Genomic DNA, 114,637 nt, shown 5'->3' on the forward strand with positions numbered 1-114,637 from the left:
TCTGCCGCCGGCTCTTCGCCGGCTCCGTCCACATCTTCGGCGTGACCGTGCAGGTCACCGTGTTCTGGTGGCTGTTCTTCGTCGCGGTGGCCAGCTGGGTGCTGTTCAAGACCCGCTTCGGCAACTGGATCTTCGCCGTCGGAGGGAACAAGGACGCCGCCCGCGCCGTCGGCGTGCCCGTCGACCGGGTGAAGATCATCCTGTTCATGACCGTCGCCGCGTCATGCTGGTTCGTCGGCCAGCACAACCTCTACCAGTTCGACTCCATCCAGGCTGGCCAGGGCGTGGGCAATGAGTTCCTCTACATCATCGCCGCCGTCGTCGGCGGGTGCGCGATGACCGGTGGCAAGGGGACCGCCGTGGGTACCGCCATCGGCGCCCTGATCTTCGGCATGACCAACCAGGGCATCGTCTACGCCGGGTGGAACCCGGACTGGTTCAAGTTCTTCCTCGGCGGTGTGCTGCTGCTCGCCGTGCTCGCCAATAACTCCTTCTCGAAGTACTCGGAGGCCCGACAGTGACTAGTCCCGTAATCGAGCTCCGCGGCATCGGCAAGAGCTACGGCGCCTTCCGCGCCCTCGACGACATCAACCTGTCCGTCCGGGAAGGCAGCGTCACTTGCGTCCTCGGCGACAACGGTGCCGGCAAATCCACCCTGATCAAGACGCTCGCCGGCTTGCACAGCCCCTCCGACGGAGAAATCCTCGTCGACGGCGAACCCGTGAACTTCGCCAACCCGCGCGACGCACTGGCCCACGGCATCGCGACCGTCTACCAGGACCTCGCCGTCGTCGGGCAGATGCCCGTGTGGCGCAACTTCTTCCTCGGCCAGGAGATGACCGGACGCTTCGGCGTCCTGCGCGAGGCGCAGATGCGGGAGATCACCGCCGAGCGCCTGCAGCGCATGGGCGTCGACCTGAAGGACGTCTCGGTGCCGATCGCCTCGCTGTCCGGAGGGCAGCGCCAGGTGGTCGCGATCGCGCGCGCCCTGTACTTCGGCGCCCGCGTCCTGATTCTCGACGAACCCACCGCCGCCCTCGGCGTGAAACAATCTGGCATGGTGCTGAAGTTCATCGCCGCCGCTCGCGACGAGGGCGTCGGGGTCATCCTCATCACCCACAACCCGCACCACGCATACCTGGTGGGGGACCGTTTCGTCCTGCTGAATCTGGGTGGCAGCGTGCTCGACGCCGCCCGCGACGAGGTCACTCTCGAGCAGCTCACCCTGGAGATGGCCGGTGGTGGGGAACTTGATTCGCTGGCGCATGAGCTCGAACGGTAGGACTATGGCGGTATGACGTTTCCCAGCCTGTTGCCCGGCCAGGTCCTCATCGACGACCAGATCGGCCACCGAGTCGCGCTCCGCCCCGGTCAGTCGCTCACCCTTGGACGCGCCGCGGAGTTCCCCCTGGGGCCCGACGACGAGTTCATGCACCGTCGTTTCCTGCAGATCTGGGACTCCGACGGCACGTGGATGATCACCAACTGCGGCAAACGTCTCACGGCCAATATTCAGCCGAGGGCGCATAACTCCTTCAGCCAGAGCCGGCTGGGGCCCGGTGCTAGCCTGCCGCTGCCGCTGGGGGAGTCCGCGGTGGTTTTCGCTACCTCGGTGACCACCTACGAACTCGACCTCACCGTCGCCGCCACCCTGAAGCCGCCGGCCGGGACGGCCGCCACTGGACCTGCGGCCGGAGCGCCGTTGACCGTCGGGGAGCTGATCTTCAACGAGGAACAGGTCAACCTGCTGCGCGCGCTCGCCGAGCCCCTGGTCCGCCGCCCCGGGACGGACCTGTCCGAGGTACCGACCGTGAAGGACCTGGAACAGACCCTGGGATGGTCACAGAAGAAGGTGAACACCAAGATCGACTACCTTTCCAAGGCCCTTGAGGGCAGTGGCGTGACCGGATTCTCCGCCCGTAACGGCAATGCCCCGACCAGGCGTCTTGCATTGGCCAGGTATGCTCAGGAAAACTACTGGTCTCTCAGGAGACAAGGCTGACCGCGCCCCGCGCAGTGAGGACAGCGGGGACTGCGAGGTTCGCGAGGATACGGAGGAGACGGAGTGGGGAACAACGACTGGGGCGCACCTGCCTCCGGCGGCAACCCCTGGACGCAGGAGGATCTCGGTACCGGGAACACCGGGAACACCGGGAACACCGGTAGGTCAGGCGGCGCAGGGGGTCTCGCCACCGGCATCATCGTGGCGGCCATCGTCGCCGTCGTCCTGGTCGTAGGGCTCATCGCCGCCGGCATGCTCATGTGGAACAACTCCAGCGACGATGCGTCCGGCGACGACGGCTCCTCGCCGCATTTCACCGCGGTCCCCGAGTCGGACGGTCCCAGCGGGGACTCCGAGGACACCGCGACCACTGAGACCACTGAGGCGACCGAGACCACCGAGAGCCAAGCGTCCCCCTCATCGCCGGACCCCAGCACGCGGAGCACACCCAGCTCCCCGAGCACGCCCAGCACGACCAACACACCGTCGAACCTGAGTTCACAGGGGTGGCGCGGTGTGACTGATGCGTCGTGTAAATCCTCCGACCAGTGGGTCTACGCCGGGACCAATGGCGACGACTACGCGGTGATCTGCCGCGTCGGGGAACGCGGTGGCCTCTACTACCGGGGGTACTACAACGATCAGGCCGCCGAATACGACATCGACATGGACCGCGTCAGTTCGGGTCGGTGGGTGACCAACACCCTGGATCGCAACGGCTCGCGCGTGGAACTCACCGCGTCGGGCGTCCGGGTCATCGATGGCTCAGGTAAGGAGCTGTCCTCCCGCGACTTCACGTGGAGTTCCGAGGACGACAGGTGAGCGGCTGGGGAGAGGCCGACAGTAACTCCAGCGGGGACGGTCTCGCCTGGCTCGCCGCCGAACTTGAGTCCCGGCGCAACCTCACCGACCTCACGCCGATCGGCCAGGGCGGTATGGGGCACGTTTACCGTGCCTACGACCGGGGGCTACACCGCTGGGTGGCGGTGAAGGCGATCCGTCCGGAGATCGTCGGGCGGGGTGGGCCCGATGGTGGGGACGGTTACCAGCGCTTCCTCGCGGAGATGAGGACGCTGGCCACGATCCGCCACACCTCCGTGGTCAATATCCACTACGCCGATTCTGCTGACGCGCTGTCGGCCACCGGCACGGCCGCTTACTTCGTCATGGACTACGTCGACGGCGGTGACCTGGCCGAAGCATTGGCCGATCGTCGGACCACCGGGCGGCGCTTCAGCGTCGACGAGGCGTGCGACATCCTGCGTCCTATCGCCGAGGCCCTGGACCACATCCATCACCGAAACCCGCCGGTGGTGCACCGCGATCTCAAACCGGCGAATATCCTGCTTCCCCGCGACCCGCACTCCAGCGTGGGCACGACGGCGCTGCTCACCGACTTCGGCATCAGCATCGCCGGCGACGACACCCGGGTGACCTCCACCGGCATGGTGATCGGCACGGAGAAGTACATGGCCCCGGAGATCTTCACCACGGCCTCCACCTATGGCGCGCACATGGTGGACTACAACGCGGCGACCGACCGCTACGCACTCGCACTGATCGCCCTGGAGATGCTCACCCTCACTGCGTTCCGCGACACGATGTCCATGACCGCATGGCGGGGCGAACGGAAACTGCCCACGCTTACCGCCGAGGCGTTGGCACCGCAGGACGGCCCGGCCGCCGCGCACATCACCTCGGTGCTGCGCCGGGCGCTGGACAACGACCCCGGGCGTCGGTACCCGACCGCCGTGGCCTTCCTCGACGCGCTCGCCGCCCCCGCCGGTGCAGCTGGCGCCGGCAGGCAGGACGCGCAGACGCGCGAGACCCCGGTGAGCTGGGCACCCGCGCCGGCAGCGGCAGCGTCCGGAGCGTCCGGCCGACGCAGCGCGTCGCGCACACCCGTCGTCGTGCTTGGCGTCCTCGCCCTACTCGTCGTGCTCGGTGTCGGCGGGTTCCTCGGCTACCGCCACATCGCGACCCCAGCGTGGGACGCCAACGACGCCAGGATCGTCAACGCCTTCCCCAAACTCCTGCCTGACCGGCAAGGCGAAAGCGGGTGGCAGGGGATGACCTGCAACAGCAGTGATGCCCGCGGCGAGGAGGATGCCCGCGTGACCTGTCGCGGCGACGGACTGACCATGGCCGTCGTCGACTTCGGCAGCGAGGACGTCCGGGCCGCCTACATCCCCACGACAGGTGCCGAGCCATTCGAGTACGACGGCTGCCGGATCAGGACGGTCGAGGCCGCCGAGACCGGCGGCGCGATGTCAGTCTTCCCGCAGTCCGCAGACCGTACCCGGTACGCCATGCTGCTGACGGGGGAGACGGTGGACGACGCCGCCTCGGCACTCGACGTTATCCAGGGCATGCCCGTATGCTGATCGGCTGGTGATGTGAAGGGTTTTTCCGGTTTCCTGGTGTTCGATTGCCAGAGTGATGTATTAAAGTGCCCCTGAACGCCCCAGAGACGGACCAGTGACGGACCAGAAACGGCCGATAGAGACAAGGACTCCCATGGCGAACTACAACCTGTACACCGAACTGCGGCTGGACGCGGACATGCCGCCGCGCGAGATCGCAGATGTCCTCGACTCTCGTCTTGCTGACCTGCGTGCGCGGGGATTCGGTGCTGACACGCCCGAGGTCGACCAGATGCAGACCGCCCGGGCGATCCTCGGGGACCCGTACAAGCGTGACCTCTACGAGTCGGCGCTCAACGGGCCGCAGGACAATGTGGTGAACATCCGGTGGCTGCACGACCTCGCGGACACGCAGTCGCCGGGGGTGTCCGGCGGACGCGACCTCGTCGACCCTGGTGCCGGCCCTGGCGCTGGCCCTGGTATCGGGCACGATATTGACCAGGACGCCACGCGGGAAACCGCCATCGTGCCGGACCCGGAACCGGAGCTGACCCCGGACGCCACGGCGTCCACAGCTTCCACGGCCGCCACGGACCTGAGCGAGCCTCACACGGAGGCAGCGCAGGACGCTCCGGCAGAGCAGGATGCGCCGGACGTGCCGGAACCGTATGCCGCGCCGGAAGCGCAGGACGTGCAGGACGCGCAGGACGCGCAGGACGCTCCGGCGGCGCCGGCGCCGAGCGCGTGGCAGCGTCCCGCTGCGTCCCCGTCGTCACCCGCACCCGGTGGCTACCGCGGCCCACAGCACGCGGCACCGAATAACCAGTTCCAGCAGTCACCGGGTCAGGCACCCGGTCAGGCTCCCGGTCAAGCACCGCGCCAGACCTCTCAGCTCGACACGAGCACCTGGGGTGTCGGCTCACGGTCCCGCAGCGAGTCGAAGCTCTACCTCTCGCTGCTGGCAGTCATCGTCGTCGGCATGATCTACCCGCTCATCGTCCTGCTGACCGCTGGGGTCAGCGACGTGAGCCCTGAGCTTTCCGTGTTGAAGGCCACGCTGTTCACCCTCGCCCACGTCGCCACGTGGGTCAGCATCAATGAGATCATCTGGGGAATTCGTAAGATCGTGGCACCCGATAAGCACTCGGAGCAGTAGTTTGACGGACACCGGTAGGCAGGACGCGACGGCAACCCGCTCGAGGGGGCGGGTGGTTCTCGGTCAGCTCCACGCACTGGCGACCCACCATCTGGTCGTTGCTGCGGCGACGGTTGTGCTCGCCTTGCTGGCTGTCGTGGGGCTTGCGCTGCCCTGGGGTAGGACGATTGTCTCCGCAGCCGCCACCGGAGCAGCCGGCTCGCCCGCGGCCGAGGACTCCGACATGGTGTTCACAGTCTCCGGTTTCGGCATGATCACCGGTGCTTTCCGGGCGATCGGTCTGCAGGAAATCCGGGTGGACGCGACGCTTCTGTCACTGGCCTGTGGGCTGCTACTGCTCGTGCTGGCCGCAGCTGTGCTCATCGGATTCACCGCGCTGCGGCGTGTGGCTTCTATCGTGGTCGCTGCCTGCGGTGCTGGTTTCGTCGGGTATGCGGTCTACGGGTTGGTGACGGCACTCGGGGTGGAGGATGAGTTCCTCCCGGCCGATGACGGTGCAGGAGGGCAGAGCACTGAACTCTTGCGATCCTTGCTCGGGTCCGTTCACACGACGACCGGGCCGGGGGAGTACGTGGTGCTCGTTGCTGGCCTTCTTCTGCTGGTGCTGGGCGCGTACTTCGCCCTGCGTTCGGCCTATCCGTGGTCGAATCCTCCTGACGACGACGCACTGAAGGGAGCGCCGTCGGTGCAGCGCACGCCGGAGCAGCAGCCGGCACAGGACACCGCGACTGGCATAGGCACCGCCGAGCGGCCTTAACTCCAGCCGGAGTTGCTGGTGGGTTAGGGCGGGTCACCACTGGTTGTCGTATCTTTACTCCCAGTGCTCCCCGGTTTCTTCTTTCCCGTCCTCTTGCGCAGTTGATCACGGTAGAGGCGGCGCCTCGCGGCACCGGGGTGGCGGCGCACCGTGGGGTGGTCATTGTGTACAGGACTGCGTGTCGGATCCTCGCCGACGGGCGGTGTCCAGATGACCCGGCGCCCGGTGCCATCTTCCGCCGGGATGGTCCACCATCGGTCCGGATTCGTGCGGGAATCATCCACCCGGGCGTGCATAGCGGGTGAGACCAACGTGAGGTTCTCGAGGTCGGTCTCGCCACCTGCGCTCCACCCGTCGATGTGGTGGACGTGGCAGTGCGCAGGGGCACTGTCGGTGCCCGGAGCCGAACTGATGCCCTCCTCGCCGACGAGGGCGAGGTACTGGTCCAGGCTCCCGAGTCTGCGGGACCGGCCGAAGCACAGCGTGCTGCCGTCCACGTCGAGAACCTGCAGGCAGGTCTCCAGGCGGTCGGTATCTTCCAGCAGTGTGGATGCTGGGACGTGCACGCCCACGTCCGTCAGCGCGGTCCCGGTACGTGCGATGAATTGTTCGACGGGCATCACAGCGACGATCGTCGTCGCACCACGACCGGGGTTCAGGGCACGTCCGGGGCCGTAGCCGGAGTGGACGGCAGCGGCGAGCGCGTCGTGACGGCGCTGCTCTGGGGTGCGGGTGTCCTCGGCGGCGGCATCTTCGTCCAGAAGGTCACCAGTTTTGGCGTGGTCGGCCATGAGACGCTGCATCGACGCGGCGAGGTGCGGGGTCAGGGTGCCGCGGATCGACGTCATGCCGTCGACGCCCTGCTTCCCGAGCGTCAGAGACCGCATCCTGCGGTGGTCTTTCTCGGTATAGGGCTCGTCGGCCCCGACGAGGTCCAGGAGGAAGTTGCGCAGGGAGTCGAGGATGTCCGGGCCCTGTTTCCTGGCAAGGTCGGCGACGGGTTCATCGGCGATGCGAGTGATCTCCGGCTGGATCGCGGCCGGCAGCGCCCGGATCTGCCGGTCGGCTTTCTCTATCCCGGTGGCGTCGAGCAGGCCTTCTTCGACCAGTTTGGTCAGGTGCGGCATGTGCTCAACGTGCGGCGCGGTGGGATCCGGCCCCCAAGGGTCGGGCCGTTCGGCGGTGCGAGACCAGCCGGTGAGACGGGTCTTTGCATCGCGGAGGGTGGTGTTGAGGATCTCGCACAGTGCCCGGGCGCGTCGCTGCGGTCCGGCGGGGAGATCAGCCTCGTGGGCGGAGATGAATGCGGAATCCGCTAGTGCGAGCTTCTTGCGGGCACGTTCCAGCTTCTGCACCGCTTGCAGCCTGGCGGACTCCTCGAGCCTGGACCAGACGTCCGGGCCGGAGGCGATGACGTCCTCCGCTGCGGCATCGAGCCGCTCCACCGCTTCGAGGAGGTCGGCGGTCGACCCGACCAGGCCTGCTGGTGGTTCTACCTCTGACATCCCCGCCACCCCCTTCGATCATGTGTTCCGTTGGCCCGCCCTACATGAATCTTTTATCTGCCAACTAACAGTAATGTTCGAAAGGGTGTTCGTCAAGAGGCTAGGGGAAGAAAGTTTCCGATACCTCAGAACATTCAGAACTTCGTGAAACGGGCGGTCAGGTTCTCCTCCAGCCGCGTCCACCCGTTGGCCTCTTCATCGAAGGGGGGCGTCGGGGTCGCCGCAGAAGGGGAGCCCAGCATGTAGGCGATGTAGTCCTGCAGGCGCGGGTAGGCGAGCAGGACCTTGTTCACCCCGTCGTCCTTCGCCCAATCGGCGGCGTCGGCCAACAGCTCGTAAGCCCGGCCCAACTGGTCGGTGTCGACCGCCTCGATGCCCTCGGTGATATCGGAGCGCAGCCCGGTGAATCCGTAGACGTTCGAGGGGTGGACCTCCACCTCCAGTTCCCCGGCGTTGGCCAGGGTCACCAGGTCGCCCCAGGTCTCCATGTCGGCGAGGTCGTGGTCCTTCGCATCGACGATCCACCGCACCAACGACCGTGAGGACGGGAAGGTATTGATCTCGCCGAGGTGTCCCAGGAACACCGGGGAGCGGTCGCCAACGTAGCAGCGCAGGGTGTAGACCGAGGTCCCGTCCACCGTGACCCGGATCGGGTCGATGCCTGCCCGGCCCCACGGGGTGGAGTCGTACGGGTCGACCGCGTCATCATTGGCAGTCTCATCGTCCGAGCCTGCCGCGGCACCCGCAGCACCTGCGGCACCGGCAGCCTCGTCGCCAGCCTTCTCGTCCGACCCAGCCTTCTCACTGGCCTCAGCCTTCTCGGCGGCCGCGTCGATGCGCGCCTGCGCGTCGGCGATAAGCGCCTCGGCATCCTCCCCAAGATCCGGCGTGACCAGCGCCTCGTCAATGTCATCGGTGAGTTCGACCCAGTTGTCACGCACGGTCAGCCCCACGCTCGACCACTCGGCCAGGCCGTTCTCCCCGGCATAGTGGTCCTGGCCGCGGCTGACGTTCGACAGCACGGAGTAGGAGTGGAACCACCGGTTGATGCGATTGATGCCGCACACGACGCCGAGCGAGCGCAGCACCTGGAAGGCGTTGGCCACCGTCCGGGTGTTCTCGAAGGACGGTCGTCCGGCCAGGTTGTTCGGCAGTTCGACGAAGCTGATCCGTCCGCCCTTGCGCGGGGTCACGCGCGCTTCCGCGCCGTCCATGAAGGACGCCCAGGCGGGGTGGTCGGCCAGGTCGTGGGAGGACGTCGAGGTGATGCAGGCCAGCAGTTCGGCCGGCGAGGTGAACGCGAAGACCCCGGACTCGTCGCCGAGAAATGCCTGCCACTGTTCGCCGCGCGACACCCAGCCTGGGGCCCACAGCGTGTAGTACGTGCCGGCGGTGGTCTCGAGCTCGAGGGTGACGATTCCGTTGTCTGCCATGACGACAGATTTTAGCGGGAAGCGTGGCCCGGGTCGATGACCGGACCACCGTGTGCACCGGTCGAAGTGAAGAGGTCGGCTTTCAACACCGGCGGCACGGTCGGCGGCGGTTCACCCAGGAACTGCTCGACGTTGTATTCGGCGCTGGCCGGCGTGGTGACGATCCGGGCGAGGCCTCGGCGCTGCGCCCGGCGGCCCAGCCTTCCGAGCCTGCTCTGGTGGCTCTGGCCGGTGTGGTCGTAGGTCATCGAATTCTCACCCTCCTCAGGCGGTCGGCCGGTAGAAGCCGAGGAATCCCATGCCGATGTTCTCGGTGCGCACGGGGTTGACCTGGACAGGGTCGCCGGCCTCGATCATCTGCCCGTCGCCGGTGACCATGGCGACGTGCCCGTCCCACACCACCAGGTCGCCGGGGGCGAGATCGTCGGCGCCCACGGGAGTGCCGATGGCTTGCTGGTCGGCGGTGCGGGGAATGTCCACGCCGGCCTGCCCGTAGGCCCACTGGGTCAGTCCGCTGCAGTCCACGCCGGTGGCTGGGGACGTGCCGCCCCACACGTAGGGCGTGCCGATCGCCGACTTCGCCGCCTCCACGGCCGCCGCGGCCTGCGGGGTGGGCGCGCCCGCCATGTCGGACGCTTCGGGCACGTCGGACGCTCCGGACGCATCAGCGCCGCCGGCGACGTCCGGCGGTGGGGAGGCCGCTGTAGCAGCGGGCGCAGCAGACGCTGCAGGTGCTCCTGCCGCCAGGGCGTCCGGCGACGGCGGTACCACCGGTAGGGCGGCGTCGGTGACGTCGACGCGGGCGGTGAGTTCGGCGAGTTCCGCGCCGAGGAGCTGCAGGCGTTCCTGGGCGCGGGCGAGGTGCAGGCAGGCGATCTGCAGTGCCGCGGCGGGGGCGGCGGGGGAGAGCGGCGCACTGATGACCGTCACCATGATCTGCCGGATGCATTGCTCGACGATGAGCGTGATGTCCGCCGTGGCGCGTCCAACGGCCGCGGCTGCCTCCTGAGCAACGGCCTCGACCTCCCCGACGAGGCGGAAGATCTCGGTGGTGTCCGTGCCGGCCCCGACGAGCCGGTCAACGGCGGCGGTGCCTGCCGCGCCACGTAGGGCGGCGTCCACCAGGGCAGGGAGCTGCTGGGCCAACTGGCCTGCGAGGCCGGACGTCCCGGCGTCCACCAGCAGGGCGGCGAGCGGGTGACTGCCCGTCGACGCCGCCGCCGGCACCAGCCGACGCACCGGTTCGACCAGGCTGAGCACGTCCGTCATGCGCTAGCCCCTTGCCACGTGGAGGCGAAGCCGGCCGCAGAACCCGCCTCGCCGTCCGCCAGGTTCCCGGCGGTGGTGTCGAGTGAGGAGGCGCTGGCCCGGTAGAAACCGGAGAACCCCGCCAGAGCGTCCGCCTGCCGCCCGCGGGCGCGTTGCAGCGCGGCGACCAGCCCCGCTGCCTGCGGGACGAGGGCGGGGAGTACTGGCGGGACGCCCGGAGTACTGCCGGGGGTGCCGGAGGTGAGCAGGTCGGCGACGCGACCTGCGTGGGACGCGGCGGAGGCCAGTGCCTCCACGTCCGCCACCAGGCCGGTCGCTGCGGGGGTCGGGGACTCGTGTGCGGGTGCCATGGTGAGAGAGACTCGCCGGCGGGCTCGGAGGTTCCCCGGACGGTGGGCTATTTTGGAGGGCATGGAGGAATCACAGGGAAGCAGGCAGGACACGGCATCGAGCGGCATGGAGGTTGTGCAGGTCGACCACCCGCTGGCAGCCTCGCGGCTGACGATCATGCGGGACGCGCGAACGGACAATGTCGCCTTCCGCGGCGCACTCGCCGACCTCGGCGCGATGCTGGTCTACGAGGCGTCCCGCGACTTGCCGACCGAGGAGTTCGCCGTGGAAACCCCCGTGGCGACGGCGACGGGGCGGCGTCTGGCGAACCCGCCGATCATCGTGCCGATCATCCGCGCCGGGCTCGGCATGATCGACCCCGCCCTGTCGATGATTCCGGACGCACAGGTCGGCTTCCTGGGCATGGCGCGCGATGAGCAGACCCATGAACCCGTGCCCTACCTCGAGGCCCTGCCGGACGATCTGTCGGACCGCACCGTGTTCCTGGTGGACCCGATGCTGGCCACCGGTGGTTCCCTGCTGCACGGTCTGCGCCTGGTCGCGGAGCGTGGCGCGACGGACATCGTGGTGGTCTGCATGGTCGCCGCCGTGCCGGGTGTGGAGGCGGTGCGTGACTCCGGCTACCCGGTGAAGCGCCTGGTCACCGCCACCGTCGACCCCGAACTCGACGACAATGCCTACATCGTCCCCGGCCTGGGCGACGCCGGCGACCGGCTCTACGGCCCCCGCAACATCGACTTGGGTTAGCGCAGGGCTAGCTACCCGGCACAGCCTGGCGCACCGTGGCGGCGAGTTCAGCCAGCGCGGACTCCACCGCAGCGATTCCGTCGTCCGGCCCGCCGGCGACCTGGAGGTAGAACTTCGCCTTCGGCTCCGTGCCGGACGCCCGGGCGATGACTCGGTACCCCAGGCCGTCGTCGGACGTCCAGGTCAACCGCACGCCGGACGCCGCGTTGGCGCTGTCGGTGCCGTCGAGTGCCCCGACGTCCATCCCGCCCGCGTCGCCGCCGGCCGCCAGGCCCGCCGGCGGCGACTGCGCCCAGTCGGCGACCAGCGTCGCGGCGTCCTGCGTGGAGTCGCAACGCACCGAGATCTGCGCGGTGCGCACCGGGCCGAATTCGGCGTCGAGCCGGTCGAGCTCGTCCTGCAGTGAGGTGCCGCGGTCCTTGAGCTCCGCGGCCCAGGTGGCGGCGAGCAGCGCGGTGGCGAAACCGTCCTTGTCCGCGACGACCTGCGGGAACGGGCAGGTGCCGATCGCCTCTTCATAGGCGTAGGCGAGCTCGCCGTCAGTGCCGTCGGCGGCGCGGGAGAGGTTCTTGAAGCCGGTCATCGTCTCGCGGAACTCCCAGCCGCGGGCCGCGGCAATGCGCCCCAGCAGGCAGGACGACACCACCGTCGTCGCGACGACGGGTGTGTTCCCTGTGCTTCCAGCGCCCCCAGCGCCATTGTGTTCCAGCGCCCGCTGCGCGAGCAGCGGCCCGGTCTCGTCGCCGCGCAGCATCCGGTAACCCAGCGGCGCCGAAGCGTCCGGAATGCCGAGCATGCAGCGGTCGGCGTCCGGGTCGAGCGCGACCAGCAGGTCAGGACGCTGATCGGATGATGCGGCGGACGCCTGCGCCAGCAGCAGGTCGCACGCGCCCGGCTCCTCCGGGTTGGGGAAGTCGACGGTGGGGAACTCGGGGTCGGGCCAGCGCTGCGGCACCACCGTGTCCGGCCGGTTGAACCCGGCGCTGCGGAAGGACTCCTCCAGCGTGCTGCCGCCCACCCCGTGCAGGGCGGTGTAGAGAACCCGCAGGTCACGACGTGCCGCGAGCACCTTCCCCTCGCCGGACGCCAGGGGCGCGGCGACGGCGGAGACGTAGCCGTCGACCGCCCCGAGATCCAGGGACACCGTAGTGGAGCGGGGCACGTCCGGCGCGGCGGGTTGGGCGTCGATGTGCGCCTCGATCTCCCGGTCCGCCGGGCTGACCAGCTGCGACCCGCCGGCGAGGTAGAGCTTGTAGCCGTTGTCGCCGCGCGGGTTGTGGCTCGCGGTGATCTGCACGCCCGCGTCGAGCCCGCGGTGCTTCACCAGCCACGCGATCACCGGGGTGGGAGCCGGGTGGGCGATCAGCGTGACGTCGAACCCCGCCCCGGCGAAGGTTTCGGCCGCCGCACGCGCCATGGCGTGTGAGCCGTAGCGCGAGTCGTAGCCCACGGCGACGCTGATGGGGCCGTCCTGCCGTTCTTGCCGTTCTTGCCGTTCTTTCAACCAGGCGGCAACGCCGCCGGTCGCCCGCGTCACCGTGGACACATTCATACGGTCGGGCCCCGAGCCCACCGGGGCGCGCAGACCGGCCGTACCGAATCTCAACGTCGTGCTCATCGCGTGGTCTCCGTTCCTGTCGTGTCCACTGTGTCTGAGAGCCTTTCGAGCAGTGTGCGAAGCAGTCCGCCGACTTCCGTCGCCGACGCCGCGCCCGCGGCGAGCACCTCCTCGTGGTTCAGCGGTTCGCCGGTGATGCCGGCCGCCAGGTTCGTCACCAGCGACAACCCCAGAACCTCCACCCCCTCGGCGCGGGCGGCGATGGTCTCGTACACCGTCGACATCCCGACCAGCCCGGCACCGAGGGTGCGCAGCATGCGGATCTCCGCCGGCGTCTCGTACTGCGGCCCGGGCATCATCGCGTACACGTCCTCGCGCGTGCCCGGACGCAGATCCTGGACCAGGGCGCGCAGGGTAGGGGAGTAGGCGTCGACGAGGTTGACGAAGTCCGCGCCCACCAGCGGGGTGCGTCCGGTCATGTTGAGGTGGTCGCTGATCAGCACGGGCTCGCCGACCTCCATGCCCTCGGCGAGCCCGCCGGCGGCATTGGTGAGCACCAACCGCCGGACGCCACACGCCGCCGCGGTGCGCACCGCGTGCACCGTCCGCCACAGCGGGTGCCCCTCGTAGGCGTGGGTACGTCCCAGCATCACCAGGACGCGCAGCCCGCCGACCTCCAGGCTGCGTACCGTGCCGCCGTGGCCCTCGGCCGTGGGCGGCAGGAAACCGGGCAACTCGGCCATCGGGAACTCGGTTACCTCGCCGCCGTTCCCGCCGCACAGCACGTCGGCGGCGGGACGCCAGCCCGAGCCGAGCACGACGGCGACGTCGTGCGCGGCCCGTCCCGTCCTGCGCGCGATCTCGGTGGCCGCCTGCCGGGCGGTCGCGGCCGGGTCTGGTGTGACGGTCGTGACGTTCGTGTCCTTCGTGTCGGTCATGCGGCCCAGCATAGGGCGCGGCGGGCGTCAGGTGGGCCGGGGTAGGAGAGGAGGGGTTCAGTGACTAGAGTGGTGAGGATGGCCGGGAACGGCTGTCCCGCGCAGCATCCCGACACGATCTTCACCATGAAGGAGCACCGCCCCAGTGGCCTCAGAGAGCACCCTCGGTTCCGCCGACTCCGTCCCGGTGGCCGACGCCGTCGCCGCCTGGACCGTCGACAACCATGACACGGTGATCGGCTGGCGGCGCCACTTTCACTCCCACCCGGAACTGTCCCACCGCGAGACCGCGACGACGCAGTTCATCGTCGACCGGCTCACCGACGCCGGCCTGTCGCCGCGCCGGCTCCCGGGCACCGGGGTCACCGTCGACATCGGTGGGCAGGGCACGCAGGACGCAGAGGACACGCAGGACGCAGACCCCGCCGTCGCCTTCCGCGCCGACATCGACGCCTTGCCGCTCAACGAGGTCACCGGCCTCGACTTCGCCTCCACCACCCCTGGGGTGATGCACGCCTGCGGTCACGACATCCACACCACCGTGGTGCTCGGCCTGGCCTGCGCCCTGGCGGAGTACGACCGCGACCACGGCCTCACCCAGCGGGTACGCTGCATCTTCCAGCCCGCAGAAGAGGTGCTTGACGGCGGGGCGACCGATGTCATCCGCGCCGGTGCCCTCGAGGGCGTCAGCCACATCTTCGCTGTGCACGCCGAGCCGAAGCTGCGCGCCGGGCAGATCGGTGTGCGTACCGGTGCGATCACCTCCGCCACGGACGTCGTGGAGCTGGTGGTGCGTGGGGCAGGTGGGCACACCAGCCGTCCGCACCTCACCGCCGACGTGATCTACGCCGTCGGCCTGCTGATTACTCAGCTGCCCGGACTGCTGTCCAGGCGCGTGGATCCCCGCACCGGCACCGTGCTGACCTTCGGCGCGGTCAACGGCGGGTCCGCCTTCAATGCCATTCCCCAGGAGGCCACGCTGCTGGGCACGCTGCGCACCGGCAGCCCCACCGTCTGGCGGGAGCTGGACGCGCTGTTCCCCCAGCTCGTGGAGCAGATCCTGGCTCCGACCGGTGCGACCGCGGAGATTCGCTACACCAAGGGTGTGCCGCCGGTGACCAATGACGACGCCTGTACCGCCGTCATGGCGCAGGCCGTGAAGGACGTCGACCCGCACGCGCTACAGGAGGCTCCGCAGTCCTCCGGCGGCGAGGACTTCAGCTGGTACCTGGAGCACGTGCCCGGTGCGATGGCGCGCCTGGGCGCGTGGACGGGCAGGGGGGAGAAGCCCGACCTGCATCAGCCCAATATCGTGCTGGACGAGGCGTGCCTGCCGGTGGGCATCCGGATGTTCGCCGGGGTCATCGACCAGTTCATCACCCTCAGCGACCAGTAGTACCGGTTCCGTCGCTGGGGCCGTCACTGCCGCCGCCGCGGCGCGGCCCGAATCGTCCGACGGCTCCCTTCATCGCCCGCTGTGCCATGTCCACGGCGTCGCCGGTCATCTCCGAGGTGCGCAGTTTGCGCCGCGCCTTCTGCTCTTCGAGGGCGAGCTGCTGGGTGTGCTGCTGCTCCTCCAACGCCAGCCGGTGTTCGCGGCGCAGCCGACGCATCCTGGCTCGCTCCAACGCCTCGGGGCTGGGGGTGTGCCAGGACTCCGGACCGACCTTCAGCACGTACAGCAGGACCGCGACCGCGGGGATGAGCAGGAGCAGAAGCGCGGAGGCGTCGTTGCCCAGGGCGATGGCCCCGGCGAGTGATCCGAGGGTGGTCAGCGCCATGATGCCGGCCCGGGGGCGTGCGCCGCGGCGGTGCTGCTCGGCGAGTTCTCCGGCGGAGTAGACGGACACGGACGCACCGGGTTGGCCGGACTGGTTCGGCAGCGCGGGTAGGTCGTGGAAGAGGACGTCCAGTTCCTGCCTGGTCTGCGCGGCTGCGGCCTCGCGGCAGCGGTCGTCGTACTCGGTCAGTGTGATCCGGCCGTCGGCAAAGTGGACGGCCAGGACCGACAGCGCGGCCTCGCGGTCGGCATCGCCGATACGGACGGTGGGGTCTCGGGGATCACGTGACATGGTCCCTAGTGTAGGACAGGGGGGTTAAGCCCAGCCGAGGGTGCGCTCAACGGCCTTGTTCCACAGGGCGTAGGCCTCGTCGCGGTCGGACGCCGCGACGTCCGGGGTGTAGGTGCGTTCCTCCTGCCACAGGCGACGGATCTCGTCGAGGTCGGCGAAGAAGCCGGTGGCCAGGCCGGCGGCGTAGGCGGCGCCGAGCGCGGTGGTCTCGGTGATCTTCGGGACGGTGACGGGCACGCCGAGCTGGTCGGACTGGAATTGCATCAGCAGGGAGTTCTCCACCATGCCGCCGTCGGCGCGCAGGTGGGTCAGCGGGACGCCGGAGTCGGCGTTCATCGCGTCGACGACCTCGCGGGTCTGGAAGGCGGTGGCTTCCAGGGCGGCGCGGGCGATGTGTTCCTTGGTCACGTAGCGGGTCAGCCCGGCGATGATGCCGCGGGCGTCTGGTTCCCACCGGGGTGCCAGCAGCCCGGAGAACGCCGGGACGACCACGCAGCCGCCGTTGTCGTCGACGCCGCGGGCCAGGCCCTCGACCTCGGAGGAGGAGCTGATCAGCCCAAGATTGTCGCGCAGCCACTGGATCAGCGAGCCGGTGACCGCCACGGAGCCTTCCAGGGCGTACACGGCGGGCTGGTTGCCCAGTCGGTAGGCCACGGTGCTCAGCAGCCCGTGGGAGGACGTCTCCAGCGTGGTGCCGGTGTTCATCAGCAGGAAGTTTCCGGTGCCGTAGGTGCACTTGGCCTCACCGGGTTCGGTGCAGGCCTGGCCGAAGGTGGCGGCCTGCTGGTCGCCGAGGATGCCGGCGATGGCCACATTGTGCACCGGCCCGGAGCGCTGTACGCGTCCGACCTGTTCGGAGGAGCTGACGATCTCCGGCAGCATGGACATCGGCACACCCATTGCCTCACACAGTTCCGGGTCCCATTTCTGGGTGCGCAGGTCCATGAGCATGGTCCGGGAGGCGTTGGTGACGTCCGTGATGTGCCGGGCGCGGTGACGGCGGTTCGTGGAGTTGCGGCGCGAGCGGCGGGTGAGTTCCCAGATGATCCAGGTGTCCATGGTGCCGAAGGCAAGTTCGCCACGCTCGGCGCGTTCCCGCACACCCTCGACGTTGTCGAGGATCCAGCGGATCTTCGGGCCGGCGAAGTAGGTCGACACGGGCAGTCCGGTGCGCTCCCGGAAGAGATCGCCGTGCTCCTCGTCGAGGCGGGAGCAGAAGTCGCCGGTGCGGTTGTCCTGCCAGACGATGGCGTTGTAGACGGGCTTGCCGGTCTCCCGGTCCCACACCACGGTGGTTTCGCGCTGGTTGGTGATTCCCAGGGCGGAGAGGTCCTCGGTGCCGATATCGGAGCGGGCGACGGTGTCGCCGATCACGCGGCGGGCGTTGAGACGGATCTCCTCCGGGTCGTGCTCGACCCAGCCGGGACGAGGGAAGATCTGCCGGTGTTCGAGCTGGCTGACGGAGTGCACGGCACCAGCGGCATCGAAGACGATGGCGCGGGTGGACGTGGTTCCCTGGTCCAGCGACAGGACGTAGCCGCGTCCCGACTGCCGTCCCTGGCGGGGGCGGAACAGGCCGCTGAGCCGGTCGACCATCAGAGGATCTTCAGCAGCGGCTGCGACTTGGTGACACCGTCCCCGGCGGCCACGCCGAGCTCCTGCACGGTGCCTGCCTTGTGCGCCTTGACGGAGTTCTCCATCTTCATTGCCTCGATGACCAGCAGCGGGTCACCCTCGGCGACCTCGGTACCTTCCTCGACCAGGACGGTGACCACGGTGCCCTGCATGGGGGCGACGGCGGTGTCGCCGGAGACCTTGACCTCGCGGCGTCCGGTGTTCTTGCGGGTGCGGCGACGCGTCCCGCCGGTGCCGACCAAGTCGCCGGGGACGCTGACCTCGACGCGGCGTCCGTCGACTTCGACGGCGATGCGGCGGGACGGCACGGGCTCGTCGGCCCCTGCCTCAGCCTCGGCATCGGTGGCGGCGGGCAGCTGGTTGTCCCACTCCTCCTCGATCCAGCGGGTGTACACGTCGAGGGAGTCGCCGGTGAAGGCGTCGTCGTCGAGGACGGCACGGTGGAAGGGGATCACGGTGGGCAGGCCCTCGACCACGTACTCGTCCAGGGCGCGGCGTGCCCGGGTCAGCGCCTGGTCACGGTCCTCGCCGGTGACGATGAGCTTGGCGAGCATCGAGTCGAACTGGCCGCCGATGACCGCGCCCTGCTCCACGCCGGAGTCGACGCGCACGCCGGGGCCGGACGGCTCGCGGTAGGACGTCAGCGCACCGGGGGCGGGCATGAAGTTCGCGGCGGCGTCCTCACCGTTGATGCGGAATTCGATGGAGTGGCCCTGGATCTCCGGGTCGCTGGTGCGCGACAGCTCCAGGCCCTCGGCGATGCGGAACTGTTCACGCACCAGGTCCCAGCCGGTGACCTGCTCGGTGACGGGGTGCTCGACCTGCAGCCTAGTGTTGACCTCGAGGAAGGAGATCAGGCCGTCGGAACCGATGAGGAACTCCACGGTGCCCGCGCCCTGGTAGTCGGCGGCACGCAGGATGTCCTTGGCGGAACTGCGCAGCCGCGCATCCTGCTCGGCGGTGAGGAAGGGGGCCGGGGCCTCCTCGACGAGCTTCTGGAACCGGCGCTGCAGCGAGCAGTCACGGGTGGACGCCACGACGTAGTTGCCGTGCGCGTCCGCCAGCACCTGGCACTCCACGTGCCGGGCGCGGTCGAGGTAGCGCTCCACGAAGCACTCGCCGCGTCCGAACGCCTTCTCGGCCTCACGGGTGGCGGAGTCGAACAGTTCCGGGATCTCCTCGACGGTGTGGGCGACCTTCATGCCGCGTCCACCGCCGCCGAACGCCGCCTTGATGGCGACAGGCAGGCCGTGCTTTCCGGCGAACTCGATGATCTCCGCGGCGTCCTTCACCGGCTCCCGGGTGCCCGGGACCATCGGGGCGTCCATGCTCTGCGCGTAGTGGCGGGCGGTGACCTTGTCGCCGAGCTCGGCGATGGCCCGCGGCGACGGACCGATCCACGTCAGTCCGGCGTCCACCACGGCCTCGGCGAAGTCCGAGCGCTCAGAGAGGAATCCGTAACCGGGGTGGACGGCGTCCGCGCCGGAGCGTACCGCGGCGTCCACGATGCGGGTGATGTCCAGGTAGGAGTCCGCCGGGGTGGAGCCGCCGAGAGCGAAGGCCTCGTCGGCCATGCGCACGAACGGTGCGTCGGCGTCCGGCTCGGCGTACACCGCGACGGAGGAGATGCCCTCGTCGCGGGCGGCCCGGATCACCCGGACGGCGATCTCGCCACGGTTGGCGATCAGCACCTTCGTCACCTTCGACAACTTCCGGGTCTCTACCGGCACGTTCACTCCTCACAAAAACGGGTCACACACGACACTCACACAAGAGTCTACGATGTGACGACGTTACTACGTCACCCCGTGACAGACAGAAACGACCGCGGCGGAACGCTCAGGCACCGGTGGCGATGGGCATGCGCACCATGTTGCCCCACTCCACCCAGGAGCCGTCGTATGCACGGACATCCTCCCATCCCAGCAGGTGGTGCAGGACGAACCACAGGTGCGCGGCCTTCTCGCCGGCGTGGCAGTAGGGCACCGTGGCCCCTGCCGCATCGAGCGCGGAGAATACCTCGTCCAGCTCCTCGCGCGTGCGGAAGCGATGGTTCGGGTGCAGTGTGGCGCGCTGCGGAATATTCACCGCGCCCGGGATGTGGCCATTGCGGCACACCGTCGCCGGTGCGTCCTCCTCCCCGGAGGTCGCGACACCGATGAAGTCCTCCGGATCCCGCAGATCCACCAGCTGCACCTCGTCGCGGCGGGCCAGGACCTCGTCGACGAAAATGCGGTGGGAGAAATCGTCGCGCTCCACCACGGGGTAGCCGGTGGTGGGTTCCGGCGGGGCGTCGTAGGACGTCTCGCGCTCATCCTGCATCCACGCCTCGCGACCGCCGTCGAGCAGGCGGACGTCCGGGTGGCCGAAAAGCTCGAAGATCCAGAACGTGTAGCTCGCCCAGAGGTTGGAGTCGTTGCCGTAGAGCACCACCGTGTCGTCCCGGGTGATGCCCTTGGCGTCCATGAGCCGAGCGAAGGCCTCGCCATCAAGGAAATCCCTGGTGACCGGGTCACCGAGGTCCTCGTGCAGGTCGATGCGGATGGCGGTGGGCAGGTGCCCGATGTTGTAGAGGATGGGGTCGGAGTCCGACTCCACCACCTTCAACCCGGGGCCGCCCAGTTTCGCGCCCAGCCAGGAGCTCGTCACGAGCTTGCCGGGGTGGGCGTACTGCCGAAGATTTGGGCTGGGGTCCAGTTCGATTCCCACGAGTGAGGGCACCGCCTTTCATGTCGTCACACGCAGTCTAGCGCCCGTGGCCCGACGAAACGCGATCGCCGCACATTCTGGTCGCGGATGTGGCCCCCGGCACCTTGAGCCCTCAGGTCGCCCTGGGGCACTCTGAGCGACCTGAGGGCTCAAGGTGCGGGGCTGTGCTGGGCCTGCTGGGCCTGCTGGTGCTGTGCTGCGCGCCCGATCGCATTGGTGATCTGCCCGAGGAGTTTATCCCGCTTCCGATTGAGCAGTGCGGCGTCCACGCGCACCACCTCCCACCCGGTGTCCCGCAGATCCTGGTACTGCTCGAAGTCCGTGAGGTTCTGGGCTGGGGCGGTGTGGTGGCGTCCGTCGTAGTACAACCCGACCTTCACGTCGCGGCAGGCGAGGTCGAGCACCGTGGAATGCCCCGGCAGCTCGACACGCACCTGGGAGGACCAGGTCAATGGCTCCGGCAGCAGTGGGGCGGCGATGAGTCGGAGCGCGGTCTCCTGAGGCGACTGGGCACCCGGGTCGCTGAGCATTAGCAGCCGGTCCAGGGTGTGCCGGGCGACCTTGCCGTGACAGGCGGCGATGAGGTCAGGCGTGGTCAGCATGGTGCACTGCCACAGCGCATCGAGCAACTGCACCGCGCGGACCTCCTCCGCGGTGGCCCCAGGGATCGCGGGGGTCCACCACCCGTGCGAGCCATTCAGTACCGTGACCAGGCATTGTGCGGCGGCCGTGGCGGCGGTGACCACCCCGAGCAGCGGGAATCGAGAGTCGGGGTACACCGGTACCAGGTCGGGCGAGGCCTCCCGGAAGGTCGGACGCCCCGGCCGGGCCGCCGCCGTACGGGAACACACCGAGTTGCGGACCTTCAACGGGGAGGAGAGCAGAACGACCGGGGCGGCATCGGACCAGTGGGGCAGTCCGTGCAGCGCGAGGGCCTGCCAGTGGCCCACCACGGCGTCCGGATGCAGCAGGTGGTGGGCACGGGCCCGACTTACCCCGTCGATGAGGAAGGGGCCGGGATTGTCGCCGCGTCCGAAGGGAAGTACCTCGCGCAGGTGCGTCAGTCCGGGCAGCGCGGGTGGGGCCTCGGCAAGATCCTCTACGGTGAGGTCCGCCCGCAGCATGATGACGCCCCTGGTCAGGGTGGTGAAGTAGTGGATGAGGGCTGCGCGGGTGACCCCAGGCAGCCTGGCGTTGAGTACCTCGCTGCGCCGCACCGGGATAACGGCCGGGAGCACTCGACGTGTGTAGCGCGGGCCGTGGCCGGGGGCGATCCGGTTGTCGCGGTCGGCGAGGAGGAGCTGGCGGTGCCAGGGCAGGTGTGGTGACGTCACCTGTCCATCACAGCGCAGGTCTCCTAGGGGGTGGCACTGTCACGGCACGAAGCCCCGGGAGCCTGTGGACAACCACGACCCGGTGGACAACGGCGCACCTTGAGCCCTCAGGTCGCTGAGGAGGGGCCACAGCGACCTGAGGGCTCAAGGTGCGCGAAGAGGGCGCTAGCGGTTCCAGAACTCCGAGACGTCCAGCCCGAAGCCCGCGAGGGTACGCCGCAGCAGGGGCAGCGACAGCCCGATCACGCTGGACGGATCACCCTCGATGCGGTCAATGAACCAGCCGCCCAGGGCCTCCAAGGTGAATGCGCCGGCGCACTTCAGGGGCTCGCCGGTGGCGGCGTAGGCCTCAATGTCGCGGTCGGACGCCTCGGCGAAGTGGACCACGGTCTCGCTGGCACCGGTCACGGTCGAGTGCTCAGCTGCACCGACGAAGGTCACGGCATGCCCGGTGATCAGGGTGGCGCTCTTGCCACGCTGCTGGCGCCAGCGCTGCACGGTGCGCTCGGGGGTCAGGGGCTTGCCCTGCAGTTCCCCGTCGAGCAGCAGCATGGAGTCCGCGGCGACGACCACGCTGCCGGGGTCGAGTTGGTCGGCGTACTGGGTGAGCACCGCCTGCGACTTGGTCTGCGCGAGGTGGCAGACGACCTGCGCAGGGGTGGGGGAGGACACTCGGGTGTGCAGGTCGGCGACGGCGGCGTCCTCGTCCACGCCCGGGACCAGGATGGTCGGTTCGACGCCGGCAGAGCGCAGGATCGACAGGCGTGAGGGGGAGGAGGACGCGAGGACGAAGGCGCGATCAGGCATGCGATCAGGCACGGAATCCGGTGGGGTTGAAGTTCCGTGCCCCGCTGAGCCGTTCGCCGGGGGCTCCCCAGGTGCCGCGGGGGGTGGTGCGGGCGCGCAGGCGGTTGATCTCACGGGGGTCGGCGCCGGTGCCAGAGGAGGCGGACTCGGCGACGAGGACGGCCAGGGCGCGGGCGATGGCCTCGGACTCGACCTCATCGGGATGTCCCTTGAGAACGGTGAAGGGCACCGGGGTATCGGTGGCGGGGTTTGTCATGGTCGTCTCCTCCTACAGCGGCAGGTTGCCGTGCTTGCGGGCGGGGCTGTCGACGACCTTGCGCTCCAGCAGGCCAAGACCGTCGATGAGCCGGGCGCGGGTCTGCGACGGGGGGATCACCGCGTCGACGTAGCCACGCTCGGCGGCGGCGTACGGGTTGACCAGGTTATTCTCCACCTCGTCGGTGAGCTCCACGGTGAGGGCGTCGACGTCCTTGCGGCGCTTCTCGGCCTTGGCCAGGGTCTCGGCGTGCACGGCGGCGACGGTGTTCTGGGCGTCGGCGTTGGAGATCTGCGCGCTCGGCCAGGCGAAGACGAGGTCGGCGCCGATGTTCTTCGAGCCCAGGGCCACGTAGGACGTCCCGTAGGCCTTGCGCGTCACCACGGTGACGATGCCCACGCTGGCCTCCGCCACGGCGTACAGCAGCGGCGCGGAGTTGCGCAGCAGGCCACCGCGCTCCTCGTCCTTGCCGGGCATGAAACCGGGGGAGTCCACCAGGAAGACCAGCGGGAGGTTGAAGGCGTCGCAGGTGCGGACGAAGCGGGCGGCCTTGCGCGCCGCCGCGGCGTCCAACGCGCCAGCGAGCACCATCGGCTGGCTGGCGACGACGCCGACGCTGCGTCCGGCGACGCGGGCGAAGCCGGTCAGCACGTTGCCGGCGTAGTCCGGCTGCAGCTCCAGGAAGGACCCCTCGTCGACGATGCCGGCGAGGACGTCGGCCACGTCGTAGCCGGCCAGCGGGGAGTCCGGGATCACGGAGTCCAGGGCCTCGGTCGCAGAAGAGGCCGCAGCGTCTGAAGCGTCCCCAGCGTCCTCGCCAAAGGGCACCACCGAGCGGTTATTGGACGGCAGCTGCGACAGCGCGGCCTGCACGAAGTCCAGGGCGGCGCGGTCGTCGGCGGCGGTGTGGTGCGAGGTGCCCGTCACGGCGGCGTGCACGGCGGCGGAGCCCAGGTCGTCGGCGGTGACGTCCTCACCGACGACACGGCGGGTGATCTCCGGGTCGGTGAGGTACAGCGACGAGGAACCGTCCACCATTACGACCAGGTCGGCGAGTACCGGCTGGTGCGCCTCGGTACCGGCCGTCGGCCCGGCGATCACCGAGATCTGCGGCACCACACCGGACATGCTGGTGCGCAGCCGGTACAGGCGTGCGGCCATGCCCAGCGACACCACGCCCTCCTTCACCCGCGCGCCGGTGGAATCGTGCACGCCCACCAGCGGCACGCCCGAGCGCAGCGCCAGCTCCATAACCTTGACCAGTTTCTCGGCGTGCACCTCGCCCACGGTCCCGTCGAAGACGGTGCCGTCCTGCGAGAACACGCACACCTGGCGTCCGTCCACGGTGCCGTAGCCGGTGACCACGCCGTCGGACACAGGACGCGACCGGTCCATGCCGTAGGCGTTGGCGCGGTGGCGTGCCAGGGCGTCGATCTCGACGAAGGAGCCGTCGTCCAGGAGGTGATCGACCCGCTCGCGGGCGGTGAGCCGTCCGGCCCCGTGGATGTCCGCGACGGCCTCGTCGCCGACCGGGGCGGACGTCTCCTCGAGACGGATACGGAGATCCTCGAGTTTCCCTGCGGTGGTAGACGTGTCGACCTGGCGCGGGGCGGGGGTGGGTGAAGTCATGGCCTACAGTCTAGGAGCAAACCGGTCCAGAAGTCCTCACCGCCCGGCCTGTGTGGCCCACTCCGCTGTCCGGGCGCGGGCGCGTTATCCTTGTGGCCATGACAGGTGCCCCGTCCGAATCCGTTGCTCCCGGGAACTCCCGTGCCCCGCTGGACGCGTCCCGCCTTAGCCGTCTCGTGGCGGACGGTTCGGGGCCAGGCGCAGGCCCGCTGACCGTGGTCGGCACCACCGGCTCCACCAACGCGGACCTGGCGGACGCCTACCGCGCCAACCCGGACATCGCTGATCGTTCGGTGATTCTGGCGGAGGAGCAGGTCACCGCCCGGGGACGGCTGGGACGCCGCTGGTCGGCGCCGGCGGGCGCGCAGGTGATCATGAGCGTGCTGCTGCGTCCGTCCGCCCAGGACGTACCGGTGGATCGCTTCGGCGAGTTGCCGCTGCTGGTCGGGGTGGCTGTGGCGGAGGCGGCGCGCAGCGTGGGGGTGGATGCGCAACTGAAGTGGCCGAATGACGTGATCGTGCCGGAAGCCCCCGGCGAGCGCACCCCGCACGGCTACCGCAAGTTGGCCGGTATCCTCGTCGAGGCGGTGAGTACCAACCCGGCAGCCGTGGTGGTGGGCGTGGGGTTGAACGCCTCGATCACCCCGGAAGAGTTCGACGAGGCTGGAGTCGAGGCCGGTACGTCCCTGACCACGCAGGGGGCGTCGCTGGATTCTGTGGAGGACCGCGAACGCCTCGCCGCCGCGGAGTTGCGGAGCATTCTTGCTGCGGACGCGGCGTGGCGCTCCGGTGGGGCGGCGCTGGACGATCTGCGCCGCCGCTACCGGGAACTGTCGGCGACCTTGGGCACGCGCGTGCGTGCGGAACTGCCGGGTGGGCAGGAGCTCACCGGCACGGCCGTGGACCTGGACGCCCACGGTGGGCTCGTTATAAAGACATGCGAGACAGGCACAGGCGAGCGGCACACCGTCACCGCCGGCGACGTGGTGCACCTGCGCCCCGTCGGACGCGAGTAGGGGAGCGCGGGTCGTGCCGAAGATCCAGTTCGCCCCGGATGAAGAAGTTTTCGCCGAGCTCAGCCCGTCGCGGCGCAGCACGCTATTTCCTGTCCTGGAGCTCATCCTGGTCACCGGGTTGATTTGGCTTGCTGTAGGACTGATCGACTCCTATCTCGGCGGGCTGGCGACCTCGTGGGTCGGCTATGTGCCGGACAATATCGGCGACGTCCCGTCCCTGGTCAGCGAGGCGGACGCGTCCACGGCGACTGCGGCCTTGTGGGCGCGCCGGGCGCTGCTGGTGCTGTGGGTGTGGCTGGCGTGGCGGCGGTGCCTGCGTCATCTGTTGTTCCGCCAGCGCAGCCGGATGATGCTCACCGACCGCCGGCTGATCACCGCGACGGGGCATCTGCGCAGCCAGGTCGGCGAGGTGCCGTTGGCGCAGATCGTGGACGTGAACGTGCACAAGTCGGAGGTGCGGGTGTTTCTACGTGGCGGTGGGCGTCCGCTGGTGCTGCGCGACGTCCCCTACGCCCGCCGATTCGCCCGCCTCGTGCGCTCCCACATCCCGGTGAACCTGCCGCGGCCGCTATACTGAACCACCGTGACTGACGAGCAGAAGAACCTGGAACTTACACTCGCCCGCCCGGAGGCGCACGCCCCGGACATGCCGCTGGTCACCATCATTGGTGATGGCCAGTTGGCCCGGATGATGCAGCAGGCCGGCATTGAATTGGGGCTCACCGTGCGGCTGCTCGCCGGCTCGGGGGCGTCCTCGGCGTCGCAGGCGACGGCGGACGTGTGGCTGGGGGAGTACACGCGGGAGGACGTGGTCCGCGCCGTGTCGGACGGCGCGGATGCGGTGACCTTCGATCACGAGCACGTGCCGAACGCCTACCTCGAGGGCCTCATCGCCGAGGGCGTCAACGTGCAACCCCAGCCCTCTGCGCTGATCAATGCGCAGGACAAGCTCGTCATGCGCAAGCGCATGCGCGAGATCGGCGCCCCGGTGCCGCCGTTCCTGGCGGTGGAGACGGTGGAGGACGCCACCGGTTTCTGGGACGCCACCGACGGTGCCGTGTGCCTGAAGGCCCGCCGTGGCGGCTATGACGGCAAGGGTGTGTGGTTCCCCGGCTCGCGTGAGGAGACCGCCACGCTGGTCGCCGAACTGCTCGCGCAGGACGTCCCGCTGATGGCGGAGAAGAAGGTGCGTCTGGTGCGCGAGCTCTCGGCGATGGTGGCGCGCACCCCGTCCGGCGAGGTCGCGTCCTGGCCGGTGGTGGAGTCCGTGCAGGCCGACGGGATCTGCTACCTGGCGGTGTCGCCGGCGCCGGTGGCGTCGGACGGCCAGGCGCGTGTGGTGGCCCAGGCGCATGACCTGGCCCGCGAGGTTGCCGCGGAGCTCGGCGTCACCGGCGTGCTTGCGGTGGAGCTCTTCGAGACCGAGGACGAGGCCGGGCAGCCGGAGATCATCGTCAATGAACTGGCCATGCGACCGCACAACACCGGGCACTGGACGCAGGACGGCTGCGTCACGAGCCAGTTCGAGCAGCACCTGCGCGCCGTGCTGGACCGCCCGCTGGGCTCCACCGAACAGCTCACCGGTGCGACAGTGATGGCCAACGTCCTGGGGCACGACGAGGCGGACCCGCAGATGCCGATGCCGCAGCGCATGGACGAGGTATGGCGCCGCTTCCCGACGGCGAAGATCCACCTCTACGGCAAGGACTGGCGGCCGCGCCGCAAGATCGGGCATGTGAACATGTCCTTGCCCTTCGGGCAGGACGCCACGGCCGATGCGGTGGAGGCGCTGCGTCGCGACGCGCGCCTGGCGTCCGACTTCCTGGTGACGGCGCGCTGGACGGACGCCTGACGGAGTAGGATCGGTCGGCGTGACTATCGAGAGCAGTGAACACAACGCAGCACCGACCCCGCTGGTCGGCATCGTGATGGGGTCGGACTCCGACTGGCCGACCGTGGAGCCTGCTGCGCAGGTCCTGGCGGAGTTCGGAGTCCCGATGGAGATCGGTGTGGTGTCCGCGCACCGCACCCCCGAGCGGATGCTGGACTACGCCCGCGCGGCCCACACCACCGGGGTGAAGGTGATCATCGCCTGTGCCGGCGGTGCCGCCCACCTGCCCGGCATGGTCGCCGCGGCCACCCCGCTGCCGGTGATCGGTATCCCGCGGGCGCTGAAGAACCTCGACGGGCTTGATTCACTGCTGTCGATCGTGCAGATGCCGGCCGGTGTGCCCACCGCCACGGTGTCCATCGACGGGGCGAAGAACGCCGGCCTGCTGGCCGTGCGCATGTTGGGGGTGGCCGATCCCCGTCTGCTGGAGGGCATGGTCGCCTACCAGGAGCGGATGCGCGATGAGGTGCTGGAGAAGGACCACCGCCTCAAGCAGCAGTTGATGGGGGAGTAGGAACCGCCTGCATGTCGGGAATGCTGCTGGTCACTCTCCTCGTCGCGGTGGCGGTCGCCGCCACGGCGTGGACGGTGAAGTCGCGGTCGCGCTGGCACGGCAACGGGCTGATGGTGCTGCTCGTCGCCGAATTGATGTGGGCGTGGCTGATCGTCGCCGCCCAGGGCGGTGGTTTCCCGGTACCCGTGTGGATCGCGTGGGGTATCTCGCAGCTGCTCGTGACGGGTGTGGGGTGGGTCGTTGCCCGATGGATGGGGGACGCCCTGCCCGGCGTCGACGGTCGCGGCTGGTTCCACCTGAGCACCGTGGTCGCCGCGGCGATGATGCTCACCCTCGGACTCGGCAGTGCCGCCCTGGCCACAGCCGCGTGGCATACGTGGCGCGGCTGGGGTCCGGGCGTGAGCGATGCTCTCATCGTGCTCACCGTGCTGGGCGCCGCCGGGGTGGTGCTCTGGATTGCTGCAGTGGGCTCGATGGTGTTGTTCCTGTGGCAGGTTCGTAGGGGACGTCACCGGCCGGTGCCGGTGGATTCCGGTGGCGCAGGTGCGGACGCCGTAGTCGTCCTCGGCGCAGGGCTCTACCACGACAAGGTCAGTGCCTTGCTGGCCTGCCGGTGCGACCGGGGTGCCGCAGCTTGGCGCACGCTCACCGACGCGGATCCGGGCACACGCGTGGAACTGATCGTCTCTGGCGGGATGGGGGAGGACGAACCGTGCACCGAGGCGGAGGCGATGCACCGTTACCTCGCGTCCCGCGGCTTCCCGCGTGAGGTGATCCTGGAGGAGCGTGACGCCACGGACACCACCGAGAATCTCCACTTCAGCCTCGACCTGCTGGCCGGCCAGGGGGTGCGTCACCCGTCGATCGTGGTGTGCACCTCGGACTTCCACGTGATGCGCACCGAACGCATCGTGGCGATGCTGCAGGAGGAGCGCGGTGGCAATGGCCGTCCCTTCGACGCGGTGGTGCTGGGGGCACCAACCCCCAAACCGTCGTTGCCAGCGGCGTATCTGCGCGAGTATGTGGCGCTGATGATTCACCGGGTGCTGGGGCGGGCCTGAGTCGGTGTCAGTCGTAGCGGCGCCACCGGCGCCACACCGCCCACGTGGCGAGGAGGAGGGCCGCCAGCAGCAGGGCAGGCCACACGGCCGGGTCGTCCTGCACGACATTCCACACCGCCTGGATGAGGGCCAGGACGCAGAAGAACGCCAGGAACCCGAGGATCGCTTCCAGGACGGTGCGTCGGCGGCGGTACTCGGAACTATCGGGGGTCACTTCACACCACCGGCGGTCAGGCCGGAGACGATGCGGCGCTGGAACACCAGCACCATGACCACCAGCGGGATGGTCACCAGCGCGCCGGCGGCCATCGTGGCGGCGTAGGGGAACTGGAAGGCGCTCGCTCCGGTGAAGCGGGCGATGGCCACCGTCACCGGCTCGGTCGAGGTGGTGGACAGTTGCTTGGCCAGCATGAACTCATTCCACGTGGCGATGAACGCCAGGATCGCGGTGGTGAACAGTGCCGGGGCGGCGAGCGGCAGGATGACCTTGCGGAAGGCCAGGCCTCGCGAGGCCCCGTCCACCCGGGCAGCCTCTTCGAGCTTCCATGGCAACTCGCGGAAGAACGAGGTCAACGTGTACACGGTCAGCGGCAGGACGAAGGAGATATTCGGGATGATCAACGCCTGGTAGGTGCCGATCCAGCCGATATTGCTGAACAGCTGGAACAGCGGGGTAACCAGGGCGATGCCGGGGAACATCGAGGCGGCGAGGATGATGCCAGTGACGAACCCCTTGCCGCGGAAGTCCACGCGTGCCAGGGCGTAGGCGGTGAACACGCCGACGACCAGGGCGATGGCGGTGGTCGCCACACCGATGATCAGGCTGTTGCCGATGGCGCGCAGGAAGTTATTGCCCGCGTCGGTGGCCAGCGCATCCTTGAAATTGTCCAGGGTGAGGTGGCTGGGCACCGGGTTGGTGGAGAAGGTGTGGGCCTTGTCGCGGAAGGCGGTGACCACCATCCAGTAGAACGGGGCGAGCGCCCAGACCAGGATGACCAGCACAGGCAGATAGTTGCGGACGACCTTCATCATCGGGTGGCCTCCGGGGTTTCTTCAGGGCGTGCTTCAGGGGACTTCTGGGAGGTTTTTGGGGGCGGCCCGGACGGATCATCCGGGGCTCGTCGACGCCCGAACAACCCTCTGCGACCTGTGCGCGGCATATTCTGCGTGCCGGCGACATCGGCACCGAGGAACTTCACCATCACGAAAGCCACGGCGAAGATCAGCAGGAAGATCAAGGTGGACACCGCCGAGGCGGAGTTGAAATTGCCGGACTTGGTGTCGGTGATCACCAGCTGGCTGATCACAGCGGTGGGGGAGTTCGTCGACTCACTGATCATGATCACCGGCAGGTCGTACATGCGCAGTGCATCCAGCGTGCGGAACAGCACCGCCACCATCAGCGCCGGCTTGATCAGCGGCAGGGTGATGCGGGTGAACTGCTGCCAGCGCGACGCCCCGTCCACCCGCGCGGCCTCGTAGACCCCGCCGGGGACCATCTGTAGACCGGCGAGGATCAGCAGCGCCATGAACGGGGCGGTCTTCCAGACATCGGCGATGATCACGGCGAAGCGCGCGGCCCAGGGGTCGGTGGTCCAGGCGACGTTCAGGCCGAACAATGAGTTGACGATGCCGTCCGGTGCGAAGATGAACTGCCACAGCTTCGCCGTCACCGCCGTGGGAATCGCCCACGGGATCAGCACCGCAGCGCGCAGCAGGCTGCGTCCCCAGAAGGTCTTCGACATGGTGATCGCCATCCACAGTCCCAGGGCGGTCTCCAGGGCCACGGTGACCACCACGAAGAACAGGGTGATCCACAAGGCCGGCCAGAAGTCCGTGGCCAGGTTGCCTGGGGCACAGGTGGTGGCCTCGCCGGTCGGCGACATGCAGCGCTGGGTCAGCCAGTACAGGTAGTGGTCCAGCCCGGCGAATCCGCCGTCCACGAACATGCCGGTGTCCGGGTCGAGATGCCGGTCGGCCTGGAAGGACAGGTAGATCGCGCGCAGGATCGGATAGCCGATGACCACGGCGAGGAGCGCGATACTGGGGCCGACGAGCCACGCGGCGCGCAGGTCACGCTTCTTCTGGGGAGTTGCGGAAGTCACAGGGTGAACCTTATCGGTAAAACGCGACGCCCGGAATACCGTCGACGGGGTGCGACGGCAACCGGGCGCTGCGGGTCTGGCGGGGAGGAGAGCGGGACCGTGATTATCCGGTCACGTTGGCGATGGCGGACTCCATGTCGTTCGTCGCATCCTCGACGCTCTTGCCACCGGTGATGGCGGCGTAGGCGTTGTCCTGGACGGCCTTGGACAGCGAGTCATAGGACGGGGACACCGGGCGCGGCTCGGCGTTCTCCAGAGACTCCTTCAGGGCCGGGAGGTAGGGGAATTCCTCGATCAGCGACTCATCGTCGTAGATGGAGGACAGCACCGGCGGGAAGGACTCCTCGGCGAAGGAACGCTGGTTCTCCTCGCTGATGATGAACTGCATGAAGTCCAGGGCGGTGGCCTTGTTCTCCGAGTTCACGTTGATGCCGTTGTTGTAGCCGCCCAGGGTGGAGACACCCACCCCGTCCTTGCCGACGAGAGGCTGGACCTCGACCTTGCCGGCGACGGCGGAGCCCTCGGCCTCTGCCTCGCCGTACATGTACGGCCAGTTGATCGCCATGGCGTTCTGCCCCTGGGTGAAGCTCAGGTTCGTCTCTTCCTCGGTCGCGCCGGTGGAGGAGCGGGAGATCGTGCCGTCCTCGTAGGCGTCGACCAGGGCCTGCAGGCCCTCGCGGGACTCGTCCGAGGTCACGGTGACGTCACCGTTCTCGTCGAGGATGCCGCCACCCCAGCCGCTCATGAAGCCGGCGGTGGAGACCGTGAGTCCCTCATACTGCTTGAGCTGGGTGATCAGGCAGTCGTTGTTGTCCTCGGTGACCTCTTCACAGGAGGAGACCACGTCGTCCCAGTTCTCCGGAGCCTCGGGCACCATGTCGGTGTTGCGGTACAGCAGCTGGCCGTTGGTGTTCTGCGGCAGCGCGTAGAGCACATCGTTGTAGGTGGCGGAGTCCACGGTGGCTTCCAGCAGGCCATCGGTGGAGACCTCGAGGTCGTCCTGCAGCGGGGCGAGCCAGCCCTGCGCGGCGAACTGCGCGGTCCAGACCACGTCGAGCGCCATCACGTCGATGTCGGAGGAACCAGCCTGCAGGGACTGCACGAGGGTGTCGCGCTGGGCGTCCGCCTCACCGGCGAGCTCTTGGAGGGTGACCTGCTCGTCCGGGTTATCTTCGTTCCACTTGTCGATGATGGGGCGAAGCTTGTCGGTGTCGTTCTTGCCCATCGCGAAGGTGATGGCGCCGCGGCCGTCGGAACCGCCGTTGCCCCCGTTCCCGTCGCTGCCGCCGTCGTCATCGGAGGAGCAGGACACCAGCGCTGCGCTGAGTCCGACGGCCGAGACACCGGCCAGGATCTTCTTTGAGAGGTTGGCCATGGCCCGAACCTTTCTACGTAGGTACGGCTCCGCACGACCACCGCCGACGGAACTCAACTGATGAAACGTCACCCCCACCGTGGCGGGCGGTGCATGGCACGCCGCCGGGCGGGTTCTTCGGTTGAGTGTAGTATCTGCGCACCGGATCCGGGGTGAAACGGGGGTGTCAGCTCACCCGCTGACCAGACACCGCATCGAAGAAATGCACCCGAGCAGTGTCGGTGTGGGTGAAGGAGACGCTCCCCCCGATGCGTGGGAGATCCGGTGCTTGCGCCTGCGACTTCGCCGTGACCTGACCGGCGGCGGTCTCGGCGTAGACGTTGGAGTCCGCGCCGAGCTCCTCGACGAGCGACACCGTCCCGCCGAGGCGGGCCCCGCCGTCCTGCCCGGCGCCGACCACCAGGTGCTCCGGACGCACCCCCACCAGCAGTTCGCCGGCGACCCCGTCGGGCCGTCGGACGCCGAGTCCGGCGAGTTCGTCCTGCCCGGCGGGCAGGGTGAGCAGATTCATCGCCGGGGAGCCGATGAACCCGGCGACGAAGGCGTTGACCGGCTCGTTGTAGAGCTTCTGCGGCGTGTCGACCTGCTGCAGTTGCCCGTCCTTGAGCACTGCCACGCGGTCACCCATGGTCATCGCCTCGACCTGGTCGTGGGTCACGTAGACCGTGGTCACGCCCAGATCGTGCTGCAGCTTCACGATCTGGGCGCGGGTCTGCACGCGCAGTTTCGCATCCAGGTTCGACAGCGGCTCGTCCATGAGGAACACCTGCGGCTCGCGCACGATTGCCCGGCCCATCGCCACGCGCTGCCGCTGACCGCCGGAGAGGTCCTTCGGCTTGCGGTCGAGGTAGTCGCCCAGGTCCAGCAGGTCGGCGGCGTGCTGCACACGCTCGGCGATCTCGGCCTTGGAGCGCTTGGCGATGGTCAGTGCGAACGCCATGTTCTCGCGCACGGACATGTGGGGGTAGAGGGCGTAGTCCTGGAAGACCATCGCGATGTCCCGGTCGCCGGGCTCGACACCGGTCACGTCCCGACCGCCGATGGTCACCGCGCCGGCACTCGTGGGTTCCAGGCCCGCCAGGGAGCGCAGGATCGTCGACTTTCCGCAGCCGGACGGCCCGACGAGCACGAGGAACTCGCCGTCGCCAATGGCGAGGTTGAGGTCCGGGACGGTGGGGGACTCGGCATCCGGGTACCGGATGTCCACATGCGAGAATTCGACGTCGGCCATGGTGGGGAATCATACCGCAGGACGATCCATCGCAGGTGGGGACTGCCGTAGGATCTGAGAACGTGATGGAACAGTCGGAAGCCGCCGCGACAACCCGCCCCCGGGAGCCGAGAGCCCCTCAGGCCCAGGCCGGGCCATTCTGGCGCGACCGGGGTCTGTGGCTCCAACTCGTCATCCAGTCGGCCATGTTCTTCCTGTTCGGCGCCTTGGACGCGGGAAATGCCTTCTCCTTCGGTAGCCCGGTACCGGCCTGGATCCTTGTGGTCGGCTACACCCTGGTGTTCGTGGGGCTGCTGGTGCAGCGGTGGCGGGCCGAACCGGGACTGGTCATGGTCGCCGTCGGTTTGCTCGCCGCGGGGGCCAGCCTCTCCGGCATCTACCTCCTGGCCTACCTCGTGGTCTGTTACGAGGCCTGGTTCGTCTCGGCGTTCGTCCGGCGTCGCCGACGAATGTGGCTGGTGTTCCTCGTCGCGGGTTCGGTCATCGCCGTGGTGGTCGTCAGTGTGGTGTCCGGCCTCGGCATGGCATGGGGCGCGTCGGCGGCCACCGTCGACCCGGCGGTGGAGCAGTACAGTCCGCCGCTGGTCCAGCTCCTGGTGATGTGTGTGGTGCTGGCCCTGCTCGCGGTGATCTCGATCGGCCTGTTCTGGCAGTTGGGCATGACTACGCGACGCCAGTACCAGCGCATGGAGTCCCTCGCCGCGCGGGCGGAGCTCGCCGCCGTCACCGAGCGCACGCGTATCGCCCGGGAGATGCACGATATCGTCGCCCACTCGCTCACCGCCGTCATCGCGCAGGCGGACGGCGGACGCTATGCGGGACGCCAGGATCCGGCCAAGGCTATCGAAGCGCTCGACACGATCAGCAGTACCGGACGCGACGCGCTGGCGCAGATGCGCCAGCTGCTCAGCGTCCTGCGTAGTGACGGTGGCGCAGGTGCCGGCGCAGGTGCCGGAAGCGCCGGCGACACCACGCGGGACACCACCGCCCCGCCCGGGGTGGCAGGGGTTCCGGGGCTGGTGGAGGACGCTCGCCGCTCCGGTCTCACCGTGGACTACCAGGTCCTCGGCGTGCCCGCCGACGTGGACGTCGCCACGGGTCTCACGGTGTACCGCACCGTGCAGGAGTGCCTGACGAATATCCTCAAGCACGCCGGGCCGACCCGCGCCCGCGTGCTGGTCGACTGGAACGTGCCCGGCAAGATCCACCTCACCGTGGACAATGCGCCGGGGACCGGGCTGATCGACGGTAGTGGGTCTGGGGGGCAGGGGCTGGTCGGGTTGCGTGAACGTGCCCGCATCCACGGGGGCACGGCAGAATGGGGTGCGTCGGCGACATTCGTCGGCGGTTGGCGGGTCGACGTGGTGCTCGGCATCTGAGCAGGGCCCACGGGGCACAAGGTATGAGGTACGAGGAGCACGGGGAGAGCATGAGCGAACACACGATCACCGTCGGCCTGGCCGACGACCAGCAACTGGTGCGCGCGGGGTTCGGCATGGTGCTGGACTCGCAGCCGGACATCAGCGTCGTCTGGCAGGCGGTCGACGGGGCCGAGGCGGTGCGGATGGCCACGCAGCAGCCGGTGGACATGATCCTCATGGACGTGCAGATGCCGGAGCTCGACGGCATCGCCGCGACGAAGCAGATCGTGGACGCCGGTGTCGCGGGACCGTCCGGCGAGCCGACCAGGGTGGTGGTGCTGACCACCTTCGACAACGACGAGTATGTGATGGGCTCGATCACCGCCGGTGCCAGCGGCTTCCTGCTGAAGGACGCCGATCCTGAGGAGCTCATCGACGCCGTGCGCACCGTGGGGGAGGCGGAGGCGGTGATTTCGCCGAAGGCGACCGCGCGGCTGCTGCGCCAGGTCAGGGGAGGCGCGGCCCCTGAGTCGGCCCCCGAGACAGCCCCCGAAACCGCCCCGTTGGACGTCGCCGCGGCCGCCGCGGCCCTGAACCTGCCGGACCCGCTGACGCCACGTGAGCTGGAGATCCTCGTGCTCGTGGCCCGCGGCTACTCCAACCCCGAGATCGCCCGTCGTCTGTTCGTCTCCCTACCGACGGTGAAGACGCATGTGGGACGGATCCTGGCGAAGACGGACTCGCGCGACCGGGTCCACGCGGTGCTCTTCGCCTTCAGCAATGGGCTGGTCGACCCGGTGCGCGTGCTGGAGGACTGACCCGAAAGACTGGCACCCGCCCGGATCTCATACCGTGGCACGATGCGAACACCGGTCGCAGGGGGCAGACTGACAGCCATGATCACAGTAGAAGGTTTGTCCAAGAGGTACGGACGGCAGGACGCCGTGAAGGACCTCACGTTCACCGTCCCGGACGCCGCGGTCACCGGCTTCCTGGGGCCCAATGGGTCGGGGAAGTCGACGTCGATGCGCTGCATGCTGGGGCTGGACAGTCCCACCGCAGGCCAGGCGCTGTTCAACGGTGAGCCGTTCGCGAAGGTCGCCGACAAGCCGTCGGTGGCCGGCGCGCTGCTGGAGGCGTCCTGGTTCACCCCCGCGCGCAGCGGACGCTCGCACCTGCGCGTCCTGGCCCGCGGCGCGGGCATCCCCGACTCTCGGGTGGAGGCGTGCCTGGAACTGGTGGGCCTCTCTGCGGTGGGCGGCAAGAAGGTCGGCGGTTACTCACTGGGCATGAAGCAGCGGCTCGGTCTGGCCGGTGCCCTGCTGGGCGATCCGTCGCACCTGATCCTGGACGAGCCGGTCAATGGTCTCGACCCGGAGGGCGTGAGCTGGATGCGGCACACCATCCGCGCACTCGCCGGCGAAGGCCGTGCGGTGCTGGTGTCCTCACACCTGCTCTCCGAGATGCAGCTCACCGCCGACCGGCTGGTGGTCATCGGCCGCGGTGAACTGATCGGCGAGTACTCGATGGAGGAGTTCCTCGCCGGCGGCAGCCGCGTGTCGGTGGAGACCGTCGACGCACGGTCCGCCGGGATCCTGGCGGACGCGCTGCGCAGCGCTGGTTTCGAGGCCGACTCCGGGGCCAGCTCCGGGGCCGGGCCGGGAACGGGCGCGCAGGACGTCGTCCTGACCGTCGCCGTCCCCGACGGCACGCAGGACGCGACGGTGCGTCGCGCCGTCGCGGAGACCGCGCTCACCAATGGCATCCCCGTCACCGCACTGGGTGTGGAGCACGACAACCTGGAGGCGCGCTTCCTTGAAGCGACGTCCGGGGCGCAGGAATACCGGACCGGAAGGAACTAGACAGACATGCCAACCACAACCTCATTGTTCAACGCCCTGCGCTCGGAGACCACCAAGGTCCTGAGCATGCGTTCGTCGCTGGTGTACGCGATCCTGATGGTCGGTTCACTCTTCGGCCCGGTCACCCTGTTCATGATCTTCTCCGATGCCTCCGATCCGGTCGTGGACTGGTCGCTGCTGTCCGTCGGCGCGATGATCTTCCAGGTCGTGGCGATTATCTTCGCCGCCGCGACCACCGCCGGCGATATCCGCAACAACATGCACGCCCAGGCGTTCCTCACCCAGGACAATCGGTCGCTCTGGATCCTGGCGAAGGTGATTGTCACGATGGTGTTCACCGCCGTGACCTACCTGGTGGGTACCGCGCTGGCTTTGGTGGCGGGCGTCGCCTTCGGTGGGAGCATGGAACTCGGCACTGATGCCGGGCAGTTCGGCGCGAACCTGCTGGGCTGCGTGGTCTTCGCCGCCATATCGGTGGGCCTGGCCGCAGTGATCCGCAGCCAGGTCGGCGCGGTCGCCCTGCCGATCGTGTGGCTCGTGGTCATCGAGGGCATGCTCGCCATGGCCACGGGACGCTATGAGTGGCTGCGTCCGGTCGTCGCCCTGGCCCCGGGACTGCGCCAGGGGCAGCTGGCCTACGGTACCGACCCCTATGAACTGGGGGTCAGCACCTGGGGCTGCTACGTGATCCTCATCGGCTGGGTCGTGGTGATGACCGGGCTCGGCCTGTGGCGCAACGCCCGGACCGATGTCCGGTAGCGTGTGCCCCATGGAGATATCGATCGGGGACACCGGCCGCACACTGACCCTCCCGGAGCACTGGCAGGATCTGGACACCGTCCCGGAGGACGCGCCGGGCACGGTGGCCTTCGGATATCGCACCTCCTCGAGTTTCGCCGCGGTGACTCTCGCCCCGCTCGACGGGCAGATGATGCCGATTGACCGCGAGGACGTGATCTCAGGGATCCGTCCGGCGCTGGAGGAGGCCGACGCCGAACTCGTCGACGTTGACGCTGGGGAGACCCCGTCGGGTGACCTGCTGGTCTACACGATCGTGCGCACCCCGGAGCCTCAGGAGGGCGAGGGCGTCGGGGAGGGCGACCAGCTGAATCTCACCCTGCACTTCGCCCTGGAGACCGGCGAGTACATGGCCCCCTATATGGTCCAGGGGTTCCTCCTGGGCGACCAGGACGAGGCCCTCGACCAGGCGCGCGACCTGGTCGAGCGGGTCATTACCGCGCAGTAACGGTGCCGCGCTCGATCTCGGCGAGGTGACGCAGCCGCTCGGCGGCATCGTCGGTGGAGGCCACCACGGAGCCACCGATGAACAGGGGGAGCAGGGTGTCGACCAGGCCATCGGCGTCCGCCCACGCGCCGGTGACCGATCGGATACCGGCGTCGAAGCGTCCGGCAGCACGCTCACGCAGTTGCGCCCCGGTCACCTCCGCACCGTCCACAGCGTGCAGCAGCACGGTCTCCGCGCCGTCTGGACCGCCGGTCTCCGGCCCGGCGTAGCGGTCGCCCTGCACCCGCAGTTCCGGGGAGAGGTCGGTGACCCCGAAGTCCACGTCCCCGCCGGCCTCGGCGACGCCGCGTCCGAAGGGGTCGGTGGAGAGCTGGAGGATTTCGGCGTCTGTGTCGGGATGTGCATCCGGGTCCGTGGTCACCACCGCGGCCGCTGATGCCGCGGCGGGGGCGTCCGGTGAGCACACCGCGACCCCGGCCCGCCAGCAGCCGACGACGATGGCGGCGGGCATCCAGTCCGCCGGGGCGTCCACCACGACCACGTCACCGGGGCCCAGCCCCAGCTGACCTGCCATGAGGTTGCCGCCCTTGGCGGCCCAGTTGGCCAGGGTGGCGGCGGAGAGTTCCATGCGCCCGGCGTCCGTGTAGGTCGTCAGGCGGGGGGAGGCGGCGTCGGTCGCGAGGAAGGGGGACAGCAGATCCATGGCGACCACACTAGCGGTAGCGTCCGGTCACCCAACGACCTCACCCAACAACTTTGTCCGGGTCGCCGAGCGCCGGGCCCAGGATCACCAACACCACGAAGACCAGCACCGCCAGCCCCACGGCCGCGGTGAGTACACTCTGCCACCTCTTCGACCACACCGGACGCGAGGCGAACCAGCAGGCGATCCAGGCGCCGAGGGCGGCACCGACGGTATTGCAGATCAGGTCGGTCACGTCCGAGCGTCCCAGGGAGAACACATACTGCGAGACCTCGATGCCCAGGCTGAACAGGGCGGCGATACCCACCGTCCACCTCCACCGGCACGACAGGACCATCAGCATCATGCCCAGCGGCACGAACAGGGCGAGGTTGCCGAGGATGTCGAAGACCCAGCCGAAAGTGGTCGAGGAGTCCTCGATGATGCCGAAGGGCATGAGGCGCAGCTGGCGGACCCGCTGGTTCTCCGGCTTCCACAGCAGCCCGATGGTGTAGAAGGACTTCAGCGTGGTCAGCGCCAGGATGACCCCCGCGTACCCGATCAGGGTCACCGTGACCCACGTCCGCCAGGGCGTGCGCACGGCAGGTTCCACTTTGGCGGGGGAGGGTACGGCGGTGGTGTCCATGCGAAGAAACATTACCGGGCCGTAGCGTGTGGGTATGAGTCAGCAGGAAGCGTCCCCGAGAAACTACGAGGTCCCGAGCGGTCTGCAGGGCGAGGTCTTCACCGTCGAGGAGGTCCGCGCCGCGGAGCGTCCGCTCCTGGAAGCGCAGGACGAGCCGGACGCGCTGATGCGCTCGGCGGCGTCGGCCGTGGCGCAGGCCGCGCGGGTGATGCTCGCCCGCGACAACCTGCTCAGCGCGGACGACCGGGTCCTGGTTGCCGCCGGTGGCGGCGGCAACGGCGGCGACGCCCTGTACGCCGCCGCGGAGCTGGCGGCCGAGGGATGGGCGGTGGACGCCGTCCTGTTCGGACGCGATGGGCGGGTGCACCGACCCGCGTTGGACGCTTTCCTCGCCGCCGGTGGCACCGTGGTCGAGCTGGACAGCGTCTGGCACCGTCCCTCGCGCCACCGGTTACTCATCGACGGGGTACTCGGCATCGGTGGGGACGGCGGTCTGTCGCAGGGGCCGGCGGTGCTCTTCGCCTACGCCGCGGCCTGGTTCGTGCCCGTGCTTGCCGTGGACGTGCCGTCGGGAATCGCCGCGGACACCGGCGCGACCCCGGCGATGATCGACGTGGAGGACCCGCCTGATCCCCGCGCCGAGGAGTGGAACATGCCGGGAATGACGGTGCTGATGCGGACCAGGGTGCCCGCACACGTCATCGCCGACGTGACCGTCACCTTCGGCGGGCTGCGCCGGGCGCACGCGGTGAGCGCCTACTGCGGGCAGGTGCTGCTCGCCGATGCGGGCCTGGATCCGGAGCGGACGATCTCCGCGGGGTTGTCCGGGACTGTGCGGGACAGGGCCAGGTTGTCGGTGAGCATCGGGCGTGCGGTGACCCCGGAGTGCGAACGCCCCATGGACGAGGAGTACGACATTGCCGAAACCCTGCTGACCGGGATCGGACGCGTCCATGCCGACGGCGCGCACGAGCCCGGCCCCTACGACGACAAGTACTCCGGCGGGGTGGTCGGCGTGTGCGCCGGCTCCGCGGAGTACCCGGGGGCTGGCGTGCTCACCACGACGGCGGCGGTACGGACCACCAGCTCGATGGTGCGCTACGTGGGGTTAGGCGGGGGAGATGCAGCGCAGACAGCCGCGGCGGAGGTCGTCCGTGCCTGCCCGGAGGTCGTGTGGTCGCCGGACGTGGCGCGCACCGGCCGCGTGCAGGCCTGGGTGGCGGGACCAGGAAGGGGCACCGGGGAGGACGCCGCGGGCGAACTCGCCGAACTGATCGCCCGCCCGGAACCGTTGGTGCTCGACGCCGACGCGATCACCCTGCTCGCCGGGCACGATGACGTGCGCACGGCGCTGCAAGGGAGGGCCCTGCGCGACGAGGCTCCGGCGGCCACGCTGCTGACCCCGCACGACGGCGAGTTCCGCCGGCTGGCCGAGATGTTCTCCGGGATCCCCGACCCCGAGGACGACCGGATCGGGGCGGTCGTGGCCTTGTCGGACGCGCTGAACTGCGCGGTGCTGCTCAAGGGCCGGCGCACGCTGATCACCGATGGTAGGTCGGTGTCCTGCATCGACGCCGGATCATCCTGGGGCGCGACTCCGGGGTCGGGGGACGTGCTCTCCGGGATCCTCGGGGCCCTGGCCGCGGAGAGTGAGGCGAAGTTCGGCGACGAGGCGATTGCTGCGAAGGGACATCCCTCATTGCCGGACGACGGGGACGGGCGTCGTCCCCGGTGGAACGGTGCCTTCCCCGCCTACGGGGCAGTGGCGTTGCATGCCGTGGCTGCCGAGTTGTCGGCCCGGACCCCGGCGGGGCACGCCTCGACGTCGGCGAGCCGTATCGCCGAGGCGATCCCCCACGCCGTGGCGTCCTGCGCCCCGGCCGTGAGGACGCGGCACTACTAGCAGCAGCGGGGGACTAGTTGATGCACATGGGGCCGTCGCCGCCGGCGTCGATCGCGCCACGGTCGCTGGTGGCGTCCGACTGCTCCGGGGTGCCGGTGTTGCCGACGGTCTCAGAGTCGTCGGTGTCGCCGGTGTCGCCGGATTCGGCGCCCTCAGCGCTCTCGTTCTCGCCGAGCACGTCGCCACCGGTGGCGTCCTCGCCGGGCGTGCCCACGTTGTCGGAACTGCCCGAACCATCAGAGGAGCTGGACTCGCCCACGGCGGGCAGCGGCTCGTCGATACCGGTCTCGGAGGTGCCGGGGCCGTTGTAGGTGCCGGACAGGGTCACCCTGATCTCGCCGGGCTCCAGGCTGGCGTCCTCGACCACGTCCAGGCCGCCGAGCTGGTCGGCCAGGCCGCGGGCGGCGGGGTCGTTCTCGTCGGCGACGTTGACCTGGCTCTCGGAGATGCCGGTCTCGGTGGCGTTGCCGACCTCACCCATGCCGTAGCCCGCACCGGAGACCAGATCGCCGACACGGGCGGCGAGCCCGCTGACACCGCTGGCGTTGTAGACCGAGACGGTCGACTCGGAGGGCTCGTAGTCCTCGATGTCGCTGGCGGAGTCTTCGGAGTCGGAGTCGGAGTCGCCGTCGTTGTCGTCGCTGCCGGAGCTCTCGCCCAGCAGGTCGTCGAAGAACGTGTGAACCTGGTTCTTGTCGATGGTGACCACCGACTCGCCGTAGTCGCCGGTGCCGTCGATGCTGGTCACCGGGATGGTCTGGAAGGTCACGTTGCCGCCGGCCAGGTTCTGCATCTGGGTGGCCATGCTCATCACGTCCCACCCCTCATCCAGGACAACGGAGTCCTCGATGGCGGTACGCAGTTTGTTCAACGCGGACGGGTTGGTCAGCGTCGAGGTGCTGAGCACCTTGTTTGCCAGGCTTGCCATGTAGACCTGCTGGCGGGTGATGCGGTCCAGGTCGCCGCGGGGCAGCTCGTGGCGCTGACGCACGAAACTCAGGGCGTTCTGGCCACTGAGCGTCTGTTCGCCGGCGGGGAACTTCGCCCCGGACAGCGGTTCGTCGACCGCGTTGTTGAGGCACACGTCCACCCCGCCCACGGCGTCGGTGAGACTCACGAAGCCCATCAGTCCGACCTCGGCGTAGTGGTCGACCTCGATGCCGGTCACGTCGGCGACGGTACCGATGAGAGCCTCGCGGCCCGCGTGGGAGGACTCGTTCTCGATCTCCTGCTCGTCGGGGGTCTCCCCGGCCGCGGCAGCCTCCTCCTGGAGTTCCTCGGTCTTGTAGAACTTGGTCTGCCCGTAGATCGCGTTGATCTTCTGGTTGCCGAGCTCCTCGCCGCCGTCGACGTAGGTGTCGCGCGGCAGAGACACGGCGGTGGCGGAGGATCCGTCGTCCGGCACACGGATGAGGATGATGGTGTCGGTGCTGGTGGTGTCCTCCTCGCCGGCGCGCAGCATGTCGATCTGCTCCTGGGACAGCGGCTCCCCGCGTGCGTTGGTGCGCGAGTCGATGCCGACCAGCAGGATGTCCGTCGCGCCGTCGGACTGGCTGCCCAGCCCGAGGCCGCCGGCCTGGCTGATGTCGCTGCCGAGATTGCCGACGGTGACGTAGCCGTAGCTACCGCCGGCGAGCATGATCGCCGACAGCAGGGCGAGGACCACCTTGACCGGTGTCGAGCCGAGCTGACGGTGCCCGGACGCGGCCTTGTCGGTGGACGCTCCGGCGACCGTGCGCGAGGAGCGACCTGCGTTGGTGCCGTCGGTCCGCCTGCCGTTGGAGGGACGGCTGTGACGGGCACGCCGCGGTTGACCGTCCGGCCCGGTCTGGCTGTTCTGGCTGGTCTGACTCGTCTGACGGGGCCTCTCGGCGCGAGGGGCCGCCTCGTCGCGGCGGTGGTGCCGGCCGCCCTGACGGGGGGAGTCTCCACGGTCGTTGCGCGGAGACCTGTCAGCGTCGCTCATTCCAGACCTTTCGGCGGGGTTCGTCGATGTGTACCCAAGCAGGTGTACTCAAGGATGTGTACTCAAGATAGGGGGGACTCTACTAGTTACGGCGGTGGTTGCTGGGATCATGTCGCGAACACGTGCCCGCGGGAGGGGCCGTCCAGCGTAGAGTCGGTGCCCGATCGTAGTACCGGGTCACGCTGCTGGCACATCGGTGTCCGCGCCCGGCACGCAGGAGGTTCACGCACAGTGAGGGTATGGGTGACCGGCGCACAAGGGCAGGTCGGACGGTGTCTTGTGGAGCTCGGCGGCGAGGGGCTGTCGCGCGCGGACCTGGACCTGGCGACGGCGGGAACAGAGGATTTTCGCGCGGCGGCCAGGGCCCTGCTCGCCGGTGGCACGTCCCACGGGGATGCGCCGCACGTGATCATCAACACGGCGGCCTGGACGGACGTGGACGGCGCGGAGGACGATGCCAACCGCGCCACCGTGGAGGCGGTGAACGCCGTCGCCCCCGGCGAGCTCGCCCAGGCGGCGCGGGACGCCGGGGTCGGCTTCATCCACATCTCCACCGACTATGTCTTTTCCGGCACCGCGCCCGACAGCGGACGCGGCTGGCGTCCGGACGACCCGGTGTGGCCGGCCAATGAGTACGGCCGGACGAAACGGGAGGGCGAGCTGGCGGTGTTGGAGGCTGGCGGCACGGTGGTGCGCACCTCCTGGGTCTGGTCGGGACCCGAGGCCCCCGGACGCGACTTCGTCTCGGTGATGGCCACCCTCGCCGACAATGGCGTGGACCCGAAGGTCGTCGACGACCAGGTGGGACGTCCGACGTTCGCCGCGGACCTGGCCGCGGAACTGTGGGCACTGGCAGGGAAACTGGCGGAAACCGGCCCCGTGCCCGAGATCCTCAACCTCACCAACTCCGGCGAGCCGGTGTCGTGGTGCGGGCTGGCCCGCGAGGTTTTCAGCAGCACCGGGCACGACGCCACCCGGGTGAGCCCCTGCACCACCCAGGAGTGGCCCACGCCGGCGGCGCGTCCTCCGTGGTCCGTCCTGGACCTGGAGGCATGGTCGGCGCGGACCGGGCGCACGCCGCCGGAGTGGCGCGACGCGTTGCGACGGGGTCTCAGGGCGGTCATCGACTAGGGTGAACTCCCGTGAAACCGATTGCCGTCATCACCGTCACCTACTCGCCGGGGGAGTACCTCACCCGATTCCTGGACTCCGTGCCCGCCGCGTCCGCACAGGGCGCGGTGGTGGTCATGGCCGACAATGGATCGACCGACGGGGCCCCTGAGGCGGCGACGGAGCGCGACGGTGTGGAGCTGCTGCGTACCGGCGGCAACATCGGCTACGGCGCCGGGATGAACGCCGGGGTGGAGGCGTTGCGGGCGCGCCGGGAGGCCGGTGAGATCGACGGGGAATTCCTGGTGATCTCCAATCCGGACGTGGTGTTCGACGAGGGGGCGATCGACCGCATGGTCGAGGCCGCGCGCAGGCACCCGCGCGCCGGGGCGGTGGGCCCGCTGATCCGCGAGGTCGACGGCTCGGTGTACCCCTCGGCGCGTTCGGTGCCGACCCTGGGCGCGGGCATCGGCCACGCGCTGCTGGCCCCGGTGTGGAAGGGCAACCCGTTCACTCGCCGCTACCTGGCGGACGCGGTGATGGACCAGGAGCGGACCTCCGGCTGGCTGTCGGGATCGTGCCAGCTGCTGCGGTGGGAGGCCTTCGACGCCGTGGGTGGCTTTGACGAGCGCTACTTCATGTACATGGAGGACGTGGACCTGGGCGACAGGCTGGCGCGGGAGGGCTGGGAGAACGTGTTCACCCCGTCCGCGGAGATCACCCACGCCAAGGGGCACTCGGCGGGCAAGCATCCGGAGATCACCCTGCCGGCACATCACGACAGCGCCTACCGCTTCCAGGCGGATCGCCTGTCGGCGTGGTGGCAGGCCCCGGTGCGGGTGGCACTGTGGGCGGGGTTGAGGCTCAGGGGGGCTGTGGCGGTCGCGCTGGCGAAGCGGGCGCGCCGTTGACGGCGGAACTGCGTTCGATCAGATAACCTCCCAAGGGTGAACAGTGACGAACGAGACAATCCCTCACCCTCGACCCCTGACACGACCCCTAACAGCAACTCTGATCTAGCCGCCAACACCGACGCGGTCATCCTCGTCGGCGGCAAGGGAACGCGTCTGCGTCCCCTGACTAACTCCATTCCTAAGCCGATGCTGCCGGTGGCGGGTTACCCGTTCCTGCAGCACCTGCTGGGCCGGATCCGTGACGCGGGCATGACCCACGTCGTGCTCGGTACGTCCTTCAAGGCTGAGGTCTTCGAGGAGCACTTCGGTGACGGCTCCGAGATGGGCCTGGAGATCGAGTACGTTGTCGAGGACTCTCCCCTCGGCACCGGCGGCGGCATCCGTAACGTGCTGCCGAGCCTGCGGCATGACCGCGCGATGATCTTCAACGGCGACATCCTGGGCGGCACGGACCTCAACGCGGTCCTGCGCACCCATGTGGACAATGCGGCGGACGTGAGTCTGCACCTGCTCCGGGTCGCCGATCCGCGCGCCTTTGGCTGCGTGCCTACCGCGGAGGACGGCCGGGTCGAGGCGTTCCTCGAGAAGGCGGAGGATCCGCCCACCGACCAGATCAACGCCGGTTGTTATGTCTTCCAGCGCGACGTGGTGGAGTCCATTCCGGAGGGCCGCGTGGTCTCTGTGGAGCGTGACGTCTTCCCCGACCTGCTGGTGAAGGGGAAGCGCCTCTACGGGCACGTGGACCAGGCTTACTGGCGTGACCTCGGCACCCCGGATGATTTCGTGCGCGGGTCCTCGGACCTGGTGCGCGGCATTGCGCCGTCCCCGCTGCTGGCCGGACGCAACGGCGAGGCGCTCGTCGACGAGTCCGCCGCTGTCGCTGGCGGTGCTCTGCTGCTGGGCGGCACGGTGATCGGACGCGGCGCGGAGATCGGCGCGGGTGCCCGGGTGGACACCTCGGTGATCTTCGACGGCGTGGAGATCGAGGCGGGCGCGACGGTGGAGCGCTGTGTGGTTGCCGCTGGTGCCCGGATCGGGGCCCGAGCCCACCTGCGGGACACCGTGGTTGGCGAGGGCGCCGTCGTTGGTGCCCGTTGCGAGCTGCAAGGCGGTGCCCGGGTGTGGCCCGGGGTGGTACTGCCGGACGGTGGCCTGCGTTACTCCAGCGACGTCTGACCCCCGTACGGGGCAGACTCGGGCTGAAGCAAAATATTTCGATATCTTGTGTCTCAGGGGCCGGATTCCGGCCCCTGACGTCTATATGTAGTGGTTAACCTCACCTGATCCTCGCCATGTCGTGTCTGTCAGGACGCTGTGAATGCGTTTCGGGGTCCCCATGGCGTTACGCCTGTGACTCATGTGACGGATGGGATCTTCTGGCCTCGGCGAAAGGTTGACGCTATGGAATTACCCGTGTGTAATCTTTCCTGTAGGAAGAGGCCGGTGGAAGACCGGCACGGCGGATTTCAGTGAGGAGACAACGGTGGACAACCCGGCGGACGCCTTTCGTGGTCCCTTCTCAGAGGGGTCCGCAGCCGTGGACGGCGATGAGGTTCGTTCCAGCCGCGCGCGCGGTACTGGGGCGTCAGGGGAGCTCCCCGACCTGCTCCGCGGCGGAATCGACGACTTCACGCCCAGTGCGTTCTCGGATCTGACGGAGGATTTCGACCTCCTCTTCGATGCCGTCGAGCAGGACTGGCAGGAGCAGGCGCTCTGCGCGCAGACCGACCCCGAGGCGTTCTTCCCCGAGAAGGGCGGCTCCACTCGCGAGGCCAAGCGCATCTGCCGGGCCTGCGGGGTCCGTGACGAGTGCCTCGAGTACGCCCTCGAGCACGATGAGCGTTTCGGTATCTGGGGCGGGCTGTCCGAGCGCGAACGCCGCCGCCTCAAGAAGCGGCTCGGCTGAGCCTCCGCTCGCCGCTCATTCCCAACTGAACCCGGGGTCAATGACCTCGGGTTCGACGTTGAGGTACGTCGCTACCAGGCGGGCGATCACGAACCGCAGCCAATCCTCGGTCTCCAACCGGTCGGCCGAGCGCTGCTCGATCGGTCGACGGAAGATGATCAGGCGGGGCCGGGTGGGGGATCCCGTCTCGTCCACCCCGGCAGGAACGAGTCGACCCAGGGGTACCTGCCCGTCGGCGGCAACCTCGTCCGACCAGTGTGAGGTGGCGGATTCCAGGCGCATACGGGGGACCAGGTCGATCGCCACGTCCAGCCCGTTCAGCCGGTCGCCGAACTGCTCAAGCACCGGTGCATAGGCGTCCAACACGGCGGTGTCGAAGAGCTCCGCCCGGGTCGCGTAGCGCGGCAGCCGCGGCATCAGGACACCCCGCAGGCCGTGCCCGCGGGTGTCCCTGGCCAGGGCCCGGGGCGCGGAACGATCCGGGGCGGGGGACCGGGGTGTGGAGGGACGCGTCATGTCCACGATCCTAGACCGGCCCGCGGCACGTGCCCGGGTCCGACAGGCGGGGTCGGCTCGTCCGGCGCGACGGCGGTCTCCCGGACTAGGATGGTCTGCGTGACTGACTACCGACAGTGTTCCAGGCCCGGCTGCGGGTCCCGTGCGATCGCCACCCTGCGCTACAACTATGCCGCCCGCACGGCGACCGTCAACCCCCTGGAGCCCGGGGACGATCCGCACAGCTGGGATCTGTGCGACCGTCATCTCTCCAGACTGACCGTCCCCGAAGGGTGGGGGCTGCAGCGCACGGAGGATCTGTTCCCGGAGGAACCTGTGCAGGTGGCCTCGTACGCCGGCGGTGTCTCCGACATCGCCGACGACATCACCGACGAGGACTTCACCGACGAGGAGATGCAGGCCCTCGCCGCGGCACTCGAGTCCGGGAGCGACAACGGCTTCCCGGTCGAGAGCGCCATTGACAAGCTCACGTCGGCACAGCGGCACCCGGTGTCCCGGGTCGTGCGTCGCACCGACATCCCGCAACCGTCCGGCCATCACCCCTCACGGCGGAATCTGCCGGGACGAGCCCCCCAGCGTCATCTGCGCGCAGTGCGCTACGACGGCGAATGATCCAAAAAACACCAGGAGACTTGACATGACACAGCGAGACCGGGAGGCTATCGCCTCCGTCATCAAGGCATACGACGTGCGTGGCGTCGTGGGCGACGGTATTGACGCAGACCTCGTGCGCGACGCGGGGGCCGCCTTCGGCCTGCTCATGCGGGGGGAGGGTGCCGCGACGGTGGTTATCGGCCACGATATGCGCGACAGCTCCCCAGAGCTCTCCGAGGCCTTCGCCGAGGGCGTCCGGGGCCAGGGCCTCGACACCGTCTCCCTCGGACTGACCTCCACCGACGAGTTGTACTACGCCTCGGGCAGCATGGACTGCCCTGGGGCGATGTTCACCGCCTCCCACAACCCCGCGCGCTACAACGGCATCAAGCTGTGCCGTTCCGGCGCACGCCCCGTCGGTCAGAAGACGGGCCTCGGTGAGATCACCGATATGCTCGTCGCCGGCGTCCCGTCCTACGACGGCACCGCCGGTACCGGGACCACGAAGGACGTGCTGGCCGACTACGCCGCCTTCCTCCACGACCTCGTGCCGCTGGACATCCGCCCGCTCACCGTGGCGGTGGACGCCGGCAACGGCATGGGCGGGCTCACCGTCCCCGCCGTCCTCGGCGAGGACTCCGGGGTGCCGGTGACCGTCAAGGACCTCTACTTCGAGCTCGACGGCAACTTCCCGAACCACGAGGCCAACCCGCTGGCCCCGGAGAACATCGTGGACCTGCAGAAGTTCACCGTGGAGCAGGGCGCTGACCTCGGTGTCGCCTTCGACGGCGATGCCGACCGCTGCTTCATTGTCGACGAGCGGGGCGACGCGGTCTCCCCGTCCGCGATCTGCGGCATCATCGCCGAGCGCTACCTCGCCGATCACCCCGGTGCCACGATCATCCACAACCTCATCACCTCGAAGGCTGTTCCGGAGATCGTGCGCGAGCACGGCGGCACCCCGGTGCGCACCCGGGTGGGCCACTCCTTCATCAAGGCGCAGATGGCCGAGGAGAACGCCGTCTTCGGCGGCGAGCACTCCGCCCACTACTACTTCTCCGAGTTCTTCAACGCCGACTCCGGCATGCTGGCCGCCCTTCACGTGCTGGCCACCCTGGGTGGTCAGGACCGTCCGCTCTCCGAGCTGAAGAAGGCCTACGACCGCTACGAGGCATCCGGCGAGATCAACTCCGAGGTCGCCGACCAGGACGGACGCACCGCCGCCGTCGTCGAGGCCTTCGCCGACGAGACGTCCTCCACCGACGACCTCGACGGCGTCACCGTGGAACTGTCCGACGGCTCCTGGTTCAACATCCGTGCCTCGAATACCGAACCTCTGTTGCGCCTCAATGTCGAGGCCCCCTCCACCAGCCGTGTCCAGGAGATCGTGGACAAGGCACTGGCGGTGATCCGTGCCTGAGACGTCCCCGAAGCAGGTCCTCGACAGTACGGCCACGTCCGGCATTGCCCTGATGGAGGGCAGTCTACGAAACTACGCCTGGGGGTCGAGGACCGCGCTCGCCGAGCTCACGGGACGTCCGTCCCCGAGCCCGCACCCGGAGGCCGAGCTCTGGTACGGCGCCCACCCGGAGGCACCGAGTGCACTACCGGGCGCACGCCCAGGGGAGAGCGCCGACCTGTTGCAGCGCATTTCCGCTGACCCTGACTCGGAATTGGGGGACAGCGCGACGGGCGGACGCCTGCCGTTCCTGCTCAAGTTGCTCGCCGCCGACCAGGCGCTGAGCCTGCAGGCGCATCCCACGCTGGAACAGGCGCGGGAGGGCTACGCCCGTGAGAACGCCGAGGGATTGCCCCTCGGTTCGCCGAGCCGCAACTACAAGGACGACAACCACAAGCCCGAGTTGCTCGTCGGCCTGACCCGCTTCGAGGCGCTTGCCGGTTTCCGCCCGGTGGAGCGCACCCGCGCGCTGCTGGCCGCACTCTGTGTGCCGGAACTCGACCGCTACACCGACCTGCTCAGCGGCGTTGCCGGCGACGCGGAGGGCCTGCGCGCCCTGGTGACCACGTGGATCTCGCTGCCGCCGCAGCGCCGGCTGGAACTGATCGACGCGGTGCTCGACGCCTGTCGTCGACTCATCTCCGCCGTCGATGCGGGGACGGTCGAGGCATGGATGGCGGGCCCGGCACAGGCGGCCCTGGACCTGTCGGAGCAGCACCCGGGCGACGCAGGAATCCTGGTGTCGCTGCTGCTCAACCATGTGGTGCTCGAGCCAGGTCAGGCGTTGTTCTTGTCCGCCGGAAACCTGCACGCTTATCTGAAGGGCACCGGCGTGGAGGTCATGGCGAACTCCAACAACGTGCTGCGTGGCGGCCTGACCACCAAGCACGTGGACGTGCCGGAGCTGATGAAGGTCGTTGACTTCTCCGCGACCGCCGACCCGGTGCAGCGCCCCCGGGAGGACGGGACATTCATCGTGCCCGTACCGGAGTTCCGCCTGCAGTCGGTGGACGGTGCCGCGGTGGACGTGGAAGGGCCGTCGATCGTCCTGGCCACCGAAGGCACGGTGGAGGTCGACGGCGTCGATGGCGTCGACGGGGACAGCGTGGTGCTCGCGCCCGGGCAGGCGGCGTGGGTTCCGGCGTCGTCGACGGGTGTCACGGCGCGTCCGGTGACCTCCGGCGACTCCGCCCAGTTCTTCGTGGCCTCGGTGGGCTGACACCGCAGACCTACGCAGCGCGGCCCGGTCCGAGAAGGACCGGGCCGCGCTGCGTTTTGGCGTGTCTTGGCGTTTGCCTTAGGGGGTCGGGCCGGTCGTGTCGGTGACCGAGTCGGACTGGTCGGTGTCGCCACCGGTGGTGTCCTCAGTGGTGTCCCCGGGTTCCTCGTTGCTGTCGCCGTCGTTCTCCTCCGTCGTGGAGGGGGCGGAGCTCTCTGCGGAGTTCCCCGGCACCGAGGGTGTTGTGGTCCCGTTGGGATCCGATGGCTCGGAAGGCTCAGCGGGCTCAGACGGCTCAGAGGGCTCGGAAGGTTCGGTCGTCTCAGTGGGCTCGGACGGGTCCGTGGACTCCGAGGGCTCGCCGGTGCCGGACCCCTCGGTTTCACCCGGAAGGGTCGGCAAGTTGGGGAGCGACGGCAGGAGATCGGTGATCGACGGGCGCTGCGGCGAACTTCCCTCGTCCGTGGTCGTCTCCTCGCCGGCACCCTCGCCGGAGTCGCCGGAGCCCGCCGAATCATCGGTGTCTCCGGCGCCGTCGGCACCATCTGTGCCACCGGCGCTGTCGGAGCCGCCGTCCTCCGGGGTGGCACCCGGGGTCACGAAGTCATCACCGCTCCAGGCATTCGGCGGCGCGTAGCGGTCGGCGGTCAGCGGCGTGGCGAGATCGTTGCGGGAACCGCCGGTGCTGCTGTCGTCGCCGTCGCGGCCGTAGCTCGGCTGGTCGGTCTCTGACGGACCGTCGTCACCGGGACGTGCGCCGTCTCCGGACGGCGACGTCGTGGGCGTCGTCGACGACGACATGGAGTTGTCGGCGGCGGCCTCTTCGACGGCCGTTCGGTCGTCGTTGTGACCTGGGGAGACGTTCTGCCAGGTGACCACGCCGACGATGGCGGCGGCGGCGAAGCCGGCCACGACGAATGATCCGAGGATGCGGTTGGTGCGCGAGGCACGTGCGGCCTCATCGCGCAGTAGGGACTCGTGGTGTTCGGTGGTCCCGCCGTCGGTGGCCGAGGCAACCTCGTCCTGTCGTTCGGGTTCGAGCTCGTAGTCCACGGTGTCCCTCCTTTCCGTCCGGGGGTCGTTGACCGGGGTGGTGTGGCACGCGAATGTCCGCGAATGTCACGGTTAGATCACAATGTGTCGTAACCCTATCACCCGTATCCAACGCCATGAAAGACCCGAACGTTACCTAACTTCACAGGAACCTGTGTTTGTCGTGGGGTTTTGGTGTACATGCCGACGAGAATCCCCGGTCGTGTGCTGCGTTGGGCGAACAAAAAAATTGAGATTAAACCGTGACATTCGTGCCATTTCCCGGTGAAAACAGGGCTACGGACAGCGTTCGCGGGCCCGTGCGGCGTGGTGGGTGGTTCATCTGTCGCGACCGGACGCCGCCGACTACGCTCAGTGGGAGGACACGACCACGAGAGGGAAATGAGACATGAGCACCTGGGACGAGACCGTCTTCGCCGACGACACGAATACCGAGTTCCTCGCTGACTGCGACGATCTGGAGGGGGCTGCACTCGCAGAAGGGCTGAGGGACGCGTGCGCCCTCGCGCTGGACACCGACGCCGGCGGAGCCACAGGGCGGGGAGTGGACCCCGACTACATCAACGGACTGTGCGCGGCGACCGTGGCAGCGATCTGGTCGGGGGCGCCGTTTACTTCCGCCACGGTCGCCGACGAGCACCCCTTCATCCGTGAGGGCATCGGCCAGTGCCCGGACGACCTCCAGGAGGTCGCCCTGGAGGTGCTGGACCGCGAACTGGAGTCCGCCGGCGATGACGCACCGGACGGCCTGGAGACCGTCGTCGAGGCGCTTAGCTGACGCTGAACTAGCGGGCACCGAACCAGCAGCCCCCTCCGTGCGCCGGGTATGGCCTGCGGGGGATAGGGTTGACCGGAGATATCCTGGCAACTTCCACCATCACGTACATTCCTGACCTTTCGAGGAGCAATCACCCCATGGCAGACTTCGTCGCACCGACCGTCGACACCCACGACGGCACCGGCGCCAACGGCACCCCCCTCCAGTACAAGGTCCGTGACCTCTCCCTCGCGGAGGCGGGTCGTCACCAGATCCGTCTCGCCGAGTACGAGATGCCCGGCCTGATGGAGTTGCGCCGTGAGTACGCCGACGAGCAGCCCCTGGCCGGGGCGCGTATCGCCGGGTCGATCCACATGACGGTGCAGACCGCCGTGCTGATCGAGACCCTCACCGCCCTCGGCGCCGAGGTCCGGTGGGCGTCCTGCAACATCTTCTCCACGCAGGACGAGGCGGCCGCCGCCGTCGTCGTCGGCGCCGGCACCCCGCAGGACCCGCAGGGCGTCCCGGTGTTCGCGTGGAAGGGCGAGACCCTCGACGAGTACTGGTGGTGCCTGGAGCAGATCTTCGCCTGGGGCGATGTGCGCCCCAATATGATCCTGGACGACGGTGGCGACGCCACCATGGCCGTCATCACCGGCAGCGAGTTCGAGGGCAACGGCATCGTGCCGGAGCCCACCGACGAGGACTCCGACGAGTACCAGGCCTTCCTGGGTATGCTCGCCCGCGTCTTCGGGCAGGACGACTCCCGCTGGAGCGAGGCGGCAAAGTCCGTCAAGGGCGTCACCGAGGAGACCACCACCGGTGTGCACCGTCTCTACCACTTCGCCGAGCAGGGCACCCTGCCGTTCCCGGCGATGAACGTCAACGACGCGGTCACCAAGTCCAAGTTCGACAACCGCTACGGCACCCGCCACAGCCTGCTCGACGGCATCAACCGCGCCACCGACATGCTCGTCGGTGGCAAGGCCGTGCTCGTCTGCGGCTACGGTGACGTGGGCAAGGGCGTCGCCGAGGCATTCAAGGGCCAGGGTGCACGAGTCAAGGTCACCGAGGCCGACCCGATCAACGCCCTGCAGGCGCTGATGGACGGCTTCCCGGTGGTCACCGTGGACGATGCGATCGGCGAGGCCGATATCGTCATCACCTCCACCGGCAACCTGGGCATCATCACCTTCGATCAGATGCGCAAGATGAAGAACCACGCCCTGCTCGGCAACATCGGCCACTTCGACAACGAGATCGACATGGCCTCGCTGCTGCACCGTACGGACGTCAGCCGCACCACCATCAAGCCCCAGGTGGACGAGTTCACCTTCCCGCGTACCGACGCCGCCGACGCCGAGGTCGTCAGCATCGTGGTGCTCTCCGAGGGCCGCCTGCTCAACCTGGGCAACGCCACCGGGCACCCGAGCTTCGTGATGTCGAACTCCTTCGCCGACCAGACGATCGCCCAGATCGAGCTGTTCGTCGACGGCGACCGCTACGACAACGAGGTCTACCGTCTGCCGAAGATCCTCGACGAGAAGGTTGCCCGCATCCACGTCGAGGCCCTCGGCGGTCAGCTCACCAAGCTGAGCAAGGAGCAGGCCGAGTACATCGGTGTGGACGTCGAGGGCCCGTTCAAGCCCGAGCACTACCGCTACTAGAGGGGACCGCCACCGTGATCATCGCGTTTGAGGGGATCGACGGCGCAGGCAAGAACACCTGCGTCACCGCCCTGGAGGCTGAGCTCCTCTCCCGGGAGATCCCGGTGGCGAAGTTGGCTTTCCCCCGCTACGAGCAGTCCGTCCACGCGCAGTTGGCGTCCGCCGCCCTGCACGGCGACATGGGCGACCTCGTCGACTCCGTCCACGGGATGGCGACGTTGTTCGCCCTCGACCGCGCGGAAGTCGCCGAGGAACTCGCGGACTTCGACAATGATGGCTACGTGGTGCTGCTGGATCGCTATGTGGCATCCAATGCGGCCTACTCCGCCGCCCGCCTGGGGGTGGGGGAGGCCGACGTCGCGGACAGTGAGGTCGTGGCCTGGGTCGAGAATCTGGAGTTCGACGGCCTGGGGGTGCCGGTGCCGGACGTCCAGATCCTCGTCGACGTTCCCGATGACGTGGCCGCCGGCCGCGTCGCCGGACGTGCCGAGCAGGACGCCGAGCGCGCCGCCGACGCCTACGAGCGCGACGGCGACCTGCAGTCGCGGACGCTGGCGTCCTATCGCTCGCTGGCGGCTGCGCAGTGGCGCTCATCCTGGTGGACGCTGGACAACTCCGGCGACCCCGCGGACCTGCAGCAGGCCGTCAGCGACCTGGTGGACGGACTCGTCGACGGGGCGTCGGACGAGAGCTAGAGCGAGCTGCTAAACAGAGCTCAGGGCTCCTTGAGGGGGAGGAGCCGCGACGTGGCGCAGAGGTTTGTGACAAACTAATCCTCATGGCAGAGAAAGTTCTCGTCGTCGACGACGACCCCGCAATCTCGGAGATGCTGACCATCGTCCTGCAGGGCGAGGGTTTCGACACGGTCGTCGTCGGGGACGGGCCGCAGGCCGTGGAGGCCGCGGAGAATGAGCACCCCGACCTCATCCTGCTCGACCTCATGCTCCCCGGCATGAGCGGCATTGACGTGTGCCGTGCGGTGCGCGAGTTCTCCGCGGTGCCGATCGTGATGCTCACCGCGAAGACCGACACGGTGGACGTTGTCCTGGGCCTGGAGACCGGCGCGGACGACTACGTCCCCAAGCCGTTCAAGCCCAAGGAGCTGGTCGCCCGGGTGCGCGCGCGGTTGCGTCGCACCCCGGAGGAGGTCCCGGAGTCGGTGAAGGTCGCCGACCTCACCATCGACTTCGGCGGCCACCAGGTGACCCGTCGCGGTAAGCCGATCTCGTTGACCCCGATCGAGTTCGAGTTGCTGACCACCCTGGCGTCCCGCCCGCGCCAGGTCTTCGCTCGCGAGGAACTGCTGGAGCGGGTCTGGGGCTACCGTAAGTCCAACGACACCCGCCTGGTCAATGTGCACATCCAGCGGCTGCGTTCGAAGGTGGAGAAGGACCCGGACAACCCGACGATCATCCAGACCGTCCGCGGGGTCGGTTACAAGACCGGGGAGTAGGACACGGCACCCATGGCACGTAAGTCACGGGACAGCGCCCAGAACGCATCGGACGCATCGGACGCCGGACGCCTGGACCGCGGCGTCCTCCCTGTCGCGAAGGACGGGGACGGGCGTCGCGGCCGCGGCCGCTCCGACCGCCACGGCGGCAACGCTACCGCCGGCGCGGCCGATCCGCGCCGCGCACCGCGCGGTGAACTCGGCGACATCGGCGTGGTCGAGGCGCTGCGCATCTTCCTGCGCCGCCCGGTGAAGTTCGCCCGCAAGTTCTCCGAGAAGCTGGCTCAACGCTGGCGTACCTCGATCCAGCTGCGGGTGATTGGCAGTGTCTTCGCTTCGTCGTTGCTGGTGATCATGGCGTTGGGTTTCGTGCTGACCAGTTTCGTCGGCCAGCAGCTGCTGGACGCCAAGTACAACGCTGCCACCGACGAGATCGACCGGGCCCGCAGCATCGTCGAGGAGCAGATCAGCAATACGGACTCGGCGACGTCGCCACAGATGAGGATCAACAACGCGCGCGCCGCGTTGAGTGACCGCACCGCGGACTCGGAGCAGGGCTCCACCGGCACGGTCTACGAGCCGGTGATCATCGCCTCGGACCTGACCGGTGGGGACATCTCCAGCCCCGAGGTCAACCCGGTGCCGGAGAGCCTGCGTGATTTCGTGCGTCAGGGGCAGGTCTCGGTGCAGTACACCACCGTGGACGGTTCCGGCGGCTCCTTCAAAGCCCTGGTCATCGGCTCGCCGGTGAAGTCGGACATCCAGGGCCTGGAGTTGTACCTGGTGATGCCGCTGGACAATGAGGAGTCCACCATGGCGCTGATGCGCGGGCTGCTGCTCGCCGGTGCTGTGGTGCTCATGGTGCTGCTCGTGGTCATCGCCTGGGTGTTCTCCCAGCAGCTCACGGTGCCGGTGCGTACCGCCTCGCGCATCGCCGAGCGCTTCGCCGCCGGCCATATGCGCGAGCGCATGGCGGTGGACGGGCAGGACGAGGTGGCGCGTCTAGCGATCAGCTTCAACGAGATGGCGGAGAACCTGTCGTATCAGATCCGTCAGCTCGAGGAATTCGGTTCGCTGCAGCAGCAGTTCACCTCGGACGTGTCGCATGAGCTGCGCACCCCGTTGACCACGGTGCGCATGGCCGCCGACCTGATTCACGCGAACTCGGAGGACCTCGACCCGGTGACCCGGCGGGCCTCGGAACTGATGAACGCCGAGCTGGACCGTTTCGAGATGCTGCTCGGCGACCTGTTGGAGATCTCCCGGCACGACGCCGGTGTGGCGAACCTGTCGCGGGAGCTCATCGACGTGCGCGGCGTGGTGAAGTCCACGATGGGGCAGTTGCGCGCGCTGGCCGAGGAAGTTGGCAGTGAGATCCAGCTGGACCTGCCGGACGAGCCGGTGATGGAGGAGGTCGACTCCCGGCGGGTCGAGCGCATTCTGCGTAACCTGCTGGCCAATGCCATCGACCACAGTGAGGGGCGTCCGGTGCGTGTCACGATGCGCCTTGGCGCGGAATCATTGGCGGTGACGGTGGTGGACCACGGGATGGGCCTGAAGCCCGGTGAGGCGGACCTGGTGTTCAACCGGTTCTGGCGCTCCGACCCCTCGCGTGAGCGCAAGACCGGCGGGACCGGCCTGGGGCTGGCGATCGCGAAGGAGGACGCCCAGCTGCACGGTGGCCGCCTGGAGGCCACCGGCGAGCTGGGGGTCGGCGCGTGCTTCCGGTTGACGTTGCCGCGCCAGCCGGGTCAGGAGGTTCGTACCTCGCCGCTGCCGCTGGAGGTCACCGAGATGGTGGAGACGAATGCGGCCAGCGAGGTCATCGACATGGACGTCGCGTCCGATGCGTCCGACGTGTCCGTCGACGTTGCCGAGGCAGCACAGGACGAGTCCGCCCCGGTCGACCGTTTCGACTCGGTCGACGTGACGGCGGGGTCGGTGGAGTCCTCGGACGTGGACCTCAGCGCCTTCGAGGGACTGACCGAAGAGGAACTGCGCACGGCCCTGCAGGAGGCGGAGGACATGGACTCGGCGTTCGGCCCCGACGGTGAGGAGTCAGGTGAAGACGGTGAAGAGGGTGACGACGATGCGAAGAACTGACGCGGTGCGCCAGGTGGTGGCGCTGCTGGGCACGGCGGCGTTGGCCGGCGGCCTGGTGGCCTGCACCACGCTGCCGGGCGAGTCGACGCCGGAGGCGGTGTCGTCCTATGTCTCGGCACCGGACGCCAGCAACCTGCCCACCCCCTCGGAGGACCAGCCGCCGGACCTGCTGCTGCGCGATTTCTACCTGGCGTCGACCTACCAGGCCAACAACCGGCAGACGGCGAAGGAGTTCCTCACGCCGTCGGCGGCGGACGGCTGGGAGGACAGCACCTCCACGCTGATCCTCGACCGCCTGGACCTCAACGCCACCGGCGGGGTTTCCGGCGACGAGGTGACCTACGTGGTGCGTGGCACCGTGGTCGGGCGGCTGGGTTCCGGCGGTGTGTACCAGCCGGAGAACAGTCCGTACGAGGAGGAGGTGACCCTCGAACGCGGCGACACCGGTTGGCGGCTCTCCGACCTGCCGGACGGGGTGGTGCTGGATCGCAGTGACTTCGTCGGCGCCTACCAGGCTCACAATCTCTATTACCTCGATCCCACGAAGCGTTTCCTCGTCCCGGATCGGCGGTGGATCTACAACCGGCAGGAGAATATCGGCTTCTCGCTGGTGTCCTTGCTGGCCGGTGGGCCGCGCAATCAGCTGCAGAACGCCGTGGATACGGCCTTCCCCTCGGGCAATGGGATCCAGGCGGCCGTGGAAGAGGACGGGACGTTCACCGTGGACGTCACCGGTATCACGGACCTCTCCGTCGACGACCGGGAGGATCTTGCTGCTCAACTGGTCTGGACGTTGGCGAAGTCCGACGTGCGCGGCCCGTACCGTATTCTCGCCGACGGCATGTCGATCACCGATGACGGTCGGGAGGAGTGGACGCTGGCGGATGTCTCGGACTTCGACCCGGAAGCCACGGTCGACGAGCCCCTGCGCGCCTTGCGCGACGGTGCTCTGGTGGAGGTCGACGGCGACTCCGGCGAGACATTGCCGGGGTGGACGGCCTCCGGTGAGCTGGAGTCCGCGGCGACGTGCCGGACGGACGGACGCATTGCGGCGGTGTCCGGCCGCGGCGACGGTGAGCGTTCATTGCTCGTCGGCGACGTGGGTGGTGACCCCGTCACGGTGATGTCGGCGCGCTCGTTGTCGCGTCCATCGTGGAGCGGCGACTCGCAGAGTCTGTACGTGGTCGCCGACGGCCGCCGCGTCCACCGGCTGGTGCCCAGCGGGGCGGGAATCCAGATGGACGAGTCCACGGTGGACACCTCCTCGCTGGACTCCCTCGACATCAACGACCCCCGCATCAGCGTGTTCACCGTGTCGCGGGACGGAACACGTGCGGCAATGCTGATCAACGGCCGCCTGTTCGTCGCCGTGTTGCAGCGTGACGGTGACGGCGAGATCGCGCTCGGCACGCCGATGGAGGTCGGCCAGCGCGTCGGCGATACCGCCCTGTCGGTCGACTGGCGTGAGGACGGGACGTTGCTGGTCGGAACCCGTGCCAATGACGCCCCGGTGTGGGTGGTCACCGTCGACGGGTCCGAGGCATCGACGTTGTCCAGCCGCAATATCACCGCGCCCGTCGTGGCTGTCGGGTCGGCCGGACGCATCCAGTACATCCTGGACTCCCGGGCGATGCTGCAGCTCGACGTCGGGGACTCCGAGGCCAGGTTCTGGCGCGAAGTGCCGGCGCTGCAGGGTGCCCGCGCCGTCCCGGTCCTGACGAAGTAGGGGGCATATGGGGGAATTGTTGGGGGAGCTCACCGGCCTGGTGTGGCGGGAGGACTGCCTGGCCTGCGGCCGGGTGGGGACGCCCCGGGCGGCGGCTGGGGTGGCGTTGTGCCGGGCCTGTGGGCTGCAGCTACGCGGCGCGCCGTCGCGAGTGGCGGACACGGCCTCGCCGCCGGTGTTCGCCGCCGGGCCCTATGGCGGGGCATACCGAGGGGTCGTCCTGGCGGCCAAGGAACACTTGCGTCCCGACGCGGTGCAGGTGGCGGGGTCCGTGCTCGCCGGCACCGTCCGGCACCTGGTCGCACGGGGGCTGGTGGCGGATCCTCGTCTGGCACCGGTGGTGCTGCTTCCGGCACCGACGACGCGGCGGGCGGCCCGCGACCGCGGTGGGTGCGTCGTCCAACGGTCTGCCGTCGTCGCCGCCCACGACCTCGGCGGGGAGACACACGTGGTCGCCACGGCGACGTTGGCGTCCGGCACCCAGGACTCGGTCGGGCTGGGACGCGGTGAGCGGCAGGCGAACATCGCGTCCAACCTCCGTATCGACGAGGGGGCGTTGCGGCGGGTGAGACGGCTGCTCAGGACGCCGGGGTCGGTGGCGTGCATCGTCGACGACGTGACCACCACCGGTGCGACGGTGGCGCGTTTCGCCACCGCGCTGGCCGCGCGCGGGGTGGTTCCCGTGGTGGCGGTGGTGCTTGCGCAGGCCTGATGTGGGGGTGCTCCTGTCGCTGCCCCCGTCGCTGCCCCCACAGCCCACCGCGGCCCCCGGAACGTCGGTACTATCGGGAGGGAAGATGTCGCCAGGAAAAGGCTCGGTGGACAATCCGGTTCACCGGTGGCAGGCGGCTCGGAGACCGGGAGGATGAGTATGACCGTCCAGAACCAGCAGGACATCACGGCAGAGGGTGCTGCTCCGGAGGCACAGGTGGAGATCACCGGCCGTAACGTGGAGATCCCTGAGCACTTCGCCGAGCGGGTGAACGCCAAGCTCGCCAAGGTCGAACGGCTCGACTCGACTCTCACGTACTTCCATGTGGAGCTCCAGCACGAGCGCAACCCGCGTCGTTCGGATGAGTCCGACCGTATTCAGATCACCGCCTCGGGCAAGGGTCATATCGCCCGTGCGGAGGCGAAGGAGGATTCCTTCTACGCCGCGTTGGACGCCGCCATCGCCAAGATGGAACGGTCCCTGCGCAAGGTCAAGGCCCGCCGTAAGATCTCTCGGTCCGGGCACCGTGCACCGGTTTCCGTGGGCGAGGCGACCGCCGATCTGGTCCAGGAGGCCGAGCGCGAGGCCGCCACCAACCCGGGTCAGTTCGACGAGGATCCCTACGCCGAGCAGTTCCAGCCCGGTCGGGTTGTCCGTGAGAAGGCGCACCCGGCCACTCCGATCAGCGTGGATGATGCGCTCAGCGAGATGGAGCTCGTCGGACACGACTTCTATCTCTTCGTCAACGAGGAGACGGGTCGTCCGTCGGTGGTCTACCGTCGTCGTGCATATGACTACGGTCTGATCGCTCTTACCGACAACCCGCAGGAGTAGCGGGGTCGCAGCGCAGCGGGCGTCGTCGGGGTGATTGTTCACCCCGGCGGCGCCCGCTGTCGTATGTCGGGGTGCTGTGGCGTGCCGGATGGGGAGCGATGGGGAGCACTGTGCAAGACAGGGCAGCGGAGGTAGACTGAAAGACTGATCTCGCAGGGTGCGTCATCGCGCCCGGGCAAAAAGCCACGCGAGGACCTCAGGCAAGACCCCACAGGTGTAACACAAGGTAAGGGACGAGCAGCACGTGCTAGGACTTTCGAAGATTCTCCGCCTCGGTGAAGGCCGCGCCGTCAAGCGACTGTCCGCGGTCGCCGACCAGGTCATCGCCAAGGAGGATGAGTACGCCGCCCTCACGGACGAGGAACTGCAGGGTAAGACCGCAGAGTTCCGCGCCCGTCTCGAGAAGGGTGAGAGCCTCGACGACATTCTGCTGGACGCCTTCGCCACCGCGCGCGAGGCGTCCTGGCGAGTGCTGGGCCAGAAGCACTTCAAGGTCCAGGTCATGGGTGGTGCGGCCCTGCACTGGGGCTACGTCGCCGAGATGAAGACCGGTGAGGGCAAGACCCTGACCTGTGTGCTCCCCGCCTACCTCAACGGGTTGTCCGGCAAGGGCGTGCACGTGGTCACCGTGAACGACTACCTCGCCCGTCGTGACTCGGAGTGGATGGGTCGTGTCCACCGTTTCCTCGGCCTGGACACCGACGTGATCCTGTCCGGCAAGCGTCCGACGGACCGTCGCAAGGCCTATGCCGCGGACGTCACCTACGGCACGAACAACGAGTTCGGCTTCGACTACCTGCGCGACAATATGGCGCACTCGCTGGACGACCTGGTGCAGCGTGGCCACAACTACGCCATCGTGGACGAGGTCGACTCGATCCTCATCGATGAGGCACGTACCCCGCTGATCATCTCCGGTCCGGTGTCGGGTTCCTCGCAGTGGTTCACCGCCTTCGCCCGGATCGTGCCGAAGATGAAGCTGGACATCCACTACGAGGTCGACCCGAAGAAGAAGACCGTGGGTGTCAAGGAGGAGGGTGTGGAGTTCGTCGAGGACCAGCTCGGCATCGACAACCTCTACTCCCCGGAGCACTCGCAGCTGGTCAGCTACCTGAACAACGCCATCAAGGCCAAGGAGCTGTTCACCCGCGACAAGGACTACATCGTGCGTAAGGGTGAGGTCGTCATCGTCGACGAGTTCACCGGCCGCATCCTCGACGGCCGCCGGTACAACGAGGGCATGCACCAGGCCATCGAGGCGAAGGAGGGTGTGGAGATCAAGAACGAGAACCAGACCCTGGCCACGGTGACCCTGCAGAACTACTTCCGCCTGTACGACAAGCTGGCCGGCATGACCGGTACGGCCGAGACCGAGGCCGCGGAGCTCAAGTCGATCTACAAGCTGGACGTGGCGGCGATCCCCACGAACAAGCCCAACCAGCGTCACGACAACATCGACCTGGTGTACAAGACGCAGGAGGCGAAGTTCGAGGCCGTGGCCGACGACATCGCCGAGCGTGTCGAGAAGGGCCAGCCGGTGCTGGTCGGCACCACCTCGGTGGAGCGCTCGGAGTACCTGTCGAAGCTGCTGCAGGCCCGGCACATCCGCCACAACGTGCTCAACGCCAAGCAGCACGAGAAGGAGGCGGAGTTCGTCGCCCAGGCGGGTCGTCTCAAGGCCGTGACCGTGGCGACGAACATGGCCGGTCGTGGTACCGATATCGTGCTCGGCGGTAACCCGGACATCATCTGCGACCTCACCCTGCGTGAGCGCGGTCTGGACCCGGTCGAGGACCCGGAGGCCTACCAGGAGGCCTGGGACGAGGAGATCGTCAAGGCCCGTGCCAAGTCGAAGGAGGAGGCCGAGAAGGTCTCCGAGGTCGGCGGGCTGTACGTGCTGGCCACCGAGCGCCACGAGTCGCGTCGTATCGACAACCAGCTGCGTGGCCGTTCGGCCCGCCAGGGTGACCCGGGCGAGACCCGGTTCTACCTGTCGATGCGCGATGACCTGATGACCCGCTTCGTGGGCCAGACCATGGAGAACCTCATGACCCGGCTGAACGTGCCGGACGACATGCCGATCGACTCGAAGATGGTCACCAACGCCATCAAGGGCGCGCAGTCGCAGGTGGAGAACTCCAACTTCGAGATGCGCAAGAACGTCCTGAAGTACGACGAGGTCCTCAACGAGCAGCGCAAGGTCATCTACCGTGAGCGTCGCCAGATCCTGGAGGGCGAGGACATCGCCTCCAATGTGCGCACCATGATGGACGACACCCTCGCCGCCTACGTCGACGGTGCGACCGCCGAGGGCTACGTGGAGGACTGGGATCTCGACGAGCTGTGGACCGCGCTGGACTCCCTCTACGGGCCGTCGGTGACCTCTACCGAGCTGATCGACGGCACCGAGTACGGGTCCGCCGGCGAACTTACCGCCTCGCAGCTGCTGCGCGCACTGCAGGAGGATGCCCACAAGCTGTACGACCAGCTGGAGGAGTCCGTGACATCCGTCGGCGGCGACGAGCAGATGCGCGGCATGGAACGTGGCGTGGTGCTCAACGTGGTGGACCAGAAGTGGCGTGAGCACCTCTACGAGATGGACTACCTCAAGGAGGGCATCGGGCTGCGTGCCATGGCCCAGCGCGACCCGCTGGTCGAGTACCAGCGTGAGGGTGGCGACATGTTCGGCCGGATGAACGACGGCATCAAGGAGGAGACGATCCGTCAGCTCTTCCTGGTACGCAAGCAGCTCAAGTCCAAGGAGCCGGAGCAGGCCGAGGGACCGTTGAACGTGGACGACCCGGCCGACACCCGCACCTCCCAGGAACAGGAGCAGCAGAAGTCGGTGCCGAAGACCATCATCGGCGGCTAGTTCCTCAGGCTCAGACCATCGTGACGGTCTCGACGCGCCACCTGCCCTCGTAACGGGCCAAGTGGCCGACGACGGCGCGCACCCGCTCGCGGTGCAGGACGCTGGCCGTGAAGGTGAGGCGCTCGGGGTGCGTCGGGGGAAGGTGCACGCTCAGCACACGTGAGGGCACGGCGGGGGAGGACGCCGTTCCCGACGCCCCAGGCGCCGTAGAAGTCCCTGCGGCAGTGGGGAGCGCCTGGCGCATCCGTCCGCGCAGATCCTCGGTGACCCGCGGGGAGAACGGCCCCTTGCGTAAGGCAGAGACCGGGCGGCGTCCGTCGACGACTTCGAGCCAGACGCCCACGAGCATGGCGACGCGGGCGTTGACCGCGGACCCCGGACGCGGCGTCGCGGCGTCCTGAACCGGTGGTGCCACAGGCGCCGGTGCGTCCTGCGTGACCGGCGCGGCGTGCCGGCCCGGGCGGCGCAGGTACACCAATCCGGGCACGGGGACGTAGGCCGTCCTGCCGTGCATTGGTGATGTTGTTGTGTCGGTGTTCCCCGGTAGAGCCCCCATGCTCGACGATGATAGCGCCCGGCGTGGCACAATGTGAGGTATGCGAGCATTGATTGTGGACTACTGTGGCGTCCTCGACGGAGCGGAGGAGGACCGCCGCCGGTGGCGGAAGGTCCTGACCGCTGCGAAGGACGCGGGTTTCGGAACGGCGATCCTCTCCAACGACCCCGGTGGCCCCGGTGCCGACCCGATCCGCACGTGGCAGGAGGCCGGCTACGTCGACACCGTGGTGCTGTCCGGTGAGGTCGGCGTGGACAAGCCCGACCCGGAGATCTTCATGATCACCGCCGACCGCCTGGAAGTCGATGTCAGCGACTGCATCCTCGTCGACGACTCGATCCTCAACGTCAAGGGCGCGGTGGAGTCCGGTCTGATCGGCGTGTACTACCAGCAGTTCGACCGGGCGATCGTGGAGATCTCCGGGCTTCTCGGACTGGAAGGGACCTACTAGGATGCGCGTCTTCATCCCCGCCACCTTCGACATGCTCGGCGGCCTGGCCCGTGACGGGCAGATGCCCGTGCGCTCCGGTGTTGCCTTCGCCCTGACCCCGGCCCTGCGCGAGTACTACACCGCCGGCGACGACGAAGAGATGTCCTACGCGGCGTTCCTGGAGGCCGCCCGCGCCTCCTTGCGTCTGCTCGGCATCGGCGACGAGGAGCGTTTCCCGCACCGTCGCGTCGTGGTCTCGGCGGACCTGGAGGACGCCGCCGTGAGCCAGGAGCCCGACAAGGGTGAGTCCGTAGTGCGGCTGGACCCGTCGATGGTGTCGGTGGACCAGCTCGCCGCCATCCACGTCGACGACGAGGGCAATGAGCCCGCCACGGCCGCGGCGATCGAGATCGTCGACGCCGCCGACCTGGGTGACGAGGATGCCGAAATCACCCTCGGCGACTGCGAGGACAACCTGATGAGCTGGTACGACGCCCGCGAGCTCGGAGTCCTTGTCGACCTGATGTAGCGCCTGTTTCGCCCTGGCGCACGAGAAAAGGCCCGCCCTTTCCGGAGTTTTTCCGGAAAAGGGCGGGCCTTTTCTCGTCTGTCTCTAATTCAGGTCAGCCTAGCGGTGCAGGTCGAAGCGATCGGCCTCGGTGACCTTCGTCCAGGCGGCGACGAAGTCGTTGACGAACTTCTCCTTCGCATCGTCGCTGGCGTAGACCTCGGCCTGGGCGCGCAGCTCGGAGTTCGAGGCGAACACCAGGTCAGCGCGGGTGCCGGTCCACTTCTGCTCGCCGGTGGAACCGTCGGTGCAGGTGAAGGTGGTGCCATCGGCGTCGGCGGCGACCCAGTCGTTGCCCAGCTCCAGCAGGTTGACGAAGAAGTCAGTGCTGAGCACGCCGGGGCGGTCGGTGAGCACACCGTGGTCGGTGTCCCCGTAGGTCGCGCCGAGGACGCGCAGGCCACCAACGAGGGCGGTCATCTGCGGGGAGGTCAGGCCCAGCAGGTCGGCCTTGTCGACGAGCAGGTGCTCGGCGGGGATGGCCAGGTCGGCGCTCTGGTAGTTGCGGAAGCCGTCGGCCAGGGGCTCCAGGAAGCTGAAGTTGTGCTCGTCGGTCTGCTCCTGCGAGGCGTCGACGCGGCCCGCGTGGAAGGGCACGGTGATCTGCGCACCGGCGTCCGCGGCGGCCTTCTCGACGGCGGCGTTGCCGGCGAGCACGATCAGGTCGGCCAGGGACAGGTGGCGCGGGGCGTTGGCCTCGTTGAAGTCCTTCTGGATCTTCTCCAGGGCCTCCAGGACACCGGCGAGCTGCTGGGGCTCGTTGGCCTCCCAGCTGCGCTGCGGCTCCAGGCGGATACGAGCACCGTTGACGCCGCCACGGAAGTCCGTGCCACGGAAGGTGGACGCAGCGGCCCAGGTGGTCTTGACCAGCTGGGAGACGCTGAGACCGGAGTCCAGCACGCTCTTCTTGATCGCCTCGACGTCGGAGGAGGTGATGGCCTCACCCTCGGCCTCGGGCAGCGGGTCCTGCCAGAGCAGGTCCTCGGAGGGAACCTCGGGGCCGATGTAGCGGGACTTCGGGCCCATATCGCGGTGGGTCAGCTTGAACCAGGCGCGGGCGAAGGCGTCGTTGAGGGAGGCCTGATCGTCCTTGAACTTGCGGGAGATCTTCTCGTAGGCCGGGTCGACGCGCAGCGAGATGTCGGTGGTGAGCATGCGGGGCTCGCGGCGTCCCTCGGAGTGCGCCATGGGGACCATGTCGGCTCCGCCGCCGTCGACGGGGCGCCAGTGGTAGTGGCCGCCCTCGCCCTCGGTGAGCTCCCACTCGTAGGCGAACAGGATGTGGAAGAACTCGTTGTCCCAGCGGGTCGGGTGGTAGGTCCAGGTGACCTCCAGGCCGGAGGTGATCTGGTCGTCGCCCTTGCCGGAACCGTTGTGGTTCTCCCAGCCGAGACCCTGACGCTCCAACGGAGCCTCCTCGGGGTCGGCACCGACGTTTTCTTCGTTGTCGGGGGCGGCACCGTGGGTCTTGCCGAAGGTGTGGCCGCCGGCGATGAGCGCCACGGTCTCCTCGTCGTCCATACCCATGCGGCCGAAGGTCTCGCGGATGTCGTGTGCCGCGGCGGCCGGGTCCGGGTGGCCCTCGGGACCCTCCGGGTTCACGTAGATCAGGCCCATGGTGGTGGCACCGAAGGGCTTCTGCAGCTTACGGGTGGTTTCGTTGGTGCCACCGTAGCGGGCGTTGGTGCCCAGCCAGTCGGTCTCGGAACCCCAGTAGACGTCCTCCGGCTCCCACACGTCCTCGCGGCCACCGCTGTAGCCGAAGGTCTCGAAGCCCATCGACTCCAGCGCCACGTTGCCGGCGAGGATCATCAGGTCGGCCCAGGAGAGGTTCTGGCCGTACTTCTTCTTCACGGGCCACAGCACGCGACGGGCCTTGTCCAGGCCCACGTTGTCCGGCCAGCTGTTCAGGGGTGCGAAGCGCTGCTGGCCGGCACCGGCACCGCCGCGTCCGTCCTGGGAGCGGTAGGTACCGGCGGAGTGCCAGGCCATGCGGATAATCAGCGGACCGTAGTGCCCGAAGTCGGCGGGCCACCAGTCCTCAGAGGTCGTCAGGACGTGCTCGATGTCCTTCTTCACCTCGGGGAGGTCAAGCTGCTCGAATGCCTCGGCGTAGTCGAAGCCGGCGTTGGTGGGCCGGATCTCCTGCGGGTTATGGGCCAGCAGGCGCACGTTGAGGCGCTTGGGCCACCAGCTCTGGTTGGCGCTGCCCTCGGTGGGCAGGGGCAGGCGGGCGCCGTCGGCCTCATTGCGCTCGGCCTGGGCCTCCTGCGGGGCGTGCCCGCCCTGCGGGGTCTGTCCGCCGTGGGCGACGGGGCAACCGGAAATCGGGTCAGTCATCGGTCTTCTCCTGAGTGTGGATCGGGGAGTGGGTGTTCTCGTTGTAGTCGTTCGTGCGGTCGTTCGTTTGGGCGCAGTCCATGCAGATGGCCCGGAAGGTGACCTCCGCCGACAGCACGGTGTGCATCCCGTGGCCTTCGGCGGGGGTCAGGCAGGGCGCGTGACCGACGACGCATTCGACGTCCTCGAGCCGTCCGCACACGACGCACTGCATGTGGTGGTGGTTGTCCTCCAGGTTGGTCTCGTAGCGGGCACCACCCGAACCGGGCAGGTCGATGCGACGCAGGAGACCGCGTGCGCTCAGATCGTTGACGACGTTGTGGACTGACTGCATGGAGACCGAAGGGAGCTCCGTGCTGATGCCGGCGTGCACCTGGGCCGCCGTACTGTGCGGGTGCTCCCGCAGGTACTGCAGGGAGGCGATCCGGCCCGGGGTTGCCCGGAGGCCCAGTTGTCTCACCTGCTCTGCCCAAGGTGCTGTCGTGTCTGTGCGCATGCCACTACGCTACCGCTAAATTTGAGACTTCACAACTTTGAATTAACAAAAATAGAGGGCCATAGCCGACGGTGCTGGCCACGGCCCCGATTCCGCCTGCCGGGATAAAATTGGGGGTTGCGATCAGTGAAGGTCGCCGACACCACGAATGCGCAGGAGGCTGCGATGCTACGGAAGCACGGTAAGTACGCGGACACAGGGGCGATGCAGGCCAGGGAGGCGCTGAAGATCGTCGTCGTCGGCGGATCCCTGGCCGGCCTGATGACGGGGATCTCCCTGGCGCGCCAGGGCCACCACGTGACGCTGTTGGAACGCGCCGACCGAATCCGCCCCTCCGGCGCGTCCCTGCTGGTCCGGGAGGACGATCTCCGCGCGATCCTCGGGCCGGAGCAGGCGCGCGCCGCGGTGCGCATGGCGGGGCCGGTCGACGCACGCGCCCACGGTGAGGTCCCGGCCACCTGGCAGGGACTCTACGAGGGGCTCTGCCAAGTGGCGGAGGGGCTACCGACCATGAATCTGCACCACAACACCCGCGCCGTGGAGGTCGGACAGGAGGGTGACCGGGCGTGGGCCCGCGCCGATGACGGCGAGACCTACACCGGCGATCTGCTCGTCGGCGCCGACGGCTACCGGAGCCTGGTGCGCGGCTCCGTGGCACCCGACCGTCCGGACGCCGAGTTCGCCGGCTACGTGCTCTGGCTCGGCGTGGCCACGGAGAGCGACCTGGACTACACGGGCCCGTGGCCGGGCGGGCTCGACATCCGCGACAGCGGCGACAACCTGCTGCTGGGCTACCCGCTGGCGAGCCCCGAGGGGTCCACCGAGCCGGGGGAGCGGCGCCTGGGCTGGGGCTGGTACGACAACTCGCGCAACCACGTGCTCCGCGAGACCGGCGCCGTGCGCGGCAACGTCACCCACCACACCCTGCGTGGGCACGACGTCGACCAGCACGTGCTCGCCGACCTCGTCCGCGAGGCCGGTCTGCGCTGGCCGCACCCGTGGCGTGCCGCGATCGAGGACTGCCTCTCGCGCACCGACTTCCTCGGCACCCCGATCAACGAGTACGTTCCGGACCGCCTGCGCAACGGCCGGATGGTGATCCTCGGCGATGCCGCCCACGTGCCCACGCCGATGACCGGTCGTGGGTTCGCCACGTCCCTGGACGACGCCGCGGCGCTGGCCCGCCACATGGCCGACGCCACCGCCGCCACACTGCCGGACACCCTGGCGTCCTATGAGAGTGAACGCCTCGCCCCGGCCCAGGAGCTGGTGCTGTCCGGGCAGATGTTCAGCAGGTCCTTCGGCAGGCCATAGAGGAGACGGCGAGTCACATCTCCCACTCGTTGTTGCTGCGCAGCGCGGTCAGCAGGGAGCGTACGGCGGCCACACGACGGGCACTCGCGCCGGTCAGGGTGTCGAGCGCGCACTCGGGATCGGCGGGTGGGCCGGCGTGTGTGCAACCGCGCGGGCAGTCCTCGATGACCGCGCCGAGGTCCTCGAATACGCCGATGACCTGGTCGGGGTCCACGTGGGCCAGGCCGAAGCTGCGGATGCCGGGGGTGTCCACGATCCAGCCAGCGTCTCCAGCGTCCCCAGCCTCCCCGGGGATGCGTAGCGCCACGGACTGGGTCGAGGTGTGGCGTCCCTTGCCCACGCCCGAGACCACACCGGTCTCGCGGCGGGCGTCCGGCACGATCCGGTTGACCAGGGTGGACTTGCCCACCCCGGAATGCCCGATCAGGGCGGTGAGGTGCCCGGTGACCACGCCGAGCACCGGGTCAAGGGGGTCATCGACCCCGCCCACGATGACCTCCACGTCCAAGGCCTCGAACTCGGCGGCGAAGGCCGTGGGGTCGGCCAGGTCCGTCTTGGTCAGGCACAGCACCGGACGCAGCCCGCCGACGAAGGCGGCGATCAGCGCACGCTCCACGAATCCGGAGCGTGGCGGCGGGTCCGCCACCGCGGTGACGATGAGCAGCTGGTCGGCGTTGGCCACCACGATGCGTTCATAGGGGTCGGTGTCGTCGGCGGTGCGACGCAGCACCGTGGAGCGATCCTCCAGCCGGACGATGCGGGCCAGCGTCCCGTCGCGTCCGGACGTGTCGCCGACCACGGCGACCCGGTCGCCGACGACGACGGGGGTGCGTCCCAATTCGCGGGCGCGCATGCAGATCGCCGGCGGGGTCTCCGGCGACGCCCCGTCGACGACGACGCCCCAGCGTCCCCGGTCACGGGTGACGACCATGCCGGTCGGCGCGTCCTTGTGGTCGGGACGGTCCTTCGTCCTCGGCCGGGTGCCCTTGCCGGGGCGCACGCGGATGTCGGATTCGTCGTAGTGGCGCCTGCCGCTGGAACGTGCCATCGTCGCGCTCAGCCCTCGACCATCTGCGTCCAGCGCAGGTCGAAGTCCGGCAGTGTCTTGGCGGTGGTGGCGATGTCCTCGACGAGTATGTCGTCGGTGACCAGGCCGAGCACCGCGCCGGCGGTGGCCATGCGGTGGTCGGCGTAGGTGTGCCACACCCCGCCGGTCAGCGGCTGCGGGTCGATGATCAGGCCGTCGTCGGTCTGGGTGACCTTGCAGCCCAGGGAGGACAGTTCGCGTTGCAGTGCGGCGAGCCGGTCGGTCTCGTGCCCGCGCAGATGCGCGATGCCGGAGAGGTGACTGCGTCCCTCGGCCAGCGCGCACAGTGCGGCGACGGTGGGGGTGAGCTCGCCGACGTCGTGCAGGTCCCAGCTGATGCCCTGCAGCGGTTTATCCGCGTCCCCACGGACCTCCAGCACGCCGGAGTGCGTGTGATGCTCGACCTCTACGCCCATGTCCTGCAGGATCACCCGGAACTGGTCGCCGGGCTGGGAGGTCGTCGCCGGCCAGTCCGGGATGCGCACCGTGCCGCCGGTGACGGCCGCGGCGGCCAGGAACGGTGTGGCGTTGGACAGGTCGGGCTCCACCGCCCAGTGCCGTCCCGCCACGGGCCCGGGGTGCACCGTCCAGCGGTTGAACTCCGTGTCCACCCGCACCCCGGCCTCGCGCAGCATCTCCACGGTCATCTCCACGTGCGGCAGGCTGGGGATCGCCGTACCGGTGTGCACCACCGTGACCCCCTCGTCGAACCGCGCCCCGGACAGCAGCAGCCCGGAGACGAACTGGGAGGACGCCGAGGCGTCGATCTCCACCACGCCGCCGCGCAGCCCGCCGCGTCCGGAGACGCGGAAGGGCAGGGGACGTGCCGGGTCGCCGGACCCGGTCACGTCCGCGCCCAGCGCTACCAGGGACTCCAGCGTCGCCCCCATCGGACGCTTCTGCGCGGCGTCGTCGGCGGTGAACAGCACCTCGCCGTCGGCCAGGGCCGCCACCGGCGGCAGGAAACGCAGGACGGTGCCCGCCAGGCCGCACGCCAGTTCGGCGCCGTGCAGCTCGCCGGGCACGACGGTGAACGTGTCACCGTCGGCGGTGACCGAGGCGCCCATCGCGCGCAGGGCGTCGGCCATCAGGTCGGTGTCCCTGCTGCGCAGGGCCCCGCCGATCACGCTGGGGGCGTCCGCCAGCGCGGCGAGGACGAGGGCACGGTTGGTGATCGACTTCGACCCGGGGACGGACACGGTCGCGGACACGGGGGAGGAGGCCACGGGAGCAGGCCACAGTTCGGCGGTCATGGGCGCCATTATCCCACGCCGCGGGGCGCAGGTGGGTGAGCGGAGGTAGTTTCGGTGTCATGTGCGGACGCTACGTGATGTTCAGTACCACCGAGACCCTGCTTCAGAGCGCCTCCGGCCGGCTCGGCGAACAGGTCGGGGTGGTCGGCCCGGACGGTTTCCCGCCGCAGAGCTACAACGTGGCCCCCACCCACACCGTGGGGGTGGTGCGCCGCTACGCCGGTGCCGCCACCCTCGGCCCGGCGACCTGGGGCTACCGGGCACCGTGGAAGAAGGGGTTGGTGCTGTTCAACGCCCGCGGGGAGAGCGTCTTCGACAAGTCCAGTTTCCGCGGCTCCGAGCCGTGCCTGTTCGTGATGGACGGCTGGTACGAGTGGAAGGACCGGCAGCCCCACTACGTCAGCGCGGACGCGCCGCTGTTCGTTGCCGGGCTGTGTCGGCCGGGTGGGGATGGGACGCCGGACGGGACGCTAGAAGCCACGATGGTGACCACCGCCTCCGCCGAGCCGGTCGCCTGGCTACACGACCGGATGCCCCGTGTGCTTGGCGCCGATGAGACCGTCGCCTGGCTCGACGCCGGCGACGATGGCGACGACGAGCGGCGGGCCCTGGCCGCCGCCGTGGCGTCCGACGACGTCCGGAGCGTCCTGCGCACCCGCGCGGCCGACCGCGCCGTCGGCAACGTGGCGGCGAACGGGCCGGAACTCATTGCGCCGCACTAGAGTAAAGGGGAACAAGATAGACGCCGACGGCGTTATGTCCGACAGGGTGAACGGGAAGGAGCCCATGAACAACCCAGTCAAGCGCACCGGAGACAGCGACGAGCAACTGCTCGCTCGCTTCGAGGAGGATGCGCTGCCACTGCTGGACCAGCTCTACGGTGCGGCGTTGCGGATGACCCGTAACCCCGCGGATGCCCAGGACCTGGTCCAGGACGCCTACATGAAGGCGTTCCAGGCGTTCGGTTCCTACCGGCCCGGCACCAACCTGAAGGCGTGGATGTACCGCATCCTCACCAACACCTACATCAACCAGTACCGCAAGGCGCAGCGGCGCCCCAAGGAGACCTCCGACGAGGAGGTCACCGACTGGCAGCTGGCGGATTCGGCGTCCCACGACTCGACGGGCCTGCAGTCCGCCGAGATCGAGGCCCTACGCCGCATCCCCGACAAGAGGATTCAGGACGCCCTGATGTCCCTGTCGGACGACTACCGCATGGTCGTGTACTACGCGGACGTCGAACAACTGCCGTACAAGGAGATCGCCGACATCATGGACACCCCGATCGGCACGGTCATGAGCCGGCTGCACCGGGGGCGGCGGCAGCTGCGCGCGAAACTGAAGGACGTCGCCGTGGAGCACGGTATCGGTGCGGCGAAACGTCCGGCGGGCAAGAACTGAGGAGTGTGACGAAGAATGTCCGACAACCCTGGGAACATGAGCGGCAACCCGTGCGGCGCCGCCGGGAGAAGTGAGTGCGACGAGCTCATCGAGGTGCTCTACGAGTACATCGACGTGAAGAACGGTGACTGCGAGGGCGAGCACTACCGGCACGCCCGTGCACGCCTGGAGCAGCACGTGGACGACTGTCCCTCGTGTCTGGAGGCGCTCGGCATCGAGCAGCAGGTCCGGGAGCTACTTCGCTCGAGGTGCGGGCAGCCCGCCCCGAGTGAATTGCGCGGCAGGATCGTGACCTCGCTGCAGTCCTCGGTGACCACCTCGGTGCGTATCCACTACCGCGACTGAGCGGCGGGTGCTTGGGGGACGCCGGCGCTCGCGGGCTGGGAGGGCAAGCGAGGGGCCAAGATCGAGCGTGGGATGTTTGAATCCCCGGGTTCAAACATCCCACGCTCGATCTTGGCCCTTGTCCCCGACGACGAGGGGTACCAAGTTGGACTTGGGAGCGTTGAGTCGGCCTACTCAACGCTCCCAAGTCCAACTTGGTACCCCTTTGCTTGTCCGTCGCCCTCGGCTGGCACGCAAGAAGGCCCGGCCCCAGGATGTCTATCCCGGGGTCGGGCCTCGTCGGTAGGTGCGAACGTCAGGCGTTCGGACGCTTACCGTGGTTCGCCTTCTTCTTGCGACGGTCCTTGCGCTTACGGCCACGCTTGCTCATGTCGGCTCCTCGTTGACGGTGGGAAAGTACTGATAACCGTTTCAGGATACCGGGGGAGCACGTTGGGTGGGAAATCCACCCCGTGGTTACTGGCGCTGTGCGCAGGGACGGCGTGCTACGCGGTGGCGACGCGGGTGCGGGCGCGGCCGCGGTTGTTGCGACGCTTCAGTGCGCGGCGCTCGTCCTCGCTCATGCCGCCCCACACGCCGGCGTCCTGGCCGGACTCGATGGCCCAGGCGAGGCAGGCGTTGGTGACGGGGCACTTGTTGCAGACCAGCTTCGCCTTGGCGATCTGGGCGAGGGCGGGGCCGGAGTTGCCCACCGGGAAGAAAAGCTCGGGGTCTTCGGAACGGCAGATGGCTTCGTGGCGCCAGTCCATGGTGATCTTCTCCTTCAACAGTGTTGCTGCAGTTTGGCTGACCGTTCGTTCCGAGGGCAGGACGTGGGCAGTCGTGCCCGCGGCCGTCGGTGGGACGGGTCGAGTTCGTCGGTGGGATTCGGTGACATGCCCCGGGTCACGGTAGAGTGAGACCACGAAGAGGCTGTGTCGGTCAGAGAAGTAGGGCTGGGTTCGGTGCTTAACCTGTCCGTAACCTCGTGTCCCTCTCTCTGTTACATGTGCAATATTGGCACGTCATAACGCAGTCCGCTAGGGGGTTGGCGATATTTGTGGTTAAGCTCACATCGGACCGATTTGCCTATTTAGGTAAGGGTGGGTTAACGGACAGCTCGGTTCGGTCCTGAATTGTGCCGGTGTCTGTTCCGTCGCAGGTTCCCGGTAGAATCTGGCCCTATGAGCCCCAGGAATGCAGATGATCGTGGAGTCGGACATGCGGACGGTGCGGGGAGGGCACTGGTCCTGCCCTCGAGCGTCCGATGGGCCGGCTGGTTGGGGATCCTGGAAGGGTTGGCCGGTCTCGCCTTCGCCGTCTATCTCGTTACCGTCGCGGTCAGCGGGGAAGAGGATACGACCGCCCAGTTCGTCGGGGCGGGCGCGGAGTCGATCGGCTACGGCTGGGGGACGGCCCTGTGGTTCGGTTTCTTCGGCGGCGTGGTTCTGGCGGCCGGGTGGTGCCTGTCGACGGGACGCCGGTGGGGCCGTGGGCCGGTGGCGATGCTGCAGCTCTTCCTCGTGCTGATCTCGGTCTACATGTTCTCCTCGGGACGCCCCGAGCTCGGCCTGCCGACGGCGGCCCTGGGCATCGTGGGCCTTGTGCTGCTGTTCAACCCCTCCGCGGTGGAGTGGGCGGCCCGGCGCTACGGGCGCTGACAGGAGTCAGGAGTCAGGGGCAGGGGATCAGGACAGGGCGCGCAGCGCGACCATCTCGTCGCCGCGCTGCTCGACGACCACGTCGCCCTGTACGCGCAGGCTGACCGGGCCGTCGTAGGAACCGCGGTCCACCGGCACCGTGCGCTGCACCGAACCGTCCTCCCAGTCGACCACGGCCACGCCGTCGTCCACCGGAACCAGCAGGGAGCCGTCCATCGCCGCCCCGGTGCCCAAGGCGGGCACGGTGAAGCGGGGCTCCAGGTTCGTCGGCCCGAAGCCCACCAGGCGTTCCCCGTCGAACCAGGTCATGTGGTGCGGCAGGTCGCCGGTGGCGGCGACGAAAGGTTCGTCGCTCCGGCCGTCGGCGAGGTACGCCAGCGTGGGGGAGGGGTCGGCCGGGTGCTGCTCGAAGGAGCCGTCGGTGTGCAGCACCTGGAAGCGGCTGCCGGTGTAGTCGTCGGCGTCGGCTGCGCGCGTCCCGTCGCCGTGCACGTAGATCACCGCGGCCTCCTGGGCCACGCCGACGAGTTCGGCGTCCGGCGGGACGGTGAACTCGTGGGTGGTCTCCGGGGTGTTCGCCTCCTCCGGGTCGGCGACCTCCAGGCTCACCGTGCCCTTGCCGTCCTCCCGGTCGCAGTCGGTCAGCACCGCCAGCAGGTCCTTGCGGGTCTGCGCGGAGGTGAACCGGCAGCCGTCGAGGGGCTGCGCCTCGTTGTCGACGGGGGTCTCCACGTGCCCGACCTCCACGGTGCGCACCAGGTCGGAGCGCCACAGCTCCGCGCGCTCGTCATCGAGCACGCCGACATGGTCGAGGGAGCGGAAGAACACCGGGGACTGCCCACCCAGTGCGGAGCGGGTGTCCTGGTAGCGCCCGGTGGAGGCGGTCAGCGAGGTCACGTCGGAACAGCCCTTCGGCCCGCGGAACACCGCGACCACGCGCCCCCAGTTGCCGGTCACGCCGCACAGTTCGTGGTCGCGGCCGTAGGACCAGCCCTCGGCGCCGTCGTCGATCGAGATGCCGCGCACGGTATTGCTGCCTCGTGCCACGGCCGTGCCGTCTACCAGCACCGGCTCGCCGGTATCGGAGGGCAGTGAGTCGGTCCGCCAGATCTCTTCCAACCGTTCGGGCGTGCCCTGGGCGGCGGGAGCCGGCGCGATGGCCTCCCCGGCACCGGATTCGGTGTGCGTGGCGTCACGGGAGTCGGAGAAGAACCACGTCCCCAGCACCAGCAGCAGCACCGCCACGGTGATCAGTGCGGTGACCATGAGGTCGGTGCGGGTGCGCCGTTCAGCGGGCGCACCGGGCCGGGCTCGGCTCACGGCCGGGCTCTCCGGTCCCGGCCCCGCTCCCGGGTATTACGCGGCGACTGGCGCTTCGCCGGTGCGGTGGAGGACGCCGCGCCCTGCACCTTGCGCGGCGATCCGACGCGGTCGCGGATGTCCTCGGGCAGCGAGAACTCGGCGAGGAATTCCGGGGAGCCGGAGAACCACTGCGGCGGGTCGTTGCGTCCCAGGTCGAGGGTCTCGTCGATCGCCCGCCAGCGGGTGACCTCGTCCCAGCCGACCAGCGTGACGGCGACGCCGGAGCGTCCTGCGCGGCCGGTGCGTCCGATGCGGTGCACGTAGGTCTTGTCGTCGTCGGGCACCTGGTAGTTGATGACGTGGGTGACGTCGTCGACGTCGATGCCGCGGGCGGCGACGTCGGTGGCGACCATCACGCTCACGCGTCCTTCGCGAAAGGCGTTGAGCGAGTCCTCGCGGTCCTTCTGGCGCATGTCGCCGTGGACGGCGCCGACGTCGAAGCCGAGCTCGGCGAGGTCACCGGCGACGATCGCTGCCTGGCGTTTCGTGCGGGCGAAGACGATCGTGCGGCCACGCCCCGGGGCCTGCAGGATGCGCGCGAGCACGCTCATCCGGTCGAGCTTGTGGGACTGGAAGACCGTCTGCGTCGTGGTCACGTGGGTGGCGCGCGCGTCCTCGAGGTCCGCACGGATGAGCACGGGACGGTTCATGAACTCGCGGGTCAGCGCCACGATCGGGCCGGGCATCGTCGCGGAGAACAGCATCGTCTGCCGCGGCTCGGCGGTCTGCGACATGATGTCGCGTACGTCGTCGAGGAAGCCCTGGTCGAGCATCTCATCGGCCTCGTCGAGCACGAGGACCTCCACATGGGACAGGTCCAGGTGGCCCTGACGCGAGAGGTCGAGCAGGCGGCCGGGGGTGCCGACGACGACGTCGGTGCCGGCCTCCAGCGCGGCGATCTGGCGCTCGAAGGGCACGCCGCCGTAGATCGTGGTCACCGCGAACGGGCGGTCACTAGCGCCATCAGCGCCGTCGGTACCGACGCGCACGTTGCGGGAGGCGGCGGTGAGGTCGGAGGCGACCTGGATGCCGAGCTCGCGGGTGGGCACGACCACGAGGCCGCGCACGGTGCCGTCGAGTTCGCTCACGCCGGCATCGTCGAAGAGCCGATCGATCAGCGGGATGCCGAAGCCCAGGGTCTTTCCCATGCCGGTGCGGGCCTGGCCGATGAGGTCCTTGCCCACCAGGGCCAGCGGGAGGGTGCGTTCCTGGATGGCGAACGCCCCGGAGATCCCGTCCTCCTCGAGCGCATCGGCGATCTCGGCGGCCACTCCGAGTTCCCGGAACGTTGGTCGCACCACGGGCGTCATCCCCTCCATCGTCTTTGTCTGGTTCGTCGCTATGATGGACCACGTTACAGTCATGGCAATGCGTTAGAGAAAGAAAGGCCTGAAGGCACCCTATGGACATCAAGGTCGGATTCGTCGACAACCCCCGCGATCTCGTTATCACCAGCGCGGATGAGCAGGACAAGGTCGTCGCAGAGGTCGAGAAGTTCCTCGCGCAGGGGCAGGACGGCGCTGCAGCCACTATGACCCTCAAGGACAACAAGGGCTCGGTCTTCGTGATCGTGCGTGGTCAGGTCGCCTACGTGGAGGTCGGTTCCTCCGCCCAGCGTCCCGTCGGCTTCATCTGATTCGGGACGGTTGAGCAGAGCCCATGCCTCCCGCAGCATCCCCCCACCCCCGCTCCCGTCACGGGGGTGGGGGATCTGTGGTTGACCGGCACCGTGAGGCCGAGGAGTTCCGCCAGATGCAGCTCCGGCGTCGCCGGTGGCTCGGCGCCATCGGCGCGCTGGTTTTCCTGGTGACCGTGGCGGTCGTGTGCGAACTCGTCATCGCTGGGGTCGGCGGCGACAGCGACGGGGACGATCCTGCCGCGGCAGGGGTGTCGGCCTCCGCGGAGACCGGCGAGATGACAGATACGCAGGACGCTGCGGACGCTTCGGACGCCACAGACGCGCCGGACGGCCCGGTGCCGGGCGACGCCCCGGCGTCCGAGGAGGTCGGCGAGTTGCCGCCGGGCGGCGACGTGACGCGCAGCGGTGACGGTGACTACCACGGTGTTGGTTCGGCGGGCATGACCGCGGGCGACCCGGACCGCGACGACGCGGACACCTATAGCTTCGTCGTCGAGGTGGAAAACGGTCTGGATACGTCCTCCTTCGGCGGAGGCGACGCCTTCGCCTCCTCCGTCGACGCCACACTGTCGGATCCGCGCTCGTGGATTTCGAATGGCAGTTTCGCCTTCCGGCACATCAGCGTGACCGGACGCGAGGCCCCTGACCTGCGCATCCGACTGGCGACCCCGGAGACGACCCGCGCGATCTGTGGTGGCCAGATCGACTTGGAGACCAGCTGCTTTATCCAGGGCACTGACGACGGGGTCGAGGAGGCGGATGCACAGACTGGTTCTGCCGGTGCCGGTGCCGGGCGCGTGATTGTGAATGCGGCGCGCTGGGTGCGTGGTGCCACGACGTTCGAGGGTGACCTCGGCTCGTACCGTCAATACCTGGTGAACCATGAGGTCGGCCATGGCCTGGGCTTCGCCCGCCACCAGGTCTGCCCCGAGAACGGGGTGCTGGCCCCGGTGATGATGCAACAGACCATCAGCCTGAACAACGGGGAGCTGGAGGACCTGGATGCCGGCGCGGAGTACGGCGAGGCCGGGCGCGACTCCACCTGTCGGCCGAACCCGTGGCCCTTCCCGCACGGCCGCACCGAGGGCGACGCCGTCGACGTCCGGGACTGAGAAAGCGCACTTGAAAGTGGCCTCTGACCTGGCTGTTCGAATGGTGACAGGGCGGTCACAGGGAACTGTCCGGGTCGCGGGTTAGAGTGTGTAGCCATGACCGAGAACTACCCTCCGAATGCATCCGCCCCCGCCGCCGAACCCCCGGCGGCGATCAGGGCGGGTTTCCAGGTCTCCCAGGCGACGCCGGTGGAGCTCGGCGGTGCCTGGGGCGACGGGTGGCGCTGCGACCGCGCGGTGCTCGTTCCCTCCGAAGACCGGGCCCGGGCGACGTGGACGGCACAGGTCATGGACCGTGTGCGTCCCGCCGGGGTGTCCGTCGCCCGCCCGCTGCGCTCCACTGACGGACGCTACGCCGTCGGCGGGTGGACGGCGCGGGCGTTCCTGTCCGGGCACCGCGCGCCGCGGTTCGACGAGACGGCGGCGAGCGTCCTGCGGTTCAATGAGGCGCTACGCGAGGCAGTGGCGGGCGAGGGGCGTCCGGCCTTCCTGGACATGGCCTCGCGGGTATCGGGCGGCGGTGCCCCGGCGTCGGATCTGAGCGAGACGGACCTGTTCGCCGTGGCGGAGTCCGCCGCCTGGGCCGACGACCCCACCGACCTGCTGATGCCGGTGATGGATCTGTCCGTGGTCCCGCGCGACGACGTGGCCGCGGCCATGGAGAAGGCCACCGGGCTGATGCTGCTGCGCGAGGAGGTGTCCGCCCCCGATCAGCTGGTCCACGGCGACGCCCTGGGCTGCACCGTCTACGACGGCTACGCCGATCCGGCGATCGTGGACTTCGTGCCCGCGTGGCGGCCCACGGGCTGGTCGGTGGCCTTGCTGGTGGTCGACGCGATCGCCTGGGCCAACGCCGAGGATGGGCTGCTGGACCGGTGGTCGCACCTGCAGGACTTCGATCAGCTCTTGCTGCGCGCGGTGATGTTCCGCCTGTTCGCCCATGCGGCGGTGCCTGGGGCGCAGCCGCAGGCGTGGCCGGGGTTGTCGCGGGTCAGTGACGTGGTGTCTGCCCGGGTCGGCGGGGTGCGCCGTGCCGGGCAGGCGGGGGTCCCGGACGCAGACCCGGTGGCTGCCGGTAGCGCCGGTACTGCCGGCGAACAGGATCCGGGGGGACGCTAGGCGATGGGGGACGCTACCGGCACGCGTTCGCGCTCGGAAGCCAGGGAGGACGCCGAGCTGCGGCGTCGCATCGGTTCGGCGGGCACCGTCGACGTCCGGCTCGAGACCGGTACAGCGACCGGTACGGGTCCGGACGCCGGTGCGTCACGGGAGTGGGACGGCCTGGCCGCCGCGCTCGTCGCCGGCGATGACCGGCTGGACACGACCCTGCCGTATGCGGTGCTGGGTGGTCCCGGCACGGGCAAGAGTTCGCTGCTGGTGGACACCGTGGTGCATTTCCTCGACGCCGGTGGCAGCGCCGAGGACGTGATGGTGCTGACCCCGTCGAAGGAGGCGGCCGGTGCGCTGCGTGACCAGATCACTGAGGCACTGCGCACCCGCGATTCTTATGCCACGACCGGCACGATGGTGCGCTCGGTGCACTCCTGGGCTTTCGCCTATCTGCGCGCCGTCGCCCAGGAGAGTGGTGATGGCGACGGCACGACCGCACAGCCGCGCCTGATGACCGGTGCGGAGCACGACCTGCAGATCAGGACGTTGCTGCGCGGTCACGCCGAGGACGGTGCTGGCAGGTGGCCGGCGGATGTGCGCCCGGCGCTGCCGTTGGTCGGTTTCGCCCGGCAGTTACGCGACCTGTTGCTGCGCGCCGCCGAGCGTGGGGTGGACGCCCGCTCCTTGCGTGAGCTCGGCGAGGCCCACCACGAGCCGATGTGGACGGCGGCCGGTGACTTCCTGCACGAGTACGGGCAGATCCAGGCCCTGTCGGCGACGAATAACCTCAACGCCTCCGAGTTGCTGCACACCACGCTCGCGCAGCTCGACGCTCATCCTGATGTGCTTGATCGCCACCGTGACCGGGTGCGCCTGGTCCTTGTCGATGATGCGCATAATCTCGACCCGGCGTCCGGGCAGTTCATCTCCCGGTTCATGACCCCGGGCACCCGGTGCCTGGTTGCCGGCGACCCGGACCAGTGCGTCTTTCACTTCCGCGGGGCCGACGAGCGCTTCCTCACCGGGGTCGCCGCCGATGAGGACCACCGGGTGGTGCTGTCGCGATCGCACCGTCTTCCCGGCGACCTGGTGGCGGCGGTGAACCAGTTGGAGACACGGCTTCCGGCGCAACCGACGCGCGTGGCGCTGCGGCAGGGCAGGGAGCAGTCGGACGCACCGGATGCACCGTCCGCCCTGGCGGTGCGGCGCTCCCCGTCGCGGACGGCGGATACGCTCACCGTCACCGACGAGGTTCGCCGCGCCCACGTCCTCGACGACGTCGCCTGGGACGACATTGCCGTGATCGTGCGTTCGACGGCGGATATCCCGGCACTGCGTCGGGCGATGCTGTCGCATGGTGTGCCGGTGAAGGTCGACCCCACCAGCGTGGTGCTGGCCGACCAGCCGCTGGTGCGCGTGATCCTGCTGGCGTTGGACGCCCTAGTGCGCCCGCTGACCGGGGTGGAGATGCAGCAGCTCGTGGAGAGCCCCATCGGTGGGGCGGACCCGGTGATGCTGCGCCGCGTGGAGCGCGCGGTCGCCCCGCTGCTGGCCGGCACGGGCCTGCGCGCGATGGACGCGGTCACCGCAATGGTCTCCGGGCAGGCCAGCGCGGAGCAGCGTGAGCACTGGACGAGCCGTTTCGGCCCCCGTGAGCACCAGGTGATCGACCGGGTCGCCGCCGTCATCGCCGCCGGACGTGCCGCCCTGGAGGTGCGTGCCACGACCTCGCCGGTGGAGCAGGTGCTGTGGGCGGTGTGGCAGGCCGCCGATCTGTCGAACTCCCTGCAGGTCCAGGCGCTGCGTGGCGGCACCTTGGGTTCTCAGGCCGATCGTGACCTCGACGCGGTGATGAGCCTGTTCGACCTCGCCGGCGATGTGGTGGAGCGTAACCCGGCGGCCACGCTGGAGACCTTCCTTGAGGACGTGCGTTCCCAGGAGCTGCCGACCGGTGGGCGTGACCGGCGCGGGGTGCGTCCGGACGCCGTGGAGATCCTGCCGGCGCACGCCGCGGCGGGTCGCCAGTGGTCGGTGGTCGTGGTCGCCGGGGTGCAGGAGGACAGTTGGCCGGCCGGGCCCACCGTGGGTGGACTGTTCGGCCAGCAGGAACTCGTGGACCTCGTGGACCGCGGTATCGCACCCAACGTGCCGGTGTCGCGGGCGGCCGCGGCCCTGGCGGAGGAGCGCCGGCTGTTCCTGCTGGCGGTGTCGCGTGCCAGCCGACGCACCCTGGTCACCGCCGTGGACTCCGCGGGCGATGATACGGCCGTGGCGTCCCGCTTCCTCGACGACATTGCAGAGATCGCCGGGAGCGCAGGTACCGAGGTTTCTGCTGACGTCTCCGACGCACCGCAGGATGCCCCGCAGGACGCTCCGGTCGCCGCACTGCCGCGCGTCCTGGCGCTGGAACCGCTGGTCGCCGAACTTCGCGATGCCGTGTGCGACGCCCGTCGCGCCGGGCACGAACGCGATGCCGCCGCACACAACCTCGCCCGCCTCGCCGAGGCCGGCGTGCACGGGGCGGACCCGGATCAGTGGTGGGGCGTGGCCGAACCGTCCACCACCGGCCCGGCGGTGGTCACCCGGGGTGAGGCGGCGCCGACGGTGCGCATCAGCCCCACCACCCTGGACACCCTCGACGAGGGCTGCGACACCGTGGCCTTCCTGCGCGGGCTCACCGGGGGAGCGTCCACGGAGCCGATGAAGGTCGGCGTGCTCATCCACGCCGTCGCCGAGGGCTTCGCCAACGGCCTGGACCACGCTGACGCCCGCGACATCGTCACCGACGCCGTGCCCTATTTGGTGGACGGGCCGGAGTGGACCGCGGCACCCTTGCTGGAGAGCTGCCTCAACGCCGTGGATCGGTTGCACACCTGGATCCTGGAGCGCGACGGCCTGGGCCGCAGCGTGTCCGTGGAGCGAAAGCTCGAGCGTCCTATCGGGGAGACCGCTGCCGGGGTACCGGTCGTCCTGGCCGGACGCACCGACCGCATCGAGACCGACGCCGAGGGGCGCACCACCGTGGTCGATTTCAAGACCGGCCGGACGGCGAAGACGAAGAAGGAGGCCGCGGAGAGCCGGCAGCTCGCCGCTTACCAGCTGCTGGTCGACGGGGAGCCGGGGCTCACGCCGGACGGCGCGATGCTGGTCTACCCGCGGCGGGAGGCGGCGAAGGTCACCGTCCTGCAGCAGGCGGCGATGGGTGCGGCCGAACTCGAGGAGTTCCGCGCCCTGGCGCTCGACGCCGCAGCCCGGGTGACCGGGCCGTTGTTCGAGGCCACCTCGCAGGACTGCGAGACATCCGAGTACGCGTGTCTGTGTCCGGCGTGCCGGGCCGGGGAGCAGGTGACCTAAATGAAGGAAACAGTAATCGCGCCGAATGAGCTCTCGGAGATGCTGGGCCAGCAGTTCGGCCCGACCCCGCAGCAGGCCGCTGTCATCGGTGCCGAGCCTGGTCCCACCCTCGTCGTCGCCGGTGCGGGGGCAGGCAAGACCGAGACGATGGCTGCCCGCGTCGTCTGGCTTGTGGCCAATGGTTTTGTCGCCCCCGAGCAGGTCCTGGGGCTGACCTTCACCCGCAAGGCCGCCCGCGAACTCGGCCAGCGCATCCGCGCCAGGCTGCAGACCCTCGCCGACTCCGGGTTCCTCGACTCCCTGCCCGCCGACGACCCGCGGCACGAGGCGCTGCACAACATCATCCCCACGGTCTCGACCTACGATGCCTACGCGGGCTCGGTGGTGCGCGAGTACGGGCTGCTGTTGCCGATGGAACCGGCCGGGCGGATCATCTCCGACACCGAACGCTGGATGATCGCCCGCGACGTGGTCAGCGACTGGCCGAGCGGTTTCACGACCTCGCGTTCGTTGCCGTCGATCATCGACGACATGCTCGATTTGTCCGACGAGATGGACAACCACCTCGTCGATGTCGACCGGGTCGATGAGGAGTGCCGCGTCACCGCCGCGGAGATCGACGGGCTGCCCGACCGCGACGGCAAACAGCTCAAGGGCGTCGACGCCGCGATGGACGCCTTCAACGACGCCCTGACCTACCGGCGCGAACTGCTGCACCTGGTCACCGCCTACCGCGACACCTTGAGCGGGCGCAATCTCATGACCTTCGGCCAGCAGATGTCGAAAGCCGCCCAACTGGTGGACAACCATGCCCGGGTCGGTGAGTCACAGCGCCGCCGCTTCCGCGTGGTGATGCTCGACGAGTACCAGGACACCGGCCACGCCCAGCGCATCCTGCTGCGCAACCTCTTCGGCGACGGCACCGACCCCGACCTCACCGTCACCGCCGTCGGCGACCCCATGCAGTCGATCTACGGTTTCCGTGGCGCCACCGCCGCCAACCTCGCCCACTTCCGCACCGACTTCCCGGGCGCAGATGGCCCGGCACCGAAACTGGAGCTGACGACCTCCTGGCGTAACCCCGCCCGCGTGCTCGACCTGGCGAATACGGTGTCACGCTGGTCGATGAACACCGATACACCGATGGTTTCCCCGCTGACGGCCCGCCCCGGGGCGGGAAGCGGTGAGGTGCACCTCGGCTGGTTCGACACCCGCGAACAGGAACTCGAGTGGCTGGCAGACGACCTCGCCGGGCGCTATCACTCGCATGTCGAAGCACAAGCCGGGACACAAGCAGGACGCTCCCCGCAGCGTCCCCGTCCGTTCTCTGCGGCGGTGCTGCTGCGCAAGAACGCCGACGCCCGCCCCATCCACGACCTGTTGCGCGCCCGCGGCGTGCCGGTCGACATGACCGCCGGGCCAGGATTGCTGGACGTCCCCGAGGTCGCCGACGTCTTCGCCACCCTGCGCGTTCTCGTCGACCCCGCCGACGACATTGCTCTGCTCCGGCTGGTCACCGGGGTGCGCTGGAATATAGGTGCGGCCGACCTGCTCGCCCTCGCACGCCGCGTGGACCAGCTGTCGCGCCGCGACGCGAAGGCCGCGGCGTCCGACGGTGCCGACGAGACAGACGGTACCGAGGAGACCGAGGACTCCGGCCCCACCGGGCTCACCGCCCTGGTCGCCGACCATGAGGGCGACCCGGCGGCACTGGCCACGGTGCGCCGACGGCTCGCCGAGATCGATGTCGACGCTAACCGGGTATCCGTCGGTCTGGCCGAGGCCCTGGCGGATCTGCGCGGCATGGAGAACTATGGCATGTCCGCCGACGGTGTGCGCCGCCTCGGGGAACTCGGCCGGGAATTGCGCTTCCTGCGCCGGCACTCCATGTCCAAGCCACTGACCGACCTCGTCGCCGATATTGAGAACATGACCGGGGTGCGCACCGAGGTCCTCACCCGCTACCACCGCAATCCCGACCGTTCGATCGGCACCAGTCACCTGGACAAGTTCGCCGAGGTCGTGCGCTCCTTCTCCGAACTCAGCGCGTCCAGCCCCGGTGCCCTGGTGGACTACCTGCGCTCCGCCTCTGCCAGGGAGAAGGGCCTGGACCCCGGTGAGGTCGAGGTGCGCACCGACTGCGTGCAGCTGCTCACCGTGCACAAGGCCAAGGGCCTGGAATGGGAGATCGTGGCGGTGCCCCACGCCACGCGCAAGACCTACGCCGACGCGGTGAAACGCCCCGGCGTGTCGTCCTGGACGACCAATGCGCGCCTGCTGCCGTCCGGCCTGCGCGGCGACGCCGCGGAACCCGCCTCCGTCCGGCAGGGAGGTGCCGCCGATGCGTCCGGCGCGCCTGTCCTGGACCTCAGCGATGTCGAGGACCGCAAGGGTGTGGTCGAGGCGCAGGACCGGTTCAAGGTCGAACTCGGCGAACACGGCGCTCAGGAGGACGATCGGCTGTTCTACGTCGCCGTCACCCGCAGTGAGCAGGTGCTGCTCGTCAGCGGCGCGGCGTTCAACAATGCCGACAAGAAACCCGTGGACCCCTCCGTGGCGCTGACCCTGCTGCGCGACCGCGTTGGCGCCGATGGTGCGTCGGACCCCACGTCGATCGTCATGTGGTCACAGCTGGGAATGGAGTACTCCAAGACCGAGCTCGCGCGCCTGGAGAAAGGCCCGCACCACCGCGAGGACCAGGTGATGGTGCCGGAGAACCCGGCGGCGCGCAATGATCTGATCGCCGAGTACCAGCGCGTCCTGCCCGAAGCGCCGACGGCGGTGTGGCCGCGGCCCACCCTCACCGACCCCTCGCAGGACGGCGCGGCGGCGGTTCTCGACGGCATCCGACGCGTGCGTGCGGCGGAAGAGGCGACTGGGGCGGGGCCGTCCCCCGACAAGGGCACGCTCGCCGACCAGTGGGACCAGGAGACCGGCGTGCTGATTGACGAGTACCTCGCCGCCGCCGTCCCGGAGGTCGTCGTGCCGCTGGGCGCGCGGCTCACCGCCACCGAGGCGGTGTCCCTGTCCCGTGACCGCGCCGAGTTCGCCCGGCGGCGTCGGCGTCCGGTGCCGATGGAACCGCGGCCTTACACCAAACGCGGCACCGCCTTCCACAACTGGGTGGAACGCCACTACGGTTCCGCCAGCCTCATCGACGAGGATGAACTGCCCGGTGCCGCGGACGCCACGCTGACCGACCCTGCTCTGGAGCACCTCAAACAGCGTTTCCTCGACAGCCAGTGGGCCGATCGGATGCCGGAGAGCGTGGAGGGGGCGTACTCGGTCACGCTGGCCGGGCACGTCTTTGAGGGGCGCATCGACGCGGTCTTCAGGGATGGCCCGAACGACACAGACGGCTGGGTGGTCGTCGACTGGAAAACCGGGCGCAAACCCGGCGGCGCCGAACTCGCCTCCGCCGAGCTGCAGCTCGCGGTGTACCGTCTGGCCTGGGCAAAGGTGCAGACCGCGCGGTTGGGGCGCCACGTCGGCCCGGAGTCGGTGCGCGCGGCGTTCCACTACGTGCTGTCCAACGAGACCTATGAACCGGGTACACTGCCGACATCAGCTGAACTGGCTGCGCTGATCGGCCGGCAGTCCGGCCACGAGACGGAAGGGGACGGGCAGTGAGGGACCGACTCAGGGACCGCTTCCGTACCGACTCGGATATCGACGCGCTCCCGCCCCGTTCGTTGATCAAGATCGTCAACATCCCGGCCAGTGCGCCGGTGAGCCCGTGGTGGCTGATCAGCCGGCGCATGCTCTACGCCCTGGCGTTGATCTTCTTCTCCTCGGCGGTGGTTTACGTCGATCGCGACGGCTACACCGGTGTGGTCACGTTCCTGGACGCGGTCTACTATTCGGCCGTGTCGCTGTCCACCACCGGTTACGGTGACATCACCCCGGTCACCCAGTCCGCCCGGCTGGTCAACATCCTGGTCATCACGCCCATGCGGGTGATCTTCCTGATCCTGCTGGTCGGCACCACGCTCTCGGTGCTCACCGAGGAGTCCCGCAAGACCCTGCAGATCCGTCGATGGAGAAGGCACATGCGCAACCACACCGTCGTCATCGGCTACGGCACCAAGGGGCGCGCGGCGACGACCGCCCTGCTCGCCGACGGCGTCCCGTCCTCCCAGATCGTGGTCGTCGACTCCGATCCCGAAGCGCTCACCCACGCGTCCTCGCGTGGGTTGGTCACCGTGCGTGGGCAGGCGACCAGGTCGGACGTCCTGAAACTCGCCGGGGTCACCCGCGCCCGCGCGGTCGTCGTCGCCCCGAATCAGGACGATACGGCCGTCCTGATCACCCTGTCGGTGCGTGAGATCGCCGCCTCGGCGACGATCGTGGCGTCCGTCCGCGAGTCGGAGAACTCCCACCTGCTGCGTCAGTCCGGTGCGGACTCGGTGGTGGTCTCCTCGGAGACCGCGGGTCGGATGCTCGGGCTGGCCACGGTGAGCCCCTCGGTGACCGGCATGATGGAGGATCTGCTCAGCCCGGACGAGGGCTTCTCCGTCGCCGAACGTGCGGTGGGGGAGGACGAGGTCGGTGGCAACCCACGTAACCTCGAGGACATCGTGCTCGGGGTGGTGCGCTCCGGCGTGCTCTACCGCGTGGACTCCTCCGAGGCGGAGACCGTGGAACCCGGCGACCGCCTGCTCTACATCCGCCGGATCACCGGCGGGACGGACGACAACTGACGTGAACACCCATCCCCGACGGAGGCGAATCTAGACCCGTGTCAGGACGACTCGACCAGCTGAACCTGGACGCACTCGACCCCGAGCAGCTCCGGGCGGCCACCGCGCCGCGCGGCCCGGTGAGCATCATCGCCGGTGCCGGCACCGGTAAGACCAGGACGATCACCCACCGCATCGCCCATCTGGTGTCCGGCGGGTTCGTGAACCCCGATCACGTGCTGGCGGTGACCTTCACCAATCGGGCGGCCGCGGAACTGCGTGAACGCCTCACGATGATGGGGGTGGCGCGGGTGCAGGCCCGCACCTTCCACGCCGCGGCGATGCAGCAGCTGCGCTACTTCTGGCCGAAGGTCATGGGCGACACCCCCTGGGAACTGCTCGACTCCAAGTTCCCGCTGGTCGCCCGCGTGACCCGCGCGGTGGGGCTGGAACCTGACCGCACCCTGCTGGCCGACCTGCTCGGCGAGATCGAGTGGGCGAAGGCCTCGCTCATCTCGCCCACGGCGTACCCGGCGCACATCGGGCCGGACAGGCGGGACTGCCCGGTGGATCCGGAGAAGTTCGTGAAGATCTTCGAGGGCTACGAGCAGGCCAAGGCCTCCCCGGAGCGGGTGCTGCTCGACTTCGACGACCTGTTGCAGTCCATGGCCGGCCTGCTGGAGTCCGAGGTGGGCATCGCCGACGAGTTCCGCGAACGCTACCGCACCTTCGTCGTTGACGAGTATCAGGACGTGACGCCGCTGCAGCAGCGTCTGCTGGACGCCTGGCTCGGCGACCGCGATGACCTCACCGTGGTCGGCGACGCCAATCAGACGATCTACTCCTTCAACGGTGCGACGCCGGACCACCTGCTGCGGTTCTCCACGAGGTTCCCCTCGTCCACCACCGTGCGTCTGCACCGTGACTACCGCTCGACCCCGCAGGTTGTGGACCTGGCCAACCGGGTCATCGGGCAGGCGAAGGGGCGGGCCGCAGGCACGCGGCTGACCCTGGAGGGCCAGCGTCCGGATGGTCCGGACCCGGAGTTCTCCGAGTTCCCCGACGAGACCGTGGAGGCCACGGAGGTGGCCAGGCGTATCGGTGATCTGCTGGCACACGGTGTTCCGGCCGCGGAGATCGCGGTGCTCTACCGCATCAACGCCCAGTCAGCCGCCTTTGAGTACGCCTTGGATCAGGCGGGCATCGCTTACCAAGTTAAGGGGGGCGACGGCTTCTTCCAGCGCGCCGAGATCCGTCAGGCGGTGCAGGCCCTGGGACAGGCGGCCCGGCAGGTGCAGGCCCGTGCCCGGTCGGCAGGAGAGGACGCGACGCCCCGCGTCGACGAACCGCAGGGCAACCTCGTCGACCAGGTGCGCGCGGTGCTGCTGCCCGTCGGCCTGACCCCGTCCGAACCCGACGGTGCCCAGGAACGCCAGCGGTGGCAGTCGTTGAATGCCCTGGCCGACCTGGCTGCCGAACTGTCCACCACCACCCCGGGCCTCGACCTGCCGGCACTGATGGGGCTGCTCAAGGAGCGGGCCCAGGCGAAGAACCCGCCCCGATTGCAGGGCGTCACCCTCGCCAGCATCCATGCGGCGAAGGGCCTGGAGTGGGACGCGGTGTTCCTCGTCGGCCTGGTCGACGGCACCCTGCCGATCCGGCATGCGCTCAAGGGCGCGCACGCCGAGGACGCGGTGGAGGAGGAGCGCCGGCTGCTGTATGTCGGTGTCACCCGTGCCCGCGAGCACCTGCACCTGTCCTGGTCGCAGGCACGCCAGCCCGGTGGCAAGGCCACCCGCCGGCGCACCCGGTTCCTTGACGGCATGGTCCCCTGGGAGAAGGAACGCGCCGCGGCACAGGCCGCCCAGTCGGTGGGGCAGAAGAAGTCGGGTCAGAAGTCCAAGCCGAGTGATTCCTGCACCACCTGCGGCACCCGGTTGACCACCCCGGAGCAGCGCATCCTGGGTTTGTGCGACGCTCACGCTGGCGATGTCGACCAGGTGCTCGTCGCCGAGCTGCGCTCGTGGCGCAGCGCCACCGCCCGCTCGCGGGACGTCCCGGCCTACGTGGTGATGAGTGACGCGACGCTGCGTGCGGTCTGCCATCGCGCGCCGACGACACCCCAAGAGCTCGTGCAGGTGCCGGGCATCGGCCCGATGAAGGTCGAGCAGTTCGGCGAGGACGTCCTGGGGATCATCCGGAACTTCCGCTGAGCCCGGCCTGACAGGAGGGGCACCCCGGTACCTGCACGGGGTGCATCTCAGTGAGGTTCATGCTCACCGGATCGAGGAAACGCCGGGCGGCGAGCACAGCGGTAGGGTCACCGGTCGTGGCCGTGCCCAGGATGTCGCGCACAATACCGGCGAATACCGTGGCGGCGAGCCCGGTCAGCGACGACGCCGTTCGCCCCTCACCGACGGGTGCCTGGGCGCGGACGAGCCGCCATTCGGGATCCTCGGCCAGCATCTGGGTGTCGATGCAGGTCAGGCACGGAGTCTTTCCCGGTTGCACGAGTGGGCCGATCACCACCTGCCCATCCAGCACTCCGCAGGGCAGGTGCGGCACACCCTGTTCCATCAGCCGGAATGTCACGTCCTGGGGCGGGAAGAGTTGCCCGGCCAGGATCACCAGGGACCTGCCCGACAGGCGACCGAAGGCAGGTGCCCCAGGGGTGACGGCCGTCGCGGTGACACCGCAGCGCATCAGCTCCTGCAGCAGGGCACCGCTCATGCCGGTCGTCCCGGTGACATGCACGGTGGTGGCACCGGTCGAGGGGACAGGACGCAACAGCCCGGCGGTGCGCAGGTCGTCGAGGATGCCGTCGGCGTGCTCCGGGCTGAACCCGCAGTGACCGAGCCTCGTGGCCAGGTCGGATGCGTCCACCGGTCGTCTGGCCTCGCGCAGCACCAGCATCACCTGGTTCGCCGAGACCCCGTCCGGCACGGCCAGGACGAGGGAGTGCGACGGCACCGTCCCGAACTGGAGATGGCGCGGCGAACGCAGGATCAATGAGGTCGCGTCGCGCAGCATCACCACGCTGGCACCCCCGAGCACGGTCGACGTCATGTAAAATCCCCCTGACTGGCACACAAGCTCCCGACATGCACAGTGTAGCCCGCGTTCCCGCACTGTGCAGCGGGTCGACGACACCGCGAAAGGTGGACCATGGCAGGACGGCGACGGACCCCGACCAGGGCACAGCTCGAGGTCGTCGACGACTTCGCCCCGGATGTCGAGATCCGGCTGTCGGCTCGTCGGGAACGCACCATCGCCGGACGCATGGAGCGCGGCCGGGTGATCGTCCTGGCCCCCATGTCGATGGATGCGGCGAACCTGCGGCGCAGCACCAGCGACCTCGTCGACCGGGTGCGCCGACGCAACAGCGCCGCCGCCGGGCAGGCGTCCGATGATGATCTGCTGCTGCGCGCCGCCGAACTCAACGACAAGTACCTGGAGGGCAGGGCGGAGTTCCGCAGTGTGCGCTGGGTGGGCAATATGTCACGCCGGTGGGCGAGCTGTTCGGTGGACTCAGGCAGGATCCGGGTGTCTGACCGGCTCAAGGAAGTGCCCGGCTACGTCCTGGACTCGGTGATCATCCACGAACTGGTGCACACCTGGATCCCGGATCACGGCCCGGAGTTCCACGAGTGGGCAGCAAAAGCGCCCCAGGCCGAGCGGGCCGCCGGATACTTGGAGGCCTACGGGCGCTGGGGCGTGGGGAACACCGACGAGTCCGGGGACGTGGACTGACCTACTTGCCGGAGTCGTCCGAGTCGTCGGAGTCGCCGTCCTTCTCGTCAGACTCGCTCGGGCCGTCGAAGCCCTCGTTGAGCTCACGCTCGAGCTTCTCGATCTCGCCGATCGGGTCGAAGCCGTTGATGTCTTCCTGCGAGGCCAGGATGGAGTCGATGAAGCCGGCGGGGGAGTCCAGGTCGCTGTCGACCGGCAGGAAGTCCGGGTGGTTCCACACGTCGTCACGACGCTCGGTACCCACCGCCACGGTCAGACGACGCCACAGCTCAGCGGCCTCGGACGCCTTCGGAGCCGACAGGCTGATGCCCACCGTCTTCACCAGGGCCTCCATACCGGGCTGGTCGTTGTCGCGGTAGATGGACCACGCCGCGCCGATGCTCGAGGCCACGGGCAGACGCTCGCCCAGTGCCTCGCCGACGACCACGTCGACCCAGCCCTCGATGAGCGACAGGCTGGTCTCCAGGCGGACCCGCGCGTGGTCGGTGGAGGACACGATGGTGGGGGAGAGGTCGGAGTTCTGCAGCTGCGACATCATCTCCTGCAGCTTCTCCGGATCGCCCAGCATCTCCGGGTTGAACTCCTGGCTGGCCTCCTCCAGGGCGGAGTTGTCGAGGCTCAGGCCGGTGGCGAACTCCTCGACGTCGAGGATCACCCGCTCTACCAGCCACGGCACGTGCTGGAAGAGACGCAGGTGCGCGGCCTCGCGGGCGGCGAGGTAGATCAACGTCTCCCGACGCTCCGCACCGAGCTTCTTCGACAGGTCATCGAGCCGGTCGGTGGCGATGGCGGCCACGGAACCCTCGGCCAGCGGGATACCCCACTGGGTGGACATCGCGACGCTGCCGGCGAGTTCGCCGAGCGCGCGGCCCAGCTGCATACCGAAGTTCATTCCGTTGACCTGGTTGAAGATCCCGGCCATCGGCCCCATCTGCGCCCGGATTTCCTCGGGCATGCCCTGCATGGTGGCATCGCCCAACTTCTCGGCGAGCGGGTTGATGACCCGCTTCCAGCGAGGCAGGGTCTCGTCCAGCCACTGCGAACCGGTGAAGGAGACCGACCCGGTCGCGCCGGCGGGCAGGGTGGTGGACTCGTCCAACCACAGCTCGACCAGCCGGACGGACTCGGCAACGGCCTGACTGTCCTTCGACGAGGGCTGGCTCTTCGCAGCCGTGCCGGAGAGCTGCTGGCGGGCGATGCGCTCGGCGAGGGCGTAGTTGACCGGGCCCTGTGCGTCCGGCGAGTTCATGTCCTTGCCGAAGCCGCTCAGCATCGAACCGAACTGGCCGAGGATGTCGCCCAGTCCCGGCTGGCCGCCCTGACCCCCCTGGCCACCCTGGTTTCCGAAGAACATGCCGAAGGGGTTGGCCCCGAAGCCGAACGGGTCGTTACCCGAGTTCCCGGAGTTCCCGGAGTTGTTCGAGCCCCCGTTCTCGTTCTCCCGCCGCCGACGCTCGTCGTCCGACTCGTCGTCAGGGCCGTTGAATCCGAATCCGAAATTGCTCATGCCACGACACTACCCGCGCCCTGCAGCGGGACGCACCGCTCCGCGTGCGCTGACAGCGAACACCGTCCATGTCCGTCCGGGCCTGTAATGTGTCGTGGGTGAGTTCCCGTATCCCCCCTTACAACGACTCCAGCGACTCCGGCGACCCGAGCAGCCGTACCGACGGCACGACGTCCGGCACGTCCGGCGCAACCGCCGGCCGGCGGCGCGTGCGCACCGTCGTCGTCGGGCTGGTGCCCGTCGTCGCGCTGGTGGCGTTGCTCGCGGTGCCGACGATCCCCGGCACGGACGTCAACCTCACCGTGCCTTTCGCCGCCGAGGGGGAGGGGCCGACCTATGACACGCTCGGGGAGGTCAACGGCACCCCGGTCGTCGACATCACCGGGACGGACGCCGAGCTGGACGAAGACCTGTCAGACTCCGACGGGCAGCTGAACATGACGACCGTGGCGGTGCGCACCAAGCTCAGCCTCGCCGAGACGATGAAGCGCTGGCTGGCCAGCGATGACACGATCGTTCCGGTTGAGCAGGTCATCCCCTCGGATTCCACGCCGGAGGAGGTCGCGCGCCGCAATGCCGCGGCCTTCGCCGCCTCCGAGTCCAATGCCACGGTCGCGGCGATGGGCTACCTGGACCGGCCGCTGGAGACCACCGTCTACGAGATCGCCGACGACGCACCCGCCGCCGGCACGCTGCGGGAGAACGACGTCATCACCGCCGTCGGCGACACCGAGGTCACGTTGCCGGCAGACGTTGCCGCCGCCGTCGCCGAGCACGCGCCCGGCGACGACGTCGAGCTGACGGTGCAGCGCGGGCTGTCGGAAGTCACCGAGACCGTCACCCTCGGGGAGGTTCCCGAGGAACTGACGTCGGACGCCTCGGCCTCCGCGGCGGAGGACGCCGGCGAGTCCGACCGGGCGTACCTGGGGGTCACCATGGTTGCCCAGCCGGCCGGGGACCTGAAGGTTCGCTACAACCTCAAGGACATCGGCGGGCCGAGCGCCGGCCTGATGTTCTCCCTCGCCGTTGTCGATAAACTCTCGCCCGGTGAGCTCAGTGGCGGAAAGTTCGTCGCCGGCACGGGCACGATCTCCGCCGACGGCACGGTGGGGCCGATCGGCGGCATCACGCACAAGATCGCCGCCGCACAGCACGCCGGGGCCGAGGTCTTCCTCGTGCCGTCCGGCAATTGCAGTGAGGCGGCGGGGCGCTCCTACGACGGGGACATCGACCTGCTGTCGGTCGACACCCTCGACGGGGCGGTGGATGCCCTGGAGGCCTACAACAACGGTGGGGACGCGCCCACCTGCAACTGATTCAGATCAGTCCTCGAAGGTGAACCGCAGCATCGCGGTCACGCCGGGGGCGATCTCCGCGCCGTCCATCCCGCCGAGTAGTTCGACCTTGTCCTCGGCGAAAGGATCGTCGGCGAGATCGGCCTCGTCCGGGCGCAGCTGCAGCAGCGTGCGGTCCGGGCCACCGTCGACAACACCGGTGAAGATTCTCGCCTGACGCGGCACGGCCTCCGGATCCGCCGAGTTGCGGAACATGATCTCCTGAGCCAGCACCGCACCGACCACGACCTCGGGCCAGCGCACGGTCGCGACGTACTCGCCGAGCTCATTGGAGCCGGGCTGGATGTGGTCCGGCAGGTCGTCCTGCACGATCAGGGAGAGGGGGGACGCAGCGGCGCCGGTGCCGTCTGGGCCGCCGGCACCGTCCTCCCCGGAGTCGTCGCCGGCGGCGATGACGTCCTGCACGAGTTCGGTGGGGACCAGCGCGAATAGCGTCGCCGGACGGTCCCAGCCCTCGGCGTGGACGAAATCGACGGCCTCGCGGAGGGCGGCGTTGAGCGGACGGATGTCGCTCGTGTGGTTACTGGCGTTCATCTAGGTGGACCTCACGGTGACGGCGGACGGGTGCGGACAGTAGTCTAGACCCAGACAGTTTTGTCGTCGGAATCCGACAGCCCGAGCCGCCGGTGCTTCAACCGCCGGACTCAGGGGGTCGGTCCGACTCTCATGACCGACAGCAGGAGAGAACTGAACCCTTGAGCATCCCGGAGATTCCAAAACCAGGACGCAGATCGAAGATCCTCGGCGTGGTCGCCGTGGTGATCGCTCTGCTCTTTTTCCTAGTCCCGGTCATCGTCTCGAACTACACCGAATTGCAGTGGTTCCGGTCGATCGACTTCCAGGCTATATTCCTCAGCGTCCTCGTCACCCGGGTGATCTTGTTCATCGTGTTCGGGCTCGTGGCCGCCGCCATCGTCTGGGGTGCGTGCTTTGCCGCCTTCCGGGCGGCACCGAAGGAATCCGACTTCCCGGACGTGTCCCAGATCGGCCTCGGCGGTGACGACTCCCCGCTGACGATCAACCGTGCGGAGATCCGCCGGGCAATCCGGCCGTTCCTCATCATCGTCCCGCTGATCGCAGGCGTGGTGACGGGCATGATCGCCCAGGGCAACTGGCGCACCGTGCGGCTGTTCCTCTCCGGCGGTGACTTCGGCGTCCAGGACCCGCAGTTCCAGATGGACCTCGGGTTCTACGCCTTCACCCTGCCGTTGCTGACCTTCGTGCTGGGCACGCTCTCGGTGCTGGTCATCGTGGCGTTCCTGGTGAACCTGCTGGCGCACTACCTCCTCGGCACCATCAGCACCGGCAACCCGCGGGTGGGGGAGAAGGCGCGCATCGGGGCTCCGGCCCGCCGCCAGCTGGCGATCATCGCCGGTATCTGGATGCTGCTCAAGGCCGTGGACTACTGGTTCCAGCGCTACGCCCTGCTGAACAACCAGCACGACACCTTCACCGGTGGTTCCTACACCGACATCAACGCGATCCTGCCGGCGAAGATTCTGCTGCTGGTCGTGTCCCTGTTCGTCGCCGCGATGTTCTTCAGCTCGATCGTGCTGAAGGACCTGCGCATCCCGGCACTGGCCGTGGCCCTGATGGTCGTCGCCAACCTGGCGATTGGCGTGGGCTGGCCGGCGGTCATGGAGCAGTTCTCCGTGAACCCGAACCGTGCCGAGAAGGAGCGGGAGTACATCGCCCGCAACATCGAGTCGACGCGTCAGGCCTACGGCATCGAGACCGCCACCGACAGTGCCCGCGAAGGCTACGAGAATCCGGACGGCCAGGTGACCTACGAGCGCAACTGGGGTGGCCAGACCTCCGGCGACGCCAGCGAGCGCCGCTCCATCGCCGATGACGACGCCACGCTGTCCAACATCCGCCTGCTGGACCCGGACGTGCTCGCACCGACGTTCACCCAGCAGCAGCAGCTGCGTAACTTCTACGGCTTCCCCGACGAGCTCTCCGTCGACCGTTATGACGTGGACGGCGATATGCGCGACTTCGTCGTCGCCGCCCGCGAGATCGACCCGAACGCCCTGTCCGGCAACCAGACGGACTGGATCAACCAGCACACCGTCTACACCCACGGCAACGGCTTCATCGCCGCGCCGGCGAATACTGTCGACGAGGTCGCGCAGGACGCCGCGTCCGCCCGTGGTGGTTACCCGATCTACACGGTCTCCGACCTGCAGAACCTGGAAGCCGACAGCCAGGGTGGCGAGCTCGAGCTCAATATGGAGCAGCCGCGCATCTACTACGGCCCGGTCATCGCCGGCACGAATGAGGCGAACGCTGACTACGCCATCGTCGGCGACGACGGCTCCGGCACCCCGCGCGAGTACGACACCGACAACACCGAGTACACCTACTCCGGTGACGGCGGCGTGGGCGTGTCGAATATCTTCTCCCGTGCGATGTACGCCGCGAAGTTCCAGGAGATGAACATCCTCCTGTCGGACGTCATTGGCGACGACTCGAAGATCCTCTACGACCGTGACCCGCGCGAGCGCGTGCACAAGGTCGCCCCGTGGCTGACCACCGACTCCAAGACCTACCCGGTGGTCATCGACGGCCGGATCAAGTGGATCGTGGACGGTTACACCACGCTGGAGAACCTGCCCTACTCTGAGCGCACCGAGCTGGATTCCGCCACGGAGGACACCCTCACTGAGGATCCGGCATCGCAGCAGCGCGCGGTCTCCAATGAGGTCAGCTACATCCGCAATTCCGTCAAGGCCGTCGTCGACGGCTACGACGGTTCCGTGGACCTCTACGAGTTCGACGAGGAGGACCCGGTCCTCAAGGCGTGGGAGGGTGTCTTCCCGGACGTCGTGAAGGACAAGGACGAGATCAGCGATGAGCTGATGGAGCACCTGCGTTACCCGGAGGACCTGTTCAAGGTCCAGCGTGAACTGATCGCCAAGTACCACGTGGATGACCCGGGAACCTTCTTCACCAACGACGCCTTCTGGTCCGTCCCCGGTGACCCGACGGCACCCGAGGGTGGCCAGGAGCTCAACCAGCCGCCGTACCACGTGGTGGCTACCGACCCCGAGACGAACCGGCCCAGCTTCCAGCTGATCACCCCGTTCCGTGGTCTGCGTCGTGAGTTCCTCGCCGCGCACATGACCGTCAGCTCCGACCCGGAGACCTACGGTCGCATCTACGTCCGACAGCTGCCGACGAATACCCAGACACAGGGTCCGAAGCAGGCGCAGGACACGATGATGTCCTCCGACGAGATTGCCCGTGAGCGCACCCTGCTGGAGGGTACGAACACCCTGACCAACGGCAACCTGCTGACGCTGCCGGTCGGTGACGGACAGATCCTCTACGTCGAGCCGGTGTACTCGCAGCGTGCCGACCAGGAGTCCGCATTCCCCAAGCTGCTGCGCGTGCTGGTGAGTTACAACGGTTCGGTCGGTTACGCCCCGACTGTCGCCGAGGCTCTCGAGCAGGTCGGCATCGACCCGGACGCGGTCACCGAGATCGCCGAGTCCGGCGGTGACGCCGCCGACGAGAACGCCGCGGCCGCCGGTGGGGACGATTCGGACGCCGACTCCGACTCGGACAGCACCTCGACCTCGAGTTCCTCGCCGTCCTCTTCGGCGGCGGAGACTCCGGACAGTGGGTCGACCAGCGGCAATGAGCCGTCGGAGTCCGAGCTCTCGGCGATCCGTGAGGCCATGGACAACGTCAACGACGCCCGCGAGAACGGCACCTTCGAGGAGTTCGGCCGGGCACTGGACGCACTGGACGCCGCAGTGAGCGCCGCCCAGTAGTTCCTACCGGTCCTTCCGTCGAAAGACCATGAGATGAGCAGCGCACCGGGAAACCCCCGGTGCGCTGCTCTTTTGCCTGCCGGCGGCGCGCGATTTCACATTCGTACGGCAGTGCGTTACGCTATGGGAGTCGCCGACACGGAGAACAACTTCTCCGAGAAGGTTACCCGTCGCGGGGTGGAGCAGCTCGGTAGCTCGCTGGGCTCATAACCCAGAGGTCGTAGGTTCGAATCCTGCCCCCGCTACTAGATAGGCCCTCGGCTTCCGATCATTGATCGGAAGCCGGGGGTCTTTTTTCGTCCTGGATGTAAGCAGATGAAAGGGAGTGAGATTCGAATGGTCGACGTCGGATACGGAGCCGACTACCTCTACCGGCTCGCCGGGAAGGTCCTGGAGAACTGGCATGCCACGACAGAGTCCCTCGGTGACGATCTCCATCTCGCTTCGGTGCGTATCGTGGATGATTCGGTGATCGAGTTCCACGTCGTCGGCATGGGGCGGGACCTGGTGAAGAGCTACGACGCCACGGCCTGGGGAACTCTCTTCTCCCCGGAGCATGCCTACGACGTCGACTTCATGGCCAACGAGTTGCTCACCAACTACCTCACCGAACCCTGACGCACGGGGAGGGGAGGGGCCAGGTACCCACCGGGGTATCGCGGGTGGTCAGGGGGCATATCGCAATCCTGTATTTCCTTCGGCGGGCAAGGGATTCTGGGTTAGGGTGCAAGGTGCACGATGTGAATCTTCAGGCCCCTCCCACCCGAAAGAGAGCGCCCGGTGACGTACTTCCGCACTACGGTGACCGTGTTGACCGCCGTCGGGCTGCTGGCGGCCTGCACAGGGATCGACTCTGGGGCAGGGGAGGCCCCCGGGGAGGCCCCAGGCACGACGAGTCCGGCGATTGAGGATGCCTCGTTCAAGGCAGGGCAGTCGTGCGAGGACGCCACACAGGTCTCTCGGTCGCTGTCGGCGAAGGGGACGAAGGATGATGCGGTGGTGGTCACTCCGGACCCTTATGCGTCCGACATCGCCTGCAGGACGCTGGCCGACGGCGGGACGGCGGCGGACGCCGTCGCCGCCGCACAGTTCACGCTGGGGCTCACTGAGCCCCAGTCCTCGGGGCCGGGCGGCGGGGCCGTCGCCGTCTACTACGACGCGGCGTCTGGCGAGACACGGACGTGGAACGCGTCGGTGCCCGCGCCGCAGGGGGATGACGGCACGGGCGCGTCCGGCGTCCCGCAGACGCCCCAGCTCATGCGGACGATCCAGGGGGCGTACGGGGCGAAGGCGTTCAGCGACGTGCTGGCGCCCGTCGCGGAATTGGCCGACGGGGGCTTCCGGGCGAGTAAGCGCTTCGTGGGGGCGGTGAAGCGCCGGCACGACGTGATGACGGGCATGCCGTGGCCGGGTGTGTCCGCGACGAACCTCCCGGCGGCAGGAGACGTGCTGACCAATCCGTCCTACGCGGACTACCTGCGCGGGCTGAAGGTCTCCGGTCGTATCGCGTCCGAGGACGCGCTGTGCGCCGACTACCGCGGCCATGATGTCTGCGGCTCCGGGTCGACGGGTACCGGCATGATGGTCGTCGGCGAGGCGCTCGGCATCCTCGATGAACTGGAACTGGGCGCTGATCCGCGGCACGTGGTCACCGAGGCCGAGCGTCTTGCCCTGACCAACGGGAATACCTGGATGCAGGACCCCACGGTCGACCCGGAGCTCTCCCGGGACTATGTGGACTCCCTGGTCACCAACCCGGAGCATCTGAAGAAGCAGGCCGCGCGGATCAGCGCGGACTCCACTCTGGGGCAGATCGACCCGGATCCCCTCGAGGGCGACAAGGGTACGTACCTGCCCAACCGGGAAGAGGGGACCTCGCAGATCACGGTGCGCGACGGGGACGGGAGCATGGCCAGCGTGACCAGCACCCTGCACCAGCACTTCGGCTCCGGGGAGCTGCGCAATGGCTTCTTCATGAACAACTCGATGGAGAACTTCAGCACGTCGGCGAAGGCGACGAACCAGCGGGCGGCCGGGGTGCGTCCGAAGACGGCGATGACTCCGGTGATCGTCTTCCGTGACGGCTCGCCGATTCTGGCGATGGGGAGCCCCGGCGGCGGCGCGATTCCGTCCTATGTGATCAAGACCACGGTCGGAATCTTGGACCGTGGGATGACGACGAGGCGGGCCATCGACGCCGACAACTACGGGGCGATCGGACGCGACGAAACGTACGTTGAGGGCGCGGTCACAGGGGACCGTACGGGAACGGACAGCGCGCTGAGTGTGGTCCGCGTCGTCGGCGGGAGTGTATTTGCCGAGGCAGACGAGAGGGCGGGCGGTTCGGCGCTGTGCGCGAGGTAGCGAAAGGAATCCTTGCCGCATGAAAATGGCATCGCAGAGAAACCCTATATCTTCCCTATATTCCGGGCTTCTTGAAAACTGCGTAACCTACTTCAATTCGGAGTGAATATTGGAAGTTCCAGGGTTGCGAGGCTGATGGTGCCGGGTTAGTGTGCCCGAAGTGCAGCGCTCCTACCAGGAGTGTTACCGGACTAAAACATTAAAACAGGAAATGTTTCTGTCCTGTTTCGCTGTCATACCCCCTCACGTATTCCCCCAAGGAGTTTCATCCATGCTCGCATTTCTGTCCCTGTCCGCATTGACTGCGACAACCGGGATAGCGGCTTTCCATCGTAAGGAAGTCCGTCACCGTCGGCGGATGGATAGCCTGGACATCAACGTCCACGTGAACGGCATTCGTGGAAAGTCCACGGTGACCCGCATGATCGGTGGCGTGCTCCGCGAGGCCGGCAAGACCACCATCTCGAAGACCACCGGCACCTACGCGTGCGTCATCGACAGCCAGGCCGGCGAGCACCCCATCAAGCGCACGGGTCCGGCCAATATCAACGAGCAGTACCGCTTCCTCGCCGAGTGGATCGACGGTGCCAACGACCCCGTAGAGGCCCTGGTCGTGGAGTGCATGGCCGTGAAGCCGAAGTACCAGTCCCTGTGCCAGGACGTGATCCTGCGCTCGCCGATCACGGTGCTCACCAACGTCCGCCTGGACCACCAGGAGGACATGGGCGACACGCTGGAGGAGATCGCCGCATCCCTGTGTTCGACGGTGCCGCAGGGCGGCCTGGTCATCACCGGTGAGCGCGACCCGAAGATCGTCCGGATCATCCGCCGGCACTGCGAGGAGCGGGGTTCCCGCCTCATCGTCGCCCAGGACAGTGACCTCTCCCGCAGCCTGTGCAGCCGCTTCGACTACCGCCAGTTCGAAGAGAACGTGGCGGTGGCACTCGCCGTCGCTGAAGCGCTCGGCATCGACGCCGACGTCGCCGCCCGCGGCATGATCTCTGCCGAACCGGATCCGGGCACCACCCGCATCGCCCACGTCCGCGACGTCTCGACCGGCCCGTTCTACTGGGTGCCGATGTTCGCGGTCAACGACTGGGAGTCCACCACGAAGGTCTTCCACGACGTGCTGGACGAAGACCTGCCGCCGTGCCGCAGGGTCGTCGCGCTGAATAACCGCGCCGACCGCACCGACCGCGCCGCCATGTTCGTCGACCTCGTCGCCACCGAGTTGGACGGCGACGTTGACCGGGTGGTGCTCTACGGCGAGATTCAGGACGTGGTCCGCCTGAAGCTGCTCAACGCCGGTGTCGATGACGACAAGATCGTCACCACCAGCGACCTCGACGGCGAGCAGGGTGCGGACGGACGTGACCTCGTGGCCCGCGCCCGCGCCGGTTTCGAGGGTGAGGACGTCGCCATCTTCGGCATGGTCAACATCCACACCGAGCACGTCACGGCCATGGAGCGCTACGTCGGCGCTCTGGCCGAGGAGCACATCGAGGCGGTCGCGGCGTGACCTACCAGTACATCGGTTCCTACGGATTCCTCACCGACCTCGTCCACGTCACCTTCCTCACCGGCCTGCTGGTGAGTTACCTCTACTTCCGTCGCCGTCAGATCTCCGTCGGAGGTTCCCTGGCCGTCGGCTACCTGGCCTCCTCGCTGTACATGCCGCTCAATGTGCTCGCCACACTTGGCTCTGCACTCGTCGGCTACCTGCTGATCAGGTACGTCATCCTGAAGATTTTCCTGCCCCGGCCGCGCCAGATCTTCGCGATCGGCCTGGGAGTGGGCGTGGCCTGCGGCGGCCTGTGGCTCGCCGTCACCTCCTGGGTGCTCGGCGGGGTGCCCGGCGACGGACTCGCCCTGGTCGGCGTGATCGTGCCCGGCATGATCTGCAACTCCCTGATCAAGCAGGGTGTGGTGCGCTCGATGGTGCCGCTGGCATGGATGGTTCCGCTCACCGGCGTCCTCGGCCTGGCGATCACGCTGCTGACCTCTACGGTCCTGCCGTTGTCCCTGGCCGACAGCATCACCCACGCGGACGTCGAACCGTTGCCGATGCTCTTCCTCATGAGCGCCCTGTCCGTGCTCTTCGCCGTGCTGGTGCAGGAGGGCACGGTGCGCTCCCACAAGCTGCGCACCGGTGGCTACGTCACCGCCGGCATCATGGTCGCCGCGCTGACGAGCTGGACGTACCTGGTGGTGCTTGCCGTCGCCACCGTGCTCCTGCTCGCCGTGTACCTGCCGTACTCGCGCACGGTCCCGCTGTTCGGCAAGGACCGCTTCGTGCTCCTGTGCGCCCTGGCGTTCACCCTGGTCACCGCGCTCGAGCTGGTGGCGGCCACCGTGTGGGGCCTGCGCTTCGGCGGGCCGCAGAACGTGGTCTTCTGTGTGCTGCCGGCCATCATCGCCAATGACCTCGTGCAGTACGGGGCGAAACGCACCTCGCTGGGCATGGGCCTGTCGCTGGCAGGCTGCGCCGCCGTCGCGGTCCCGGTGATGGCGTGGGCCTAGATCTGGGTGCCAAGCTCCGTCAGCTCGCGGGCGTACTCTTGGTCGTCGTGATGGTCAGCTCGTGCACAATCGGCGGCTCGGGCAGGGAGGAACCTCCCGCCCCGGACCCGCTGCCGACAGCGCCGGACGACTCCTGCCGTGCTGGTAGTGACGGTGGCGCTGAGGCCACCGGGTCCGTGCACGGTGGCATGGTGTCCACCCCGGACCCCGCCGCCACGCAAGCCGCCTGCAGCGTGCTCGCCGATGGCGGCACGGCGGCCGACGCAGTCGTCGCCGCCCAGTACGTCCTGGGTCTGACGGAACCGCAGTACTCCGGCCCGGGCGGTGGTGGCCTGGTGGTCTACCACGACGCCCAGTCGGGTACCACGGAGAGCTTCGATGGCACCGTCTACGCGCCGCAGGACGATGCGTCCTACGACGACGAGTCGATCGGCGTGCCGCAGACCGACCGCCTGATGGATTCGCTGCGCGACCGGTTCGGGACGAAGTCGCTGGAGGACCTGACGGCCCCGGCGAGGACGCTGGCCTCGGAGGGTTTCGAGGTCACCGAGCGTCTCGCCAAAGCTATGTCGGCGCGCAGCGAGCTCTTCGACGATCTGCCGGAGGCTGGCGATACGCTCACCAATGAGCAGTACGCCGAGTACCTGGCGGGCCTGGAGCCCACTGACGACCCGATCGAGCCGTCCGACCCGCTGTGCGTGGACTACCAGGGGCACTCCGTGTGCGGCCCGGATTCCACGCACACCGGCATGATGGTCGTCGCCGAGGCGCTCGGCATCCTGGAGCGCCTGGATCTGGCCCGGTTGACCCCGAAGGACGGGGTGCCACGCGCGACCGCGCAGCACCTGGTGATGGAGGCCGAACGCATCGCGTTCACCAACGCCAACACCTGGATGGGCGAGGAGACCGGGGCCACGGAAAACTACGTCGAGGATATCGTCACCGACTCCGACCACCTGGACGACGCCGCGGACTCCATCCGGCAGAAGAAGACCCTCAGCGGCCTCGAACCGGAGGAGCTCGACGGGTTGGACGGCGAGTACGAGGACAGCGATGACCAGGGAACCTCCCAGGTCACCGTGCGTGACTCCGCCGGGAGCATGGCGAGCCTGACCACCACGTTGCAGCGTAGTTTCGGCAGCGGGGTACAGGAGAACGGCTACTTCCTGAACAACTCGCTGGACAACTTCAGCCGGCGCGCGGATCCGGGTGAGCCGAACTACCGCGAGCCCGGGGTGCGTCCGCGCACGATGATGTCACCGGTGCTCGTCTTCGGTTCCGGCGATGACCCGCTCATGGCGCTGGGTTCGCCGGGTGGACGGAAGATCCCGTCCTACGTGGTTAAGGCCCTGGTGGCGATGGTGGATTGGAACCTCAGCCCGGATGAGGCGGTGCGTATGCCGAACTTCGGCGCCACGAACCGCAACAGCGTGTATGCCGCGCGCGGCGACGCCGAGCAGAAGAAGATGCGTGGCCTGCTGGAGGACTGGGGCCACGACCTGGAGTCCGGACGCTTCGACTCCGGGCTCAGCGTGATCCGCGTGCAGGATCCGCGGGTCAGCGGTGCGGCGGACCACCGGCGCGACGGCTCGGTCGCCGCCGTGGACCTGCCGTAGGGGCCCGGTCACCAAGATTCTCGCCGGGTCCACCGGTTGTTCATGTGTTGGCCATCACAGCGTCCTATCCTCAGAGTGTTGCGCCGAAAACGTGCGACGCATACGACCCTGATGCGCACGACCCAGAGGAGAACCGGTGACACCGACCGTCCCGAGCACACACGTCCACCGCCCCCGGAGTGCGCGGGTGCTGTCCCCGGTACTCGTGGCGGTGCTCGCCGCCGGCGCGGCGATCACCGCTGTTCCGGCCCAGGCACAGGTGCCGGACGTCGCGGGGCAGGTGGGGGAGTACCTCCCGGCGACGGTGCCGCCGGTGCAGCACGCCGGCGCCCCGGTGCCGCAGCCCTTGTCGCCGTCGGATTACGGCTGGTATGTCTCCGACATCAGCTCCTACGGCAAGGGCACCTACTACTCGGTGGTCAGCAGTTTCGAGGATCTGCGGGCCAATCACCCGGAGGTCATGGCGGAGAGCCTGGACACCGTGGTCGAGGTTAATAACACGGCGGACGCCGCGACGGTGGCGCGCGCCCAGGTGGACGCCGCCGCCGATGATGGTGACCTGCTCACCGCCCTGTCGGACGGTTTCGGCGAGGAGCTCGGCGCCGCCCTGCGTACCGCGTTGGCGGAGAACCGGCTGCCGAAGACGCGGGCGCTGATGGACTCCGGGTATCTGTCGCGGGCCGGCGGGCTGGCCAGTTCCACGCTGATCGAGAAGGAGATCTTCGGTTATGAGCGTCCCTTTGAGGCTGCTCCCGAGCGGATCACGAAGCATACCGGTGGTGGCAACGAGGACCTCTACGAGCTCGGGTCGAAGTCCTTCCCCTCGGGTCACACGAACCAGGCCAGCTGGACGACCACGTTGCTGGCGGTGCTGCTCCCGGAGCTCGCCCCGCAGTTGCTCGCCCGCGGTGCGGAGGCGGGCTATAACCGCATGGTGATGGGTGTGCACTATCCGCTGGACGTGATCGGCGGGCGGATGACCGGCCAGGCCGCCGCGGGTGACCGGTGGAATGATCCGCGGATGCGCGAGGTGCTCACCGGGGCTGGTGAGGAGCTGCGTGCGGAGCTGGAGTGGCGTACCGGACGGCCTCTGGCCGAGGCCGTTGCGCAGGACACGGCCTACCGGACGACGGATGTCGCGGTCGTGGAGTTCACCGAGCGGATGACCGAGGGGATGGACCGGGTGGGGGAGCAGGACGCGTCCCTCACCGTCCCGCAGGGTGCACCGGAGTTGCTGGTGAACGCCTTCCCGGAGTTGTCCTGGGGCCAGCGTGCCCAGGTGCTGGCGGCCACGGCCCTGCCGGCGGGCTTCCCGCTGGACGACCAGTCGGCCAATGGGCGTGAGGTGGGCAGTTGGCAGCGGATCAACCTCGCCGCCGCCTTCGCCGCCGACGTCCGGGTGGACGCCGACGGCGGGCTGATCGTCAACGGCGCTGCGGCATAGCGGTTACACCGTCGCCGGCTGTTCGGCGTCGGACGATTCGGACGCCTTCTTGTTGCCGCCGGGTGCCGAGGTGCCGGTGACCTGCTTGACCACCACGACGGCGATCGCAGAGACCACGGTGCCGGCGATGACGGCGATGAGGAAGCCCCACCAGTTGTCCATCAGCGGCATCACCCAGATACCACCGTGCGGGGCACGGCTGCCGACCTCGAAGGCCATGGACAGTGCACCGGTGACGGCGCCACCGACCATCATGGAGGGGATCACGCGCAGCGGGTCGGCCGCGGCGAAGGGGATTGCACCCTCGGTGATGAAGGACGCACCGAGCAGCCAGGAGGACTTGCCGTTCTCCCGCTCGTCCTTGCTGAAGAGCTTCGGACGCACCGTGGTGGCCAGCGCCAGAGCCAGCGGCGGGACCATACCGGAGGCGATGACCGCCGCCATGATCTGCAGGGCGGCGGGGTCGCCGGTGGACAGTCCGGCGGTACCGAAGAGGTACGCGGACTTGTTGACCGGGCCGCCGAGGTCGAAGCACATCATCAGGCCGATGATCAGGCCCAGGATGACCGCCGAGGAGCCGGACATGTCGGCCAGCCAGTTCTGCAGCGCATCCATCAGGGCGGCCAGAGGGCGGCCGAGCAGGAGGAACATTGATGCGGCTGTGACCAACGTGGCCAGCAGCGGGATGATGACGACGGGCATCATGGAGCCGAGCCAGCGCGGCACCTTCCAGGACTGGATCCACATCGCGACCAGACCGGCGATGACACCGGTGATCAGGCCGCCGATGAAGCCGGCACCGACGAGCACGGAGATCGCACCGCCGACGAAGCCGGGCACGATGCCGGGGCGTCCGGCGAGCGCGTAGGCGGTGTAACCGGAGAGGGCGGCCACCAGGAAGCTCATGGCCACGTCACCGCCGCCGAAGAACACCGCACCGAGGTAGAGCAGCAAGCCGGAACGATCCGTCAACTCGATCTCGGAGCCGTCGAGCGTATAGGGCAGGTAGTCGGGCAGGTTCCACAGCGAGTAATCCTGGACCACGTCCTGCCACACATTGGCCACGTTGTAGCCGCCGATCACGAAGCCGAGGGCCATGAGCAGACCACCGGCGGCGACGAAGGGCACCATGTAGGACACGCCGGTCATGATGGACTGCTGGATGCGACGGCCCCAGCCGATGTCGCCGTCCTCGTCGTCCCCGTCACCGGAACTGCCGCCGGTCGCGGAGACCCGGTGCGGGTTGTCGGCGGTGGAGGCGGTGATGGCCCGGTCAATCAGTTCGTCCGGGTCGGAGATGCCCTTCTTCACGGGCACGTCGACGACGGGCTTGCCGGCGAAGCGTTCGATATCGCGCACGCCCACGCCGTGGGCGAAGATGACGGCGTCGGCCTCGTCGATCTGGGCCTTGGTCAGCTTGTCGCCGCCCGAGGATCCCTGGGTTTCGATGACGAGTTCCACATCGTCACGGGCGTCGGCGGCCTGGGTGAGGGCGTCGGCGGCCATGTAGGTGTGGGCGATGCCGGTGGGGCAGGACGTGACGCCGACGAGTTTGACCACCCGGGACGAGCCTGCCGCCGGGGCGGCAGTTCCTGCCGCTGCCGGTGCCGCCGACTCGGCAGTTTCTGCGGCCGGTTCCGCCGCCTTCTTCGGCGCCTTCTTCTTGTTGAGGACGTCGGTGACCAGGGTGACGACCTCCTCCTCGGACTGCGCGGCGCGCAGCGCGGCGACGAAGTCCTTCTTCACCAGCGCGCGGGCCAGGGTGCTGAGCACCTTCATGTGCGCACTGCCGGCGCCCTCGGGGGCGAGGATCATGAACACCAGGTCGGTGCCGCGCGGGTTGCCGTCGGCGTCCTTCTCCTCCGCCCCGAAGTCGGTGGGGGTCTTCAGCCGGGCGAAACCGAGCGAGGGCTCCTCCACCGCGGTGGTGCGGCAGTGGGGGATGGCGATGCCGCCGGGCAGCCCGGTGGCGGCCTTCTCCTCACGGGCGTGGATATCCGCCAGCAGCTGCGTGGTCTCCGAGGCCCGGCCGGCCTTGACCTGCAGGTCGGCCAGCGCGGTGAGTACGGCCTCCTTTTCCGCGGGGATGTCCGCGTCGAGGGAGACGAGTTCGGGGATGATGACCGGTCGGTCGTCGGGACCGCCCGGTGTGGTGGGTGGTGACGTGGTCATTGTCATACTCTCCTTGATTCGGGAAGGTCGGACGGGAGGTCGTCGGGCGTGGGCAGGGTAGTGCCCGGCAGGGTGACGGCGGTGGAGCCGTGCGCGACGGCGAGGGCGAGCCTGGCCGGGGCGTCCTGCTCACGGGCGGCGCCGATGACGTAGCCGGCGAGGGTAGAGTCCCCGGCACCGACGGTCGAGACCGCGGACACCTTCGGGCTGGGGCAGAACCAGGCGCCGCTGTCGCCGTCGCGGGTGACCAGCAGTGCGCCGGCGGCACCCAGGGAGATCAGTGCGGCGCCGAAACCGCGGTCAAGCAGGGAGGACGCTGCGTCGGTGACGGCGCTGAGGTCGCCGCCGGCCGCGGCGTCCTCCATGGCGTCCCCATCGCCGCCGACGATCTGCGCGAGCTCGTGGGAGTTCGGTTTGATCAGATCGGGTGCGGCGGCCGGATTGCGATCGGACAAGTCGACCAGTGCTGCCAGGGCGGCGTCGGAGGTATCGACGGCCACGCGGAAGCCCTGCTCGTGGGCGGTGGCGGTCATGCGCGCGTACCAGTCGTCGGGGAATCCGGGCGGCAGGGAGCCGGCGAGCACGAGCCAGTGCGGTCCGCTGACTCCTTGAGCGGTGACCTCCGACATGGTCTGGGCCACGGCATCGGTGAGGGAACGGCCGTCGGAGGACGCGTCGCCGGGGGAGTTGATCTTCGTGGTGACGCCCTCACCGTCGGTGAGGGTGAGGTTGACTCGCACCGCCCCGCCGCCGACGAAACGCACCGGGACGTCGCCGGCGCGGACCAGGTCGGCGAAGTCGCCGTGGCTCTCGGCGGGGACCACGGCCACCACGTCCTCACCGGCGTGGTGGACGACGGTGGCCACGTTGACGCCCTTGCCGCCGGCCTGGTCGGTCCCGGAGACGACCCGGTTGACCCCGCCGACGTCCAGCGGGCCGGGGAGCCGCTGGGTGCGGTCGATGCTGGGGTTGGGTGTGACGGTGATGATCACGTGTGAATCACGTCCATTCCTTGTTGGCGGAGTCCCCTGACGACGGGGTTGTCCGGGGGTGCGTCGGTGATGAGGAGGTCCACGTCCTCGACGGTGGCGAAGGCGCAGAGTAGTTCCTCGCCCAGTTTTGACCGGTCCACCAGGGCAATCCGTCTTCGCGCGGCCCCGGTCATCGCCGCCTTGGTCTGTGCCTCGGACGGATCCGGGGTGGAGAAGCCGAAGTCGGTGGTGACCCCGTTGGCGCCGAGGAAGGCGACGTCGGCGCGCAGGCCGCGCAGCCCGGACACCGACTCCGCCCCCACGACCGACTGGGTGATGCCGCGTACCCGGCCGCCGACGAGGTGCAGCCGCCGGCCGTCGGTGGACGGACCCTGCAGCGAAAGCTCATAGGACAGCAGCACGGAGTTGGTGACCACGGTGAGGTCGGTGCGCTCGGCGAGGTGCTGGCACAGCAGGGCGGTCGTCGTCCCGGAGTCGACAAGGACGGAGCCGCCGGACGGCGGGAAGTGCCCGGCCGCCGCGGCGGCAATGCGCACCTTGGCGTCCTTCGAGGAGGTGGCACGGGTGGCGACGGTGTGTTCATTGCCGCTGTGGACACGGTAGGGGACGGCGCCACCGTGGACACGGGTCACGCGCTGCTGGCGTTCGAGCGTGTCGAGGTCACGGCGGATCGTCTCAGCCGACACACCGTAACGTTCAGCGAGTTCGGACACGGAGGCACCGCCGAGGTCCTGGATCTGACCGGCGATGACATCCTGCCGCTGTGGCGCGTACATGTCCCCAGTATCTGTGGGAACGTGTGGGAAGTCAATGGCGATATGGTGGGGAATAGGTGGTTATATGGTCATGTGAATACCGTTTGCGTCTCTATCCGGGCACAAACAGGCACACTGGGGTGGTTGCGGGGGGGAGAGGGGACGGAACGTGCTGTGTTGGCGGGCCGGGTGCGGGCTGGGGAGGATAGGGTGGCGGGAGAAACCATCCTCACGTGTCCGGCCATGGGCGACTATGGACGCGCCGCTCATCTGGGAAGAAGTGACCGATATGGCTCCCACGATCCTCCGCCGGTTGGCGGTCGCCGCGGCGACCACTGCGGCCACCGTCCTCATCGGCGGCCTCATGGCCCCGGCCGCCTCTGCCGCGCCGGTGCTACCTGCGCTGCCTTCGGTCCCCTCGGTAGGGGAGGTTGTCGACGACGTCCTCACTGCCACCGGTGAGCCGGCCCCGCACCGGGTGCAGGGTCAGTACTTCACCTCTCCGGGTGTGCCCGCCGCCGCGGAGGACGCCCGCCCGTCCGTCCTCGTCGGGCCGTCCACCCCGCTGATCGTCGGCCCGTCGTTGTGCACGGCCACCGTCGCCGGCCATGATGCCGCGGGCAATGCCGTCGCCGTCACCGCCGGGCACTGCGGGTCACCCGGCGACGAGGTCAGCTCCGCCGATGACCCGGAGGGCACCGTCATCGGCACCTTCCAACGAAATGGGGCGATGGACAATGGCGTCATCCTGCTCAACGACAATGCGCAGGTGACGAGCAGTTACAACGCCGCTTCGATCAGTGCCCTCGGCGGCGGCCAGCCGGCGGCGGGCGCGCAGGTCTGCAAGACGGGTATCGCCACCGGTACGTCCTGCGGGCCGCAGTTCGCTACCTCGGACTCCGGGTTCGTGATGCACGTCTGCGCCTCCCACGGAGACTCCGGCGCGCCGGTGTACGCCGGCGGCCGGCTGGTCGGCCTGCTCAGCGGCGGGTTCGCCGGACTGCCGTCCTGCACCACCCCGCTGCAGGGCCCCATGCACTCCCCGGTCGTGGCGAGCAGCTGGGACGCCGTCGCCGCCGAGATGGACGCCGCAGGCGGGGTCGGCGCCGGGCTGCGACTGGGCTAATCAGGCCCAGTCAGACCCGGTCAGGCACCGAGCCGGCCGCGACCGAGCTGCAGCAGGGAGTTCGCGATGGCGATGCCCTCGGGCCCGAGCTCGGCGCGGAACTGGTTGAGGATCGCCGTCTCGCGGGAGTAGACGAGCTTGGTTCCGCCGGAGGCGGTGCGGGTGCGGCCGATGATCTTCGAGATCTCCGAGCGGCGCTTGGCCGCCTCGATGATCGTCCGGTCCAGTTCGTTGATCTCCTTGCGGTAGTCCTGAATCTGGGCATCGGACAACGGATCATCGGTCCCGCTGGAGAACTCCATGTCGTTTGTCATGGTGGCGATTCTACGTCCGTGCGGGGTTGTAGGGTGAACGTGACCCCAACCGACAGGAGAACACGACAGTGAATCCGGGCCAGTCCGACCCCTTCGACCAGATCCCGCTGCCCACGGAGCCGCCGCCCGGGCCGTGGGACGGTCAGGACGGCCTGTGGGAGCCGCCGCCCGACGAGGAGGACGGCCCGCCGGAGGACGCCGCGGCGTTGCTCGCCGAGATGTCGGAGAACGCCTCCCACCTCGCACCTCTGCCGCAGGTTGCCGCCGTACCGCGTGAAGCAGCTGGCGAACCGTCCGGCGCCCCGTCCGGCAATGGGGCGGTACCCGGCCGGGTCATGAGTGCCCAGACCCGCGACCAACTGCTCGACGGACTCAACCCCGCGCAGCAGGAGGCAGTCATGCACAGCGGCTCGCCGCTGCTCATCGTCGCCGGAGCAGGTTCCGGCAAGACCAGTGTGCTCACCCGCCGTATCGCCTGGCTGCTGGCCGGTGGTGTGGCACCGTGGCAGGTCCTGGCGATCACCTTCACCAACAAGGCTGCCGCGGAGATGCGCGAGCGCATCGGCGGGCTCGTCGGCCCGGCGGCCGAGCGCATGTGGGTGTCGACCTTCCACTCGGTGTGCGTACGTATCCTGCGCGCTAACGCCCAGCTGGTCGAGGGGTTGAACTCGAACTTCACGATCTACGACTCCGATGACATGAAGCGTCTGGTCACCATGATCCTGCGCGATCGCAGTCTGGACGCCAAGGAGTTCGCCCCGCGTGCGGTGCTCAGCGTGATCTCGAACTGGAAGAACGAACTGCAGGACCCGGAAGACGCACTCACCGAGGCGCAGGAGGACGGCAACCGGCACCGCGAGACCATCGCCCAGGTGTACCGCGAATACCAGGTACGTTTGCGCCAAGCCAATGCCGTGGACTTCGACGATCTCATCGGTGAGGTCGTGGGGCTGTTGCGCAACAACCGCGGTATTGCCGACCATTACCGGCGGCGCTTCCGCCACATCCTCGTCGACGAGTACCAGGACACCAACCACGCGCAGTACGTGCTTGTGTCCACCCTCGTTGGTGGGGACGGCACGGACGGGGACGGCGCCGAGCCCGCCGAACTGTGCGTGGTCGGTGACGCGGACCAGTCGATCTACGCCTTCCGTGGGGCGACGGTGCGCAATATCGAGGAGTTCGAGCGCGACTACCCGCACGCGCGCACGATCCTGTTGGAGCAGAATTACCGCTCCACGCAGAACATCCTGTCGGCGGCGAACTCCGTGATCGCCAAGAACCAGGGCCGTCGCGACAAGAACTTGTGGACGGACTCCGGCGACGGCGCGCTGATCGGCGGGTACGTCGCCGACAATGAGCACGACGAGGCCCGGTTCATCGCCCAGACCGTCGACGAGCTCGTCGACCGGGGCGACGCCACCTACGGCGACATCGCCGTGATGTACCGGACGAACAATTCCTCGCGTGTGGTGGAGGATGTGCTGGTGCGTTCGGGGCTGCCGTACAAGGTTGTCGGCGGTACCCGCTTCTACGAGCGCAAGGAGATCCGCGACATCGTCGCCTACCTCAAGGTGCTCGACAACCCGGACGACACCATGGGCCTGCGCCGCATCATCAACACCCCGCGCCGGGGCATCGGTGACCGGGCGCTGTCCCAGGTCCGAGTACATGCAGAAAACATGGGGCTGAGTTTCGCCGGTGGGCTCGCCGCCGCCGGACGTGGCGAGGTGCCGGGCCTCAGCGCGCGTGGCCGCAATGCCATCGCCGGCTTCCTGGAGATGATGGACGGTCTGCGCGCCGAGACGGAGTCGGCCGTGATGCGTACCTCCGACGGGGAGTCGTTGGGTATCCCGGACGTCGGCGCGGTCGTGCGCGCGGTGCTGGACTTCACCAATTATGCCTCGGAGCTGGAGTCCTCCAATGATCCGCAGGACGGCACCCGCCTGGACAACATCAACGAGCTGGTGTCCGTGGGCCAC

At 68.7% G+C, this 114,637-nt stretch carries 102 protein-coding genes and 1 tRNA gene (2 of these 103 cut by a window edge); 62 read left to right on the forward strand and 41 right to left on the reverse strand.

What is annotated here, in order from left to right; genetic code table 11:
- The 7 genes from ACT3SZ_RS08485 to ACT3SZ_RS08515 all read left to right on the forward strand — a co-directional run.
- Positions 1-521, forward strand: the 3' portion of a protein-coding gene (locus ACT3SZ_RS08485) for an ABC transporter permease (RefSeq protein WP_444618120.1). 481 nt of this gene lie to the left of the window's left edge; only the last 521 of its 1,002 coding nucleotides appear in the window; its start codon lies beyond the left edge, outside the window; the stop codon is at positions 519-521.
- A complete protein-coding gene (locus ACT3SZ_RS08490) occupies positions 518-1,282 on the forward strand; it encodes an ATP-binding cassette domain-containing protein (protein WP_444618121.1) in 765 nt (254 codons plus the stop codon). The genes ACT3SZ_RS08485 and ACT3SZ_RS08490 overlap by 4 nt, the downstream gene beginning before the upstream one ends.
- A 12-nt stretch (positions 1,283-1,294) precedes the next feature.
- Positions 1,295-2,002: a hypothetical protein gene (locus tag ACT3SZ_RS08495; protein WP_444618122.1), complete on the forward strand. Its 708-nt coding sequence runs from the start codon at positions 1,295-1,297 to the stop codon at positions 2,000-2,002.
- Positions 2,003-2,065: 63 nt separating this feature from the next.
- Complete coding sequence (locus ACT3SZ_RS08500; protein WP_444618123.1) at positions 2,066-2,824, forward strand: hypothetical protein; 759 nt, start codon at positions 2,066-2,068, stop codon at positions 2,822-2,824.
- Positions 2,821-4,386: a serine/threonine-protein kinase gene (locus tag ACT3SZ_RS08505; protein WP_444618124.1), complete on the forward strand. Its 1,566-nt coding sequence runs from the start codon at positions 2,821-2,823 to the stop codon at positions 4,384-4,386. Before ACT3SZ_RS08500 ends, ACT3SZ_RS08505 begins: the two co-directional genes overlap by 4 nt.
- A 133-nt stretch (positions 4,387-4,519) precedes the next feature.
- Complete coding sequence (locus tag ACT3SZ_RS08510) at positions 4,520-5,521, forward strand: hypothetical protein (RefSeq protein ID WP_444618125.1); 1,002 nt, start codon at positions 4,520-4,522, stop codon at positions 5,519-5,521.
- Position 5,522: 1 nt separating this feature from the next.
- Positions 5,523-6,278, forward strand: a complete 756-nt coding sequence (locus tag ACT3SZ_RS08515) for a Trp biosynthesis-associated membrane protein (protein ID WP_444618126.1) — start codon at positions 5,523-5,525, stop codon at positions 6,276-6,278.
- A gap of 23 nt (positions 6,279-6,301) precedes the next feature.
- Here ACT3SZ_RS08515 and ACT3SZ_RS08520 read toward each other — a convergent pair whose 3' ends face one another.
- The 5 genes from ACT3SZ_RS08520 to ACT3SZ_RS08540 form a co-directional block, all read right to left on the reverse strand.
- Complete coding sequence (locus ACT3SZ_RS08520) at positions 6,302-7,783, reverse strand: DUF222 domain-containing protein (protein WP_444618127.1); 1,482 nt, start codon at positions 7,781-7,783, stop codon at positions 6,302-6,304.
- Between the two features lie 134 nt (positions 7,784-7,917).
- On the reverse strand, positions 7,918-9,216 hold the full coding sequence (locus tag ACT3SZ_RS08525) for a hypothetical protein (RefSeq protein WP_444618128.1): 1,299 nt from the start codon (positions 9,214-9,216) through the stop codon (positions 7,918-7,920).
- 11 nt (positions 9,217-9,227) lie between these two features.
- Positions 9,228-9,464 carry a hypothetical protein gene (locus tag ACT3SZ_RS08530; RefSeq protein ID WP_444618129.1) on the reverse strand — a complete coding sequence of 79 codons (237 nt, stop codon included), beginning with the start codon at positions 9,462-9,464 and terminating at the stop codon, positions 9,228-9,230.
- 16 nt (positions 9,465-9,480) lie between these two features.
- Positions 9,481-10,485 (reverse strand): C40 family peptidase, encoded by a 1,005-nt coding sequence (locus ACT3SZ_RS08535; protein ID WP_444618130.1) that lies wholly within the window; start codon positions 10,483-10,485, stop codon positions 9,481-9,483.
- Positions 10,482-10,835, reverse strand: a complete 354-nt coding sequence (locus tag ACT3SZ_RS08540; protein WP_444618131.1) for a hypothetical protein — start codon at positions 10,833-10,835, stop codon at positions 10,482-10,484. Before ACT3SZ_RS08540 ends, ACT3SZ_RS08535 begins: the two co-directional genes overlap by 4 nt.
- A gap of 106 nt (positions 10,836-10,941) precedes the next feature.
- Here ACT3SZ_RS08540 and upp point away from each other — a divergent pair, with 106 nt between their 5' ends.
- The gene (gene upp, locus ACT3SZ_RS08545) at positions 10,942-11,583 is read left to right on the forward strand and encodes a uracil phosphoribosyltransferase (protein ID WP_444618342.1); all 642 of its coding nucleotides are present in this window, start codon (positions 10,942-10,944) and stop codon (positions 11,581-11,583) included.
- Positions 11,584-11,590: 7 nt separating this feature from the next.
- Here the strand turns inward: upp and ACT3SZ_RS08550 are convergent, their stop codons facing one another.
- Together ACT3SZ_RS08550 and ACT3SZ_RS08555 are read right to left on the reverse strand one after the other, a co-directional pair.
- A complete protein-coding gene (locus tag ACT3SZ_RS08550; RefSeq protein ID WP_444618132.1) occupies positions 11,591-13,201 on the reverse strand; it encodes a phospho-sugar mutase in 1,611 nt (536 codons plus the stop codon).
- Complete coding sequence (locus ACT3SZ_RS08555; RefSeq protein WP_444618133.1) at positions 13,198-14,079, reverse strand: purine-nucleoside phosphorylase; 882 nt, start codon at positions 14,077-14,079, stop codon at positions 13,198-13,200. Before ACT3SZ_RS08555 ends, ACT3SZ_RS08550 begins: the two co-directional genes overlap by 4 nt.
- A 145-nt stretch (positions 14,080-14,224) precedes the next feature.
- On the opposite strand from ACT3SZ_RS08555, the gene ACT3SZ_RS08560 reads away from it, so the two are divergent.
- Positions 14,225-15,475 carry an amidohydrolase gene (locus ACT3SZ_RS08560; RefSeq protein ID WP_444618134.1) on the forward strand — a complete coding sequence of 417 codons (1,251 nt, stop codon included), beginning with the start codon at positions 14,225-14,227 and terminating at the stop codon, positions 15,473-15,475.
- On the opposite strand, the gene ACT3SZ_RS08565 is transcribed toward ACT3SZ_RS08560, so the two are convergent.
- From ACT3SZ_RS08565 to ACT3SZ_RS08600, 8 genes are all read right to left on the reverse strand, one after another.
- Positions 15,462-16,151 carry a DUF1707 SHOCT-like domain-containing protein gene (locus ACT3SZ_RS08565; protein WP_444618135.1) on the reverse strand — a complete coding sequence of 230 codons (690 nt, stop codon included), beginning with the start codon at positions 16,149-16,151 and terminating at the stop codon, positions 15,462-15,464. The two genes, ACT3SZ_RS08560 and ACT3SZ_RS08565, sit on opposite strands and share 14 nt — an antisense overlap.
- 24 nt (positions 16,152-16,175) lie before the next feature.
- Entirely contained in the window at positions 16,176-17,747 is a 1,572-nt protein-coding gene (glpK, locus tag ACT3SZ_RS08570) for a glycerol kinase GlpK (RefSeq protein WP_444618136.1), read from the reverse strand.
- Positions 17,747-19,516 (reverse strand): acetyl/propionyl/methylcrotonyl-CoA carboxylase subunit alpha, encoded by a 1,770-nt coding sequence (locus ACT3SZ_RS08575; RefSeq protein ID WP_444618137.1) that lies wholly within the window; start codon positions 19,514-19,516, stop codon positions 17,747-17,749. The genes glpK and ACT3SZ_RS08575 overlap by 1 nt, the downstream gene beginning before the upstream one ends.
- Positions 19,517-19,625: 109 nt before the next feature.
- Positions 19,626-20,495: a sulfurtransferase gene (locus ACT3SZ_RS08580; protein WP_444618138.1), complete on the reverse strand. Its 870-nt coding sequence runs from the start codon at positions 20,493-20,495 to the stop codon at positions 19,626-19,628.
- A 149-nt stretch (positions 20,496-20,644) separates the two neighbouring features.
- The gene (locus ACT3SZ_RS08585) at positions 20,645-21,829 is read right to left on the reverse strand and encodes a hypothetical protein (RefSeq protein WP_444618139.1); all 1,185 of its coding nucleotides are present in this window, start codon (positions 21,827-21,829) and stop codon (positions 20,645-20,647) included.
- Positions 21,830-21,994: 165 nt separating this feature from the next.
- Positions 21,995-22,636 carry a Maf family protein gene (locus ACT3SZ_RS08590; protein WP_444618140.1) on the reverse strand — a complete coding sequence of 214 codons (642 nt, stop codon included), beginning with the start codon at positions 22,634-22,636 and terminating at the stop codon, positions 21,995-21,997.
- A 4-nt stretch (positions 22,637-22,640) separates the two neighbouring features.
- Positions 22,641-22,892, reverse strand: coding sequence for an acetyl-CoA carboxylase subunit (locus ACT3SZ_RS08595; protein ID WP_444618141.1), 252 nt, complete (start codon positions 22,890-22,892; stop codon positions 22,641-22,643).
- A 12-nt stretch (positions 22,893-22,904) separates the two neighbouring features.
- Positions 22,905-24,521 (reverse strand): acyl-CoA carboxylase subunit beta, encoded by a 1,617-nt coding sequence (locus ACT3SZ_RS08600; protein ID WP_444618142.1) that lies wholly within the window; start codon positions 24,519-24,521, stop codon positions 22,905-22,907.
- A gap of 98 nt (positions 24,522-24,619) precedes the next feature.
- Here ACT3SZ_RS08600 and ACT3SZ_RS08605 point away from each other — a divergent pair, with 98 nt between their 5' ends.
- The 5 genes from ACT3SZ_RS08605 (at position 24,620) to ACT3SZ_RS08625 (ending at position 29,003) form a co-directional block, all read left to right on the forward strand.
- Positions 24,620-25,537, forward strand: coding sequence for a biotin--[acetyl-CoA-carboxylase] ligase (locus ACT3SZ_RS08605; protein WP_444618143.1), 918 nt, complete (start codon positions 24,620-24,622; stop codon positions 25,535-25,537).
- Between the two features lie 13 nt (positions 25,538-25,550).
- Positions 25,551-26,114 (forward strand): PH domain-containing protein, encoded by a 564-nt coding sequence (locus ACT3SZ_RS08610; RefSeq protein WP_444618144.1) that lies wholly within the window; start codon positions 25,551-25,553, stop codon positions 26,112-26,114.
- A 69-nt stretch (positions 26,115-26,183) separates the two neighbouring features.
- On the forward strand, positions 26,184-27,389 hold the full coding sequence (locus ACT3SZ_RS08615) for a 5-(carboxyamino)imidazole ribonucleotide synthase (protein WP_444618343.1): 1,206 nt from the start codon (positions 26,184-26,186) through the stop codon (positions 27,387-27,389).
- 76 nt (positions 27,390-27,465) lie between these two features.
- Complete coding sequence (gene purE, locus ACT3SZ_RS08620) at positions 27,466-27,942, forward strand: 5-(carboxyamino)imidazole ribonucleotide mutase (RefSeq protein WP_075811356.1); 477 nt, start codon at positions 27,466-27,468, stop codon at positions 27,940-27,942.
- Positions 27,943-27,953: 11 nt separating this feature from the next.
- Positions 27,954-29,003 (forward strand): YdcF family protein, encoded by a 1,050-nt coding sequence (locus tag ACT3SZ_RS08625; RefSeq protein WP_444618145.1) that lies wholly within the window; start codon positions 27,954-27,956, stop codon positions 29,001-29,003.
- Between the two features lie 7 nt (positions 29,004-29,010).
- Here ACT3SZ_RS08625 and ACT3SZ_RS08630 read toward each other — a convergent pair whose 3' ends face one another.
- The 5 genes from ACT3SZ_RS08630 to ACT3SZ_RS08650 form a co-directional block, all read right to left on the reverse strand.
- Positions 29,011-29,217 (reverse strand): hypothetical protein, encoded by a 207-nt coding sequence (locus tag ACT3SZ_RS08630; RefSeq protein WP_444618146.1) that lies wholly within the window; start codon positions 29,215-29,217, stop codon positions 29,011-29,013.
- Positions 29,214-30,032, reverse strand: a complete 819-nt coding sequence (locus ACT3SZ_RS08635; RefSeq protein ID WP_301442601.1) for a carbohydrate ABC transporter permease — start codon at positions 30,030-30,032, stop codon at positions 29,214-29,216. Before ACT3SZ_RS08635 ends, ACT3SZ_RS08630 begins: the two co-directional genes overlap by 4 nt.
- On the reverse strand, positions 30,032-31,108 hold the full coding sequence (locus ACT3SZ_RS08640; protein WP_444618147.1) for a carbohydrate ABC transporter permease: 1,077 nt from the start codon (positions 31,106-31,108) through the stop codon (positions 30,032-30,034). Before ACT3SZ_RS08640 ends, ACT3SZ_RS08635 begins: the two co-directional genes overlap by 1 nt.
- Positions 31,109-31,211: 103 nt before the next feature.
- Positions 31,212-32,483 (reverse strand): ABC transporter substrate-binding protein, encoded by a 1,272-nt coding sequence (locus ACT3SZ_RS08645; RefSeq protein WP_444618148.1) that lies wholly within the window; start codon positions 32,481-32,483, stop codon positions 31,212-31,214.
- A gap of 166 nt (positions 32,484-32,649) precedes the next feature.
- Positions 32,650-33,714, reverse strand: coding sequence for an ABC transporter ATP-binding protein (locus tag ACT3SZ_RS08650; protein ID WP_444618149.1), 1,065 nt, complete (start codon positions 33,712-33,714; stop codon positions 32,650-32,652).
- A 65-nt stretch (positions 33,715-33,779) separates the two neighbouring features.
- Here ACT3SZ_RS08650 and ACT3SZ_RS08655 point away from each other — a divergent pair, with 65 nt between their 5' ends.
- The 5 genes from ACT3SZ_RS08655 to ACT3SZ_RS08675 all read left to right on the forward strand — a co-directional run bounded on the left by ACT3SZ_RS08655 (position 33,780) and on the right by ACT3SZ_RS08675 (position 38,183).
- A complete protein-coding gene (locus ACT3SZ_RS08655; protein ID WP_444618344.1) occupies positions 33,780-35,093 on the forward strand; it encodes a sensor histidine kinase in 1,314 nt (437 codons plus the stop codon).
- 50 nt (positions 35,094-35,143) lie between these two features.
- Complete coding sequence (locus tag ACT3SZ_RS08660) at positions 35,144-35,893, forward strand: response regulator (protein WP_444618150.1); 750 nt, start codon at positions 35,144-35,146, stop codon at positions 35,891-35,893.
- A 78-nt stretch (positions 35,894-35,971) separates the two neighbouring features.
- Positions 35,972-36,937 (forward strand): ATP-binding cassette domain-containing protein, encoded by a 966-nt coding sequence (locus ACT3SZ_RS08665; RefSeq protein WP_444618151.1) that lies wholly within the window; start codon positions 35,972-35,974, stop codon positions 36,935-36,937.
- Between the two features lie 6 nt (positions 36,938-36,943).
- The gene (locus tag ACT3SZ_RS08670) at positions 36,944-37,696 is read left to right on the forward strand and encodes an ABC transporter permease (RefSeq protein ID WP_444618152.1); all 753 of its coding nucleotides are present in this window, start codon (positions 36,944-36,946) and stop codon (positions 37,694-37,696) included.
- A gap of 10 nt (positions 37,697-37,706) precedes the next feature.
- Positions 37,707-38,183: a hypothetical protein gene (locus ACT3SZ_RS08675; protein ID WP_444618153.1), complete on the forward strand. Its 477-nt coding sequence runs from the start codon at positions 37,707-37,709 to the stop codon at positions 38,181-38,183.
- Here the strand turns inward: ACT3SZ_RS08675 and ACT3SZ_RS08680 are convergent.
- Both ACT3SZ_RS08680 and ACT3SZ_RS08685 read right to left on the reverse strand, forming a co-directional pair.
- Positions 38,170-38,886: a TIGR03089 family protein gene (locus ACT3SZ_RS08680; RefSeq protein WP_444618154.1), complete on the reverse strand. Its 717-nt coding sequence runs from the start codon at positions 38,884-38,886 to the stop codon at positions 38,170-38,172. The genes ACT3SZ_RS08675 and ACT3SZ_RS08680 overlap by 14 nt on opposite strands.
- Positions 38,887-38,926: 40 nt before the next feature.
- Positions 38,927-39,511 carry a VanZ family protein gene (locus ACT3SZ_RS08685; RefSeq protein WP_444618155.1) on the reverse strand — a complete coding sequence of 195 codons (585 nt, stop codon included), beginning with the start codon at positions 39,509-39,511 and terminating at the stop codon, positions 38,927-38,929.
- 34 nt (positions 39,512-39,545) lie between these two features.
- Between ACT3SZ_RS08685 and ACT3SZ_RS08690 the strand changes: the two genes are divergently transcribed.
- On the forward strand, positions 39,546-41,414 hold the full coding sequence (locus tag ACT3SZ_RS08690) for a bifunctional ADP-dependent NAD(P)H-hydrate dehydratase/NAD(P)H-hydrate epimerase (protein WP_444618156.1): 1,869 nt from the start codon (positions 39,546-39,548) through the stop codon (positions 41,412-41,414).
- A gap of 13 nt (positions 41,415-41,427) precedes the next feature.
- Here ACT3SZ_RS08690 and ACT3SZ_RS08695 read toward each other — a convergent pair whose 3' ends face one another.
- Positions 41,428-43,380 carry an LCP family glycopolymer transferase gene (locus tag ACT3SZ_RS08695; RefSeq protein WP_444618157.1) on the reverse strand — a complete coding sequence of 651 codons (1,953 nt, stop codon included), beginning with the start codon at positions 43,378-43,380 and terminating at the stop codon, positions 41,428-41,430.
- Positions 43,381-43,623: 243 nt separating this feature from the next.
- On the opposite strand from ACT3SZ_RS08695, the gene ACT3SZ_RS08700 reads away from it, so the two are divergent.
- The 4 genes from ACT3SZ_RS08700 (at position 43,624) to ACT3SZ_RS08715 (ending at position 47,310) form a co-directional block, all read left to right on the forward strand.
- On the forward strand, positions 43,624-44,511 hold the full coding sequence (locus ACT3SZ_RS08700; protein ID WP_444618158.1) for an SDR family oxidoreductase: 888 nt from the start codon (positions 43,624-43,626) through the stop codon (positions 44,509-44,511).
- Between the two features lie 11 nt (positions 44,512-44,522).
- Entirely contained in the window at positions 44,523-45,401 is an 879-nt protein-coding gene (locus tag ACT3SZ_RS08705; RefSeq protein ID WP_444618159.1) for a glycosyltransferase family 2 protein, read from the forward strand.
- A 129-nt stretch (positions 45,402-45,530) separates the two neighbouring features.
- On the forward strand, positions 45,531-46,580 hold the full coding sequence (locus ACT3SZ_RS08710; protein ID WP_444618345.1) for a sugar phosphate nucleotidyltransferase: 1,050 nt from the start codon (positions 45,531-45,533) through the stop codon (positions 46,578-46,580).
- 427 nt (positions 46,581-47,007) lie between these two features.
- Complete coding sequence (locus ACT3SZ_RS08715) at positions 47,008-47,310, forward strand: WhiB family transcriptional regulator (RefSeq protein WP_301443796.1); 303 nt, start codon at positions 47,008-47,010, stop codon at positions 47,308-47,310.
- 15 nt (positions 47,311-47,325) lie between these two features.
- On the opposite strand, the gene ACT3SZ_RS08720 is transcribed toward ACT3SZ_RS08715, so the two are convergent.
- Positions 47,326-47,826 carry a metallopeptidase family protein gene (locus tag ACT3SZ_RS08720; protein ID WP_444618160.1) on the reverse strand — a complete coding sequence of 167 codons (501 nt, stop codon included), beginning with the start codon at positions 47,824-47,826 and terminating at the stop codon, positions 47,326-47,328.
- A gap of 90 nt (positions 47,827-47,916) precedes the next feature.
- Between ACT3SZ_RS08720 and ACT3SZ_RS08725 the strand changes: the two genes are divergently transcribed.
- The 3 genes from ACT3SZ_RS08725 to manA are packed head-to-tail and all read left to right on the forward strand — an operon-like array spanning position 47,917 to position 51,098.
- Positions 47,917-48,438, forward strand: coding sequence for a DUF3499 family protein (locus ACT3SZ_RS08725; protein ID WP_444618161.1), 522 nt, complete (start codon positions 47,917-47,919; stop codon positions 48,436-48,438).
- Between the two features lie 25 nt (positions 48,439-48,463).
- Positions 48,464-49,840 carry a phosphomannomutase/phosphoglucomutase gene (locus ACT3SZ_RS08730; protein ID WP_444618162.1) on the forward strand — a complete coding sequence of 459 codons (1,377 nt, stop codon included), beginning with the start codon at positions 48,464-48,466 and terminating at the stop codon, positions 49,838-49,840.
- A 43-nt stretch (positions 49,841-49,883) separates the two neighbouring features.
- Positions 49,884-51,098, forward strand: a complete 1,215-nt coding sequence (manA, locus tag ACT3SZ_RS08735; protein WP_444618346.1) for a mannose-6-phosphate isomerase, class I — start codon at positions 49,884-49,886, stop codon at positions 51,096-51,098.
- Positions 51,099-51,176: 78 nt separating this feature from the next.
- On the opposite strand, the gene ACT3SZ_RS08740 is transcribed toward manA, so the two are convergent.
- Entirely contained in the window at positions 51,177-52,151 is a 975-nt protein-coding gene (locus ACT3SZ_RS08740) for a hypothetical protein (RefSeq protein WP_444618163.1), read from the reverse strand.
- 388 nt (positions 52,152-52,539) lie between these two features.
- Between ACT3SZ_RS08740 and ACT3SZ_RS08745 the strand changes: the two genes are divergently transcribed.
- The 9 genes from ACT3SZ_RS08745 (at position 52,540) to secA (ending at position 64,275) form a co-directional block, all read left to right on the forward strand.
- A complete protein-coding gene (locus ACT3SZ_RS08745; RefSeq protein ID WP_444618164.1) occupies positions 52,540-52,929 on the forward strand; it encodes a hypothetical protein in 390 nt (129 codons plus the stop codon).
- 137 nt (positions 52,930-53,066) lie between these two features.
- Positions 53,067-54,575 carry an adenosylhomocysteinase gene (ahcY, locus tag ACT3SZ_RS08750; RefSeq protein ID WP_444618165.1) on the forward strand — a complete coding sequence of 503 codons (1,509 nt, stop codon included), beginning with the start codon at positions 53,067-53,069 and terminating at the stop codon, positions 54,573-54,575.
- Between the two features lie 14 nt (positions 54,576-54,589).
- Positions 54,590-55,270 carry a dTMP kinase gene (locus ACT3SZ_RS08755; RefSeq protein ID WP_444618166.1) on the forward strand — a complete coding sequence of 227 codons (681 nt, stop codon included), beginning with the start codon at positions 54,590-54,592 and terminating at the stop codon, positions 55,268-55,270.
- Positions 55,271-55,353: 83 nt separating this feature from the next.
- Entirely contained in the window at positions 55,354-56,028 is a 675-nt protein-coding gene (mtrA, locus tag ACT3SZ_RS08760; protein ID WP_301443621.1) for an MtrAB system response regulator MtrA, read from the forward strand.
- A 12-nt stretch (positions 56,029-56,040) separates the two neighbouring features.
- Positions 56,041-58,131, forward strand: coding sequence for an MtrAB system histidine kinase MtrB (gene mtrB / locus ACT3SZ_RS08765; RefSeq protein ID WP_444618167.1), 2,091 nt, complete (start codon positions 56,041-56,043; stop codon positions 58,129-58,131).
- On the forward strand, positions 58,118-59,857 hold the full coding sequence (gene lpqB, locus ACT3SZ_RS08770; protein ID WP_444618168.1) for an MtrAB system accessory lipoprotein LpqB: 1,740 nt from the start codon (positions 58,118-58,120) through the stop codon (positions 59,855-59,857). The genes mtrB and lpqB overlap by 14 nt, the downstream gene beginning before the upstream one ends.
- A 7-nt stretch (positions 59,858-59,864) precedes the next feature.
- Positions 59,865-60,569, forward strand: a complete 705-nt coding sequence (locus tag ACT3SZ_RS08775) for a ComF family protein (RefSeq protein WP_444618169.1) — start codon at positions 59,865-59,867, stop codon at positions 60,567-60,569.
- A gap of 159 nt (positions 60,570-60,728) precedes the next feature.
- Positions 60,729-61,403 carry a ribosome hibernation-promoting factor, HPF/YfiA family gene (gene hpf / locus ACT3SZ_RS08780; protein WP_444618170.1) on the forward strand — a complete coding sequence of 225 codons (675 nt, stop codon included), beginning with the start codon at positions 60,729-60,731 and terminating at the stop codon, positions 61,401-61,403.
- 244 nt (positions 61,404-61,647) lie between these two features.
- Positions 61,648-64,275, forward strand: a complete 2,628-nt coding sequence (secA, locus tag ACT3SZ_RS08785; RefSeq protein WP_444618171.1) for a preprotein translocase subunit SecA — start codon at positions 61,648-61,650, stop codon at positions 64,273-64,275.
- Positions 64,276-64,285: 10 nt separating this feature from the next.
- On the opposite strand, the gene ACT3SZ_RS08790 is transcribed toward secA, so the two are convergent.
- Positions 64,286-64,831 carry an Rv3235 family protein gene (locus ACT3SZ_RS08790; protein ID WP_444618172.1) on the reverse strand — a complete coding sequence of 182 codons (546 nt, stop codon included), beginning with the start codon at positions 64,829-64,831 and terminating at the stop codon, positions 64,286-64,288.
- 40 nt (positions 64,832-64,871) lie between these two features.
- Between ACT3SZ_RS08790 and ACT3SZ_RS08795 the strand changes: the two genes are divergently transcribed.
- A complete protein-coding gene (locus ACT3SZ_RS08795) occupies positions 64,872-65,282 on the forward strand; it encodes an HAD family hydrolase (RefSeq protein WP_301443951.1) in 411 nt (136 codons plus the stop codon).
- 1 nt (position 65,283) lies between these two features.
- Positions 65,284-65,790: a DUF6912 family protein gene (locus tag ACT3SZ_RS08800; RefSeq protein WP_444618173.1), complete on the forward strand. Its 507-nt coding sequence runs from the start codon at positions 65,284-65,286 to the stop codon at positions 65,788-65,790.
- Positions 65,791-65,889: 99 nt separating this feature from the next.
- On the opposite strand, the gene katG is transcribed toward ACT3SZ_RS08800, so the two are convergent.
- Together katG and ACT3SZ_RS08810 are read right to left on the reverse strand one after the other, a co-directional pair.
- Positions 65,890-68,169, reverse strand: coding sequence for a catalase/peroxidase HPI (gene katG / locus ACT3SZ_RS08805; RefSeq protein ID WP_444618174.1), 2,280 nt, complete (start codon positions 68,167-68,169; stop codon positions 65,890-65,892).
- A complete protein-coding gene (locus ACT3SZ_RS08810; protein WP_444618175.1) occupies positions 68,162-68,665 on the reverse strand; it encodes a Fur family transcriptional regulator in 504 nt (167 codons plus the stop codon). Before ACT3SZ_RS08810 ends, katG begins: the two co-directional genes overlap by 8 nt.
- Positions 68,666-68,791: 126 nt before the next feature.
- On the opposite strand from ACT3SZ_RS08810, the gene ACT3SZ_RS08815 reads away from it, so the two are divergent.
- The gene (locus ACT3SZ_RS08815) at positions 68,792-69,979 is read left to right on the forward strand and encodes an FAD-dependent monooxygenase (RefSeq protein ID WP_444618347.1); all 1,188 of its coding nucleotides are present in this window, start codon (positions 68,792-68,794) and stop codon (positions 69,977-69,979) included.
- Between the two features lie 13 nt (positions 69,980-69,992).
- Here the strand turns inward: ACT3SZ_RS08815 and rsgA are convergent, their stop codons facing one another.
- Positions 69,993-71,027, reverse strand: a complete 1,035-nt coding sequence (gene rsgA, locus ACT3SZ_RS08820; protein ID WP_444618176.1) for a ribosome small subunit-dependent GTPase A — start codon at positions 71,025-71,027, stop codon at positions 69,993-69,995.
- Positions 71,028-71,035: 8 nt separating this feature from the next.
- On the reverse strand, positions 71,036-72,328 hold the full coding sequence (gene aroA, locus ACT3SZ_RS08825; RefSeq protein WP_444618177.1) for a 3-phosphoshikimate 1-carboxyvinyltransferase: 1,293 nt from the start codon (positions 72,326-72,328) through the stop codon (positions 71,036-71,038).
- Positions 72,329-72,378: 50 nt separating this feature from the next.
- Between aroA and ACT3SZ_RS08830 the strand changes: the two genes are divergently transcribed.
- From ACT3SZ_RS08830 to rsrA, 3 genes are all read left to right on the forward strand, one after another.
- Positions 72,379-73,041 (forward strand): SOS response-associated peptidase, encoded by a 663-nt coding sequence (locus tag ACT3SZ_RS08830; RefSeq protein ID WP_444618178.1) that lies wholly within the window; start codon positions 72,379-72,381, stop codon positions 73,039-73,041.
- A 64-nt stretch (positions 73,042-73,105) separates the two neighbouring features.
- The gene (locus ACT3SZ_RS08835; protein ID WP_444618179.1) at positions 73,106-73,720 is read left to right on the forward strand and encodes a sigma-70 family RNA polymerase sigma factor; all 615 of its coding nucleotides are present in this window, start codon (positions 73,106-73,108) and stop codon (positions 73,718-73,720) included.
- Between the two features lie 15 nt (positions 73,721-73,735).
- Entirely contained in the window at positions 73,736-74,065 is a 330-nt protein-coding gene (gene rsrA / locus ACT3SZ_RS08840; protein WP_444618180.1) for a mycothiol system anti-sigma-R factor, read from the forward strand.
- A gap of 295 nt (positions 74,066-74,360) precedes the next feature.
- On the opposite strand, the gene ACT3SZ_RS08845 is transcribed toward rsrA, so the two are convergent.
- Positions 74,361-74,435: a 50S ribosomal protein bL37 gene (locus tag ACT3SZ_RS08845; protein ID WP_431832944.1), complete on the reverse strand. Its 75-nt coding sequence runs from the start codon at positions 74,433-74,435 to the stop codon at positions 74,361-74,363.
- A gap of 115 nt (positions 74,436-74,550) precedes the next feature.
- On the reverse strand, positions 74,551-74,814 hold the full coding sequence (locus tag ACT3SZ_RS08850) for a WhiB family transcriptional regulator (protein ID WP_038546744.1): 264 nt from the start codon (positions 74,812-74,814) through the stop codon (positions 74,551-74,553).
- Positions 74,815-75,228: 414 nt separating this feature from the next.
- Between ACT3SZ_RS08850 and ACT3SZ_RS08855 the strand changes: the two genes are divergently transcribed.
- Positions 75,229-75,705 (forward strand): hypothetical protein, encoded by a 477-nt coding sequence (locus ACT3SZ_RS08855; RefSeq protein ID WP_444618181.1) that lies wholly within the window; start codon positions 75,229-75,231, stop codon positions 75,703-75,705.
- Between the two features lie 27 nt (positions 75,706-75,732).
- On the opposite strand, the gene ACT3SZ_RS08860 is transcribed toward ACT3SZ_RS08855, so the two are convergent.
- Both ACT3SZ_RS08860 and ACT3SZ_RS08865 read right to left on the reverse strand, forming a co-directional pair.
- On the reverse strand, positions 75,733-77,025 hold the full coding sequence (locus tag ACT3SZ_RS08860; protein WP_444618182.1) for an Rv3212 family protein: 1,293 nt from the start codon (positions 77,023-77,025) through the stop codon (positions 75,733-75,735).
- Positions 77,022-78,377, reverse strand: a complete 1,356-nt coding sequence (locus tag ACT3SZ_RS08865) for a DEAD/DEAH box helicase (protein WP_444618183.1) — start codon at positions 78,375-78,377, stop codon at positions 77,022-77,024. The genes ACT3SZ_RS08860 and ACT3SZ_RS08865 overlap by 4 nt, the downstream gene beginning before the upstream one ends.
- A gap of 92 nt (positions 78,378-78,469) precedes the next feature.
- Between ACT3SZ_RS08865 and ACT3SZ_RS08870 the strand changes: the two genes are divergently transcribed.
- From ACT3SZ_RS08870 to ACT3SZ_RS08900, 7 genes are all read left to right on the forward strand, one after another.
- Positions 78,470-78,703 carry a DUF3107 domain-containing protein gene (locus tag ACT3SZ_RS08870; protein WP_444618184.1) on the forward strand — a complete coding sequence of 78 codons (234 nt, stop codon included), beginning with the start codon at positions 78,470-78,472 and terminating at the stop codon, positions 78,701-78,703.
- A gap of 77 nt (positions 78,704-78,780) precedes the next feature.
- Positions 78,781-79,818: a DUF3152 domain-containing protein gene (locus tag ACT3SZ_RS08875; RefSeq protein ID WP_444618185.1), complete on the forward strand. Its 1,038-nt coding sequence runs from the start codon at positions 78,781-78,783 to the stop codon at positions 79,816-79,818.
- A gap of 96 nt (positions 79,819-79,914) precedes the next feature.
- The gene (locus ACT3SZ_RS08880; RefSeq protein WP_444618186.1) at positions 79,915-80,937 is read left to right on the forward strand and encodes a TIGR02569 family protein; all 1,023 of its coding nucleotides are present in this window, start codon (positions 79,915-79,917) and stop codon (positions 80,935-80,937) included.
- 3 nt (positions 80,938-80,940) lie between these two features.
- Positions 80,941-84,282 (forward strand): UvrD-helicase domain-containing protein, encoded by a 3,342-nt coding sequence (locus ACT3SZ_RS08885; RefSeq protein ID WP_444618187.1) that lies wholly within the window; start codon positions 80,941-80,943, stop codon positions 84,280-84,282.
- Positions 84,283-87,912, forward strand: a complete 3,630-nt coding sequence (locus ACT3SZ_RS08890) for a UvrD-helicase domain-containing protein (RefSeq protein ID WP_444618188.1) — start codon at positions 84,283-84,285, stop codon at positions 87,910-87,912.
- Complete coding sequence (locus tag ACT3SZ_RS08895) at positions 87,909-88,982, forward strand: potassium channel family protein (RefSeq protein ID WP_441579228.1); 1,074 nt, start codon at positions 87,909-87,911, stop codon at positions 88,980-88,982. The genes ACT3SZ_RS08890 and ACT3SZ_RS08895 overlap by 4 nt, the downstream gene beginning before the upstream one ends.
- A gap of 38 nt (positions 88,983-89,020) precedes the next feature.
- Positions 89,021-91,174: an ATP-dependent DNA helicase UvrD2 gene (locus ACT3SZ_RS08900; protein ID WP_444618189.1), complete on the forward strand. Its 2,154-nt coding sequence runs from the start codon at positions 89,021-89,023 to the stop codon at positions 91,172-91,174.
- Here the strand turns inward: ACT3SZ_RS08900 and ACT3SZ_RS08905 are convergent.
- Complete coding sequence (locus ACT3SZ_RS08905) at positions 91,155-92,027, reverse strand: TOMM precursor leader peptide-binding protein (protein ID WP_444618190.1); 873 nt, start codon at positions 92,025-92,027, stop codon at positions 91,155-91,157. The genes ACT3SZ_RS08900 and ACT3SZ_RS08905 overlap by 20 nt on opposite strands.
- Before the next feature lie 99 nt (positions 92,028-92,126).
- Here ACT3SZ_RS08905 and ACT3SZ_RS08910 point away from each other — a divergent pair, with 99 nt between their 5' ends.
- Positions 92,127-92,711, forward strand: a complete 585-nt coding sequence (locus ACT3SZ_RS08910; RefSeq protein ID WP_301442289.1) for a M48 metallopeptidase family protein — start codon at positions 92,127-92,129, stop codon at positions 92,709-92,711.
- A gap of 1 nt (position 92,712) precedes the next feature.
- Here the strand turns inward: ACT3SZ_RS08910 and ACT3SZ_RS08915 are convergent, their stop codons facing one another.
- Positions 92,713-94,218, reverse strand: a complete 1,506-nt coding sequence (locus tag ACT3SZ_RS08915; protein ID WP_444618191.1) for a zinc-dependent metalloprotease — start codon at positions 94,216-94,218, stop codon at positions 92,713-92,715.
- Positions 94,219-94,427: 209 nt separating this feature from the next.
- On the opposite strand from ACT3SZ_RS08915, the gene ACT3SZ_RS08920 reads away from it, so the two are divergent.
- The gene (locus ACT3SZ_RS08920; protein ID WP_444618348.1) at positions 94,428-95,534 is read left to right on the forward strand and encodes a YlbL family protein; all 1,107 of its coding nucleotides are present in this window, start codon (positions 94,428-94,430) and stop codon (positions 95,532-95,534) included.
- Between the two features lie 6 nt (positions 95,535-95,540).
- Here the strand turns inward: ACT3SZ_RS08920 and ACT3SZ_RS08925 are convergent, their stop codons facing one another.
- Positions 95,541-96,107: a PPA1309 family protein gene (locus ACT3SZ_RS08925; RefSeq protein WP_444618192.1), complete on the reverse strand. Its 567-nt coding sequence runs from the start codon at positions 96,105-96,107 to the stop codon at positions 95,541-95,543.
- 161 nt (positions 96,108-96,268) lie between these two features.
- On the opposite strand from ACT3SZ_RS08925, the gene ACT3SZ_RS08930 reads away from it, so the two are divergent.
- The 8 genes from ACT3SZ_RS08930 (at position 96,269) to ACT3SZ_RS08965 (ending at position 107,296) form a co-directional block, all read left to right on the forward strand.
- Complete coding sequence (locus ACT3SZ_RS08930; protein WP_444618193.1) at positions 96,269-99,352, forward strand: UPF0182 family protein; 3,084 nt, start codon at positions 96,269-96,271, stop codon at positions 99,350-99,352.
- Positions 99,353-99,523: 171 nt separating this feature from the next.
- Positions 99,524-99,597, forward strand: a tRNA-Met gene (locus ACT3SZ_RS08935).
- A 91-nt stretch (positions 99,598-99,688) separates the two neighbouring features.
- The gene (locus tag ACT3SZ_RS08940; RefSeq protein ID WP_444618194.1) at positions 99,689-99,970 is read left to right on the forward strand and encodes a hypothetical protein; all 282 of its coding nucleotides are present in this window, start codon (positions 99,689-99,691) and stop codon (positions 99,968-99,970) included.
- A gap of 162 nt (positions 99,971-100,132) precedes the next feature.
- Complete coding sequence (locus ACT3SZ_RS08945) at positions 100,133-101,716, forward strand: gamma-glutamyltransferase (RefSeq protein WP_444618195.1); 1,584 nt, start codon at positions 100,133-100,135, stop codon at positions 101,714-101,716.
- A gap of 271 nt (positions 101,717-101,987) precedes the next feature.
- Positions 101,988-103,235, forward strand: a complete 1,248-nt coding sequence (gene pgsB, locus ACT3SZ_RS08950; protein WP_444618196.1) for a poly-gamma-glutamate synthase PgsB — start codon at positions 101,988-101,990, stop codon at positions 103,233-103,235.
- On the forward strand, positions 103,232-104,236 hold the full coding sequence (locus ACT3SZ_RS08955; protein ID WP_444618197.1) for a poly-gamma-glutamate biosynthesis protein PgsC/CapC: 1,005 nt from the start codon (positions 103,232-103,234) through the stop codon (positions 104,234-104,236). The genes pgsB and ACT3SZ_RS08955 overlap by 4 nt, the downstream gene beginning before the upstream one ends.
- 50 nt (positions 104,237-104,286) lie before the next feature.
- Positions 104,287-105,852 (forward strand): gamma-glutamyltransferase, encoded by a 1,566-nt coding sequence (locus ACT3SZ_RS08960; protein WP_444618349.1) that lies wholly within the window; start codon positions 104,287-104,289, stop codon positions 105,850-105,852.
- Positions 105,853-105,988: 136 nt separating this feature from the next.
- On the forward strand, positions 105,989-107,296 hold the full coding sequence (locus tag ACT3SZ_RS08965; RefSeq protein ID WP_444618198.1) for an acid phosphatase: 1,308 nt from the start codon (positions 105,989-105,991) through the stop codon (positions 107,294-107,296).
- Between the two features lie 3 nt (positions 107,297-107,299).
- Here ACT3SZ_RS08965 and ACT3SZ_RS08970 read toward each other — a convergent pair whose 3' ends face one another.
- Genes ACT3SZ_RS08970 through ACT3SZ_RS08980 form a run of 3 tightly spaced genes read right to left on the reverse strand, consistent with a single transcriptional unit; the run spans position 107,300 to position 111,236 of the window.
- On the reverse strand, positions 107,300-109,468 hold the full coding sequence (locus ACT3SZ_RS08970) for a PTS fructose transporter subunit IIABC (protein ID WP_444618199.1): 2,169 nt from the start codon (positions 109,466-109,468) through the stop codon (positions 107,300-107,302).
- 2 nt (positions 109,469-109,470) lie between these two features.
- A complete protein-coding gene (locus ACT3SZ_RS08975; protein WP_444618200.1) occupies positions 109,471-110,460 on the reverse strand; it encodes a 1-phosphofructokinase family hexose kinase in 990 nt (329 codons plus the stop codon).
- On the reverse strand, positions 110,457-111,236 hold the full coding sequence (locus tag ACT3SZ_RS08980) for a DeoR/GlpR family DNA-binding transcription regulator (protein WP_444618201.1): 780 nt from the start codon (positions 111,234-111,236) through the stop codon (positions 110,457-110,459). The genes ACT3SZ_RS08975 and ACT3SZ_RS08980 overlap by 4 nt, the downstream gene beginning before the upstream one ends.
- A gap of 268 nt (positions 111,237-111,504) precedes the next feature.
- Here ACT3SZ_RS08980 and ACT3SZ_RS08985 point away from each other — a divergent pair, with 268 nt between their 5' ends.
- Positions 111,505-112,341 (forward strand): S1 family peptidase, encoded by an 837-nt coding sequence (locus ACT3SZ_RS08985; protein ID WP_444618202.1) that lies wholly within the window; start codon positions 111,505-111,507, stop codon positions 112,339-112,341.
- Between the two features lie 20 nt (positions 112,342-112,361).
- Here ACT3SZ_RS08985 and ACT3SZ_RS08990 read toward each other — a convergent pair whose 3' ends face one another.
- Positions 112,362-112,655, reverse strand: coding sequence for a chorismate mutase (locus ACT3SZ_RS08990; RefSeq protein WP_444618203.1), 294 nt, complete (start codon positions 112,653-112,655; stop codon positions 112,362-112,364).
- A 335-nt stretch (positions 112,656-112,990) separates the two neighbouring features.
- Here ACT3SZ_RS08990 and ACT3SZ_RS08995 point away from each other — a divergent pair, with 335 nt between their 5' ends.
- On the forward strand, positions 112,991-114,637 hold the 5' portion of the coding sequence (locus tag ACT3SZ_RS08995; protein WP_444618350.1) for a UvrD-helicase domain-containing protein. Its footprint extends 861 nt past the window's final position; 1,647 of the gene's 2,508 nt are visible here — the first part of the coding sequence; the start codon lies at positions 112,991-112,993; its stop codon lies off the right edge, out of view.

Source organism: Corynebacterium sp. AOP40-9SA-29 (genome assembly GCF_052377405.1).
In the GTDB taxonomy this organism is placed as follows: domain Bacteria; phylum Actinomycetota; class Actinomycetes; order Mycobacteriales; family Mycobacteriaceae; genus Corynebacterium.

Excerpts from the sequence above, each read along its gene's own strand:
- ACT3SZ_RS08655 (WP_444618344.1), top strand. The coding sequence starts at position 33,780 with ATGGAACAGTCGGAAGCCGCCGCGACAACCCGCCCCCGGGAGCCGAGA.
- ACT3SZ_RS08595 (WP_444618141.1), bottom strand. The coding sequence starts at position 22,892 with ATGACAAACCCCGCCACCGATACCCCGGTGCCCTTCACCGTTCTCAAG.
- ACT3SZ_RS08540 (WP_444618131.1), bottom strand. The coding sequence starts at position 10,835 with ATGGCACCCGCACACGAGTCCCCGACCCCCGCAGCGACCGGCCTGGTG.
- ACT3SZ_RS08530 (WP_444618129.1), bottom strand. The coding sequence starts at position 9,464 with ATGACCTACGACCACACCGGCCAGAGCCACCAGAGCAGGCTCGGAAGG.
- ACT3SZ_RS08905 (WP_444618190.1), bottom strand. The coding sequence starts at position 92,027 with ATGACGTCGACCGTGCTCGGGGGTGCCAGCGTGGTGATGCTGCGCGAC.
- ACT3SZ_RS08495 (WP_444618122.1), top strand. The coding sequence starts at position 1,295 with ATGACGTTTCCCAGCCTGTTGCCCGGCCAGGTCCTCATCGACGACCAG.
- pgsB (WP_444618196.1), top strand. The coding sequence starts at position 101,988 with ATGCTCGCATTTCTGTCCCTGTCCGCATTGACTGCGACAACCGGGATA.
- katG (WP_444618174.1), bottom strand. The coding sequence starts at position 68,169 with ATGACTGACCCGATTTCCGGTTGCCCCGTCGCCCACGGCGGACAGACC.
- ACT3SZ_RS08810 (WP_444618175.1), bottom strand. The coding sequence starts at position 68,665 with ATGCGCACAGACACGACAGCACCTTGGGCAGAGCAGGTGAGACAACTG.
- ACT3SZ_RS08725 (WP_444618161.1), top strand. The coding sequence starts at position 47,917 with ATGGTCTGCGTGACTGACTACCGACAGTGTTCCAGGCCCGGCTGCGGG.
- ACT3SZ_RS08915 (WP_444618191.1), bottom strand. The coding sequence starts at position 94,218 with ATGAGCAATTTCGGATTCGGATTCAACGGCCCTGACGACGAGTCGGAC.
- ACT3SZ_RS08665 (WP_444618151.1), top strand. The coding sequence starts at position 35,972 with ATGATCACAGTAGAAGGTTTGTCCAAGAGGTACGGACGGCAGGACGCC.
- ACT3SZ_RS08565 (WP_444618135.1), bottom strand. The coding sequence starts at position 16,151 with ATGTCACGTGATCCCCGAGACCCCACCGTCCGTATCGGCGATGCCGAC.
- ACT3SZ_RS08510 (WP_444618125.1), top strand. The coding sequence starts at position 4,520 with ATGGCGAACTACAACCTGTACACCGAACTGCGGCTGGACGCGGACATG.
- ACT3SZ_RS08880 (WP_444618186.1), top strand. The coding sequence starts at position 79,915 with ATGACCGAGAACTACCCTCCGAATGCATCCGCCCCCGCCGCCGAACCC.
- ACT3SZ_RS08940 (WP_444618194.1), top strand. The coding sequence starts at position 99,689 with ATGGTCGACGTCGGATACGGAGCCGACTACCTCTACCGGCTCGCCGGG.
- ACT3SZ_RS08680 (WP_444618154.1), bottom strand. The coding sequence starts at position 38,886 with ATGGATCTGCTGTCCCCCTTCCTCGCGACCGACGCCGCCTCCCCCCGC.
- ACT3SZ_RS08675 (WP_444618153.1), top strand. The coding sequence starts at position 37,707 with ATGGAGATATCGATCGGGGACACCGGCCGCACACTGACCCTCCCGGAG.
- lpqB (WP_444618168.1), top strand. The coding sequence starts at position 58,118 with ATGCGAAGAACTGACGCGGTGCGCCAGGTGGTGGCGCTGCTGGGCACG.
- purE (WP_075811356.1), top strand. The coding sequence starts at position 27,466 with ATGGGGTCGGACTCCGACTGGCCGACCGTGGAGCCTGCTGCGCAGGTC.
- ACT3SZ_RS08525 (WP_444618128.1), bottom strand. The coding sequence starts at position 9,216 with ATGGCAGACAACGGAATCGTCACCCTCGAGCTCGAGACCACCGCCGGC.
- upp (WP_444618342.1), top strand. The coding sequence starts at position 10,942 with ATGGAGGTTGTGCAGGTCGACCACCCGCTGGCAGCCTCGCGGCTGACG.
- ACT3SZ_RS08890 (WP_444618188.1), top strand. The coding sequence starts at position 84,283 with ATGAAGGAAACAGTAATCGCGCCGAATGAGCTCTCGGAGATGCTGGGC.
- ACT3SZ_RS08555 (WP_444618133.1), bottom strand. The coding sequence starts at position 14,079 with ATGACCGACACGAAGGACACGAACGTCACGACCGTCACACCAGACCCG.
- ACT3SZ_RS08925 (WP_444618192.1), bottom strand. The coding sequence starts at position 96,107 with ATGAACGCCAGTAACCACACGAGCGACATCCGTCCGCTCAACGCCGCC.
- ahcY (WP_444618165.1), top strand. The coding sequence starts at position 53,067 with ATGGCAGACTTCGTCGCACCGACCGTCGACACCCACGACGGCACCGGC.
- ACT3SZ_RS08855 (WP_444618181.1), top strand. The coding sequence starts at position 75,229 with ATGAGCCCCAGGAATGCAGATGATCGTGGAGTCGGACATGCGGACGGT.
- ACT3SZ_RS08850 (WP_038546744.1), bottom strand. The coding sequence starts at position 74,814 with ATGGACTGGCGCCACGAAGCCATCTGCCGTTCCGAAGACCCCGAGCTT.
- ACT3SZ_RS08645 (WP_444618148.1), bottom strand. The coding sequence starts at position 32,483 with ATGGCCAACCTCTCAAAGAAGATCCTGGCCGGTGTCTCGGCCGTCGGA.
- ACT3SZ_RS08885 (WP_444618187.1), top strand. The coding sequence starts at position 80,941 with ATGGGGGACGCTACCGGCACGCGTTCGCGCTCGGAAGCCAGGGAGGAC.
- rsrA (WP_444618180.1), top strand. The coding sequence starts at position 73,736 with ATGTCCGACAACCCTGGGAACATGAGCGGCAACCCGTGCGGCGCCGCC.
- hpf (WP_444618170.1), top strand. The coding sequence starts at position 60,729 with ATGACCGTCCAGAACCAGCAGGACATCACGGCAGAGGGTGCTGCTCCG.
- ACT3SZ_RS08600 (WP_444618142.1), bottom strand. The coding sequence starts at position 24,521 with ATGACTTCACCCACCCCCGCCCCGCGCCAGGTCGACACGTCTACCACC.
- ACT3SZ_RS08650 (WP_444618149.1), bottom strand. The coding sequence starts at position 33,714 with ATGGCCGACGTCGAATTCTCGCATGTGGACATCCGGTACCCGGATGCC.
- ACT3SZ_RS08695 (WP_444618157.1), bottom strand. The coding sequence starts at position 43,380 with ATGAGCGACGCTGACAGGTCTCCGCGCAACGACCGTGGAGACTCCCCC.
- ACT3SZ_RS08910 (WP_301442289.1), top strand. The coding sequence starts at position 92,127 with ATGGCAGGACGGCGACGGACCCCGACCAGGGCACAGCTCGAGGTCGTC.
- ACT3SZ_RS08535 (WP_444618130.1), bottom strand. The coding sequence starts at position 10,485 with ATGACGGACGTGCTCAGCCTGGTCGAACCGGTGCGTCGGCTGGTGCCG.
- ACT3SZ_RS08865 (WP_444618183.1), bottom strand. The coding sequence starts at position 78,377 with ATGACGCCCGTGGTGCGACCAACGTTCCGGGAACTCGGAGTGGCCGCC.
- rsgA (WP_444618176.1), bottom strand. The coding sequence starts at position 71,027 with ATGGCACGTTCCAGCGGCAGGCGCCACTACGACGAATCCGACATCCGC.
- glpK (WP_444618136.1), bottom strand. The coding sequence starts at position 17,747 with ATGGTCGACCGGCTCAGCGGCCTGTTCCGCCCCCGCCAGGGACGGCAG.
- ACT3SZ_RS08635 (WP_301442601.1), bottom strand. The coding sequence starts at position 30,032 with ATGAAGGTCGTCCGCAACTATCTGCCTGTGCTGGTCATCCTGGTCTGG.
- ACT3SZ_RS08590 (WP_444618140.1), bottom strand. The coding sequence starts at position 22,636 with ATGCCTGATCGCGCCTTCGTCCTCGCGTCCTCCTCCCCCTCACGCCTG.
- ACT3SZ_RS08795 (WP_301443951.1), top strand. The coding sequence starts at position 64,872 with ATGCGAGCATTGATTGTGGACTACTGTGGCGTCCTCGACGGAGCGGAG.
- ACT3SZ_RS08830 (WP_444618178.1), top strand. The coding sequence starts at position 72,379 with ATGTGCGGACGCTACGTGATGTTCAGTACCACCGAGACCCTGCTTCAG.
- ACT3SZ_RS08870 (WP_444618184.1), top strand. The coding sequence starts at position 78,470 with ATGGACATCAAGGTCGGATTCGTCGACAACCCCCGCGATCTCGTTATC.
- ACT3SZ_RS08605 (WP_444618143.1), top strand. The coding sequence starts at position 24,620 with ATGACAGGTGCCCCGTCCGAATCCGTTGCTCCCGGGAACTCCCGTGCC.
- ACT3SZ_RS08790 (WP_444618172.1), bottom strand. The coding sequence starts at position 64,831 with ATGGGGGCTCTACCGGGGAACACCGACACAACAACATCACCAATGCAC.
- aroA (WP_444618177.1), bottom strand. The coding sequence starts at position 72,328 with ATGGCGCCCATGACCGCCGAACTGTGGCCTGCTCCCGTGGCCTCCTCC.
- ACT3SZ_RS08835 (WP_444618179.1), top strand. The coding sequence starts at position 73,106 with ATGAACAACCCAGTCAAGCGCACCGGAGACAGCGACGAGCAACTGCTC.
- ACT3SZ_RS08615 (WP_444618343.1), top strand. The coding sequence starts at position 26,184 with ATGCCGCTGGTCACCATCATTGGTGATGGCCAGTTGGCCCGGATGATG.
- ACT3SZ_RS08800 (WP_444618173.1), top strand. The coding sequence starts at position 65,284 with ATGCGCGTCTTCATCCCCGCCACCTTCGACATGCTCGGCGGCCTGGCC.
- mtrA (WP_301443621.1), top strand. The coding sequence starts at position 55,354 with ATGGCAGAGAAAGTTCTCGTCGTCGACGACGACCCCGCAATCTCGGAG.
- ACT3SZ_RS08550 (WP_444618132.1), bottom strand. The coding sequence starts at position 13,201 with ATGAGCACGACGTTGAGATTCGGTACGGCCGGTCTGCGCGCCCCGGTG.
- ACT3SZ_RS08690 (WP_444618156.1), top strand. The coding sequence starts at position 39,546 with ATGAGTCAGCAGGAAGCGTCCCCGAGAAACTACGAGGTCCCGAGCGGT.
- ACT3SZ_RS08970 (WP_444618199.1), bottom strand. The coding sequence starts at position 109,468 with ATGACCACGTCACCACCCACCACACCGGGCGGTCCCGACGACCGACCG.
- ACT3SZ_RS08625 (WP_444618145.1), top strand. The coding sequence starts at position 27,954 with ATGTCGGGAATGCTGCTGGTCACTCTCCTCGTCGCGGTGGCGGTCGCC.
- ACT3SZ_RS08990 (WP_444618203.1), bottom strand. The coding sequence starts at position 112,655 with ATGACAAACGACATGGAGTTCTCCAGCGGGACCGATGATCCGTTGTCC.
- ACT3SZ_RS08660 (WP_444618150.1), top strand. The coding sequence starts at position 35,144 with ATGAGCGAACACACGATCACCGTCGGCCTGGCCGACGACCAGCAACTG.
- ACT3SZ_RS08520 (WP_444618127.1), bottom strand. The coding sequence starts at position 7,783 with ATGTCAGAGGTAGAACCACCAGCAGGCCTGGTCGGGTCGACCGCCGAC.
- ACT3SZ_RS08745 (WP_444618164.1), top strand. The coding sequence starts at position 52,540 with ATGAGCACCTGGGACGAGACCGTCTTCGCCGACGACACGAATACCGAG.
- ACT3SZ_RS08730 (WP_444618162.1), top strand. The coding sequence starts at position 48,464 with ATGACACAGCGAGACCGGGAGGCTATCGCCTCCGTCATCAAGGCATAC.
- mtrB (WP_444618167.1), top strand. The coding sequence starts at position 56,041 with ATGGCACGTAAGTCACGGGACAGCGCCCAGAACGCATCGGACGCATCG.
- ACT3SZ_RS08685 (WP_444618155.1), bottom strand. The coding sequence starts at position 39,511 with ATGGACACCACCGCCGTACCCTCCCCCGCCAAAGTGGAACCTGCCGTG.
- ACT3SZ_RS08775 (WP_444618169.1), top strand. The coding sequence starts at position 59,865 with ATGGGGGAATTGTTGGGGGAGCTCACCGGCCTGGTGTGGCGGGAGGAC.
- ACT3SZ_RS08670 (WP_444618152.1), top strand. The coding sequence starts at position 36,944 with ATGCCAACCACAACCTCATTGTTCAACGCCCTGCGCTCGGAGACCACC.
- ACT3SZ_RS08980 (WP_444618201.1), bottom strand. The coding sequence starts at position 111,236 with ATGTACGCGCCACAGCGGCAGGATGTCATCGCCGGTCAGATCCAGGAC.
- ACT3SZ_RS08985 (WP_444618202.1), top strand. The coding sequence starts at position 111,505 with ATGGCTCCCACGATCCTCCGCCGGTTGGCGGTCGCCGCGGCGACCACT.
- ACT3SZ_RS08960 (WP_444618349.1), top strand. The coding sequence starts at position 104,287 with ATGGTCAGCTCGTGCACAATCGGCGGCTCGGGCAGGGAGGAACCTCCC.
- ACT3SZ_RS08720 (WP_444618160.1), bottom strand. The coding sequence starts at position 47,826 with ATGACGCGTCCCTCCACACCCCGGTCCCCCGCCCCGGATCGTTCCGCG.